The sequence below is a fragment of the Paenibacillus vietnamensis genome (genome assembly GCF_020169515.1).
GTDB lineage: Bacteria > Bacillota > Bacilli > Paenibacillales > Paenibacillaceae > Pristimantibacillus > Pristimantibacillus vietnamensis.
The window spans coordinates 1-115,343 of the sequence record NZ_JAHMHW010000013.1; the positions used below are offsets into that span (position 1 = coordinate 1).

The 115,343-nt window shown below is 55.0% G+C and carries 108 protein-coding genes, 1 pseudogene and 1 other annotated feature (1 of these 110 running past the window's edge); of the genes and pseudogenes, 83 read left to right on the top strand and 26 right to left on the bottom strand.

All coding sequences use genetic code 11. From position 1 onward, the window contains the following. Window positions 1-341 precede the first annotated feature (341 nt). Window positions 342-1,394, bottom strand: a complete 1,053-nt coding sequence (locus tag KP806_RS20225) for a LacI family DNA-binding transcriptional regulator (protein ID WP_224725556.1) — start codon at window positions 1,392-1,394, stop codon at window positions 342-344. Window positions 1,395-1,669: 275 nt separating this feature from the next. On the opposite strand from KP806_RS20225, the gene KP806_RS20230 reads away from it, so the two are divergent. From KP806_RS20230 to KP806_RS20325, 20 genes are all read left to right on the top strand, one after another. Continuing rightward, on the top strand, window positions 1,670-3,103 hold the full coding sequence (locus KP806_RS20230; protein WP_224725557.1) for an L-fucose/L-arabinose isomerase family protein: 1,434 nt from the start codon (window positions 1,670-1,672) through the stop codon (window positions 3,101-3,103). Between the two features lie 16 nt (window positions 3,104-3,119). Continuing rightward, window positions 3,120-3,962 carry a transketolase gene (locus KP806_RS20235; RefSeq protein WP_224725558.1) on the top strand — a complete coding sequence of 281 codons (843 nt, stop codon included), beginning with the start codon at window positions 3,120-3,122 and terminating at the stop codon, window positions 3,960-3,962. Between the two features lie 6 nt (window positions 3,963-3,968). Next, complete coding sequence (locus KP806_RS20240) at window positions 3,969-4,907, top strand: transketolase family protein (protein ID WP_224725559.1); 939 nt, start codon at window positions 3,969-3,971, stop codon at window positions 4,905-4,907. A 1-nt stretch (window position 4,908) separates the two neighbouring features. Next, complete coding sequence (gene glpK / locus KP806_RS20245) at window positions 4,909-6,435, top strand: glycerol kinase GlpK (protein ID WP_397376419.1); 1,527 nt, start codon at window positions 4,909-4,911, stop codon at window positions 6,433-6,435. A 638-nt stretch (window positions 6,436-7,073) separates the two neighbouring features. Then, a complete protein-coding gene (locus KP806_RS20250) occupies window positions 7,074-8,720 on the top strand; it encodes an alginate lyase family protein (RefSeq protein ID WP_224725561.1) in 1,647 nt (548 codons plus the stop codon). Between the two features lie 187 nt (window positions 8,721-8,907). Beyond that, window positions 8,908-10,725 (top strand): cache domain-containing sensor histidine kinase, encoded by a 1,818-nt coding sequence (locus KP806_RS20255; protein WP_224725562.1) that lies wholly within the window; start codon window positions 8,908-8,910, stop codon window positions 10,723-10,725. Next, window positions 10,703-12,244: a response regulator transcription factor gene (locus KP806_RS20260; protein WP_224725563.1), complete on the top strand. Its 1,542-nt coding sequence runs from the start codon at window positions 10,703-10,705 to the stop codon at window positions 12,242-12,244. The genes KP806_RS20255 and KP806_RS20260 overlap by 23 nt, the downstream gene beginning before the upstream one ends. A 143-nt stretch (window positions 12,245-12,387) precedes the next feature. Further along, window positions 12,388-13,347, top strand: a complete 960-nt coding sequence (locus tag KP806_RS20265) for an ABC transporter permease (RefSeq protein WP_224725564.1) — start codon at window positions 12,388-12,390, stop codon at window positions 13,345-13,347. A 12-nt stretch (window positions 13,348-13,359) separates the two neighbouring features. Next, window positions 13,360-14,262 carry a carbohydrate ABC transporter permease gene (locus KP806_RS20270; protein WP_224725565.1) on the top strand — a complete coding sequence of 301 codons (903 nt, stop codon included), beginning with the start codon at window positions 13,360-13,362 and terminating at the stop codon, window positions 14,260-14,262. Between the two features lie 64 nt (window positions 14,263-14,326). Further along, entirely contained in the window at window positions 14,327-16,018 is a 1,692-nt protein-coding gene (locus tag KP806_RS20275; RefSeq protein ID WP_224725566.1) for an ABC transporter substrate-binding protein, read from the top strand. Between the two features lie 246 nt (window positions 16,019-16,264). After that, complete coding sequence (locus tag KP806_RS20280) at window positions 16,265-17,761, top strand: GMC oxidoreductase (protein ID WP_224725567.1); 1,497 nt, start codon at window positions 16,265-16,267, stop codon at window positions 17,759-17,761. Window positions 17,762-17,782: 21 nt separating this feature from the next. After that, entirely contained in the window at window positions 17,783-18,556 is a 774-nt protein-coding gene (locus KP806_RS20285; RefSeq protein WP_224725568.1) for a hydroxypyruvate isomerase family protein, read from the top strand. A 472-nt stretch (window positions 18,557-19,028) separates the two neighbouring features. After that, window positions 19,029-19,919 (top strand): carbohydrate ABC transporter permease, encoded by an 891-nt coding sequence (locus tag KP806_RS20290; RefSeq protein WP_224725569.1) that lies wholly within the window; start codon window positions 19,029-19,031, stop codon window positions 19,917-19,919. 35 nt (window positions 19,920-19,954) lie between these two features. Continuing rightward, a complete protein-coding gene (locus KP806_RS20295; RefSeq protein ID WP_224725570.1) occupies window positions 19,955-20,791 on the top strand; it encodes a carbohydrate ABC transporter permease in 837 nt (278 codons plus the stop codon). Window positions 20,792-20,825: 34 nt separating this feature from the next. After that, complete coding sequence (locus KP806_RS20300) at window positions 20,826-22,592, top strand: cache domain-containing sensor histidine kinase (protein ID WP_224725571.1); 1,767 nt, start codon at window positions 20,826-20,828, stop codon at window positions 22,590-22,592. Further along, window positions 22,589-24,211 carry a helix-turn-helix domain-containing protein gene (locus KP806_RS20305; RefSeq protein WP_224725572.1) on the top strand — a complete coding sequence of 541 codons (1,623 nt, stop codon included), beginning with the start codon at window positions 22,589-22,591 and terminating at the stop codon, window positions 24,209-24,211. Before KP806_RS20300 ends, KP806_RS20305 begins: the two co-directional genes overlap by 4 nt. Before the next feature lie 145 nt (window positions 24,212-24,356). Then, complete coding sequence (locus KP806_RS20310) at window positions 24,357-25,769, top strand: ABC transporter substrate-binding protein (RefSeq protein WP_224725573.1); 1,413 nt, start codon at window positions 24,357-24,359, stop codon at window positions 25,767-25,769. Window positions 25,770-25,862: 93 nt separating this feature from the next. Next, window positions 25,863-27,746 carry a heparinase II/III family protein gene (locus KP806_RS20315; RefSeq protein ID WP_224725574.1) on the top strand — a complete coding sequence of 628 codons (1,884 nt, stop codon included), beginning with the start codon at window positions 25,863-25,865 and terminating at the stop codon, window positions 27,744-27,746. A 20-nt stretch (window positions 27,747-27,766) separates the two neighbouring features. Further along, a complete protein-coding gene (locus KP806_RS20320) occupies window positions 27,767-30,157 on the top strand; it encodes a hypothetical protein (RefSeq protein WP_224725575.1) in 2,391 nt (796 codons plus the stop codon). A gap of 36 nt (window positions 30,158-30,193) precedes the next feature. Then, window positions 30,194-30,511, top strand: coding sequence for a cupin domain-containing protein (locus tag KP806_RS20325; protein ID WP_224725576.1), 318 nt, complete (start codon window positions 30,194-30,196; stop codon window positions 30,509-30,511). Between the two features lie 412 nt (window positions 30,512-30,923). On the opposite strand, the gene KP806_RS20330 is transcribed toward KP806_RS20325, so the two are convergent. The 4 genes and pseudogenes from KP806_RS20330 to KP806_RS20345 all read right to left on the bottom strand — a co-directional run bounded on the left by KP806_RS20330 (window position 30,924) and on the right by KP806_RS20345 (window position 32,227). Then, window positions 30,924-31,310, bottom strand: coding sequence for an SET domain-containing protein (locus KP806_RS20330; protein WP_224725577.1), 387 nt, complete (start codon window positions 31,308-31,310; stop codon window positions 30,924-30,926). Window positions 31,311-31,392: 82 nt separating this feature from the next. Next, a complete protein-coding gene (locus KP806_RS20335; protein ID WP_224725684.1) occupies window positions 31,393-31,647 on the bottom strand; it encodes a YiaA/YiaB family inner membrane protein in 255 nt (84 codons plus the stop codon). A 30-nt stretch (window positions 31,648-31,677) separates the two neighbouring features. Then, window positions 31,678-31,893: pseudogene (locus KP806_RS27855) on the bottom strand (YiaA/YiaB family inner membrane protein); the annotation flags it as partial. Window positions 31,894-32,011: 118 nt separating this feature from the next. After that, entirely contained in the window at window positions 32,012-32,227 is a 216-nt protein-coding gene (locus KP806_RS20345; RefSeq protein ID WP_224725578.1) for a hypothetical protein, read from the bottom strand. Window positions 32,228-32,360: 133 nt separating this feature from the next. On the opposite strand from KP806_RS20345, the gene KP806_RS20350 reads away from it, so the two are divergent. From KP806_RS20350 to yunB, 4 genes are all read left to right on the top strand, one after another. Next, entirely contained in the window at window positions 32,361-33,836 is a 1,476-nt protein-coding gene (locus KP806_RS20350) for a sensor histidine kinase (RefSeq protein ID WP_224725579.1), read from the top strand. Continuing rightward, on the top strand, window positions 33,833-34,528 hold the full coding sequence (locus KP806_RS20355) for a response regulator transcription factor (RefSeq protein ID WP_224725580.1): 696 nt from the start codon (window positions 33,833-33,835) through the stop codon (window positions 34,526-34,528). The genes KP806_RS20350 and KP806_RS20355 overlap by 4 nt, the downstream gene beginning before the upstream one ends. A gap of 154 nt (window positions 34,529-34,682) precedes the next feature. After that, the gene (locus tag KP806_RS20360) at window positions 34,683-36,206 is read left to right on the top strand and encodes an S-layer homology domain-containing protein (RefSeq protein ID WP_224725581.1); all 1,524 of its coding nucleotides are present in this window, start codon (window positions 34,683-34,685) and stop codon (window positions 36,204-36,206) included. A 118-nt stretch (window positions 36,207-36,324) separates the two neighbouring features. Continuing rightward, window positions 36,325-37,491: a sporulation protein YunB gene (yunB, locus tag KP806_RS20365; RefSeq protein ID WP_318153716.1), complete on the top strand. Its 1,167-nt coding sequence runs from the start codon at window positions 36,325-36,327 to the stop codon at window positions 37,489-37,491. Window positions 37,492-37,920: 429 nt separating this feature from the next. Here yunB and KP806_RS20370 read toward each other — a convergent pair whose 3' ends face one another. Continuing rightward, window positions 37,921-38,970: a M23 family metallopeptidase gene (locus KP806_RS20370; RefSeq protein ID WP_263575795.1), complete on the bottom strand. Its 1,050-nt coding sequence runs from the start codon at window positions 38,968-38,970 to the stop codon at window positions 37,921-37,923. 132 nt (window positions 38,971-39,102) lie between these two features. Here KP806_RS20370 and lipA point away from each other — a divergent pair, with 132 nt between their 5' ends. Then, window positions 39,103-40,047: a lipoyl synthase gene (gene lipA, locus KP806_RS20375; protein ID WP_224725583.1), complete on the top strand. Its 945-nt coding sequence runs from the start codon at window positions 39,103-39,105 to the stop codon at window positions 40,045-40,047. Window positions 40,048-40,072: 25 nt separating this feature from the next. After that, window positions 40,073-40,843, top strand: a complete 771-nt coding sequence (locus tag KP806_RS20380) for a YutD family protein (protein WP_224725584.1) — start codon at window positions 40,073-40,075, stop codon at window positions 40,841-40,843. Between the two features lie 34 nt (window positions 40,844-40,877). Here the strand turns inward: KP806_RS20380 and KP806_RS20385 are convergent, their stop codons facing one another. Further along, window positions 40,878-41,675, bottom strand: coding sequence for an NAD kinase (locus KP806_RS20385; protein ID WP_224725585.1), 798 nt, complete (start codon window positions 41,673-41,675; stop codon window positions 40,878-40,880). Window positions 41,676-41,766: 91 nt separating this feature from the next. After that, window positions 41,767-42,849 carry a sporulation integral membrane protein YlbJ gene (ylbJ, locus tag KP806_RS20390; protein ID WP_224725586.1) on the bottom strand — a complete coding sequence of 361 codons (1,083 nt, stop codon included), beginning with the start codon at window positions 42,847-42,849 and terminating at the stop codon, window positions 41,767-41,769. A gap of 400 nt (window positions 42,850-43,249) precedes the next feature. On the opposite strand from ylbJ, the gene KP806_RS20395 reads away from it, so the two are divergent. After that, on the top strand, window positions 43,250-43,639 hold the full coding sequence (locus KP806_RS20395; RefSeq protein ID WP_224725587.1) for a globin domain-containing protein: 390 nt from the start codon (window positions 43,250-43,252) through the stop codon (window positions 43,637-43,639). A 5-nt stretch (window positions 43,640-43,644) separates the two neighbouring features. Continuing rightward, complete coding sequence (locus KP806_RS20400) at window positions 43,645-44,385, top strand: DUF2225 domain-containing protein (RefSeq protein ID WP_224725588.1); 741 nt, start codon at window positions 43,645-43,647, stop codon at window positions 44,383-44,385. Between the two features lie 8 nt (window positions 44,386-44,393). On the opposite strand, the gene KP806_RS20405 is transcribed toward KP806_RS20400, so the two are convergent. Both KP806_RS20405 and KP806_RS20410 read right to left on the bottom strand, forming a co-directional pair. Further along, on the bottom strand, window positions 44,394-44,624 hold the full coding sequence (locus KP806_RS20405) for a hypothetical protein (RefSeq protein WP_224725589.1): 231 nt from the start codon (window positions 44,622-44,624) through the stop codon (window positions 44,394-44,396). After that, window positions 44,621-44,791, bottom strand: coding sequence for a YycC family protein (locus KP806_RS20410; protein WP_224725590.1), 171 nt, complete (start codon window positions 44,789-44,791; stop codon window positions 44,621-44,623). The genes KP806_RS20405 and KP806_RS20410 overlap by 4 nt, the downstream gene beginning before the upstream one ends. 114 nt (window positions 44,792-44,905) lie before the next feature. Here KP806_RS20410 and KP806_RS20415 point away from each other — a divergent pair, with 114 nt between their 5' ends. From KP806_RS20415 to KP806_RS20505, 19 genes are all read left to right on the top strand, one after another. After that, window positions 44,906-46,681, top strand: coding sequence for a M3 family oligoendopeptidase (locus tag KP806_RS20415; RefSeq protein WP_224725591.1), 1,776 nt, complete (start codon window positions 44,906-44,908; stop codon window positions 46,679-46,681). 228 nt (window positions 46,682-46,909) lie between these two features. Beyond that, the gene (locus KP806_RS20420) at window positions 46,910-48,244 is read left to right on the top strand and encodes an LLM class flavin-dependent oxidoreductase (RefSeq protein ID WP_224725592.1); all 1,335 of its coding nucleotides are present in this window, start codon (window positions 46,910-46,912) and stop codon (window positions 48,242-48,244) included. 25 nt (window positions 48,245-48,269) lie between these two features. Further along, window positions 48,270-49,433, top strand: a complete 1,164-nt coding sequence (locus tag KP806_RS20425) for an MFS transporter (protein ID WP_224725593.1) — start codon at window positions 48,270-48,272, stop codon at window positions 49,431-49,433. Between the two features lie 85 nt (window positions 49,434-49,518). Next, the gene (locus tag KP806_RS20430) at window positions 49,519-50,853 is read left to right on the top strand and encodes an LLM class flavin-dependent oxidoreductase (RefSeq protein WP_224725594.1); all 1,335 of its coding nucleotides are present in this window, start codon (window positions 49,519-49,521) and stop codon (window positions 50,851-50,853) included. A 1-nt stretch (window position 50,854) separates the two neighbouring features. Next, window positions 50,855-52,192 (top strand): ABC transporter substrate-binding protein, encoded by a 1,338-nt coding sequence (locus KP806_RS20435; protein WP_224725595.1) that lies wholly within the window; start codon window positions 50,855-50,857, stop codon window positions 52,190-52,192. A gap of 427 nt (window positions 52,193-52,619) precedes the next feature. Continuing rightward, on the top strand, window positions 52,620-53,510 hold the full coding sequence (locus KP806_RS20440; RefSeq protein ID WP_224725596.1) for an NAD(P)-dependent oxidoreductase: 891 nt from the start codon (window positions 52,620-52,622) through the stop codon (window positions 53,508-53,510). 125 nt (window positions 53,511-53,635) lie between these two features. Continuing rightward, window positions 53,636-54,271, top strand: a complete 636-nt coding sequence (locus KP806_RS20445) for a CBS domain-containing protein (protein WP_224725686.1) — start codon at window positions 53,636-53,638, stop codon at window positions 54,269-54,271. Then, window positions 54,268-55,068, top strand: coding sequence for a pyruvate, water dikinase regulatory protein (locus tag KP806_RS20450; RefSeq protein WP_224725597.1), 801 nt, complete (start codon window positions 54,268-54,270; stop codon window positions 55,066-55,068). The genes KP806_RS20445 and KP806_RS20450 overlap by 4 nt, the downstream gene beginning before the upstream one ends. 33 nt (window positions 55,069-55,101) lie before the next feature. Next, a complete protein-coding gene (gene ndk / locus KP806_RS20455) occupies window positions 55,102-55,500 on the top strand; it encodes a nucleoside-diphosphate kinase (protein ID WP_224725598.1) in 399 nt (132 codons plus the stop codon). A gap of 158 nt (window positions 55,501-55,658) precedes the next feature. After that, entirely contained in the window at window positions 55,659-56,825 is a 1,167-nt protein-coding gene (locus KP806_RS20460) for a P-loop NTPase family protein (RefSeq protein ID WP_224725599.1), read from the top strand. After that, window positions 56,815-58,044 carry a CpaF family protein gene (locus KP806_RS20465; RefSeq protein WP_224725687.1) on the top strand — a complete coding sequence of 410 codons (1,230 nt, stop codon included), beginning with the start codon at window positions 56,815-56,817 and terminating at the stop codon, window positions 58,042-58,044. The genes KP806_RS20460 and KP806_RS20465 overlap by 11 nt, the downstream gene beginning before the upstream one ends. Next, window positions 58,041-58,949, top strand: coding sequence for a type II secretion system F family protein (locus tag KP806_RS20470; protein WP_224725600.1), 909 nt, complete (start codon window positions 58,041-58,043; stop codon window positions 58,947-58,949). Before KP806_RS20465 ends, KP806_RS20470 begins: the two co-directional genes overlap by 4 nt. Window positions 58,950-58,964: 15 nt before the next feature. Further along, a complete protein-coding gene (locus tag KP806_RS20475; RefSeq protein WP_224725601.1) occupies window positions 58,965-59,849 on the top strand; it encodes a type II secretion system F family protein in 885 nt (294 codons plus the stop codon). A gap of 27 nt (window positions 59,850-59,876) precedes the next feature. Continuing rightward, entirely contained in the window at window positions 59,877-60,062 is a 186-nt protein-coding gene (locus KP806_RS20480; RefSeq protein WP_224725602.1) for a Flp1 family type IVb pilin, read from the top strand. A gap of 17 nt (window positions 60,063-60,079) precedes the next feature. Then, window positions 60,080-60,778 (top strand): TadE/TadG family type IV pilus assembly protein, encoded by a 699-nt coding sequence (locus KP806_RS20485; protein ID WP_224725603.1) that lies wholly within the window; start codon window positions 60,080-60,082, stop codon window positions 60,776-60,778. 8 nt (window positions 60,779-60,786) lie between these two features. Continuing rightward, window positions 60,787-63,048, top strand: a complete 2,262-nt coding sequence (locus KP806_RS20490; RefSeq protein ID WP_224725604.1) for a hypothetical protein — start codon at window positions 60,787-60,789, stop codon at window positions 63,046-63,048. Between the two features lie 34 nt (window positions 63,049-63,082). After that, a complete protein-coding gene (locus KP806_RS20495) occupies window positions 63,083-63,988 on the top strand; it encodes a hypothetical protein (protein WP_224725605.1) in 906 nt (301 codons plus the stop codon). A gap of 29 nt (window positions 63,989-64,017) precedes the next feature. After that, window positions 64,018-64,530: an A24 family peptidase gene (locus tag KP806_RS20500; protein WP_224725606.1), complete on the top strand. Its 513-nt coding sequence runs from the start codon at window positions 64,018-64,020 to the stop codon at window positions 64,528-64,530. Between the two features lie 25 nt (window positions 64,531-64,555). Continuing rightward, window positions 64,556-66,034 (top strand): DUF6382 domain-containing protein, encoded by a 1,479-nt coding sequence (locus KP806_RS20505; RefSeq protein WP_224725607.1) that lies wholly within the window; start codon window positions 64,556-64,558, stop codon window positions 66,032-66,034. 23 nt (window positions 66,035-66,057) lie between these two features. On the opposite strand, the gene KP806_RS20510 is transcribed toward KP806_RS20505, so the two are convergent. From KP806_RS20510 to KP806_RS20520, 3 genes are all read right to left on the bottom strand, one after another. Continuing rightward, complete coding sequence (locus KP806_RS20510) at window positions 66,058-66,954, bottom strand: TIGR01777 family oxidoreductase (protein WP_224725608.1); 897 nt, start codon at window positions 66,952-66,954, stop codon at window positions 66,058-66,060. A gap of 25 nt (window positions 66,955-66,979) precedes the next feature. Beyond that, the gene (locus KP806_RS20515; RefSeq protein WP_224725609.1) at window positions 66,980-67,480 is read right to left on the bottom strand and encodes a hypothetical protein; all 501 of its coding nucleotides are present in this window, start codon (window positions 67,478-67,480) and stop codon (window positions 66,980-66,982) included. 124 nt (window positions 67,481-67,604) lie between these two features. Then, window positions 67,605-68,042, bottom strand: coding sequence for a DUF2621 domain-containing protein (locus KP806_RS20520; protein ID WP_224725610.1), 438 nt, complete (start codon window positions 68,040-68,042; stop codon window positions 67,605-67,607). A 100-nt stretch (window positions 68,043-68,142) separates the two neighbouring features. Between KP806_RS20520 and KP806_RS20525 the strand changes: the two genes are divergently transcribed. The 5 genes from KP806_RS20525 (at window position 68,143) to KP806_RS20545 (ending at window position 73,519) form a co-directional block, all read left to right on the top strand. Then, window positions 68,143-69,270, top strand: a complete 1,128-nt coding sequence (locus KP806_RS20525) for a deoxyribonuclease IV (protein WP_224725611.1) — start codon at window positions 68,143-68,145, stop codon at window positions 69,268-69,270. Window positions 69,271-69,325: 55 nt separating this feature from the next. Continuing rightward, window positions 69,326-70,228 (top strand): formyltetrahydrofolate deformylase, encoded by a 903-nt coding sequence (gene purU / locus KP806_RS20530; RefSeq protein WP_224725612.1) that lies wholly within the window; start codon window positions 69,326-69,328, stop codon window positions 70,226-70,228. 163 nt (window positions 70,229-70,391) lie between these two features. Next, a complete protein-coding gene (gene tkt, locus KP806_RS20535) occupies window positions 70,392-72,410 on the top strand; it encodes a transketolase (protein ID WP_224725613.1) in 2,019 nt (672 codons plus the stop codon). A gap of 50 nt (window positions 72,411-72,460) precedes the next feature. Continuing rightward, on the top strand, window positions 72,461-72,778 hold the full coding sequence (gene ppnP, locus KP806_RS20540; RefSeq protein ID WP_224725614.1) for a pyrimidine/purine nucleoside phosphorylase: 318 nt from the start codon (window positions 72,461-72,463) through the stop codon (window positions 72,776-72,778). Between the two features lie 219 nt (window positions 72,779-72,997). Next, window positions 72,998-73,519, top strand: a complete 522-nt coding sequence (locus KP806_RS20545) for a DUF420 domain-containing protein (protein WP_224725615.1) — start codon at window positions 72,998-73,000, stop codon at window positions 73,517-73,519. A gap of 67 nt (window positions 73,520-73,586) precedes the next feature. On the opposite strand, the gene tatC is transcribed toward KP806_RS20545, so the two are convergent. Further along, window positions 73,587-74,336: a twin-arginine translocase subunit TatC gene (tatC, locus tag KP806_RS20550; RefSeq protein WP_224725616.1), complete on the bottom strand. Its 750-nt coding sequence runs from the start codon at window positions 74,334-74,336 to the stop codon at window positions 73,587-73,589. Window positions 74,337-74,359: 23 nt separating this feature from the next. Next, window positions 74,360-74,596 carry a MerR family transcriptional regulator gene (locus KP806_RS20555; protein WP_224725617.1) on the bottom strand — a complete coding sequence of 79 codons (237 nt, stop codon included), beginning with the start codon at window positions 74,594-74,596 and terminating at the stop codon, window positions 74,360-74,362. Window positions 74,597-74,989: 393 nt separating this feature from the next. Between KP806_RS20555 and KP806_RS20560 the strand changes: the two genes are divergently transcribed. From KP806_RS20560 to KP806_RS20570, 3 genes are read left to right on the top strand one after another with little or no spacing between them, the layout of a single operon-like run. Next, on the top strand, window positions 74,990-76,540 hold the full coding sequence (locus KP806_RS20560; RefSeq protein WP_318153737.1) for a flavin monoamine oxidase family protein: 1,551 nt from the start codon (window positions 74,990-74,992) through the stop codon (window positions 76,538-76,540). 45 nt (window positions 76,541-76,585) lie between these two features. Beyond that, window positions 76,586-77,143, top strand: a complete 558-nt coding sequence (locus tag KP806_RS20565) for a RidA family protein (protein WP_224725619.1) — start codon at window positions 76,586-76,588, stop codon at window positions 77,141-77,143. A gap of 39 nt (window positions 77,144-77,182) precedes the next feature. Then, window positions 77,183-77,389 (top strand): twin-arginine translocase TatA/TatE family subunit, encoded by a 207-nt coding sequence (locus tag KP806_RS20570; RefSeq protein ID WP_224725620.1) that lies wholly within the window; start codon window positions 77,183-77,185, stop codon window positions 77,387-77,389. A gap of 107 nt (window positions 77,390-77,496) precedes the next feature. Here KP806_RS20570 and KP806_RS20575 read toward each other — a convergent pair whose 3' ends face one another. Beyond that, window positions 77,497-78,399, bottom strand: coding sequence for an NAD(P)-dependent oxidoreductase (locus KP806_RS20575; RefSeq protein ID WP_318153739.1), 903 nt, complete (start codon window positions 78,397-78,399; stop codon window positions 77,497-77,499). Window positions 78,400-78,568: 169 nt separating this feature from the next. Between KP806_RS20575 and KP806_RS20580 the strand changes: the two genes are divergently transcribed. The 6 genes from KP806_RS20580 (at window position 78,569) to KP806_RS20605 (ending at window position 84,613) form a co-directional block, all read left to right on the top strand. Beyond that, window positions 78,569-79,918, top strand: coding sequence for a glucose-6-phosphate isomerase (locus KP806_RS20580; RefSeq protein ID WP_224725623.1), 1,350 nt, complete (start codon window positions 78,569-78,571; stop codon window positions 79,916-79,918). Between the two features lie 39 nt (window positions 79,919-79,957). Continuing rightward, window positions 79,958-80,590 carry a YigZ family protein gene (locus tag KP806_RS20585; protein ID WP_224725688.1) on the top strand — a complete coding sequence of 211 codons (633 nt, stop codon included), beginning with the start codon at window positions 79,958-79,960 and terminating at the stop codon, window positions 80,588-80,590. Window positions 80,591-80,833: 243 nt separating this feature from the next. Next, window positions 80,834-81,649 (top strand): sulfate ABC transporter permease subunit CysT, encoded by an 816-nt coding sequence (gene cysT / locus KP806_RS20590; protein ID WP_224725624.1) that lies wholly within the window; start codon window positions 80,834-80,836, stop codon window positions 81,647-81,649. After that, window positions 81,649-82,446 carry a sulfate ABC transporter permease gene (locus KP806_RS20595; protein WP_224725689.1) on the top strand — a complete coding sequence of 266 codons (798 nt, stop codon included), beginning with the start codon at window positions 81,649-81,651 and terminating at the stop codon, window positions 82,444-82,446. Before cysT ends, KP806_RS20595 begins: the two co-directional genes overlap by 1 nt. Window positions 82,447-82,449: 3 nt before the next feature. After that, window positions 82,450-83,514, top strand: a complete 1,065-nt coding sequence (locus tag KP806_RS20600) for a sulfate/molybdate ABC transporter ATP-binding protein (protein ID WP_224725625.1) — start codon at window positions 82,450-82,452, stop codon at window positions 83,512-83,514. A 31-nt stretch (window positions 83,515-83,545) separates the two neighbouring features. After that, window positions 83,546-84,613 carry a sulfate ABC transporter substrate-binding protein gene (locus KP806_RS20605; protein WP_224725626.1) on the top strand — a complete coding sequence of 356 codons (1,068 nt, stop codon included), beginning with the start codon at window positions 83,546-83,548 and terminating at the stop codon, window positions 84,611-84,613. Window positions 84,614-84,684: 71 nt separating this feature from the next. On the opposite strand, the gene KP806_RS20610 is transcribed toward KP806_RS20605, so the two are convergent. After that, window positions 84,685-84,846: a hypothetical protein gene (locus KP806_RS20610; protein WP_224725627.1), complete on the bottom strand. Its 162-nt coding sequence runs from the start codon at window positions 84,844-84,846 to the stop codon at window positions 84,685-84,687. 216 nt (window positions 84,847-85,062) lie between these two features. Between KP806_RS20610 and wrbA the strand changes: the two genes are divergently transcribed. From wrbA to KP806_RS27860, 8 genes are all read left to right on the top strand, one after another. After that, a complete protein-coding gene (gene wrbA / locus KP806_RS20615) occupies window positions 85,063-85,662 on the top strand; it encodes an NAD(P)H:quinone oxidoreductase (protein ID WP_224725628.1) in 600 nt (199 codons plus the stop codon). A gap of 266 nt (window positions 85,663-85,928) precedes the next feature. Continuing rightward, complete coding sequence (locus tag KP806_RS20620) at window positions 85,929-86,162, top strand: hypothetical protein (protein ID WP_224725629.1); 234 nt, start codon at window positions 85,929-85,931, stop codon at window positions 86,160-86,162. Between the two features lie 186 nt (window positions 86,163-86,348). Beyond that, a complete protein-coding gene (locus KP806_RS20625; protein WP_224725630.1) occupies window positions 86,349-88,436 on the top strand; it encodes a transglycosylase domain-containing protein in 2,088 nt (695 codons plus the stop codon). Window positions 88,437-88,739: 303 nt separating this feature from the next. Further along, on the top strand, window positions 88,740-89,150 hold the full coding sequence (locus KP806_RS20630; RefSeq protein WP_224725631.1) for a DUF4265 domain-containing protein: 411 nt from the start codon (window positions 88,740-88,742) through the stop codon (window positions 89,148-89,150). Window positions 89,151-89,169: 19 nt separating this feature from the next. Continuing rightward, window positions 89,170-89,952, top strand: a complete 783-nt coding sequence (locus KP806_RS20635; RefSeq protein ID WP_224725632.1) for an SDR family NAD(P)-dependent oxidoreductase — start codon at window positions 89,170-89,172, stop codon at window positions 89,950-89,952. A 138-nt stretch (window positions 89,953-90,090) separates the two neighbouring features. After that, on the top strand, window positions 90,091-90,567 hold the full coding sequence (gene fur / locus KP806_RS20640) for a ferric iron uptake transcriptional regulator (RefSeq protein ID WP_224725633.1): 477 nt from the start codon (window positions 90,091-90,093) through the stop codon (window positions 90,565-90,567). A gap of 256 nt (window positions 90,568-90,823) precedes the next feature. Continuing rightward, window positions 90,824-92,473 (top strand): sensor domain-containing diguanylate cyclase, encoded by a 1,650-nt coding sequence (locus KP806_RS20645; RefSeq protein ID WP_318153726.1) that lies wholly within the window; start codon window positions 90,824-90,826, stop codon window positions 92,471-92,473. Window positions 92,474-92,503: 30 nt separating this feature from the next. Next, the gene (locus KP806_RS27860; RefSeq protein WP_318153740.1) at window positions 92,504-93,271 is read left to right on the top strand and encodes a putative bifunctional diguanylate cyclase/phosphodiesterase; all 768 of its coding nucleotides are present in this window, start codon (window positions 92,504-92,506) and stop codon (window positions 93,269-93,271) included. A 22-nt stretch (window positions 93,272-93,293) separates the two neighbouring features. On the opposite strand, the gene KP806_RS20650 is transcribed toward KP806_RS27860, so the two are convergent. Both KP806_RS20650 and KP806_RS20655 read right to left on the bottom strand, forming a co-directional pair. Next, window positions 93,294-93,503 carry a cysteine-rich CWC family protein gene (locus tag KP806_RS20650; protein WP_224725634.1) on the bottom strand — a complete coding sequence of 70 codons (210 nt, stop codon included), beginning with the start codon at window positions 93,501-93,503 and terminating at the stop codon, window positions 93,294-93,296. Window positions 93,504-93,576: 73 nt separating this feature from the next. Then, on the bottom strand, window positions 93,577-94,383 hold the full coding sequence (locus KP806_RS20655; protein ID WP_224725635.1) for a Cof-type HAD-IIB family hydrolase: 807 nt from the start codon (window positions 94,381-94,383) through the stop codon (window positions 93,577-93,579). A gap of 116 nt (window positions 94,384-94,499) precedes the next feature. Here KP806_RS20655 and KP806_RS20660 point away from each other — a divergent pair, with 116 nt between their 5' ends. From KP806_RS20660 to KP806_RS20670, 3 genes are all read left to right on the top strand, one after another. Further along, on the top strand, window positions 94,500-95,924 hold the full coding sequence (locus KP806_RS20660) for a S41 family peptidase (RefSeq protein ID WP_224725636.1): 1,425 nt from the start codon (window positions 94,500-94,502) through the stop codon (window positions 95,922-95,924). Between the two features lie 164 nt (window positions 95,925-96,088). Further along, window positions 96,089-96,310, top strand: a complete 222-nt coding sequence (locus tag KP806_RS20665; RefSeq protein ID WP_224725637.1) for a DUF1450 domain-containing protein — start codon at window positions 96,089-96,091, stop codon at window positions 96,308-96,310. A gap of 98 nt (window positions 96,311-96,408) precedes the next feature. Further along, window positions 96,409-96,912 (top strand): ferritin, encoded by a 504-nt coding sequence (locus KP806_RS20670; RefSeq protein WP_224725638.1) that lies wholly within the window; start codon window positions 96,409-96,411, stop codon window positions 96,910-96,912. 339 nt (window positions 96,913-97,251) lie between these two features. Here KP806_RS20670 and KP806_RS20675 read toward each other — a convergent pair whose 3' ends face one another. Further along, on the bottom strand, window positions 97,252-99,498 hold the full coding sequence (locus tag KP806_RS20675) for a UvrD-helicase domain-containing protein (RefSeq protein WP_449589908.1): 2,247 nt from the start codon (window positions 99,496-99,498) through the stop codon (window positions 97,252-97,254). A gap of 62 nt (window positions 99,499-99,560) precedes the next feature. Between KP806_RS20675 and KP806_RS20680 the strand changes: the two genes are divergently transcribed. The 3 genes from KP806_RS20680 (at window position 99,561) to KP806_RS20690 (ending at window position 102,198) form a co-directional block, all read left to right on the top strand. After that, entirely contained in the window at window positions 99,561-100,130 is a 570-nt protein-coding gene (locus tag KP806_RS20680; protein WP_224725640.1) for a GNAT family N-acetyltransferase, read from the top strand. 88 nt (window positions 100,131-100,218) lie between these two features. Beyond that, window positions 100,219-101,523: an MFS transporter gene (locus tag KP806_RS20685; protein WP_224725641.1), complete on the top strand. Its 1,305-nt coding sequence runs from the start codon at window positions 100,219-100,221 to the stop codon at window positions 101,521-101,523. A 390-nt stretch (window positions 101,524-101,913) separates the two neighbouring features. Beyond that, a complete protein-coding gene (locus KP806_RS20690; protein WP_224725642.1) occupies window positions 101,914-102,198 on the top strand; it encodes a hypothetical protein in 285 nt (94 codons plus the stop codon). A gap of 53 nt (window positions 102,199-102,251) precedes the next feature. On the opposite strand, the gene KP806_RS20695 is transcribed toward KP806_RS20690, so the two are convergent. Together KP806_RS20695 and KP806_RS20700 are read right to left on the bottom strand one after the other, a co-directional pair. Beyond that, window positions 102,252-102,587 (bottom strand): DUF1904 family protein, encoded by a 336-nt coding sequence (locus tag KP806_RS20695; protein WP_224725643.1) that lies wholly within the window; start codon window positions 102,585-102,587, stop codon window positions 102,252-102,254. A gap of 19 nt (window positions 102,588-102,606) precedes the next feature. Further along, complete coding sequence (locus KP806_RS20700) at window positions 102,607-103,545, bottom strand: RluA family pseudouridine synthase (protein ID WP_224725644.1); 939 nt, start codon at window positions 103,543-103,545, stop codon at window positions 102,607-102,609. 191 nt (window positions 103,546-103,736) lie between these two features. On the opposite strand from KP806_RS20700, the gene KP806_RS20705 reads away from it, so the two are divergent. Both KP806_RS20705 and KP806_RS20710 read left to right on the top strand, forming a co-directional pair. Further along, entirely contained in the window at window positions 103,737-105,284 is a 1,548-nt protein-coding gene (locus KP806_RS20705; RefSeq protein WP_224725645.1) for a stalk domain-containing protein, read from the top strand. Window positions 105,285-105,392: 108 nt separating this feature from the next. After that, complete coding sequence (locus tag KP806_RS20710; RefSeq protein WP_224725646.1) at window positions 105,393-107,249, top strand: B12-binding domain-containing radical SAM protein; 1,857 nt, start codon at window positions 105,393-105,395, stop codon at window positions 107,247-107,249. Between the two features lie 108 nt (window positions 107,250-107,357). Here KP806_RS20710 and KP806_RS20715 read toward each other — a convergent pair whose 3' ends face one another. The 3 genes from KP806_RS20715 to KP806_RS20725 form a co-directional block, all read right to left on the bottom strand. Beyond that, window positions 107,358-108,332, bottom strand: a complete 975-nt coding sequence (locus KP806_RS20715; RefSeq protein WP_224725647.1) for a type I phosphomannose isomerase catalytic subunit — start codon at window positions 108,330-108,332, stop codon at window positions 107,358-107,360. A gap of 278 nt (window positions 108,333-108,610) precedes the next feature. Then, window positions 108,611-109,210, bottom strand: a complete 600-nt coding sequence (locus KP806_RS20720) for a class I SAM-dependent methyltransferase (protein WP_224725648.1) — start codon at window positions 109,208-109,210, stop codon at window positions 108,611-108,613. 2 nt (window positions 109,211-109,212) lie between these two features. Continuing rightward, window positions 109,213-110,172 (bottom strand): TIGR01212 family radical SAM protein, encoded by a 960-nt coding sequence (locus tag KP806_RS20725; RefSeq protein ID WP_224725649.1) that lies wholly within the window; start codon window positions 110,170-110,172, stop codon window positions 109,213-109,215. 282 nt (window positions 110,173-110,454) lie between these two features. Between KP806_RS20725 and KP806_RS20730 the strand changes: the two genes are divergently transcribed. Further along, complete coding sequence (locus KP806_RS20730) at window positions 110,455-110,664, top strand: hypothetical protein (protein WP_224725650.1); 210 nt, start codon at window positions 110,455-110,457, stop codon at window positions 110,662-110,664. 169 nt (window positions 110,665-110,833) lie between these two features. Next, the gene (trmB, locus tag KP806_RS20735; protein WP_224725651.1) at window positions 110,834-111,598 is read left to right on the top strand and encodes a tRNA (guanosine(46)-N7)-methyltransferase TrmB; all 765 of its coding nucleotides are present in this window, start codon (window positions 110,834-110,836) and stop codon (window positions 111,596-111,598) included. A 1-nt stretch (window position 111,599) separates the two neighbouring features. On the opposite strand, the gene KP806_RS20740 is transcribed toward trmB, so the two are convergent. Further along, complete coding sequence (locus tag KP806_RS20740) at window positions 111,600-112,172, bottom strand: phosphatase PAP2 family protein (RefSeq protein ID WP_224725652.1); 573 nt, start codon at window positions 112,170-112,172, stop codon at window positions 111,600-111,602. A gap of 631 nt (window positions 112,173-112,803) precedes the next feature. Between KP806_RS20740 and KP806_RS20745 the strand changes: the two genes are divergently transcribed. The 4 genes from KP806_RS20745 to rplT all read left to right on the top strand — a co-directional run. Then, window positions 112,804-114,042 carry a glycosyltransferase family 2 protein gene (locus KP806_RS20745; RefSeq protein WP_224725653.1) on the top strand — a complete coding sequence of 413 codons (1,239 nt, stop codon included), beginning with the start codon at window positions 112,804-112,806 and terminating at the stop codon, window positions 114,040-114,042. A gap of 110 nt (window positions 114,043-114,152) precedes the next feature. After that, window positions 114,153-114,310, top strand: a sequence feature (ribosomal protein L20 leader region). Between the two features lie 56 nt (window positions 114,311-114,366). After that, window positions 114,367-114,864 (top strand): translation initiation factor IF-3, encoded by a 498-nt coding sequence (gene infC / locus KP806_RS20750; protein WP_224725690.1) that lies wholly within the window; start codon window positions 114,367-114,369, stop codon window positions 114,862-114,864. A 35-nt stretch (window positions 114,865-114,899) separates the two neighbouring features. After that, window positions 114,900-115,100, top strand: a complete 201-nt coding sequence (gene rpmI / locus KP806_RS20755; protein WP_224725654.1) for a 50S ribosomal protein L35 — start codon at window positions 114,900-114,902, stop codon at window positions 115,098-115,100. A 47-nt stretch (window positions 115,101-115,147) separates the two neighbouring features. Continuing rightward, window positions 115,148-115,343, top strand: partial view of a 50S ribosomal protein L20 gene (rplT, locus tag KP806_RS20760; RefSeq protein ID WP_224725655.1) — the 5' portion only. 164 nt of this gene lie beyond the right edge of the window; the window shows 196 of its 360 coding nt (coding positions 1-196); it begins with the start codon at window positions 115,148-115,150; its stop codon lies beyond the right edge, outside the window.

Genomic DNA, 115,343 nt, shown 5'->3' on the forward strand with positions numbered 1-115,343 from the left:
AACGCTAGTCAGCCCAGCTTTTGGCTCATTCTGCTGCAGGAAATGCAGCAGAATGTGCCGTGTGCGGCGGAAATCGCCCCAAATGGCACGTATAGGTGTAGATCTGCTGCAAGAAGTGCAGCAGAACGCTAGTCAGCCCAGCTTTTGGCTCATTCTGCTGCAGGAAATGCAGCAGAATGAACCGTGTGCGGCGGAAATACTGCAGCAGAACTGGCCGTACACAGCGGAAATCGCCCAAAATGGCACGTATAGGTGTGGATCTGCTGCAGAAACTGCAGCAGAGCAGCCTGCACGCGGCGAACATCACCCAAAAGGCGCGATTGGCGCGAATCTCCCAGGGCTCAGCTGCCCAGAGCGATCAGCGGGACGCCGGTCGAATGACGCTCTACGAGACGAGTGTCTACGGTAATTTTTGTTTTGGCCGGGTCGTCGGAGGCAATGGCCTCGAGCAGCAAATCGACGGCCAGATGAGCCATTCGCTCCTTCGCGACATGGATGGTGCTCAGCTCCGGCGATACGATTCTCGCTTCCGAGATGTTGTCGAAGCCGATGACCGATACGTCTTCGGGAATCCGGTATCCGAGCTCGGCGAGCGTCTTGATCGCGCTGATCGCGATATAATCGCATTCGCAGAAAAAGGCGGTCGGCAGCGTCCTGCCCGATTCGAGGTAAGCCGTAAGCTGACTTTTCAAAGCCTCTTGCGAGGACAGGATCGTCGGCGCCACGGAGAACACGGCATCGCCGTTCACCTGGAGGCCGTTGTCCCGCAGCGCGGCATCGAAGCCGCGCTTCCGCTCGTCGAAATTGTGAATGCGCACGTTCGATGCGATGTAGCCGATGTTCCGGTGCTGAGCGGCGCACAGATGCGAGCCGGCCTGATAAGCGCCCATCACATTATTGATGGCGACAAAATGGACCGGCAGCGTTTCAAAGCAGTTGTCCAGCACGACCAGCGGCACGGAAATGTTGTCGGCTACGGCCGCAATTTGCGCCTGGTCCAGGTTCGTGCCGAGCAGAATGACGCCGTCGCTGCGCTTCTCTTCGTCCAGCGCCTTGATTTTCTCCTTGAAATGCTCCTGCTCGATCGAGGTATAAATAAGCGAAAATCCGCTCAATCTGCATCTTTCTTCAATATGATGAATCAGCTCCCGGAAAAAAGGCTGCTGATAGTATTGCTCCAGTACGATCCCCGAGTTTGCAAAGGCGAGGAAGGTCAGCGACTTCATCGTCTGCTCCTGAACCGAGGCTCTCGCTTTATGCGTATAGCCGTTCTCCTCCGCGATCTGTAAAATGCGGTCGCGGGTTTCGGCGCCGATGCCCGGTTTGCCATTTAAGGCAAGCGATACGGCCGCTTTCGATACTCCTGCCAGCCTTGCGATATCCTCCATTTTCACTGCTCTGTATCCCCATTCCTGTAGCCCTGTGGTTTAGTAGGTTTAGTTTACACGGATCGTTCCCGAAGTGCAAGGAATTCACTTAACTTCACTTAATAGTTTAGCCTAAAAAACTAAATATTAAACTAAAATTCAAATAAACTCGTTGACCTCGCTCCAAAATGGTGATAAATTAAGTCACAAGCCAATATATTAGCTTAACAGGGATTATGTTTAGTTTACTTCAACAACATTTTAGTTTAGAAAGTTAAGTTGACATTAGGGGAGAGCAAACGATGAAAAAGCTCAAATTGGGATATGCGCCGACGAGACGGTTCGTTTTTAGCGCAGAGGACGCGTTCAAGTACAAGGTGCTCATCAAAGAAAAAATCGAAAGCTTCGGCCTCGGGATCGACATCGTGGATCTGGAGGGAATTAACAGCGAAGGCCTGCTGTACGACGACAACATTAATGCGGATCTGATTATCGAGCGGTTCAAGAAGGAAGACGTGGACGCCGTGTTTTTCCCGCATTGCAACTTCGGCACGGAGGATACGGTCGCAAGAGTCGGCAAGGCGCTCGGCAAGCCGGTATTGCTCTGGGGACCGAGGGACGAGGCGCCGCTTGAGGACGGTATGCGTCTTCGCGATACGCAGTGCGGCTTGTTCGCGACGGGCAAAGTGCTCCGCCGCTTCAACGTTCCGTTCACATATGTGACGAACAGCCGGGTAGACGATCCGGTATTTGAACGCGGATTCACGAATTTTGCGGCGGCGGCGAATGTGGTGAAGCAGTTCCGCAGCCTGCGCATTTTGCAGATCGGGCCGCGCCCCTCGTCGTTCTGGACGATGATGTGCAACGAGGGCGAGCTGCTCGAGCGCTTCGGCATCGAGATTCATCCGATTACACTGGTCGACATTCAAAGGGAAACGAAACGGATCGAGAACGGCAGCAGCTCCGAGCTGGCGGAAGCGATCGATTATATCAAGGAAAAACTGGACTGGTCAGAGGTAACGGAGGAGGACGTGAGACGCATCGCGGCGCTGAAGGTGGCCATGAAGTCTTACGCGCTTCGTACAGGCAGCTCCGCCATTGCCATCCAATGCTGGTCTTCTCTGCAGGATGCAATGGGCATTATGCCTTGTCTTGCGAACGCGATATTGACCGACGAGCAGATCCCGGTTACCTGTGAAACGGATATCCACGGCGCGATTACATCGGTGATGGTGCAGGCGGCGACGATGAACCAGCACCCGACGTTTTTCGCGGATCTGACCGTCCGCCACCCGGAAAATCCGAACGGCGAGCTGCTGTTCCACTGCGGCAACTTCCCGGTGTCGCTGTCGGTAGAGAGCAATCCGAAGCTGCGCAAGCACTTTTTGTTCGACGATCATTCGCCGGGAACGCATGAAGGGGAAATCAAGGGCGGCGACATGACGCTGGCGCGGTTCGACGGAGATCACGGCGAATACCAGCTATTCCTCGGCAAAGCCCGCGGCATTCAAGGGCCTTACACGCGCGGCTCCTATGTTTGGGTAGAGGTGAACGATTGGCCGCTGTGGGAGGAAAAACTCGTTAAAGGGCCTTACGTTCATCATTCGGTCGGCATTCACGCGAACGCTATCCCGGCTTTATATGAGGCCTGCAGCTATATTCCGGGCCTGACTCCGGATCCGGTCGATCCGACGGAGAGAGAAATCCAGGCTTGGCTGCGCGGCGCAGGTTTATAAAGAGGAGGATGGGAGTATGGAGACGACAGCACTGAAAGCGAAGGCGGCGCAAATCCGGATGGATCTGCTGCGGATGATCCATGGCGCAAAAACGGGGCATACCGGAGGTTCGCTCAGCAACACGGATATTTTGACCGCTTTGTATTACCACGTTATGAAGATCGACCCGCAAAATCCGAAATGGGAAAAGCGCGACCGTTTTATCGCCAGCAAGGGGCATTCGGTCGAATCGTTATGGTGCATTCTCGCCGATCTCGGCTTTTTCCCGAAGGAGGAGCTGAAGACGTTCAGCGCGTTCGGCACGCGCCTGATCGGCCATCCGAACAACAAGGTGGCGGGCATCGAGATGAATACGGGGGCGCTCGGCCACGGACTCGCGATTTCCGTAGGCATGGCGCTTGCCGCCAAGCGGGACCACAGCAGCTACCGCGTATTTTGCCTGATGGGCGACGGCGAGCAAGCCGAGGGCTCCGTCTGGGAGGCGGCGATGGCCGGGGCCCATTACAAGCTGGAGAACCTCGTCGGCATCATCGACCGCAACCGGCTGCAAATCAGCGGCTCGACGGAGGAAGTTATGGGGCTCGACCCGCTGGAGGACAAATGGGCGGCATTCGGCTGGCATGTCGTATCCATCGACGGCAACGATATGGATTCGCTCGTGCAGGCGTTCGAGGCCGTACCGGAAGCGCCCGGCAAGCCGACTTTAATTATGGCGAACACCGTCAAGGGCAAGGGCGTATCGTTTGCCGAGAACGTCGCGCATTGGCATCATCACGTGCCGAACGACGAGCAGCTGGAGCTTGCGCTTGCCGAGCTTACGGCGCTTCAGGAATCCTACGGGCAGAAAGGAACGGTGTAAACCGGCATGGCTAACAAAATTCCAAACCGGCAGGTTATTTGCGATACATTATTGAAGCTGGCGGAGGAAGACCGCGACATCATGGTGCTGGCCAGCGACTCCCGCGGCTCGGCGGCTATGGCGCCTTTTGCCAATACGTATCCGGAGCAATTCGTAGAGGTCGGCATCGCGGAGCAAAATATCGTCGGCATCTCGGCAGGGCTTGCGCACAGCGGCAAAAAGCCGTTCGTTACGTCGCCGGCATGCTTCCTGAGCATGCGCAGCATCGAGCAGATCAAGGTCGACGTTGCTTATTCGGGGACGAACGTGAAGCTTGTCGGCATCAGCGGCGGCGTCAGCTACGGGGCGCTCGGCATGTCGCATCATTCCGTGCAGGACCTGGCGGTTATGCGGGCGATTCCGGGGCTTGCCGTTGTGCTGCCTGCAGACCGCCACGAGACGAAAAAAATGACCGAAGCGCTTGTCGATTACGAAGGCGGCGCTTATATTCGGATCGGACGCAACCCGGTTGAAGACGTATACGAATCCGACGAGTATGAGTTCGTGCTTGGCAAAGCGGTGACGATGCGCGAAGGCACGGATGTGACGATCATCGCCGCAGGCGAAACGGTGCGGGTCGCGCTGGATGCGGAGGCGGCTTTGCAGGAAGCGGGCGTGTCCGCACGGGTAATTAACATGCATACGATCAAGCCGCTTGACGAGGAAGCGATCGTAAACGCCGCACGCGAGACCGGGCGGATCATTACGGTCGAGGAGCACAGCGTTCACGGGGGGCTCGGAGCGGCTGTCGCCGAGGTAGTCGTACAGAATCACCCGGTTCCGGTGCGCATTCTGGGCATTCCGGACGAGCCGGCGATCGCGGGCAAAACGTCCGAGGTGTTCGAGCATTACGGAATCAGCGCGGACAATATCAAGAGGATCGCCTTGGAGCTGCTGGGCAGATAGGATGGCTGGCATGAATAAGTATATTTTGGCAATCGACCAGAGCACTTCGGGAACGAAGGCGCTGTTGACGGACCGGAATGGGACGGTGCTGGCCAGATGCTCCGAGGAGCATAAGCAGCATTATCCGAAGCCGGGCTGGGTGGAGCACGATCCGCTGGAAATTTACGAAAATGTGAAAAAGAGCGCGTTAGCGGTCTTGCGGCAGGCGGGCATATCTGCGGCTGAGCTCGCCGTGCTTACGATCACCAACCAGCGCGAAACGGCGGTTCTGTGGGACCGCAACACCGGCGAGCCGGTCTGCAACGCGATCGTATGGCAGTGCCAGCGGACGGCCGACCGCTGCGGGGAATACCGGGCGGCGGGGCATGAGGCGGCCGTCACCGCGAAAACCGGGCTGATGCTGGACCCTTATTTTTCGGCGGCAAAATGGGGCTGGATGCTGGAGCACGCCGCGGGCGCGCAGGAGAAGCTTGCCGATGGCAGGCTGCTTGCGGGCACGATCGACAGCTGGCTGGTCTGGAAGCTGACGGGCGGCAAGGTGCATGCCACCGATTACACGAACGCGAGCAGAACCTCGCTGTTCAATATTCATACGCTGGAGTGGGACGAAGAAATGTGCAGGTTATTCGGCGTACCGTCCTCGCTGCTGCCTGAGGTGAAGTACTCCGACGAGGTATTCGGCTATACGGAGGCCGGAGGCTGGCTCGGGGAGACGGCTGTTCCGATCTCGGGCGTCATCGGCGACTCCCAGGCGGCGTTGTTCGGCAACCTGTGCCTCGAGGAAGGAATGGCGAAGGCGACCTACGGGACGGGTACCTCCGTGCTGATGAACGTCGGCGCCCGGCCCGCGCCCGCGGGCAGCGGACTCGTTCAGACGATTGCCTGGGGCAGGGAAGGCATCGTCACCTATGCTCTCGAAGCGGTAATCCGTACCTCCGGCGACAGTCTGAAGTGGCTCCGCGACAATTTAGGTTTATTTTCCTCGTTCGAGGAGATGGAACGTCTGCTGGAGGATGCACCGGACAATGAGGGGGTATACCTCGTTCCCGCCTTCGTCGGCCTTGGAGCCCCGTATTGGCAGCCGAACGCAAGGGCTTCGATCACCGGGATGAACCGCGGCACAGGCAAGGCGCATTTGATTCGCGCTGCGCTCGAAAGCATTGCTTATCAGGTCTATGATGCGGTCTCGCTGCTTCAGTCCGAGTCGGGCGTCGCCCTCGAAGAGCTGCGCGCGGACGGAGGAGCGGCGGATAACGCATTGCTAATGCAGTTCCAATCGGATATGCTCGGCAAAAAAGTCGTCCGCGCAGGCGTTGCGGAGCTGTCCGCGATGGGCTCGGTCTACCTGGGCGGCATGGCGGCCGGCATCTGGAGCTCGGCGGAAGAGCTGGAAGCGAGCGTCCGAAGCTCCCGCACGTATGAGCCGCAAATGGATCCGTCCGCAAGGGACAAATGCTTGACCGGATGGCAAAAGGCGGTGACCGCCTTGGTTCGCGAGGTCGGCGAAGCGCCTATCCCGATGAAGTAAGGGGTGCGGAGCATCGGGCAGGTCCAGGTGCGAAACTGAATCGGAATCGGAATCGGAATTCATTCCTGTGACGAAAAATCTTTGAAGAAATGGCGGTGCCCAGGGACGATCCCTGCACCGCCATTTGTTGTTTTGCAACGGACATAAACGCCGCTTAGAACGGCTAAACGGCAAGTGTCGGCGGCTATCGGACAGGAGAGTCGTTTAGAACGGATTGGGGGTTTGTTTTCTTGAGTGGCATGTCTTTAAAGCACAGAGATAACCGTTACAATATTGAAATCACACAATTGGCTGCCTAAGTGTCTTTTTTGTCCATGAAAAGACGACCTCCGGTCACCCGAAAGGCGTGCCGGACCGAACGTTTCATCCGGGTGTTTTTCGTCCGTCGTACCAAAGCCTCCCCGTCGCGTCTGCGGCAGGGTTTGTTTTTTGCGGATCATTATATATCGATGCTTCCGTTACATATTGAACTTTCGGAATAGGCAACCGCATTTTATCTTTATGAAGCAGCGACACGGAAGGGGGAGCTTATGATGACCGTTAAACCGTAAGATTGAAAGCGTTATCCTGAAACTGTTATCCGACATGATCGCAAAAAAACATCCAATATTTGTAAATAAGGAGGTTAATCGTAAAAAATGATGTTACCTTGGAGCAAGAAGATCATATGGGCCGCTTGCTGCGCCATGATCCTATCGTTTTTGACATGGCTCGCACCGGCGTCTTCGCCAGCCGTGTCCGCCGAAGCGGGCGAAACCTTCCTTCATCCGGGGATGCTGTATCCGCAGGATGAGCTGGACCGGATGAAGCGAATGGTATCGGAACAAAAGGAGCCGTGGTACAGCTCTTGGAATTTGCTGCAAGCAAACCCGCTGGCCAAGCCCGAATACCGGAATAATTTTCATGAAATTGTGTACCGTAATGATCTTGTGAACGGAAGCAAAGGCAACGGGGACTTGCAAAACAGTGCGTCGGCCGCTCTGCTGCAAGCGGTCGAATGGGCCGTAACGGGCGACCGTGTATATGCCGATAACGCTATTCGGATTTTGAACGGCTGGTCGAACGTTTTGACTTCAATACAAGGACGTGATGCGCAATTAGCTGCCAGCTTGTACGGATACAAGCTGCTCAACGCAGCTGAAATTATCCGGCATACGGATGCCGGGTGGGCGGAGGCGGATATTGTACGTTTTACCGGTATGATGTACGGGATCTTTTATCCGATCGTCAGCACGTACGGGCAAGTGAACGGAGGCTGGGCGAACGGGAACTGGGACGCCGCAGATACGCTGTTCGTTATCTGCCTCGGCGTGTTCGCGGACGATGAATCCTTATACAAGGAAGCTGTAGATTATTTCAAGCACGGTGAAGGCAACGGCTCGCTGCTTCATTATGTTCAAACCGGATACGGCCAGCTCCAGGAGAGCGGCCGCGACCAGGCCCATTCCCAGCTGGGAATCGGACTGCTCTCGATGACGGCCGAGATCGGTTATAACCAGAGGAAGGCGAGCGAGTACGGCGCCGATATGGTATCCTATCCGGACAATTCTTATCTGCTCCTGAAAGGAGCCGAATATGCGGCACAGTACGGACTCGGGTATGACGTTCCGTATACGCCCCTTCCGGGTATCGGATATACAAAGCCATGGTGGCCGAACGAAGTTGTCTCCCCGCTCAATCGGGGGCAGTTCCGACCAATGTACCATCAAATCTGGAGCTTGTATCGGGATAAATTGAAGCTGCCGGTATCCGAATTAAAATACACAAAAGAGGTGCTGGATCGCTACCGGCTGGATGTGTTTTATTTGGACCATCCTTCGTATGGAGGTTTGCTGGATGCGGAACATCCCGCACCGGCCCCTATCAAGATGAATGTCTCGATCCGATCGGAAGGGAAGCTTAGGAAAGACGCGTCCACAGGAACGTTCTTAAGCGCGCCGGAGGCGGATGCTCCGGTAACCGTTTCCTCTCTGGATGAAAATGAGGCCAGCATGTATGAAGCGGTGTATTGGAATGTTGAGAACCGCTTTGCTTTCCGTTCCCGCGCTACGGGGTTATATTTATCCGTACAACCGGATGGAACCGTCCTGGCCAACGCGACGGAAATCGGTGATCGAGAGACGTTCCTTTATGCGGAAACCGGCAACGGAAACGGAACGCTTCGTGCGTTAAGCAACGGGTTGTACATCGCTGTCGATCCGGTTTCGTACGTGGTGCGGGCGGACAAGACCCGGGTGGCGGACGACTACGCAAGGTGGATTCTCCTGTACCCGGAACGAAAATAAAACCATAGGAACCGAATGTCCGGGATTTCCAGTCCCCGGCGTTCGGCTCTTTTTTTTGGGGGGGATAGACCCAGGTGAAATTTTTTATATAATGGATATGACATCTGATGGACGGCCTCTGCTCGACCGCTCCACCCGAGCGTCCGCTTCCTGATTGAATACGCTTACCTCTAAGGGGGTTGACCGAGTGCCCGGAACTTCATACATCACTTCCGTCACGAACAACATTCAAATCCGCAGCAAACTGATCATGACTTATCTGCTTGTCGTTTTTTTGCCCGTCATTACCGTAGGGCTGCTGCTGACGCATTCCTTGCGCGGGCAGTCGGTGGAGCATGCGGTTATGCAGTCCACGAACAACGTGGAAAAAATCCGGAAGCAAATTGAGGAAACGCTGAAAATTCCTTACGATGTGTCCAACACACTTTACTTTGACCAGCAATTGAAGAATATTATCGACCGGCAGTACGAATCGGACCTGGAGGTTTACAACGCCTACGAGGGTTACGACGATTTTACGAATTTTCAGGAGCTGTATAAAGAGATCGCCGGCATCCGGTTATATGCGTTCAATGACACGCTGCTCGAAAACTGGTCGATCTTCAAAATCAGCGAAAAGATCCGGTCCGAAGCCTGGTTTCAGGAGACCCGAACAAACCGCGGGAGAGTCGGCTGGTATTATATGCCGGATCCGACCAGAGGAGATGGCGACTATTTAAGCTTGTCCCGCCAAATTTTTAACAAAAGCATGAAGCCGATCGGCATTCTGGTGATGACGGTTAATCCGGGAAAACTTCAGTCGATCTTGAGCCGGGAGCCTTTCGAGACGATGCTGGTCACGGAGCACAGCGATATTATCGTGTCGACGAACCCGGCCTTGACCGGGCAATCTCTTCAAAGGCTGGGCCTTAGCGATTCGATCGGGCCCGGGATGACCGAACCGGAGACGGCAAGCTATATGGGGGAGAAGGTCAAAATCATTTCCCGCTCCATCCGGCTGGAATACAGCGACGATTCCTTAAGCATCGTAAGCGTCATCCCGCTGGAGTCGATTTTAAAGGAATCAAAAAACATCAGCTACATCGCGTACGCGATCATCGGCAGCAGCCTGATTCTGTCTACCCTGATGATTCTTTATTTTTCCGGCATGCTGAGCAAGCGGATCCATGTGCTCAGCCGCGATTTGAGAAAGGTGGCGATGGGCGATTTGACGCTCCGGTCCGTCGTCCGGGGAGGTGACGAGGTCGGCCAGCTGTCCCGCCATTTCAACTTCATGGTCAGCAGCATCGAGACGCTCGTCCGGCAGCTGGGAGAGGAGCAGAGGCAAAACCACGAGCTGCAGCTGAATCACAACGAGATGAAGTTCCGCATGCTTGTGAGCCAGGTGAATCCCCATTTCTTGTTCAATGTGCTGGAGACCGTCCGTATGAAAGCGCACTGCCAGAACGAGCATGAGATCGCGAATACGTTAATGGCGCTTGGGAACCTGCTGAGGCACAGTCTCGAGATCGGCCGGCAGCCGGTCCCTCTGCAGCGGGAAATGGAGTTCGTCCGCATGTATTTGGACATTCAGCAGTTCCGGTTCGGCGACAGGCTCTCGTATTCGCTTCCGGAAGATGAGGACATGGAAGGGATCGATATTTTGCCGATGCTGCTGCAGCCGGTCGTGGAAAACGCCATCGTGCACGGCATCGAGAGCAAGCTCGGGAAGGGGCAGCTGGACATTAAAATGATCCGCGAATCGACCCACATGACCATCCAGGTGTCCGATAACGGCAGCGGGATCGAGCCGGACCGGCTGGCGGCGGTCGAAGCGTCGTTAAACGAGGCGGATGACCATACCGAGCAGAGGATCGGCCTGCGAAACGTGCATCACCGCATCAAGCTGCATTACGGATCCGAATACGGGATTGAGATAACGAGCAGGGCAGGCCATGGGACGAAGGTCGTCATGAGGCTGCCGATCCGAAAGGGGGACGAGCATGTACAAGCTGTTGATTATTGACGACGAGCCGATCATCCGGCTGGGCCTGCGCACGATCGTCGATTGGAAGGCATTCGGCATCCGGCTCGGCGGAGAGGCGGATAATGGCATTGACGGCCTGCGGTTATGTGAGGAGCTTGAGCCGGATATCGTCATCGTGGACATCAAGATGCCGGGCATGGACGGATTAAAGCTGATCGAGGAAGCGAGAAAGGCCGGCATCACATGCGATTTCCTTGTGCTGAGCGGCTTTTCCGAATTCGCATACGCCCAGAAAGCGATGGAGTTCGGCGTACGCTCCTTTCTGCTTAAGCCGATTAACCCGAAGGAGCTGGAAGCGAAGCTGGGCAGCCTGCGAACGGAGTGGGAGCAGAGGAGCCGCGAGAAGGAGCACCGGCAGCAATTCCGGAGCATCCGGGCGGAGCAGGCCCTTCAGGAGCTGCTGCAAACCGGACGTATGCCTTCGGGCGAGGAGGACGCCGGCATGCTCGCAGCCGGGCTGGCGCTGCCATGGGACGAATACCGGATTGTGCTGATTGGCGGCGAAAGGCATGGAATCGAGCCCGCTGCGGCAGCCGGGCTGAGCTCAAGCCTGAAGGGGCATCTGGCTTCGCTTGGGCTGCGGGGAACGGCGTTCCTTTGCGGGGCATGCTTATGTGTGCTGACGGACAAGCCGGTCCAGGCATCCGAGCTTGAGGAATGCTTTGCCGGCGCGGAAGATACATTCGGGCTGAAGCTTGTACTGTCCGAAGGGGAACCCGTCTCTGATTTCGGCCGGCTGACGGACAGCTATTTGCCCGCGCTGGAGAGAATGAACGAGCGGTTTTTTTATTCCCGGTCAGGCCGCCTTATTGTCGGGGAGAGCCGGGAAGCGGGCGCTGAGCTGCCGCAGCATTTGTTATTCCTGGAGCAGCGCGCGGAAGAGGCGGCGCAGTCGGTTGCATCCGGCAGCCTGGAGGCGATCGCCTGTTTGCTGGATAGTACCGAGCGGCTGCTTCGCAGGTCAGGCTGGGGAGAGCGGCGGGTCAAAGCGGCCGTGATCGCCTTGTATACCGAAATGATGAACCGTCTGACGGCGATCGACGAGCGGATGAAGGGCTTGTACACGCCGGTCGGCGAGGTCGTCCATCAGGCGGAGAGCTTGCCTACGCTGCGGGATGTCCGGCAATACGTAGAAGCGGAGCTGTTAAATTTGGCGGAGGAGTGGAGAAGCAGCCGCAAAAGCGACGGCTTCTCGGCCATATTGGACTATATCGCCGAGCATTGCGGTTCCGATCTGGGGCTGGAAAGCCTGGCGGAACTGTTCCATTACAACAAATCGTATTTGGGCAAAAAGTTCAGGTCGGAGACGGGCGAATCGTTCGGCAGCTATCTCGACCGCGTCCGGATGGACAAAGCCAAGCGCCTGCTCGCGGGCGGAGCCAAAGTATACGAGACGGCCGGCATGGTCGGGTACGCAAGCGTGGACTACTTTCATCTCAAATTCAAAAAGCATGTGGGACAATCCCCGTCTTCCTACCGCGAACAATGGGGCAATTGACCGGCCGACGTCATGCGGGCTGCGCATGATGTCTTTTTTTTGCATGATTCATGTCCTCTGTGTATGGTACTGTATTCGCTTCCGCTCGTTTATAGTTAACCCTGTAAGCGAATACAACGAATGCAAAGGAGAGTTACAAGGGGATGGAAAATTTAAGCCTGTTGCAGCCCGCCACGGCCGTTCCGGCCCGCAAAAGATCAAAGTGGCGGCTCGCATTCGAGCAGCGCTATCTGTTTCTCATGTCGCTGCCGTTCGTCATCTGGTTGTTTGTTTTCAGTTATTTGCCCCTCTGGGGCTGGACGATGGCGTTTCAGAAATTTAAGCCGGGCAGAACGTTCGGCGAGCAGCAGTGGGTGGGGCTGGACAATTTTGTGCAGCTGTTCCGGGAACCTCATTTTTACATGGTGCTGCGCAATACGCTGGCCATGAGCTTTATGGGGCTCGCGGTCGGCTATACGATTCCGGTCGTGTTCGCCATTTTGCTGAACGAGATCAGGTGGTCGCCGTTTAAACGCAGCATTCAAACGATATCCTATCTGCCGCATTTTGTGTCCTGGGTCGTTGTGGCGGGGATTATTACGAAGATGCTTTCCACGGACGGGGGTATCGTGAACGAAATTTTATTGGCTCTGAACCTCATCGATCAGCCGATTCAGTTTATGGCCAAGGGAGAATGGTTCTGGGGCATCGTGACGATGTCCGACCTGTGGAAGGAAATGGGCTGGAATTCGATTATTTTCCTGGCCGCCATTTCCGGCATCGACAACGAGCAGTACGAAGCCGCCAAGGTGGACGGGGCGAGCAGGCTCCGGCGGATGTGGCATATTACGCTTCCGGGAATACGGCCGACGCTGATGGTTATGCTGATTTTATCGATCGGCTGGCTGACGAGCATCGGCTTTGAGAAGCAGTACCTGCTCGGCAACTCGCTGGTGCAGGATTACTCGGAAGTGCTTGATTTGTACGTTCTGAATTACGGCATCAATTTGGGCCGGTATTCGTTCGGAACGGCGATCGGCATCGTCAATTCACTGGTGGCGATCACGCTGCTGCTGCTGTCGAACCGGATATTCAAACGGATCACGAACGAAAGCGTAATATAAGGGGGCGCCATGATGAGAATGCAACGAAAAATAAATCCCGGCGAGCTCGCCTTCGAAACCGCATTATATCTCTTTATGATTGTGGTCGGAATTACGACGCTGTACCCGTTTCTTAATGTGCTGGCGATATCGCTCAACGATTCGACCGATTCGGTGCGGGGCGGCATCTATCTGGTGCCCCGAATCTTCACCTGGGATAATTACGGCCAAATCTTCACCTACAGCAACCTGCTGGTCGCCTTTCAAAATTCGGTGCTCCGGACCGTGATCGGCACGATCGTCGGCGTGTTCAGCTCCGCGATGGTCGCATACGTGCTAAGCCGCAAGGATTTTATCGCCAGAAAGCCGGTTTCCCTGGTTTTTGTGCTGACGCTTTATTTTTCCGGCGGGCTGATTCCGATGTATATGCTGATGCGCGATCTTCATTTGATCAACAGCTTCTGGGTGTACATTCTGCCGGGCATCGTGAACGCGTGGAACATTTTCGTCATCCGCTCCTATATGGACGGTCTTCCGTACAGCCTGCAGGAGTCGGCCAAAATAGACGGGGCATCCGACCTGACGATCTTCTTCCGGATCATCCTGCCGCTGTGCAAGCCGGTGCTTGCGACGATCGCGTTGTTCGTTGCGGTAGGCCAATGGAATTCGTGGTTCGATACGTTCATTTACAACAGCAGCGCCCAGCACTTATCGACGCTGCAGTATGAGCTGATGAAAATATTGGCGAACACGACGGCGGGAGCAAGCAGCGCGGATGCGGCGAGGGCGGGCGATCCGTCCGTAGCGGCCCGCGTGTCGCCGGAGTCGATCCGGGCGGCGATTACGATCGTAGCTACCCTTCCGATATTGACCATATACCCGTTTTTGCAAAAATACTTCGTCAGCGGCTTGACGCTGGGCGCGGTGAAAAGCTAGCCTGTCCCCGGCATGAACAGTTCATCTGTTGCTGCATAGATAAAAAATTTCAGGAGGGTTATGCATGAGAAAAAAAAGCAAGCTTCTTGCACTGTCCATGGCAAGTGTAATGGTCATCCTGTCCGCCTGTACCGGCTCGAATTCGGGCGGAAATGCATCCGAGGGCAATGAGGCGAATGCCGGAGCAAACGGCGGCAGTCCGGAGCCGATTACGCTCACGATGTTTTCGGCCGATATGAACACGAATTACGAGAACATGAAAAGCGACGTAGGCAAAAAAATTACGGAATTGACCGGCGTCAAGCTGGAGATCGATTATCCGGTCGGCGATCCGAAGCAGAAAATTTCCTTAATGGCGGCCAGCAACGAATATCCGGATCTCATCTTTGCCAAAAACGAGGTGAATATGCTCGTCGAAGCGGGCGGCCTCATCGACCTGGCTCCGCTGATCGAGGAGTATGGGCCGAATATCAAGAAGCTTTACGGCGATTATTTGAAGCGGCTGCGCTGGAGCAAGGACGACCCTTCGATCTACTTCCTCGGCGCGTACGGGGTGAACGAGGTGCAGTGGAAGCCGAAGGACGGCTTCATGCTTCAGCATGACGTCGTGAAGGAGCTCGGCTATCCGGAAATAAAAACGGTCAAGGATTTCGAAAACGCCATTCGGGCTTATTTGGAGAAGCACCCGACGATCGACGGGCAGCCGACGATCGGCCTCTCGCTGCTGGCGGATGACTGGCGCATTGCGCAATCCGTGACGAACCCGGCCGTCTTCTCGACGGGCGGCTCCGATGACGGGGAATGGTATATCGACGAAACGACTCAGAAGCCCGTTGTCCATTTTACCCGCCCGGAGGAAAAGGAATATTTTAAATGGCTGAACCATATGTACAATTCCGGCTTGATCGATCCGGAAAGCTTCGTGCAGAAATACGATCAATATAAAGCGAAAATCGCCTCCGGGCGCGTGCTTGGCCTGATCGATTCCGAATGGCAGTTCCGCGAGCCGATGCAGGCGCTCAGACAGGCCGGCAAGGACGAAAGAACGTACGGCATGTATCCGGTCACGCTGAATGAAACCTTCCAGAACAGAAACTTCCAAAGCCCCGGTTATTCCGGCGGCGTAGGCGTCGCGATATCCAAGGACGCGAAGGATCCGGTGCGCGCCATCAAGTTCCTGGACTGGCTGTGCTCCGACGAGGCGCAAATTTTGAACAACTGGGGCGTCGAAGGGATCCACTACACGATCCAGGACGGAAAACGCGTCATCTCCAAGGAAGAGATGGCTAAGCGCACAACGGATCCGGAGTACGGCAAGAAAACGGGCATTGGCGTATATTTGTATCCGTTCCCTGAATACGGAGCGGGCGTAACGGATGCAACCGGTCAAACATACAAAATCGAAAACGAACAGCAAATTATCGATTCTTATTCCGATGTAGAAAAAGAAGTGCTGGCAGGCTACGGCGCCAAAATGTGGAAGGATCTGTATCCGCAGTCATCCGAGTTTCCGGTCAAGCCTTGGGGCTCGGCGTGGCAGATCAACATTCCGCAGGATACGGACGGCGCCATTACGATGCAGAAGTCGCTCGAACTGCTTAGAAAAAGAGTGCCCGAGATGATCATGGCGAAGCCCGAGCAGTTCGACGGACTTTGGGATTCGTTCCAGGCCGAGCTGGACAAGGCCGGCGTGCACGAGCTGGAGAAGCAGTTCGAAGGGCTGCTGAAGGATAAGATCGCTTTGTTTAACGACTAACCGGTGTGACGAAAATCGGAATGGAAGCAAATGGCGGTGCGAAGGGACGATCTGTCCCTGCACCGTCTTTTTTTGCTTTTGATCTATTGCTAATGTAAAAATCGCACAATACAGGGTTTAGGCGTCATTTCTGGCCATTAAAAATGACGGCCGAATTGAAGCAATGGCCATAGCCACGACGAGAATACCGCTTCAACTTCCGCATAAATTTAGGTAGAAGCTTTATGACGAAAGGGAGCGGTACCATTGAATCATTATGGAAGACCGGGCAGCCCGCCCGCGGAATTCGCTTCAGCCTTTCCGGTTAACGCTATTCCCGTTTGCCCGCCTCCTTCCTCAGACATCGTTGATCCGTGGACGCCGCTCGAAACGATGGAAAAAACCGATTACGATGTGCTGATCGTGGGAACGGGCGCGGGCGGAGGCTCGGTGCTGTGGCGGCTCGCCCAGCAGTGGGGAAATAACGGGAAACGAATCGGACTGATCGAAGCCGGCGATTATTTATTGCCCGCCAACAAATTCGATCTGCCGGACTGGCCGCCTCTATCGGCCAATGTTGACCCTCCTAATCCGCTGCATTGGGAGTCGTTTCCGACTTTTCCGTCGGACCGGCCTCACGCACATGATTCCCTCCGATGGCCGTTTGAGCAGCTAATGGCTTTAGGCGGAAGGTCGATCTTGTGGGGGATGGTTACTCCCCGCATGAGTCCGGTCGACCTTGCGGACTGGCCCGTTTCCTTCACGGAAATGAACATGTACTATAACATCGCCGAAGATGTCATGAAGGTCAATCGGACTTACTATAAGGCAGCCGAGTTTCTTCTTGACCGGCTGCGCAGGGACGGGTTTCCCGAAGCGCACACAACGCCGGTAGCGATCAATGTCCAGCCGGCTGCCCCGGGCGAATACTGGTCGGTGCCTCCCCGGTTCAGTACGATGGCGATGCTTGCAGATGCCGCGAAAAGGAGGCCCTATGACACGGCAATTAAAGCAAAGGCCGTACAAGTATACGCAGAAAAGGGAAAAGCGGTCGGTGTCAGGGTGATGGACCGCAGCAGGAAACCCTATTTCCTGCATGCCAAAGCCATTGTACTGGCAGCAAGCACCTTCGAAACGCCGCGAATTTTGCTGAACTCGGGCATTAACGGCGGGGCCGTCGGTCATTACCTGACCAGCCATTCCAGAGTGGATGCGCTGGCAAAGATCGATCCCCGCGACTACCCGAGCATTCCGGGGCTTTTCGCCGTTTATACGCCGCGTACGAACGACCGTCCGTATCAAATGCAAATGCGCGGCTTCCCTCCGTACGGCAGAGAATTCGATATTCTCGGTTCCGGAGTAGTAGAGTCGAGGTATGAGAACCGGGTGGCGTTAACTCCTCTCCATACGGATGAATACGGTATGCCGAAGGCGGTCGCCTGCTTCTCTTACAGCGATGCGGACCTGGAGGTCATTCGCCGAATGGAGCAAGGCATCAGGCAGGCGGCGGAAGCGATGCAGGTGACGCTGGACCGGGTATGCATGCCGCCTCTCGGGCGAATTATGCACGATATGGGCACCTGCCGCATCGGTACACACCCCTCTATCTCGGGAGCGAACCCGTATGGCCAAATTCACGGCGTATCCGGTCTCTACGTCGCCGGCAGCAGTCTGATCCCGACCAGCGGGGCGGTCAATCCGTTCCTTACGATTGCGGCGCTATCCATTCGAACGGCGGATTACATCATCGAGCAATTGAAGTAGTCAATGCGGGGGAGTGGAGCTATGTTTAAAATATCGATCAGCTTGGAAGCGGTATTCACGGGCAGGGATTTTATCAAAAGTATGGAAGCGATCAAGTCGATCGGCATTAACGCCTTCGAATTCTGGTCCTGGTGGGATAAGGATCTGGTTCGCATTCAAGCCGCCAAGGAATCGTTGGGACTTGATCTGGCGGCGTTTGCCACCCGGTTTATCAGCCTTGCCGATCCGGCGCAGCGAAGCGCGTATATCGCAGGATTGCGGGAATCGATTGCCGTGGCGAGAAGAATGAATTGTCCTACTCTGATCAGCCAGGTCGGAAACGAGCTTCCTGGAGTACCTAGAGCGGTTCAGCACCAAAGCATTGTCGAAGGGCTGAAACAGGCGGCTCTTTATTGTGAGGAGGCGGGGATCACGCTTGTGGTCGAGCCCCTTAATACCGTCGTCGACCATCCCGGGTATTATTTGTACAGCTCGGACGAGGCGTTCCGGATCATCGACGAAGTCGGAAGCCCGTACGTCAGAGTGCTGTACGACATCTATCATCAGCAGATTATGGAAGGGAATTTGATCGCGAGAATTCAGAAAAACATCGATAAAATCGGTCATTTCCACGCCGCCGGCAATCCGGGAAGGCATGAGCTTTATATCGGCGAGATTAATTACATCGACGTGTTCAGAGCGATTGCCGAAACGGGCTACAGCAAATATGTCGGCTTCGAATATTTTCCGCTGGGGGACCCTTTGCAGGGGCTTTGGAGAACGGTGCACGGGATACAAGCCGCACTGCAGAGGTGAGGAAGGGGGCGGCATACGAGTCAGATGTATTATATGCATCAGAAACCTGACACAGGATGCCCGCAAATACTTTAAAATGTACTTTTACATCAGATCGCGTACCTTCCCGGCCCAAACTGAGGATTTTCTCAGATTCTAGAGTGAAAAATACAGCAGAATGAGAAGTCGGCTAAACGTCTCCCTGTTCTGATGTACAAAGTGCATGCTGCTGCAATTCTCCCCTTGATCAAAATCAAACGGCAGTCCCAGACGATGCGATGAACTGCACCCCGTCAGGTAGACAGTGCAAATAACAAAAATCAATTAAGCGGCCTTGGTCCTACATTCCATCGGACTGAGGCCGTTTCGTTTTGCTTGTAACCGTTCGTTATTGCAAAAGTGGTTTCGTCCCCCCAGCTTCATCGATTGCTCCATCCCGGCTGTCTGACGGCATCCTTTACAATGAGGCTACAAGACGGGAGGAGAGATAAGCATGCATAAAAATCGAATCGGAGCCTATTTGTTCAGCTTCCCCAGCTTTTTCCTGACCATGGCTCTCGGCATTTATCCGGTATTATGGGCGCTTCGATATATGTTCTACGATTATCAGGGATACGGCACCCCGAAATTTATCGGGCTCGGCAATTTTGCAAGGGTCTTCCGGGATACCGAGTTTTGGCAGTCGGTTGCGAACACGTTTGTGTATGCAGGCGGCAAGCTGATCATTACGCTGCCGTTATCGCTTATATTGGCCGTCATTCTGAACCGCAAGCTGCGCGGGCGGCATGCCTTCAGGGCGATCTTTTTTCTGCCGACGATCTTCAGCGCATCGGTTATGTCCATCGTCTTTTATATCGTATTTAACTCCTACAACGGCATCATCAATCAATACCTGCTCAAGCTGAAATTGGTATCCGGTCCGATCGACTGGCTCGGCGCAGCCTATGCGATGCTGACCATCGTTGTCATCGCCGTCTGGGGCGCCGTCGGCAACTATATGCTGCTTTTTATTGCCGGGCTTCAGAGCATTCCGGAGGATGTCTACGAGGCGGCGTCGCTCGATGGCGTAAATCCTGCCCAGCGGTTGTGGTATATCACGATTCCGATGCTGGGGCCCGTGCTGCAGATGATCATTATGCTGGCCATTACGACCTCGCTTAAGGGCTACGAGAGCATTATGGTATTGACGGAAGGCGGTCCCTTCGGCAAAACGGAGGTCATGTACCTGTACCTGTACAAGCTGTTTTTCCCGCTGACGACGACGGGTACCTCCGTTCAGAACATCGGGTACGGCAGCGCGATCGGCTTTACGACCGCCGTCATCGTTGGCTTGGTTACCTGGCTGTATTTCTGGCTGTCGAAGAAGCTGAACAACGTTTATTAAAAGGATAAGAATTTTACGCTTTGGGGGGATGGAATATGACGATTCGTAAAATGCTGATCAGAACGCCGGTATGGCTGCTGCTGCTGGCAACGGCGGCGTTGATGCTGTTCCCGATTGTCGTTGCGCTGCTCGGCTCCTTCAAGACGAACCTGGAGCTGACGACGGGAGCGACGTTTTTCCCGGAAAAGTGGCAATTCAAAAATTATGTGCAAGCCTGGAATCAGGCGGATTTTTCAAGCTTTACGTTTAACAGCATTTATGTAGCCGTGTTCGCGACGGCAGGCACCTTGCTCATATCCGCAATGGCGGCTTATGCCGTTGACCGCGTCTCTTTTAGAGGAAAGAAGCTGTTCGTTTTTCTTCAATCGTTTACGCTGTTCATTTCCATTGGCGCCGTCGTGCTGCGTCCGCAATTCGATCTGATGGTGTCGATCGGATTGCAGAAATCATTATGGGGTGTCATAATCATTCTAATTAGCGCTCACGCTACCGCATTCTTCATGGTGATCGGCTTTTTCCGCAGCATTCCGAAGGATTTGGACGAAGCGGCGCTCATTGACGGCTGCAATTTCTACTCCACCTTCTGGAGAATCATTTTGCCGCTTCTTCGGCCCGCGCTGGCTGTCGTAGCGCTGTTCACCTTCCGGAACGCATGGAACGAATATATTTTGCCGCTCGTATTCTCGCTGTCGCGGCCCGATTTGCAAACGCTCCCTGTCGGCTTGGCCAACCTGAGGTACGGAGCCGGGGCGGCGATGGAAAATCAGCTGATGCTCGCAGGCGCGTGCATCTCGATATTACCGCTGCTTCTCGTATACCTTTTCGCAAACCGCTCCTTCATGCAGGTAACGGTCGGCTCCGTCAAGGGCTGACCGTCCAATCACATCTATTGAGGCGATGGACAACATGAAACGTTTATTAAGAAAAATGTCGCTAAAAAAACGGCTTTGGGTCTCATTCGTTTTGCTGACCGTCGTTTGCATTTCAGTCACGGGAACTTATGTTTCCGTGTTTTTTTCTCGTGAAATGGAAACGCAGGCGACGATGACAAGCCAGGATACGCTGAACAAAACGGCGCAGGTGTTCGATGAGCGCCTGCGCAATATCGTCGTTTCGGTCTCCACGCTCATGATGGGAGAGCCGTTTCAGAATACGATGCTTGATGTTCAGGCGGGGAACGGCAAGGATTATTATAAACGGTTATCTCAGCTGCAAACGCCCTTCGCCCAAATGATGCTTGCCGAGCAGTCGATTGATTCGGTGCTGGTGCACACGCCGATCGGCGATTTCTATCCGACGGAGAGCTGGCGGAATACGACGGTCGATTTCGCCGACACCACGCTTCATGCCGCGATTCAGGGGACGCAGGAGGGGTGGAGCACGCTTTGGGTGCGGGGGCATGCCGAAGAGTTGTTCAGCAGAGGAAATCCGGTCATTTCTTTAATTATTAAGCCATTGTTCGAGAAGCCGCTGCCGGGCGTCTATGTCGTCGTGAATATCCGGGAAGACCATCTGCAGGAGCTGATCCAGGCCCATTTGCAGGAGGGGAGCCTCCGGCAGCTCGTCGTAGACCGCAGCAGCCGGGCCGTATTTTCCTCCGTGCCCGTCCTGCCGGAGAACGGGCTGCAGCTGGACGAGAGAATCGGCGGCAGCGACAGAGGCAACTTTGAGTATAAACCGGAGAATGGCGGACCTTATCTGGTCAATTATGCGGCTCTGGGCATGAATGCCGATTGGGTGCTTATCGGCTATCAATCCAAGTCCAAGCTGCTCGCTCCCGTCCAGCATATGCGTTGGACGATTCTTTCGATCATGGGCGTCTGCGTCGTGCTGGCCCTCATTATGTCGAGCATGCTTTCGGAGCTGCTGCTTAAGCCGTTGTTCAAGCTGCGCAACCTTATGTTTAAGGTGGAGCAGAATCAGCTTGACGTCCGGTTCGAGAGCGTATTCGAGGATGAGATCAGCCAGGTCGGCCATAAATTTAACCGGATGCTCGAGCAGATCGGCGAGCTGATCGGAGAGGTCAAGGCGTCGGAGCAGGAGAAACGGAAGTCGGAGATCAAAGCGCTGCAGGCGCAGATCGATCCCCATTTTTTGTACAACACGTTAAATACGATTTATTGGAAAAGCGAAATGGAGGAGCATCAGGACGTAAGCGGGATGATTGTTTCGCTTTCGCTGCTGTTCCGGCTTGGGCTTAACAACGGCAGAGAAATTACGACGCTGGGGCAGGAGCTTGAGCATGTGAAGCAATATTTGAGCCTGCAGGCGAAGTGTTATCCCGATTTGTTCGATTATGAAATGCCGGAGGCGGACGAGAAGTTGCTGGGCATTCCCGTTCTTAAAATATTGCTGCAGCCTCTCGCGGAAAATTCGATTTTGCATGGCTTCCAGGAGCTCTCACACCGCGGACGGATCCGGATTGAGGCCGAGGCGGAGGGCGGTTTGCTGACGCTCACCGTCACCGACAACGGCGGCGGGATGGATGCGGACCGTATCGACAGGATGCTGAACGGGCCGGAGGCGGATCGAACCAGCTATGCGCTTGCCAATGTGCGGGCCAGACTATCGCTCTATTACGGATACAAGGCTTCCATGAAGCTTGAAAGCGAGCCGGGCGTGCAAACGGCCGTTAAGCTGATTATTCCCATTCAAGAGGAGGTAAACGGATGAACGGGATTACGATGTGTATTATCGATGATGTGAAAACGGTAATTGACGGCATTATAAAGAAGATTCCGTGGGCCGAGCACGGCATCGAGATCGTTGGCACGGCTTTTAACGGCAAGGACGGCCTGCAATTGATCAGGGACAAGCGCCCCGATATCGTGCTGACCGACATCCGGATGCCGATGCGAAGCGGAATCGATATGGTCCGGGAGCTGAAAGAAGGCGGAGAGCAATGGTCGAAGGTTATTTTTTTCAGCGGCTATTCCGACTTCGCGTATGCCCAGGAATCGGTACGGCTTGGGGCGTTCGATTATTTGGTCAAGCCTTTTACAACACAGCAGATTGTCGATGTGGTACTTCGGGCTAAAGCCAGGATCGAGGCGCAAAGGCTGGAGGAGACGGACCGCATGGCACTGGAACGGAAGGTCAGGGAGAGCCTGCCCTATTTGCGCCAGGAATATTTCCGCCTGCTGATCCGCCATGACGAGCTGCCTGAGCGGGCTTTGGAAAAATGGGAGTTTCTCGGCATCGATATGGGAACCCGAGGATTCGTTTCGATGGCCGTGCAAATCGACGGATTGATGAATGAGCGTTCGCCGCTGCCCGTTCGCGAAGTGGAGCTCATCCGTTTTGCCGTACAGAACATATTGGAGGAAACGATCAAAAAGCAGGCGAAAGGGATCGTGTTCCGCGAGCATTTGGGCTGTTTCGTCATCGTGCTGAATCTGGAGGAGGAGGCCGAAGTGGCCGCGATTGCGGAGGCTTGCATGCAAAATGTCAATCAGTACGCGAAGCGGGATATTTCGATCGGCGTCGGCATGTGGGTGGAAGGGATTGGGAAGATCCCGCTTTCCTACGAGCAAGCCAAGACGGCTCTCAGCTACCAGTTTTATTCCGGCAGCGGCTGTATCATTTCCTATAGCGATATTGAGCGGCAGAGCCATGTGACGCCGCATTACTCCCCGGAAAAGGAGACGGAGCTGCTCTACTGTCTCCGGTCGGGCAACCGGGAGGCGGCGGAGCGGCTGCTGAAGAGCATAGCGGAGGAATGCCTGCGATATCCGGCGCCGCCCGATCCCGCCGTCATGACAAATCTGTTCTATGGGCTGGCATTCTCGATGTACCGCGTCATCGCCGAGAAAGCCGAGCCCGGACAGCGCGCGTGGCTGGACGAGCGCTTGAGCGCCATGAAGAAGGGCAACTATCTCTCAACCTCCGAGCTGATCCGGGATGTGCTGGAGTTTGGGCTGACCGGCTGCGAGTGGCTGCAGAAGCAGCAGAGGAACGATGTCGGCCGGCTGATTCACCAGGCGCTGAATTATGTGAAAGGACGGCTGAGCAGCGATCTCACCGTGCAGGAGTGCGCAGGCTCCGTGCATTTGAGTCCGAGCTATTTTTCCAACCTGTTCAAGAAGGAAACGGGAATGACGTTCATGCAGTATGTCACGTCCGAGCGGATGGAGAAGGCGAAGGAGCTGCTGCTGGAAGGCATGCAGGTGCAGGACATTACCTTTGAGCTCGGATACAAGGACAGGCCGTACTTCAGCGAGCTGTTCAAAAAGCATACGGGGATGACGCCGTCCGAATTTCGGGCCAAGTACGAAAGATCGTCGCCCGAATAAAAATCAGAGTAATTTTACCCTCCCAGGATCGTGTAATTGACCTTCATGGGCGAAGATGGCGGAATGCTACAATGAGGTCAGCAGGGTGAACTGTACGGTACATGCCGTCGGACGCCGGTTGCCAAACAAAGGGGAGGTACAGAAGATGAAGAAATGGTTCCTTACGAAAAGTACGCTTTCAGTCTGTTATTTGCTGGTTGTTGCCATGATGCTGGCGGCATGCTCGGCGGGTACCGGCACGGATAATGCGGCAGCACCCGAAGCGGAAGAAGGCGGAAGCAGCACGGCCAAGACGAAAATTGCCTATTGGACGATGGATCGTCACGATATGGATTATATGCAGCAGCAGGTAGATACCTATAATGCTACCAATACGGATAATATCGAAGTTGAAATGAAAGTGATGGCGGATAATTACAATCAGGCGCTGGAGGTGGCGTTCGCGAGCAACCAGGCCCCCGATATTTTCAAGAGCGGCGATTTCCAGAACTATTTGAGCAAAGGCTACTATGCCCAGCTTGACACGCTGCTAAGCAAAGAGTTCCTGGCGAAGTTTGACGGACTTTTGGTTGAAGATATTTACTCGAAGGACGGCCACGTTTACACGCTTCCGAACACCGGCCAGTTCTGGCGTTTGCTGTACAATGTGGATTTGCTGGAGAAGGCGGGCTACACCGAGCCTCCGCAAACGTTGGACGAGATGGTCGAAATGGCGAAAAAAATAACGGAGCAAGGCAAGGCGGAAGGCGTTTACGGCTTTGCAAGCAATTTTAAGAACGGCTCGGGCTTTACGCGTCCGGCATTTGCATCGGGCTCGCTCGGCTCGGAAACCAGCCATGAGGGCTATAATTTTCAAACGGGAGAATTCGATTTCGGCATGTACCGCGATATCGCAGAGGCGCTTCGCCAGATTAAAGCTGACGGCAGCATGATCCCGGGGGCGGAATCGCTTGACATCGACCCGCTTCGCGCGCAGTTCGCGCAAGGGAAAATCGGCATGTACGTGAACCACTCCAGCGAGCCGGCGGTGTATACCTCGCAGTTCCCGACGGACATTCGCTGGGCTACGGCGCTCGTACCTACGAAGGACGGACAGAAAAACGGCGTGACGTGGGTCAATGCGGGCGGTTATCTCGCAATCAGCGCCAAATCGGACAAGCAGGAGGCGGCCGTGAAATTTTTAGAGTACTTATACGACGTTGAGCTGCGATCCGATTACCAGGAGAAAGGGCTTGGACTTTCCGTTCTGCCTTATGTCAACGAGGCGGCCGGCAAGCCGGAGCTGGCGGGTATCGAAGGATTTCTTCCGACCAAATATGACGGTATCTATCCGGCGACTCCTTTGTCGATCACGGAGACGAAGCTGGAGGGCAAGAAGTTCACCGACGTCTTTATCGAATATATTTTGACGGGCAATCAAGAGCTGGACGCCGCAATCGAGGATTTGAACGCCAGATACGGCAAGGCTCTCGCAGCGGCTCGTACGGAAGGAATGACGAATATTAAGGCCGATCCGTCCTTCAGCGCCAAGAGCCTTCAGGGATCCCTGGGCGAATAGAGATACGGCCGGCGGAGGGGCTGCCCTGCAGGGGCGGTCTCTCTTTTTTTAGAAGCAAATTTGCTAACAGGTGTGCAGGGGAGAGTGAATTCGGTGAATTCGGTTGATCATTTGTTCTTTCATGCAGAGCAAAGAAGCGAATGGGGAAAGAGCTTTAAGCGGCTTTTTCCGGAGAAGGCGGCAGAAGCGATTGCGGAGGCTGACCGCTGGTGTGAACGAAACCACTTTATATGGAAAAAAACGGAGATCGACATGGGGACTCCGATCGATTGGCTTCATAATCCGACGGGAGACAAGGAATTTACATGGGGGATTAACCGGTTTAAGCATCTGCGCTCCTTGGGCACGGCTTACGCCTGTACCGGCGAGGAGAAATATGCGGAAAAAGCTCTTGAGCATATTTTGGGTTGGATAGACTCCCAGCCTTGTCCGAGCGGATTGCCTGCGGAAGAATTGACGTATTTCCAAAGGCCTGGCCCTTGGCGGCTATTGGAGACGGGTCTCAGGCTTCGCCAATGGGTGTACGCTTATCATTTTTTTCACGGGTCGGAAAGCTGGGCCGAAGACTCGGAACGGCGTTTCTTCGAATCCGTTAAGGAGCATGCGCGGTTTCTTTCGGCCTATACCGCAAGCATTGAAATCAACCATTCCATCATGCATATGATCGGCCTGCTTAGCGCAGGGCTTACATTCGCTTCGTGGGAGGAGAGCAAGGAGTGGAGCAGCAAGGCGGCCGGAAGGCTGGAGGAGTGCATTCGCGTGCAGGTTTTGCCGGACGGCGTTCATGCCGAGTTGACCCCTCACTATCATATGGTATCGCTCGAGCTGTTCGTCGACTGCGCGGTTATGCTGAAAAAGCGCGGACTTGCGTTCTCGGAGGAGTACGAGCGGATTTTGCGCGGGATGGCGCGGTTTGCGCGCTGCATGACGAGACAGGACGGCAAAATGGCACCGTTTGCGGATTCCTATGCCAGCCATCCGCCGGATCTTAATGCAGCTGCTCTTTACTATGACCGTCTGGACTGGATGCTTGCCGAGCAGCTGCATGAACAGTTTTGGACGGTCGGCCCCGACCGGATCGGGCAAATGCTTGTCGATCATGACGGCCTGATGCACCAGTCTGCAGCCGGGAATGAAAAGGTGCCCTTCGCCTTTCCGGAGGCGGGCTATTACGGACTGGGCGACAGCCGGCAGCAACTGATTTTTGACGCTGCCGCCTTGGGGGGGCCTCACGGGCATGCGGATGCGCTTTCCTTCGAATTGTGCGCATACGGCGAACCTTTATTTGTGGATCCGGGAACGTACACCTATATGGAGAACCCTTGGCGCCGTTACTTCAAGAGCACTTCTGCGCACAACACGGTACTCGTGGACGGGCAAGATCAAACGCCATATTTGCGCACGCAAAGGTGGGGAGTGCCTGAAGCTCGCGTTGCTTTGAAAACCTGGATTCCGGAAGGACAGATGATTTGTGCGGAGCATGACGGATACGCGGGCCGCGGCATCATGCACAGGCGTGCCGTATGGTTTCTGGACAGCGGAGAATGGGTGATCTATGACCGCCTGACAGGTACGGGAGAGCATACTTACCAGCACCGGCTGCACAGCAGGCTGCCGGACTGGAAGCCGGTGAAGCTGGAGGAGAAGCAGAATGCCAAGTATTTTGTGCAAGGCGGCGGAATGGGAGGAGCTTCGGAGCCGGGATGCGAAATGGTTGTTTTCGGGCCTGCCGCCATGGAGTTTGACGTGGAGGACGGCTGGGAATCGGTTCATCCGATGACGATGCAGCCTCTCAAGGTGCTCCAGGGGCTGTTAACTTCGGAGGACGGCGCTTGGTTCATAACGGTGCTGAGGCCGTTTCTCGGCAGCGGAAGCCTGCGGCCGGAGGAATGGAGCGTCAGAGAGGATGAGCACGGCCGTCCCGCCCTGAGCATGGACCGTTCCGAAGTGATTACCCGGTTTCAGATGCCTGAATGATGAAGACGGAGGTGCAAGACATGGAGGAACGGAGCGGATTCATTACCCGGTATCTGGTATCGGGACCGCTGTTTACCGATTTTATTGCCGACAAAACCGACAAAAATCAGATACGCTATGAGCAGTATTTACGGTCCATCGTAGCGGAGCGGGACAAGCCCGCTCCAACCGATGAGATCAGAATCGGCGGGCTTAGCGAGCTAGGGCTTCCATGGGAGTATAACTATCCGTGCAGCGGATTTGTGAACTTCAGCCAATTTGCGGTAACCCCGAAAAAGGTGGAGCTGCTCGCGGCGGCAGGGCTTATCGCGGAAGAGGAGCTGGAGATCCGCGCCAATCTCTGGACTTATACGGCCGCGGACGTCTGGCTGAACGGGCGGAAAATCTGTTCGGTCCATGAGCCGGTCTACAAGCCGATGAAGAAGCAGGAAATGAAACTCGTCCTCAAAAAAGGCTATAACGCTTTGCTGGTCCGGATGCAAAATTTGGCGGTCCGGGATACCAGGAACATATTCGGCATTCAATTGCTGGAGCATACGGACAAAGTGGAGACGGCACTTCCGGATGCCGGGCACGCAGAGCCGTTCCTTGCTTTGGACCGGTGGCTTTCCGCCATTGAAATGAAGGGGAACCGGATCTGTTTTCCGGGCGATGCACCCTGCAAGGTTTATTTTGCATACGGCGATGACAAGACTGGCGCAGATGTCACCGGCAGGAGCTATGTCGACGTTGATGATGACGCGGCTATGGCTGCCGTATATGGGGAAATCGGGAATAAAAGGCTGGTCCGAAAAATCGAGCTGCTGCAAAATAATAAGCCGGTTTACCGCTCCCGCGTATCGGCGGTCGAGGCCAGACGGGCCATGTATGAAGAGCTGGCCGCCATGGGCTCGAACACAACGTACGAATCGCTGCGCTTCGGCTTGTTCTATGTGCTGGCGCGCTGGCATTTGGGGCAGAAGGCCGTCCACGATGAAGCTCATTTGAAAGAGGCGATGGACCGGATCGAGCGAAGAGAGGATTGCTCGGACTTTTTCCTGGCGGGACTGCTCCGCCTGATGCAATTTTATTCCCTGCCGTCCGATCTGGCCGAAAGGGCGGAGCGGGTTATTCTGAATTACAGGTACTGGATGACGGAGGAAGGCTCGGACGGCATGTGCTTCTGGAGCGAAAATCATGCGCTGATGTTCTATATTTGCGCGTATATGGCGGGCAGCCGTTATCCGGATAAACGATTTCCCCGGTCGGGCCGCACCGGCCTGGAGGTCAGCCAAACGGCCGGGCACCGGATCCGGCAATGGCTGGAGGATGTGGAGGAATACGGCTTCGAGGAGTTTTTAAGCGCCGATTATATGTGCGTTACGCTAGGCGCGTTACTGAATGTCGTCGACTTTATGGAGGATGAAGAATCCGCCAGAGCGGCGAAGCTGGTCGATCTGATGCTGAAGTCGTTTGCCTGCCATACGTTCCGGGGCTCGATTATAGCGCCGCAGGCGAGGATCTACCGGTCCGTCATTCTTCCTTTTACACAGGCCGCCCAGTCTTTGATGCATCTGCTGAACCCGGAAGTGCCGGCCGGCAACAGCGAATGGATCGTCTTCCTGATGGGCAGCAAGTACCGGCTTCCGTACCGCTTCGCAAGCTTGATGGACGAGACGATGGAAATGGAGTACCGGACCGGAAACGCTTATGTTAAGCTTAACAAACAGCCGGACTACATGCTGACCTCGGTCCAGTCTCCGAGGTACGATGAGAAGCCTGTTTTTTGGGACAATATCAGCTTTGACGAATCCGCCGACGTGGAGTCCAATCCTTATATTAAATCTTTTAATGAACGCTTCCACGGCACCTCGCGTTTTGAACCGGGCGTGTTCGGCTATCAGCAGCATATGTGGTATGCAGCGCTTGATAACGATACGGTCGTGTTTGCCAATCATCCGGGGGAGCTTGCGGACGACGGCGGCATGCGGCCCGGCTACTGGTACGGAAACGGCGTCATGCCTGCAATCAAACAAGAGGGCAGCTTGCTGGGATCCGTTTACGACATCGGGGACAATCACCCGGTTTCGTTCACCCATCTGTTTTTTCCCGCCTGCAAGTTTGATTCGGCTGCCTATGAGGGGCCATGGCTGTTCGGGCAAAAGGACGGAGGGTATGCGGCGATTTGGTGCAGCGAAGAGATGGTTCCCCACAACGACCGTTTGTTCAACTGCGAATACCGGGCTTACGGAAGCAGGATGGCGTATTTATGCCTCTGCGGCTCCGCCTCGGAATTCGAAAGCCTGGAGCAGTTTAAAGCGCACTGCCGGCAGCTTGCTCCCGCTTTCGATCCTGCAAGCCTCACGCTGTCGGCGTCTGGCGGATATGCTCTGACAGCCGTCCGAAGCGAAAACAGCACTCAGTACGTATAGGAAATGGGAACAAAAATCGAAAGGGAGGACGCAGCAGTGAGCCGAGAGAACGTATGGGAAAATGCCGAACCGGGCGTCAAGCGGAAAATATTTGCCCCGGGTCAGACGATTATGATGATGGAGGTCCATTTCGAGGAAGGTGCTGAAGGGTATTTGCACAGCCATGTGCATGAGCAGCTTTCTTATTGCCTGGAAGGGCAGCTGGAATTTACGGTAAATGGAGAGAAGATCGTCATCTCGGAGGGAGAGACGATTTTTATTCCAAGCTCCGCCGAGCATGGCTGCCGTGCGCTGCGGAAGAGCAGGCTGCTGGACACGTTCACACCGCTCAGACAGGATTTGCTCGAAATATAAGGCTTTCTAAGTTTGAGCGTATAAATGACTTCTATTTCATCGCGAAACGAGTTTTACCATAAGCAGGCACAGAACCGAGCTGCGCAAAGATGCAGCTAACGGTTCGTGCGTAGCGCCAGCCGTTTACGCTCGGATAGAGGCAGGAAAGGTGAAGACCGCCGAACGGCCCGTAATGGGGAATCGTTCGGCGGTCTTTTTTTGCCGCATAAGCAGAATGGTGATATAAATGGATTCCATGTATCTAATTCCGGCAACGTGCCTCCGATTCGTAAAATAACTGGAAAATGTACATTTAATTCTGGATCAATAGCCGATTTAGGGCAGATTGGTCGATTTAGATGTATCCAATCCCGTTATTTTCGTAAAGGCCGTCATATCTCGAAAATATATTCATCAAATCCAGTTAAGGGAGTTACTCTTTATCCTGCTTATTGAACCATAACGGATCGTCGCAATCGACATCCCCGTTATAGTTGATCAAAATTTCTTCCCCTGCTTTAATTTCCGTAAAAGCGTAAAAGTCGAACGTATGGTTATCGAAATTGATGTCATAGGTCGCGTTCGGACTGTACGAATGATTAAAAAGGCTGCCGTAGCCGAGCAGGATGGCCGTATGGTTGACGCCGTACTCGAAGACATAATCCGAAAGAATCGTTTTCTCGATAAATTCATGCTCCTCGTTCGGGTACGGAATGACGGGAGCTTCATGGATCAGGTCGCCCTTGGCGAAGTCTCTGGTGGCGAATACTCCACGGTTGAACTCCCCGTTGCTTAGTCTGGATATTTTAATCTCTATCATGCCGATCACCTGTGCGCTGCGCGCTCTCTCTCGTTTTAAGCCATTTTAACTTACACCCGGCCAAACGGCAAGCAATCGTCGTCTACCCCTCATACTCCTCCGCCGCATTTCTGTGGGTGCGGTCTTCTTCGTTGTCGCGGATCGTTTTTTGCAGGACAAGGCACGCGACGATCAGGAAGGCGCCGGCGATGGAGTAGTAGCCTTTGACATAAAGAGGCTCCTGCAAATTGTAAATGCCGATATACTGCGCAAGCACGGCAATGATAAAGCCGGCCCAGGCCAAAAACGAGAATGCCGGAGTGTTGCGGTTTCGGTAGCCGGGGTTGGACTCTTTCAGAAATTTATCCTCGTCGTTATCGCGGGCAACCTTCTGAAGCAGGAAGGAAGTGATGATGAGCAGGACGCCGGTGACCGCATAATAGCCCTGCACGGACAACGGCTGTTCAAGCGTATAAATGCCTACAAATTCAAAGCCGCAGGCGATAAGGAATGCGGCCCATGCCATGAAGGAATAGGTAGGGGTATTGCGGCGGCGGTAAAAGCTGACGGGCTTGCGTACGTGTGTCGTTTCCATTTTTTCCATCGGGTTAGCCTCCAGAACCGTATTGTCGTTGATGTCTTTAAGTTTACGGATTTAGAAGTATCCTGAAAGTACCAACTTCTTATAGTACCAGGTACTAGCCGATTGGAACGCCGCTGCCTTATCGCCGCTTGAGCTCGTAAAATTCGCAATCTTGACGGCTGTGATACGAGATGTCGCCGATTCCGGATTGCGTGACAATGACGTTGTCATCGAACCGGACGACGACCGAGCCGGCATCGATGATCTGATTATTTTGAAATACGCGGATGCGCAGCTGCTTCTCGATCATTTCTTCAAAGTCCCGGTCGCTGCCGAGACGGCGGTTAATGGCCATGGCGCAGGCTCCTTCACTTTTTTTATACAGTCTAGCGCATATGCCCGGGCTTGCAAAGTCCGCTTTGTCCGCGGAGGAGCACCTGTGTTACATTGTAGACATCGAACAAGCGTTTTACGAAGGAGACCAAAAGATGTCGATACGGGTTCGCCTGCTGCTGTCCTATACCTGCATTTTACTCGTGACGATCCTGCTGTTTGTGGCCGCCGCCCTGCTGTTCGTGATCGCCCTGACCGGGGACGCGCGGAGCCTGAAGGATTTTTACAGCATTCATTATTCGGTTAATCCGCTGTCCAAGCAAGAGGAATCCATTTTCCTCGATCTCAAATATTTGGCCAAAAACGAACCGGAATCGCTTCTGGATCAACAGCTGCTGGACGAATATAACTTCAAGCTGCGGGCGGTCCAGGCGGAGCTGTTCATCCGGAAGGGAGACGTGCAGATCTACTCCTCCCTGTCGGTGAAGCAGCCTGGGCTGCTTCACCACTTGCCCGATTACGAGATGGCCAACAACGCGATCCGCAATACGCTGCAGGTCGGGGACCATTTTTATTCGTATTCGAAATTCGACTTTTATTTTCCCGACCAAACGAAGGGAAGCGTAATGGTGATCCGGGAGAGGAGCCCGTTCGCCGAAGTCGTGCGCACGCTTCTGCCGATTATTCTCGGCCTGCTGTTTGTTGTGCTGCTGCTTATGAATGCGCTGCTTTATTACTTTCTGACGAGAAGCATCGTGCAGCCGCTCGATCTGCTGAGGCGCTCGGCCGACCGGATCAAGGAAGGCAACCTGGCCTTCGAGCTGAAGGCGGAGGGGCAAGGCGAAATCGCCCGGCTGAGCGAGGCGTTTGAGGATATGCGGGTCAAGCTGAAGCAGTCGGTCGAGAAGCAGCTGCAATACGAGCAAAACCGGAAGGAGCTGCTCGCGAGCATTACGCATGACCTCAAGACGCCGATCACGTCGATTAAAGCGAGCATCGAGGGCATCCGGGACGGCGTGCCGGATACGAAGCAGAAGATGGAGCGGTACGTGAATACGATTTTGACGAAGGCCGACGATATGGACCGGCTGATCGACGAGCTGTTTCTGTACTCCAAGCTGGATTTGAAGCAGCTTCCGTTTACGTTCGAGAAGGTCAGCCTTGCCGGTTACATCCGGGATTACCTGGAAGATCTGCAATTCGATCTGGAGGAACGCGGCTTCGAGCTGGAATGGGAAATGACGCTCGGGGACGAAACGCTCGTGCATGCCGACCGGGACAAGCTGAAGCGCGTGCTGGCCAACATCGTCGATAATAGCGTGAAATACAGAGGCGGCGGGACAGGAAAAATCAGCGTGCTTCTGCAGCGGGAGGACGGGAATGCGCGTTTGACGGTCCGCGATAACGGTCCGGGCATTCCGGGAGAGGCGCTGCCTTTCATTTTCGAACGTTTCTTCCGAGGGGATCCGTCCAGAAGCAGGCAAACCGGGGGAAGCGGGCTCGGCCTTGCAATCGCGAAGCAGATTGTCGAAGGCCACCGCGGGACGATCGATGCCAGAAGCGTTCCGGGAGAAGGGACGGATATCATCATCAGGCTGCCGCTTATCCGGCCTCAGGAGGAGAAACGATGACGACGAAGGTGCTTATTATAGAAGATGAAATTTCGATCGCCGAGGTCGAAAAGGATTATTTTGAGCTGCACGGCTTTACCGCCGATATTTGTGTGACAGGGAATGACGGCCTGCGGGCGGCGAAGGAGGGGGATTACGGCCTGATCGTGCTGGATCTGCAGCTGCCGGGCATGGACGGCTATGAGCTTTGCCGCCGGATCCGCGCGGAGAAGGAGGTCCCGATTCTGATCGTGTCCGCGAAGAAAGAGGAAATCGATAAAATACGCGGCTTAAGCCTCGGGGCCGACGATTATATGACGAAGCCGTTCAGCCCGAGCGAGCTGGTCGCCCGCGCCAAGGCGCATATGCAGCGCTATCAAAGGCTGACGGGCAAGCGGGACAGCAAAACGTCCGGCAAAACCAGAATTCGCGGCCTGCTCATCGATTCCTCCTCGCGCCGGGTTTACGTGAATGAACGGGAGGTGCAGTTTACGGCCAAAGAATTTGATTTGCTCGCCTTTCTGGCGCTGAATCCGAACCATGTGTTCAGCAAGCAGGAGCTGTTCGAGCAGCTGTGGGGCATGGATTCGGTCGGCGATATCGCGACGGTAACCGTTCATATCCGCAGACTGCGCGAGAAGATCGAAGCGGATCCGTCGAATCCGCAGTATATCGAAACCGTCTGGGGAGCGGGCTACCGTTTGAACGTGTAAACCTCTCAAACCTGTGAAACCGTCTGCCGGCAGCTCTTTCGAAAAAGTTTCATCCCTGTTTATCTTTTGTTAAGGTTTTGTTTGTTTGCGGTTTACCATTGTGCTCTATCATGGGTCTATGCCATACAACAGCACCCATGAGGAGGAAATGACGATGAAATATGTATCCAATAAAATGGCGGCGCTTGCGATTGCCGCAGCAATCGGAGCTTCGGCGGTAACGGGGGTGCCGGCGGACGGCTGGGCAAGCGCCGCGGCCCGGACGGCTGCCGCTTCGGCGGGCTTCGCCGATCTGGGAGATGCGGGCAGCCACGCGGCGGCGATCGAAGCGCTTGCGAAGCTGGGCATTATGAACGGTTACGAGAATGGAACGGTGAAGCCGAACGCACCGGTCTCGCGCGCCGAGCTCGCCAAGCTGGTCGTGAAGGCTTTGGGCTTGACGCCTGCCCAGGAAGCGCCGGATGAGATTACGGACCTGGATCCGGATAAATGGTATTTCGGTTATATGGCGGTACTGGCGAATTCGGGCATCATGCTGCCTGAAGACGGAAAGCTGAAGCCGAATGCAAGGGTGACGGCGGACGAGCTGGCGGACGTAATCGCCAAGGCTTTGAAGCGGGACATCGCCTCCGTCAAGTACTGGGTGGACCATGCAGCGGCCAAACCGCAGCACGTGACGCGGGGCGAGCTGGCGGGCTTGATTGTGACGGCCCGTCAGGCTAAACCGTCGGCCGATGCGGTGCCCGTAAAGGTAAAAGCGCTCAATACCATTACGCTGGAAGTGACCTTCTCCGCGCCGCTGACGGCGGAAGATGCGGCCCTTGATCAGGCTCAGAAGCAGTTCGTTTTTGACGGCGGACTTCGGATGCTGAACGTGCCGCAGCTCAAAACAGGCTCGATCGCAACGTACATCGTGCCGACAACGCCGCAAAAGGACGGGAATTTTTACACGTTGACCTACAAAGGCGAAGCGGAGGGCTCGTTTACCGGCAGCGGCGAGAAGCTTGAAATGAGCAGCGCCGGCCAAGTCGCGTACGATACGTTCGAAATCGTATCCGAGCTTAGCAAAGGGGTTACGGATTACGGTAACGTCATTTCCGCCTACTCGGCCGGACGCGCCGGGCTTGCGTTTATTTTGGACGAGAACAACAGCTATAACGGCCAAACCTACGAGATCCTCTCTTCCATGCGCTCGAAGGAGGTTACGATTACGCCGGAGGGCGGCGAGCCGATGACGGCCGCTTACGTCATGTTTACTCAGGCGACGGACGGCCGCCAAGCGCCGAAGTTCCGTCTGCCGGCAGGGAAGACGCTCGAGCCGGGCGTTAAATATACGGTAACGTCGGCGTGGGCGAATGTGGCGGACGCATCGTTCGTCGCCGAAGCGAAGGCTCCTCTTCAAATTGCTTCGGCTAAGGCGCTGAGTGAAGCTTCCATCTCCGTCACGCTGAGCGAGGATCCGAAAGATGAGCTGTTCGCGATGCGCGGCGTCGTGCTTACGGCTCCGGACGGCAGCAAGTTTGAAGCGACGTACAAGCTGACTTCGCGCAAGGGAGCGACTGGGGTATTCGAGCTTGCGAACGGAGCTAAGCTAGTCCCGGGCATCATCTATCAGCTTAGTCCGGCCGGCCTATGGGCTGCCGGCGATACGATCACGGTTGAATGGTCTGCCGAATAACGGCCGGACCGTACAGTAAGCGCGGCAAGCGGCGGCCTCCTGAGGGAGGCCGTCTTCTTTTTTGTCCGGGTTTCGCATAAGAATGGAAAGAGAAGCGGACAGGATGCGGCAGGAGGGGATGGATTTGGCAAAATGGGGCAGGAAGGGCTGGCGCTTTCGGCCGTTTGGCGGCAGCCGGATGCAGTTTTGGTCAGGCCGTCCGTTTTCCAGAGTGAAGTCTGTGCAGTGGGGGAGCCGGGGAAGCTCACAGTCCTCGGGCTCCGCTCCGAAGAAATGGGGAAGCGGCTCCGGGTCTTCCGTCTTTAAGCTTGGGGCACGGCCGGCGTCGGGGAAGGTAAAATGGGGCTCCCGCCGTACGGCGCGGCCGCTGTTCGGCGGAGGCGGGGGCGGAGGAAGCGGAAACGGCTCCGCCTGGGGCGGACGGCCCGCAAGGCCGCGTATCAGGCGCCGTACGTTTGTCATTATCGCGTTAATCGCGTTTATGTTCTTCGGTGTGCAGTCCTTCGTTTACGTGGAGCGGAATTTGCGGCCGCCGCTAATGAATGTCGCCAAAGTCAGGGTGAAGCAGATCGCGACGCAGGCCATTAATAAAGCGATTACCGATCAGGTGGCGAAAAACTCGAATTCCGAGAAGCTTATTGACTGGAAAATGAACGGCGACGGCAAAATTTCCGGCTTCATGCTGAACTACGCCGAGCATATGAACATTACCTCGCAGACGATCGATACGGTGCAGACGACCTTGAGCGAAATGAAGCATATACCGGAATATATTCCGATCGGCCATGCGCTCAACAGCGCGATCATTTCCTCGTTCGGCCCGCGCGTGCCGGTCAAATTCGAGCCGGTCGGCGCGGTGAAGGTCGATTTGAGCACCCGCCAGCGGGATGCCGGCATCAACATGATTTTAGTGGAGGTGTATATCCGCATTATAGCGGAGGTGGCGATCATTATTCCGTTCGATACCGAGCCGGAGCTGGTGGAGACGGATATTCCGATTTCTTATCTTCTCGTCGTCGGCGACGTGCCGATGTATTACTATGACAATACCGGTAAGCCGGTCGGAGAATCCGCGGCGCAGGCGCCTAACATTTCGGTTCCACTCGGCAAGGGGGGAGAAGGGGTGACGTCGAGCCCGGACAGCGGAAGCGATACGGAAGAGGACGGCTCGCCATCCGGCAGCCATGACGCAGGCGGTTCGTCCGAAACGGGCGGCGACGGAGAAGCGGGCGGGCAAGCCGAGCCGGATGCGGCGGGCAACGGCGGAGGCGGATCCGCCGAATAAAACGCGAAAACGACTTTACCGGTTTCCCTTGCAGGGGAAGGATAAAGTCGTTTTTTCCTTAAAATATAAGAAAGTATAAATTTCACTTTATACTTGACTTATATTTTATCGCGAAACGAGCTTTTGCCGCCAAAGGACGGCGTCAGCCGTTTACGCTTGGGCAGCTCGCTTGTTTGAGTAACATCTGACTTTCGAGTAACTGTATTTGATGTCTTTATTTTTTGCGAATCGACCTGTCCAAATCGAATTACGGGATTTACTACAGCTAATTTGGCTATTTCGCTCTCACTCTTACGATCACTGTAATTTACATGTACAAAATCCATCTATATTGTGGTGAAGCGAAATACTGCAGGATTTAGATACATGAAATCCATTTATGCAAAAACGCTTGGCGTGCTTCTTATTGCGATGCTAATGGTTCTTTGATTATTTCTTCGAGCGCTTCTTCGCCCGCTCGGTTTGCTCCCACTTGCGGAGCATCGGATACGGGTCAAAAGCCCATTCGATCATCCCGCGGTCGCTGTAAACCCCGTAATGCAGGTGGGGCGGGAATTTTCCTTGTGTACCCGGCTTCCCGTAGCCTGAGCTGCCGACCCAGCCGACGACTTGCCCCGGCTTGACGACGTCGCCGACGCCGATCGCTTTGTCGAAGCCGGACAGATGTGCGTAATAGTGATAGTGGTTGTTCAAATCGCGAATGCCGATTCTCCAGCCGCCGAACGGGTTCCAGCCTTTGATCTCCACGATCCCGTAGCAGGTGCTTCTAACCGGAACGCCATGCGCCGCGAAAATATCCGTGCCTTCATGGCTGCGCCTGCCGCCCCAGCCGCGTCCGGCCCCCCACGTATCACGGTAGGAGTAGTTGGCGCCAAGCGGCACCGGGAAGGCATGCTCGAACAGGTCAAGCTGCCCGAATGCGGAATAAATCCGCGAAAATTGCTGAATGCGCTGCACGGAGCGGCTGCTTTGGTAATACTCCCATAGGCCGATGGAGAAGTCTTCATCCGTGCTGCCGTAGGAGGAGATCCGGTTCACAAGCGAATAAAGCAGGTCGAAGTCGTTCTTCCGATCCGCTTGTCCGTTGCCGTCGCCGTCCCGTCCCATGCCGTTGAACCATCGGATCGATACAGGGGCGCTGTCCTCGACATCCGGGTTCAGAATGCCGGCCCATTGCTCCTGTTCGATGAATACGCCGACAGTGCTGCCCAGCATCGGCCGCGCTTTCGGCTTGACCTTGGACATCGTGCGCTCGTATTGATCGACGGCGGCGATCCAATGCCACGGAACCTGCGTTACGATGCTCAGCTTGTCGTACAGCTCCCTTCGCTGATCGAACGGATTTGGTGCGGCAGCCTGAGCTTTGACCGCTTCCTTCCGCTGAATCGGGGCAGGGGAGGCGGCCGCAGAGCCGAGCGGCTGGATGAATAGAAGTGAAGCCGCGGTTAATGCAGCGGTTAGCGGAATGGTCAATTTCAATCGTCTCACCCTTTCAAAAGCATGACGGTTATAACGATATGTTTCGCATATCATTGGTTTTTATTCGAAATCTGTTATAATAAACCCATGAGTTTCGGACTTATAAATGACTGTGAAAGCAGGTAATGCCTTGTGAAACAGAAGGAAACGCTGAAAAAGCCGGACTGGCTTCGCATAAGGTTGGCAACAGACGGCAATTATGCCGAAATTAAGGAGATGATGCGCTCCAAAACCTTGCATACGGTATGCGAGGAAGCGCGTTGTCCGAATATTTACGAATGCTGGTCGAACCGTACGGCCACGTTTATGATTTTGGGCGATATTTGCACCCGCGCCTGCCGCTTCTGCGCGGTTAAGACGGGCATGCCGACGGAGCTGGATCTGGGCGAGCCGGAGCGCGTAGCCGAGGCTGCCGAGCAGATGAATTTGCAGCACTGCGTCGTTACGTCGGTTGCCCGCGACGATCTGAAGGACGGAGGAGCCTCCATATTTGCGGCTACGATCAAAGCGATCCGCAAGCGGATGCCGTTTTGCCGCGTAGAGGTGCTGATTCCCGACTTTCTCGGCAACAGAGATTCCTTGCAAATCGTAATGGATGCCAATCCGGATATATTGAACCATAACGTCGAAACGGTGGAGCGCTTATCCGACCGCGTCCGCGCGCGCGCCAAATACCGCCGTACGATAGAGCTGCTCGCCCGGGCAAAAGAGATGAAGCCGAAAATTCCGACGAAGTCGAGCATCATGCTTGGCGTTGGCGAAGAATGGGATGAAATTTTGCAAACGATGGATGATTTGCGTGCCGTTGACGTAAACATATTGACGTTGGGCCAATATTTGCAGCCGACGCCGAAGCATATGCCTATCTCCCGTTATGTGCATCCCGACGAATTCGCCAAGCTGAAGGAAGAAGGCTTGAAGCGCGGCTTCAGACACGTGGAATCCGCGCCGCTGGTCCGCAGCTCTTATCATGCGCACGAACAAACCGACTCCGCGAATGCGGCTATCACAGCTGAACCTGTACCAATGGATTTTGAACGCGGGATGTCCTCCGGAGCTTGCTCGAGCGGCATCTAACCGACGCGTAGATGAGGTGGAGAACATGGCATTGATTCACATCGCCGGCAAATCTTACGAAATTTTGCATGAGAACCGGAACGGCTGGAACGCTGAGGCATTTCGCGACCGATACAGCGAGGTGCTTGAGCGGTACGATTACATTGTCGGCGATTGGGGCTACAATCAGCTGAGACTGAAAGGCTTTTTCCGCGACAATCATCAGAAGGCAACCAAGGACAGCAATTTTTCCGGCATGTCGGACTATATTAACGAATATTGCAATTTCGGCTGCGCTTATTTCATTCTTGAGAAGACGGTCAGCACGAAGAAGGAACCCGAGGACTACGATCTGGACGGCGATGAAGGGCGACCGCGGCTGCAGGCAGCCGATCTTCGCGCGGCGGTAGAGGCTTCGTCGTATACGGAGACAGCCGATGCAGGAGAGACGGCCCGTGAAGAGGTTGCGAGCGCGCGAGAAGGAAGCGCGGCTGCGCATCCGGAGCGAAGTCACCGTACTCACCGCAGCGATCAGCGGCATGGCGGTTCGAACCGCCGCGGCGGAGAGGGCCGCAAGAGCCAGGATTCCGGCAGCGGCGGTGAAGATGCCCGCGGCAGCGAGAAGCATGCCGGCGGAGACCAGCGCAGCGAGCATCGCAGCGGCAAGCGCGAAGGAAGCCAGCAGCACCGCAGCGGCAAAGGCTACCGCGGAGGAGATAACCGGAACAAGAAGCCGTTCCGGCTTGCGTCGAACGAGGCGGCCGCGGCTTCGGCCGTCGCGCAGGCCCCTGCGAAAAGAGACACCGAACGCTCCTGACGGGCGGACGGTGTCTCTTTTTTATAATTATTTTTTACTGGGTCTCGTAGCCAAGGAAGGCTTCCCTCACCCGGTTCCAGAACGTAAACGGCCGGTAGCGTGCAAAACTGACTTTGCGGCTGGATACGCTGCAGCGTATTGAACGGATGTCGGTATGCATCGTGCTGAGGTGGTCGACGGTGAGCTGAATCCGCTGCTGCTTCTTTGAGAGAATGTCGCAGTGATGATGCTGCGGCAGCAGCACCGAGGAGCCGAGCGTCCGGAACACGCGGTTGTTGATCGACGCGATTTCCGCTATTTGAAGCGATTCGATGGACGGATGCACGATGGCCCCTCCTACGCTCTTGTTGTAGGCGGTGCTTCCGGATGGGGTGGAAATGACGATTCCGTCTCCGCGGAACATTTCGAACAGCTCGTCATTCACGTTAATCTGAGCGACGAGCGTCCCGTCTACGCCTTTCAGCGTAAATTCGTTCAATGACAAATAATGGCGGCTTTCCGTCTCGGTTTCAAGCTCGATTTCCGCCAGCGGGTATCTTACGATTCTGGGCGCTTCGGTCCCCATCATGCCGACGAGCTCCTCCAGCTCGTCCGCCTGCCAGTCGGCGTAGAAGCCGAGATGGCCGGTATGGATGCCGATAAACGCAACATTGGTAATTTGGTCCACATACTTATGGAAAGCCTGCAGCAGCGTGCCGTCCCCCCCAATGGAAATGACGAACTCCGGCGTTTCTTCATTCCGGATGAAGCAGCGCTCCGCAGCCAGCTGGTGAAACTTCTCCGCAAGCGATTTGGATAACGAATCGCCGCGGTCGATAACCGCATATTTCAAGGGAAATCTCCTTCCGAACTCTTTGTAGTTAAGATTTTATCGGAAATCCGCCGGGAATTCAATGAGAGGCCGCCGCGGTTTCGGCCCCCGTTCATGCTTCCGGCCCGAGCCAGCCCCACAGCGCATAGACGAGGGCTAAGGCGATAAAGCTGTGCAGCAGTCTTGCGAGAAAAAAAGGCTTGTAGCGCAAATCCGTGCGGCTGAGCAGGCTTGCGACCTGAGCGTGGACGGACAGCCCACCCCAAGACAGCACCCAGGCGGCGATTGCGGCTTGATGCATAAGACCGGTTCCGGCCGTGCCGGCAGCCCGGGAGCCGAGCGTCACCTCGAACAAGCCGAAAATACTCGCATCGGCAAGCGGCTTAGGCATTCCGACCAGGCCGAACAGGTAACGCAGCGCTTCCGAGAGCGCTTCGACGATGCCGGCATGCGTCAGCATTTCCATAACGACGGAGAAAAAGACGACCAGCCCGCCGACGACGATCATGAGCCGGAGCGCCGATTGGACGGAATCCTGAAGCAACCTGCCGAGATCTCTGCCGTCCAGCAGCCGCGCATCGTGCATGGCTTGGATCGCTTCGGCCAGCCGCGAGCGGCGTCTTATTCCGTGAAGCCTGTCTTCGCCGGCATGCTTCCCTTCGTCGGTATGCGGCGCGCGTCGGTCGTGAAAGCGCATGAGAAGGCCGATAAGAAAGCCGCCTCCGTAATGGGCCGCAGCAAGCACGGGCGCGAGCGCCGCGTTTTGGAAAAAACCGACCGACACGGCGCCGATCAGGAAAATCGGATCGGACGTCGTCGTAAAAGCGACCAGCCTCTCCCCCTCGGCCCGGTTCACGAGCCTTTGTTCCCAGAGCTGGGACGTAAGCCTCGCCCCGACCGGGTAACCGGAGATGTAGCCCATCGTAACGACGAAGCCGCCGATGCCGGGGAGACGGAACAGGGGGCGCATAAGCGGGTCCAGCAGCTTGCCGAAAAAATGGACGATGCCGAAGCCGAGCAGCAGTTCGGATATGACGAAGAACGGAAACAGGGCGGGAAACAGCACCTCCCACCAGATTGAAAGCCCCCGCAAAGAGGAATTCAGCGTTTCCGCGGGATAGACAGCCATCAGCAGAACGATGAACACCGCTCCAATGGCGGTGACGCTTAAAGGGTGAATGAATGCGCGAAGCACATAAGCCGCCTCCTTCCGCCTAAGGTACAACTCCTTCTAATCTGTTATATGTACGAACCGGGTCGTCCATCACCGGACGGGCCAAGTAAAGTTGAACAAGCCTAAAAGAAAACGGTTACAAAAATTGCTGAATTCCTGATTTTTTTATGGTACAATGGGATTACCTTTAAACGGTTGGAGTGATGATCATGAGTATAATCGCTGGCATTCTGGTATGCGCCTTTGTCTATGTCATTCGAGAATCTCTTTCGGCACCCGGTGAAGAGGATTATGAAGGATAGCAGGGGTAATAGTACAATATGACGAGGCTCGCATCCATCGCTGCGGGCTTTTTTTTGTCCCTTCATAAAAAAATTGTGATATAATACTAAATACCTACACATTGGAGATGATCCTGACGATGAATAGGAATATTAGCCTTTACGAAGCGATCGGCGGACCTGAGACTTTAAGACTAATTGTTGAAGCTTTTTATCCCAAAGTACAGGCGCATCCGCTGCTCGGCCCTTTATTTCCGCAAGATATCGATCCTGTCAAGGAGAAGCAATATCAATTTTTGACCCAATTTTTCGGAGGCCCGTCTTTGTTTTCCGATCAATACGGACACCCGATGATGCGGGCGAGGCATTTGCCTTTCCCGATTACCCCGGAGCGCGCGGAAGCTTGGCTTGACTGCATGCGCAGGGCGCTGCAGGAGGTCGGTCTCGACGAACAGCTGCAGCGAATCGTGCTGGACAGGCTTTCGGGTCCCGCGCACCATTTCGTGAACACACCGAACGAGGAGACGTGATTTAGATGGAACCGCTCTACCAATCGAAAATCGAATGCATTTGCTGCGAGATGACATTCACGACCTCCCGCGTCAGACCCAGCTTCAAGAAAGCGACGAAATCGGATTCCGATTTTTGCGGCTACTATAAATCGGAGATTAATCCCGATTATTACGTTGTCAGGGTTTGTCCGAGCTGCGGCTATGCTACGACCGAGAACGGTTTAGAGCGGTTAAGCGATTTACAGAAGAAACAGTATCATGAGAGGATCGGCTCGCGCTGGCAGCGACAGGAATACGGCGGCGAACGCAGCGTAACGCAGGCGATGAGATGTTACAAGCTTGCGCTGCTTTCCGCCCAGGCCGTAGGGGAGAAGGATCGCGTTATTGCCGGCCTGCTGCATCATATAGCCTGGCTGTACCGGTATGAAGCGAATCAGCATGAGGAAAAGAGATTTCTCCGTTTCGCCCTGCAGTCCTACATACGTGTCTACGAGACGGAGGGAGTCTCCCTCAACAATGCGAAGCTGATGTATCTGATCGGGGAGCTTTACAGGCGGATCGGCGAGGAGAACGATGCCGTCCGTTGGTTCTCCCGCGTCGTGAACGACAAGAAAATCGTCGACGCGGCGATGATACGCGCAAGCAGGGAGCAATGGCAGCTCATTCGCGAGGAAGCGGAAGCCAGACGGCTGGGCTCGTCCGGCGAATCCGCCCTGCCGGAATCGGACAACGGGGAAGAGAAGTCGATTTCGACATCGGCTTGACGGCCGCTTTAGCGGAGGACGCGGTCCGTCAGAAAGTAATCCCGGTCCGAGTCTAGGATGGTAACCTTGTTGTAGCAGCAGGGGAAGACGAGCAGCCGCTTCATGCCGCCCTTGATCTCCTCCAGCTCGGAAGGACTCAAGGGAAGCAGCACGTTCTCCGTCTTGCAGAACGGGCAGGAAGCGACATACAGGTCGCCCATCACGATGTCATAAGGCCATGCTTTCTCGAAAGGGATCATGGCTTTTTTTCGTCTCCGGACGGGGCCGGGCTTTCGTTTTTGGCCAGCTCCGCCAGCTTCTGCAGCAGGATATGGCGCGGCATATGCATCAGATGCTCGATCGGCACGCCCAGCTGCTCGGAAAGCTTGACGGCCGTTTCAGCCGAGATTTGCAACGGTTTGGACATGGTGTATTTCCTCCAATCTGGATATAATTAAGTTATACACCGCCGGGAAGGTTTGCGCAAATAAAAACGCGGCCCTTGCCCGGCTTTTCCATTGTGAGAGGAGATTGGATGCAGATGGATCAACAATATCCGCAACGCTGGGATTTGGACGTCATTTACGAAGGAGGCTCGGCTTCTCCGGCTTTCGCCGCCGAATTGAAAGGGATCGAGACGGATATATCCGCGCTGTCCGTCGCATTGGACGGCAGCGTCGCCGAAGGGCTCGAGAAAACGGTAGACTTGCTGCAAAGCGTGCTTCTGCGCCTGCGCCAATCGGAATCGTTTGTCTCCTGCTTATGGGCCCAGAACGTGAAGGATGCCGCCGCAGGCTCGCTGAATGACAGAGTGAAGAACATCGGTGCCAGATTTCTGGGGGTGCTGACCCGGTTCGATAACCGGCTGCGGGAGCTGACCGAAGAGGAATGGGCCGGTCTGTTGAAGCGGGAGGGGCTTTCCGAAGTCGCCTTCAACCTGGAGGAGCGCCGGGAGCTGGCCAAGAAGAAGCTTCCGCCCGAGCTGGAGGCGCTTGCCGGAGATTTGGCGGTAGACGGCTATCACGGCTGGGGGGACTTCTACAACGTCATCGTAGCGCGGGCTAAATTTAAAGCGGCCGGGAAGGACGGCGAAGAAACGGCGCTGTCCGCTGGGCAAATGCATAACCGGCTGTCTGACGGCGACCGGGCCGTCCGGCAGGCGGCATTCGCGGAATGGGAAAGAGAATGGGGCGAACAGGCGGAGTTGTGCGCCGAGACGCTGAACCGCATTTCGGGCTTCCGCCTGAAGCTGTATGAGAAACGCGGTTGGCAGTCGGTGCTGCAGGAGCCGCTGCAGATGAACCGGATGAGCGAGGCAACGCTGCAGGCGATGTGGGCGGCCATCGAGGAAAGCAAGCCCGTGCTTGTCCGTTATTTGGAGCGCAAGGCGAAGCTGCTGGGCGTCGGCAAGCTGGACTGGCACGACGTGGAGGCGCCGATCGGCTCCGCGACGCGGACGATTCCGTACGATGACGCGGCCGCCTTTATCGTCGAGCAATTCCGGACGTTCAGCCCGGAGCTGGCGGAGTTTTCCGAAATGGCGTTCCGGGATGCCTGGATCGAAGCGGAGGACCGTGCAGGCAAACGTCCCGGAGGCTTCTGCACCGCCTTTCCGAAGAGCGGGCAAACCCGCATTTTCATGACCTACTCGGGAACGGCCTCGAATGTCTCGACGCTGGCGCATGAGCTCGGCCACGCTTATCATCAGCATGTGATGAACGATCTCCCGGCTTTGTCGCAGGAGTATGCGATGAACGTTGCCGAGACGGCATCCACGTTCGCGGAAATGATCGTGTCCGATTGCGCCCTGAAGGCGGCAGAGGGCGACGAGGAGAAGCTTGGCCTGCTGGAGGATAAAATTCAGCGCTCCGTCGCCTTTTTCATGAACATTCATGCGCGCTTCCTGTTCGAAACCCGGTTTTATGAACGCCGCAAGGAAGGGCTTGTTTCGGTGGAGGAGCTGAACGGTCTGATGGAAGCCGCACAGCGTGAAGCTTACTGCGGAGCGCTCGGGGAAGCTCACCCGCACTTCTGGGCATCGAAGCTTCATTTTTACTTGACCGATGTGCCATTCTACAACTTCCCTTATACGTTTGGCTATTTGTTCAGCGCCGGCCTGTACGCGAGGTCTCTGAAGGAAGGGGCCGGCTTCAAGGACCGTTACGTCGCGCTGCTGCGGGATACGGGCAGGATGAGCGTGGAGCGGCTTGCGCAGGAGCATCTTGGCGTGAACGTGGAGGAAATCGGCTTCTGGCGCGATGCGGTAGCATTGACGGCCGCCGATGTGGAGCAGTTTATTGAGATGACGAACGAATAAACGCACGTGTTTGCAGCCGGCAGCCGGCTCCCGCATGATCGGGAAGCGGCTGCCGGCTAAAAATGGTTTGACAACCGCCAGGAAGGTTGCTATTATACATCCATATAAATCATATTAAACGACTAGGAATAATGAGTTTTTATCGACCGGATAGCCGGAGACAAGAGCAGTTTGGCTCGTCTCCGGCTTTTTTGCGCTTGTTATTCCCAAACGGAAAGAGGCATAACGATGAGCAAGCAGAGGAAGCAAGTGCATTTGAATGTATTTTTGAGAGCGGCGGGGCATCATGCGGCGGCATGGAGGCATCCGAAGACGACACCCGAGCAAAGCTTTGAATTCGAGTACTATAAAAAGCTGGCGCTCACAGCGGAGCGCGGGCTGCTCGATTCCGTATTTATGGCGGACGGCTACGTGGGCACCGGGCGCAGGCTTGAGCCGTTTACGCTGCTGTCGGCCCTGGCTTCGGTCACTTCGAATATCGGATTGATAGGCACGGTCGGAACGACGTATAACGAGCCCTTCCACGTCGCACGCAAGTTCGCATCGCTCGACCGGATCAGCGGAGGGCGCTCCGGCTGGAATATCGTAACGGGCCATACGGACGCAACCGCTTTTAATTTCGGCAAGGAGTCCCATTTGGAGCATTCGGAGCGCTACCGGTGGGCGGAGGAATTTGTCGAGGTGACGAAGCAGCTGTGGGACAGCTGGGAGGAGGAGGCTCTTGTATTCGACAAGCAGTCCGGCGTTCAGTTTGACGAAAGCCGTCTGCATGAAATCAATTACCGCGGCTCGGTGTATGCCGTCAAAGGACCGCTCAACATACCGCGCCCGCCTCAGGGTTATCCGGTGCTCGTCCAGGCCGGCTCCTCCGAAAGCGGCAAGGAGCTTGCCGCACGGACGGCCGAGGTAATATTTACGGCGCAGCCGACGCTTCACGAGGGGCAGGCCTTTTATGCGGATGTGAAAGGCAGGCTGTCCAAATATGGAAGGTCGCACGAACTGCTGCTGATTTTGCCGGGCTTCAGTCCGATCATTGGCGACACGGCAGCGGAGGCGCAGGAGCTGGAGGATGAGCTGAACGCCTTCCATGACGCGAACGATGCGGTCGCCAAGCTGTCGGAGAGGATCGGCATCGACCTGACGGGTTATGCGCTCGACGGACCTATTCCGCCGATCGTCGATCCGAAAGGCATCGATACCGTCAACGGTAGCAAAAGCCGGCATCAGCTTATCATCGACATGCTGCGCAGCGATCCGCAGCTGACGCTGCGCCAGGTCGTTAACCGCTTGGCAGGCGCGCGCGGCCATCTTACGTTCACGGGTACGCCGATCCAGGTGGCCGACGTCATCGAGGAATGGATTCAAACGCATACTGCCGACGGGTTTAATCTGATGCCTCCGATTTATCCCCAGGGGCTCGACGATTTTGTCGATAAAGTCGTTCCGGAGCTGCAAAACCGCGGCCTGTTCCGCACGGCTTACGAAGGCTCCACGCTGAGGGAGAACCTGGGGCTTGCCTATCCGGAAAATTCCTTTGCGGCTAAGCTTGCCTCTTCGGAGTGAGTGGGGCAGGGCAGGTGACAGTCACTTGAGATTAAGCACCGTAATTGCGATTGCCTTCAGCTTTCAATTGATGATGAACATAACGAGGCCGCTCGTCACCCTCTACGCCATCAGCCTCGGAGCCAACGCGGTCGGGATCGGGGCGATCACGGCGGCGTATGCGCTGTTTCCGCTTCTGTTCGCGATTCCGATCGGCAAGGCTGCCGATGCGATTGGCGACCGGGCTCCGGTCCGGATTGGCGTTGCGGGTATGATGGCGGGCACTGCGCTGCCGTTTTTGTTTCCGGAAATATGGTCGTTGTACGCTTCCCAGGCCCTCATCGGCGTTTCGCATATTTTTATAAGCATTTCGCTGCAAAACCTGATCGGAAACATGTCAAACTCCCAAAACCGCGATCACCATTTCGGCTTGTTCAGCATGGCCGTTGCGCTTTCGGGCATTGCCGGCCCCATACTCGGCGGCCTGCTTGCAGATTTCGGCTCGTACGGGTTCGCGTTCGGAATCGCTGCGGTGACCGGCCTTGTACCGATGGCGTTCTCCGTGCTGCTGCCGCATTTGAGGCGGGAGCGCAAGCAGGAGGAGGATGCCGGGACGAAGGGCTCCGCATTGGAGCTGCTCCGGATTCCGCCGCTGCGCAAGGCGCTGGCTTCTAGCGCGCTCGTTTTGTATTCGCGGGATGTGTATGTGGCTTATTTTCCGCTGTTCGCCAGCGAATGGGGGATGTCGGCTTCGACGATCGGCTGGATCATCGGCGTACAGGGATTAACGATGGTATTGGTCAGGCTGTTTTTGGCCCGTCTGACGGAACGCTTCGGCAGAGAGCCTATTCTTTGGGCGTCTATCGTGCTCGCAGGCGTAGCTTTTCTGCTTGTTCCTCTGACGCAGAACACGCTGCTATGCGGATTACTAAGCGCTTTGATGGGAGCGGGCTTAGGCTGCGGCCAGCCGCTGTCCATGACGACCACGTACAATGCTTCCCCGAAGCACAGAACCGGCGAGGTGCTGGGGCTCAGAATGGCTTCGAACCGCCTGTCCCAAATGCTTGCTCCGTTATTTTTCGGTATGGTTGGGGCTTGGTCCGGGATTATTGCGATTTTTTATGTGAGCGGAGCGTTTCTGATCGGGGGCGCCTTTTTGACGACAAGCTCGGCAAGAAAAAGGCAGGCAGCCTCCGTCAACGATACTTAACCGATATCGACCGGTCGACCGGAGACAGGCCATCAGGCTTGTCTCTTTTTTATACCACACTACAAACGCTTGGAGGAAAAAAGAAATGAGCAACCAGCAACGAAAGCTTCACCTTAACGCTTTTATATCGGGAACAGGGCATCATGAGGCAGCCTGGCGCTATCCGGACAGCACGCCGGAGCAGGGGCTGAGCATCCGCCATTATCAGAAAATCGCCCAAACTGCGGAGCGAGGGCTGCTCGACTCGCTGTTCGTAGCCGACGGCTATTCCGGACGTTCGTCCGGCAAGCTGGAGCCGTTCACGCAGCTGGCTGCTTTGGCAGCCGTTACGGAGAGGATCGGCTTGATCGCCACGGTCGGTACGACCTATTACGAGCCCTTCCACGTCGCCCGAAAATTCGCATCCCTCGACCACATCAGCAACGGCCGCGCGGGCTGGAACATCGTCACGACGGGAACCGAATCGACAGCATATAATTTCGGCCTCGACGCCCATCCGGAGCATTCGCTCCGTTACGAATATGCCGAGGAATTCGTTGAGCTGACCAAGCAGCTGTGGGACAGCTGGGAGGACGACGCGGTCAAATACGACAAGGCAAACGGCGTTCAGATCGACGACAGCAAGGTGCATGAAATCAACTTTAAGGGCGAGTACTATTCGGTAAAAGGGCCGCTCAATATTCCGCGCCCGCCTCAGGGTTATCCGGTACTCGTGCAAGCGGGCTCGTCGGAGACGGGCAAGGAGCTGGCGGCCAAGACGGCCGAGGTTGTGTTCACTGCGCAGCAGACGCTGGAAGAGGCGCAGGCGTTTTACTCGGACGTTAAATCGAGGCTGGCCAAATACGGGCGTACACCGGATCAGCTGCATATCCTTCCGGGCTTAAGCCCGATTATTGCGGATACGGAGGCGGAAGCAAGGGATATCGAGGACGAGCTGAACGGCTATGTCAACCTGGATTCGGCGGTCCGGAGGTTATCCGGCCGGGTCGGCATCGATTTGTCGGCTTATCCGCTTGACGGTCCGCTGCCGATCGACGATCTGCCCGGCATCGACGCCATTAACGGGCGCAAGGGACGCTATCAGCTGGTGGTGGATCTGGCAGTGCGCGAAAATCTGACGATCCGCGAGCTTACGCGCAGATTGGCCGGAGCCCGCGGTCACATTACATTCACGGGAACGCCGGTCCAATTGGCGGACGTGATCGAGCGCTGGTTCAAAAACGGCGGCGCGGAAGGCTTCAATATTATGCCGCAGCTGTATCCGAGCGGGCTTGAAGCGTTCGTGGATAAGGTCGTTCCGGAGCTGCAAAACCGCGGCCTGTTCCGTACGGCTTACGAAGGGACGACGCTTCGCGAGAATCTCGGGCTCGTGCGTCCGGCGAACACCCGCCACCAGTCAGGCCTAAAGGCGGGGCTATAAGATGAAAGGCCTGACTCGCAGGAAGGCAGTTAAGCTGTTCGTTCCATTGCTTGTCATCGTGCTGCTGGCGTCCTGCGCGGAGCCCGCCGGCAAGGAAGCGGGCTCCGCGGATGAAACGCCGCCTCCCGAGCCCGTGAAGCTATATTTGTACGTGACCGGTCCTACGCTGACGAATACGGAATTCAAAACTCTGATTGCCGAGCCGGTAAACAAAAAATATCCGCATATTACAATCGAGAGGATCGAAGCGCTGGAAGGCGTGACGGTGCAGGAGGTGTTCACGACGAAGCCGGCTCCGGACTTGACGCTGATCATTAATCCGCAGCCGCTGATCCGATTGAATGTGGTGGAGGATCTCCGTCCCTGGATTGATAAATATCAGTTTGACGAAAGCCGCTTGAAGCCGGTTCTTTACGAGCATATCAAGGAGTTCGGGGAAATCGGAGAAATCGTCTCGCTTCCGTTTAATTCCAATCAGGCCATTCTCTATTACAATAAAGATATTTTCGATAAATTCGGAGTGGAGTACCCTCCTAACGGCAAGCAGCTTACGCTGGAAGAGGTGCTGAAGCTCGGGAAGAAGCTGACGAGAACCGACGACGACGGCGCACGCTATATCGGTTACGATACGGGCGGCCCTACGGCGCTCATGCGGGATTTGGCGCTGCCGGTGCTGGATTCCGAGACGGGAGATCCGCTTCTGACTAAGCTGCCGGAGTGGACGAAAATATTCCAGTTCCTTCAGCAATCGTACGAGGTGCCGGGATACATAGGCCCAAATAACGAGTTCTCGTATGGCCGCGATGCGTTCATCAAGGATAAAAATCTGGCGCTCCGAGTGGCGAATCTGGCCAATATGGTCGGTCCGCTGGAGGAGCTGCGGCAGCAGGGCGAGGAGATGAATTGGGACATCGCGCCTACGCCCAATTTCGAGGACAGGCTGGGCAAAGCACGGGAGGCGCAGGTGCATTCCTTCGTCATATCGAATACGAGCAAGCATAAGGAAGAGGCTTTTTTGGCCATCACGCATATTCTTTCGGATGAGGTGCAGCGCCTTCTTTCGCGCAACGCGCGCGTGCCGGCTATCATCAATCCCGAGCTCGAGAAGGAGTTCGGCGCCGATGTGCCGGTGCTTGAAGGTAAGCATATAGAAAATGTGTTTGTTGGCGAGCAGCAAAAAAATCATAAGATTCACCGATACGAGGACCAGGTGACGAAGTTTGTGACGGAAGCGGCCGAACAGGTCGCCGTAGGCGGCGCTGACGTCAATACGGCGCTCCGAAATGCGGAAGAAGCGATCGGACGTGAAATCGAAACGATCCGGAATACGGAAGAATGAAGTAGCAAAACCCTCAGAGTTGCTGAAAAAAACGGCAGCTTTGGGGGTCGTTGTCTTGTGCGGGAACGGAGGCGGCTCGCCTGCGAGTGATATTCCGTTCCGCTGTACAAAATGCATCAGTAACCTGACATGAAGGAAACTTTTATGCGTGAGCATGCACTTTTGCAGCGGAATTTTCCGAATGCAGGCTCATACAGCCTTTCAGGCAATAATCTGCTGCATAAACTGCAGCAGGGCTGCACGCCGCACCGACACACATCCATTCTGCTGTACATACTGCAGCAGTCATAACTGCCGCTCATGTCATCACAGAGGAGTAAAGTGATGACGTGAACGGCAGGTGTGACAGCAAAAGATTTATCTCTTGATCACATGTTCCAGGATTCATCTATTCTGCTCAAAAACTAATGGAAGGCGGATTTACGGGATGACTGCACAAACAGGCACACAGAACAAGGCAATCGGCTTTATCGGAACGGGAATTATGGGAGCAAGTATGGCGTCTCATCTGCTGAAAGGCGGATACAGGGTGAACGTGTACAACCGGACGAAGGCGAGGGCGCAAGCGCTGCTGGAGCAAGGAGCGTTGTGGTGCGACTCGCCTAAAGAGGCTGCGGAGCAATCTGGCATCATCATCACGATGCTGGGTTATCCTTCCGACGTCGAGCATATTTATTTCGGGGAAAACGGGCTGCTGCAGCAGGCTCTTCCGGGCTCACTGCTTATCGATATGACTACGTCCAGCCCCTCGCTTGCCAAACGGATCGCCAGGGAGGCCGAGGCAAGGGGCCTTTCCGCACTGGATGCTCCCGTATCGGGCGGGGACGTCGGGGCAAGGGAAGCGAGGCTTTCCATTATGGCAGGCGGAGCACCCGAAGCCTTCGATGAGGCTTTGCCGGTATTTCGGCTGATGGGCGTTAACATTGTCCGTCAAGGGGAAGCGGGAGCCGGCCAATTTACGAAAATGTGCAACCAGATCGCGATCGCCTCGAATATGATCGGCGTAAGCGAGGCGCTTGTTTATGCCAAACGGGCGGGGCTCGACCAGCGCCTGGTGTTGAAGAGCATTGAGGCCGGGGCAGCGGGAAGCTGGTCCCTTTCGAATCTCGGACCGCGGATGATTGGCGGCGATTTCGCCCCGGGCTTTTATATTAAACATTTTGTAAAGGACATCGGGATTGCGGTCGAATCCGCAGAAGAGCTGGGACTTTCTTTGCCGGGCCTTGCTTTGGCCCGTTCCCTTTATGAGCGGTTAATCGGGCTTGGCGAAGAAAACAGCGGGACACAGGCGCTCTATAAGATTATTTTGGGAGAATAGAAAGGACTATTATTGTACATGCTTCATTATTGTGATACATTATTGGAAGATTAATTGTGTTATATATGCGATTATGACTCATATAAGGATTGGAGGGGAGTAAGATTCAGCTATCCTCACGGCAATTGGAGCTTCTTGAGCTGGTGAAGAGGCATGCGCCGGTTACCGGTGAACAATTGGCGGAGTATTTGGGAGTCAGCAGGCCGACGCTGCGCTCTGATTTGTCGCTGCTCGTCATGCTTGGTTTACTGGATGCGAAACCTAAGGTCGGTTATTTTTTAGGCAATACATATCGTTCAAACAGCGATCCTATGCAGCAGTTTCATGCTATGAAGGTAAGAGAGGTGCAGGGCGTTCCCGTCAATGTGCCTGATTCTTTGTCCGTGCACGACGCTGTTATCACCTTATTTACGGAAAATGCGGATACGCTCCTCGTTATTGGTGAACAGAAACGTTTTGTGGGCATTGTAACGCCCAAGGATTTGCTCAAAATTACGTTAGGCAATCCCGGATCCGCTTCGATTCCTGTGAGCATGGTGATGACCCGCTACCCGAATATCGTGACGTTAATGCCCGACGACTCCGTGATGGACGCGATCCGTAAAATGTCGCTCCACCAGGTCGATTGCCTCCCAGTCATTGTGCCCCGGGAAGGGCAAGCGGCGGATCCGGAGGTAACCGGATGGGTTTCGAAGTCGAATATTATACGTCTTTTGGCGGAAATTGCAGTGGATAGGGAATTGGGGGAGCCGGATTTATGACAGAGCAAACGATTTACGTATGCTCCGATGCCGTCGGGGAAACGGCGGAAGCGGTAGCAAAGGCAACCTTGCGGCAATTTGCATCCGAGCAAGTAAAGATCAAACGCTATGGACATATAAAGTCCGAGGACGAGATTGTCCGTATTGTTGCCGAAGCGCAGGCGACGGGAGGTTTTATCAGCTATACGCTCGTCCAGCCGGAGCTGCGCGAGCTGATGAAGGAAGAATCGATGAGAGCGGGCGTCCGCGCCGTCGATGTGATGGGGCCGATGATGCAGGCTTATGTCGATACGTTCGGCGACTTTCCGAAGCGGGAGCCGGGCCTGCTTCACTCCATCGATGATGCTTATCACCGCCGGATGGACGCTATCGAGTTCGCGGTCAAATACGACGACGGCAAGGACGCGCGGGGCTTTATGCAGGCGCAGGTCGTGCTGATCGGCGTCAGCCGCACCTCGAAGACGCCTTTGAGCATTTTCTTGTCCCACAAGGGGATAAAGACGGCGAATTTGCCGCTGATGCCCGAGGTGAATCCGCCCGAGGAGCTTAGGCCTTTGCCGGGAAGGCTCGTCATCGGCTTGACGATGCAGCCGGAGCAGCTGCTCGAAATCCGCACCGAGAGGCTGAAGGCGCTCGGCCTTCCCGCATCGGCGCAATATGCTTCGCCGGAGCGGATCCAGGAGGAGCTGGATTACGCGGCAGGCATTATGAAATCGCTGGAATGCCCGGTTATCGATGTGACGAACAGGGCGATCGAGGAAACAGCAGGTATTATAATTGAATGGCTTAGCCAATAAATGACTATACCGTTAGAGACAGGGGGAATCCACATGGATAAAACGTTTGTAATGGTTAAGCCCGACGGTTTCGAAAGAGGACTGGTCGGGCGTATCGTGGCCCGTTTCGAGGAGAAAGGCTTCAAGCTGGCCGATGCGAAGGTGATGCAGCTCACAAGAACGCTCGCCGAACATCATTACGACCATTTGCGGTCGAAGCCGTTTTTTGACGAGCTTGTCGATTTTATTATTTCGGGACCTGTATTCGCAATGATCTGGGAAGGCAAGGATGCGGTCAAAAACGCAAGGGCGCTGATCGGGGCAACGAATCCTTCCGATGCGCTGCCGGGCACGATCCGCGGCGATTTCGCCATCGACGTGGCGAGCAATATTATTCACGGCTCGGATTCCGACGAGAATGCGGAACGGGAAATTAACCTATACTTCAGATAAGCGGGAAGACCGGAAGAAATCCGCTGTTGACGGATTGGACAGGCATATGGTAAATTTTATAAAAATATATCGTTCAAACACGGAAGCACCGTATAAGGACGCAGCTTGCTGCGCCTTATAGGGTGCTTTTTTTGTTTGGACCGCGAAGGGGGCTTGCAATGGGAAAATATCAGCTTGCGGTAGCGGCAGGCGAACGGGAATATGCGAAGCGGCTGGCCGATTATGTGCGCGACAGCCCGTTTTCCGCTTGCTTTCAGGTCATTGCCTTCACCAACTCGGAGGCATGCCTGAAATACTTGAAGCAAGGGTACGCGATTGATTTTTTGGCGGCTGAGCCGGTGCTGATGGAGGAGCTGATGGAGGCGTCGGCGGGCATTCCGAAGGCTGTACTGGTGAAGGAGCTTACCGGACGCGGGGAATTGCCGGAGCTGCTTCAGTTTCAGCCGATTCCCCTGCTACTTCAGAGGTTGTCGGAGCTTCAGACCAGAGGCGGCGTGAAGTCGTCCGGCCCGGCGGCGCCTTCCGTGAGCGGGGGCGGCGGCGGAGCTAAGGCGGCTAAAGTGACAGCGGTGTACTCGGCGTCCGGAGGAACGGGGAAGACCGCAATTGCGCTGCATTTGGCGCATGCCGCAGGCTCCGGCGGCCTCCGCGTTTTTTATCTGAATTTAGAGCTGTGGAATACGTCGGAGAGATGGCTCGGCAAGCCGAAGAGAGAGGCTGGAGGAGGCATGGCCGCAGGACTTTCCGAGCTGCTGTACGAGCTGAAAGCGCAGCCCGAGCAAGCGGCCGAATGGCTGCTGGAGCATCGCATCCGCCATCCGCTGCTGAAAGGCGATTATGTGGCTCCGTGCACGAACATGGAGGACCGGCTCACTTTGAGCCCGGACGATGCCCGGGGGCTGATCGGGGCGATTGCTCGCAGCGGCCAATACGATCTGATTGTCGTCGATCTGGACGACGGGCTTGGCGAGCTTCATGCAGCGGTTTTCGAGCTGTCGCAGCAGGTGCTTTGGGTTTCGGACGGCGAAGCCGCTGAAGCGGAAAAGCGGATGATGAAGCTGCGTTACGGCGAACAAAAATGGGGCGAGCGGTTCCGCTTAATATCCCGGAAATTCCTGATTGTCAGGAACCGTACCGATGCCGCAGCCGAGTCCAGGGTGCGCAGCCGAACAGAACCTAGCGCCGTTCCCGTCCTTTTTCCGGATGCGGAGGAATGGCGGGCAGGAGAAGCCGGTTTGCTGACGTCTCCGCTGTTCCGCGCGTCGGCGGAGAAGCTCGCCAATTATTTATTCCAAGAGGGAGGGGCTAAAGGTGCTGACAGATGAGGTCGTTTTGGAGCTGCGGAACCGGATACGCTCCAAGATTGATTTCAGCGGTGCACTGACCGACGAAAGCTTGATGAAGCTTGCGGAGGAGGTCGTCTTTCAGTGGTGCGAGCGCCATCCGCTTACGGCAACGGAGAAGGTGAGCTTGGTTAAGAGGCTGTTTCATTCTTTTCGGGGCTTGGATATTTTGCAGCCGCTGATGGAGGATCCTTCGGTTACCGAAATTATGATTAACCATCATGCCGAAATTTTTGTCGAGCGCCAGGGGTGCTTGACGCCTCTATCCGTATCCTTCGAGAGCAGGGAGCGGCTGGAAGACCTCATTCAGACCGTCGTGGCAAGCGTGAACCGTGTGGTGAACGAATCGTCCCCCATTGTGGATGCAAGGCTGAAGGACGGCTCAAGGGTGCATGTCGTTCTGCCGCCTATCGCGCTTAAGGGGCCCTGCATGACGATAAGGAAATTTCCCGAGCAGCCGCTGTCGATGGAGCAGTTGGTGTCGCTCGGCTCATTGACGGCGGAAGCCGCCGCGTTTCTGAAGGACCTGATCGGGGCCGGATACAATGTGTTCATCAGCGGCGGCACGGGTACCGGAAAAACGACGTTCATCAACGCGTTAACTCAGTTTGTCCCGGCCGACGAACGGATCGTCACGATCGAAGACTCGGCCGAGCTGCAAATCAGGAGGCTGCCTAATCTGGTTTCCATGGAGACGCGCAATGCCAATACGGAAGGGAAAGGGGAAATTACGATGCGCGATCTTATTCGGGCTTCGCTTCGCATGAGGCCGAACCGGATTATCGTCGGGGAGGTGCGAGGCGGTGAGGCGCTAGACATGCTGCAAGCTCTCAATACCGGGCATTCGGGAATGAGCACTGGCCACAGCAACGGCGCAGGCGACATGATCGCCAGGCTGGAAACGATGGTGCTTAGCGCCGCGGAGCTGCCGGTACAGGTCATCCGGCAGCAGATTGCTTCGGCGATCGATATCGTCATCCACTTGGCCAGATTCCGGGACCGCTCCCGCAGGGTGAAGGAGATTTGCGAGGTGGCCGGCGTAGAGGGCGGGGAAATCCGGCTTAATCCGTTATTCCTGTTCGAGGAAGAAGGCGAGCGGAACGGCAAGGTGCTGGGCGGGCTGAAGCGAACGGCGAACGCTCTGATTCATAGCGGGAAGCTGAGAAGTGCGGGCCGTGGAATAGGAGGGGGGCTTGGGTGAGCGGACAGGTATTGGCGGCTGGCAGGAAGACGTTGGTGGCGAGCGGGGAAGAAGCAGCGGGCAGGCCGGCCGCACGCAGGAAGTTTGGATTAGGGGGCTGGCTGGAATGGTTCGGCTGGGAAACGGCTGCCGCGAACGGTAAAGCTCGGTCCGGCGGGCGAAAGCTCACGGATTACGGGGCGTATGCATTAAGCCGATGGGAGTTTGCCGCCTCCGGAACCTCCGGTGCGCTGTTGTTTTTTGTGTCGGCGTATCTGTTCTATCATTCCGCAGCCGTATCGTGCGCGGCCGCAGCTCTTGGAATCATCGTCCCGCGGTTCCGGAGGAAGCAGCAGATTGAGCGGCGCAGGGAACGGCTGAAGCTGCAATTCAAGGAGGCGCTGTTCTCGTTGACCTCTTCGCTTGCAGCCGGCCGTTCACTTGAAAATGCCTTTTTGGCGGCGATCGACGATTTGCGGCTCTTGTACCCCGATCCGCGCACGGAGCTGCTGCTGGAGCTTCAGATCATCCGCTTCCGGCTGGACAATGCCGAGCCGCTTGAGTCTGCGCTCCGCAGTCTGGCCGATCGTGCGCAAATCGAGGAGATGACTCAATTTACCGATGCGCTCGCCGCATGCAAGCGTTCCGGGGGCGACTTGGTCGAGGTCATGAAACGGACATCGGCCATACTCGGGGAGAAGCTGGATACCGAGCAGGAAATATCGGTCATGATCGCGCAGAAAAAATTCGAGGGACGGATCATGATGGCGGTTCCCTTCGTGTTTCTAGCTTTTCTGGGCTTGGCCGCCCCCGACTATATGGCGCCTCTGTACGGAGGAGCCGGTTATCTGCTGCTTACCGCCGCTCTGATCCTGCTGCTTTTGTGCTTTTGGTTCATGGTGAAGATGATGGGCATCCGTATGTAGCAAGGAGGGAGCCGGATGATTGAAGCGTTAGCCGCGCTGTCGCTGACCGCAGGCTGGCTGTATATGGCCGGGGGCCTCGTTCTGAAACAGCTGAGGCATAAGCATGTAAAAGAGCTGGCGGCTGCCGCGGGCACCGGAGACTGGCTAAAGCGGCTCTTGATAATTGATGCTTTTGCCGGGCAGCTGGAGAGGCTCAAGGCATTCGATACCTTTCAGCTGCCGCTCGGGAGCTATCACATGAAGCTGGTCGTGTTGAACGGAAGCGAATGGACATTGGAGAGGACGAAGGCCGAAGCGGCCGCTTGCACGGGCAAAGGATATGCTGCTTTTACAAGTTGCGCCTGGCTTAGTTTGCCGGTCCAGGAACCGCTGCTGCTGCTCATGGGGGCTGTATTCGCTGTACTGCTCGTCGTACGCCCTTTTATCGAGACGGGGAAAAGAGTCGAGCTGAGAAAGCAGCAGATTATTATGGAGCTGCCGAATATGCTGAGTCAGCTTATGCTGCTGGTGGGTGCCGGTGAGACCGTTCAACAAGCAATAGCTAGATGTCTGAACGGAAAGGACCGGAACGGGCATCCCCTTTACCGGGAGTGGAGGCTTGCTGCGGAGTCGATGCGGAACGGAATGCCGTTCGATATGGCGATCGAGAAATTGAACCGCCGGTGTGCGGTGCAGGAGGTATCGATCTTCACGACGGTGCTGCTTCTTAATTACCGGCGGGGAGGCGAGCATTTTGTGCTGGCGCTTCGGGAGCTGTCCTATACGCTTTGGGAAAAGCGCAAGGCGATTGCGAGGACGCGCGGCGAGCAGGCTTCCTCCAAGCTGGTGTTTCCGATGGTAGGCATTTTGCTTGTGCTGATGGTTCTGGTTGGCGCTCCGGCCTTTTTGCTTATGTCATAAATCAAATTCGGGAAAGGAAGATGAAAAATGGAAAATTTCGTACAAGCCGTTCGTGCGTTTTGGGAAGAGGAGGAAGGTCTCGGGACGCTGGAGATCATTTTGATAATCGCGGTGGTCATTATCATTGCGCTGTTGTTCAAAGATTGGATCGTCGGGTTAATCGAGCGTTTGATGGGCAAAGCGGACGACGAGGCGGACAAAATATTCAGTTAAAGGTCGGTGCGATGAGCTTGCATAGAAGGAAACACAGGCTGCCGCAGTTTCTGAGGCAGGAGCAGGGCAGCTTTACGCTGGAGTCCGCGATTGTTTTTCCCCTTCTGCTCGTTTTCGTATTGATATTTATCGTTTTCGGCATGTACATGTACCAAAAGGTGACGCTCTATTACGTCGCATCCTCGACAGCTGAACGAACCGCATTCAGCTGGGATAACAGCCACCGGGACCCCCGAAGCGGCATGCTGACGGAGCCCCGGTACGACGGCTTATATTGGCGCCTCGGAGAGGACGGCATTGCAAGCGGCTTGTTCGGACTTGGATCAGGAGATAAGGCCCGGTCCTTGACCCTTCCGCAATCGGGCTACAGTAGAGAAGGCGAAGAGGACCTGCCGCTTGGCAAAATGCTTGGGGCCGCAGAGCTGCTGGAGCGAACCGGTCAGTCCTATGAAGGACAGATCCAATATGCTAACAATTTGGTTAAAAGAGCCGTCGAAGTCAAGCTGAAGCAGCCGCTGTCTGCCGGAGCAGGCGGGCAAGGCTATTGGAGCAAGGAGCCGAAGACGGTAACGGCGTCCGGCATTGTCGATCCCGTCGAGTTTATCCGGAGCGTGGATCTTGTCCGCTATTTTTCCAGCCGGTTTGCAGGCAGCGGCGGCGCCGGACAGGCTCAGGCCGGAAAAATTATTTCCCCCTATCAGGGAGCAGGGAGGTGAGCGGAAGCTTGAACAGCGGAAAATGCGGACCGGAGGCTTATCGCTGTAATCGGCTTTTGTTCGCGGCAGACGGGGCCGTGACAACCTTTTCGGTCATCGTATTATCCTCGCTGCTGCTATTTTTTTCGCTGCTGATCGATTATGCCAGAATTGCCGCTTTTCATAAGCTAAGCGAGGATGCGGCCAGAACCGGCGTTCGTTCCGTCTTGTCCGCATACGATTCGTTTTTGTACGAGAGGTACGGGTTGTTCGGGCGGGGAGGAACCGACGGGCAGGAGCTGTTCTCCGGGGTTCTGGAGGAAAACGCGAAAGGAAACGCGGCTTCGGAGGACGGTGCCTTTCAGCTGGTGCGGATGCGGCTTGAAGCTGCCGGCCTGCATGACTCGGAATATTTAGGGAAGCATGAAATTTTCACCAGGCAGGTGCAGGAAGAAATGAAATACAAAGCACCTGTCGGCTTTACACTTGATCTTGCTTCGAAGTTCGCCCCGATCGCAGGCGTAATGAAGGAAGCCGCGGCGTCCGTCGGCTTACTGGAAAGCATGCGGAAGCTTTACGAGCAGCGGGAGGCGCATATTGCCCGGGTGCTGGTGCTGCAGCAGCAGGCAGCGTCGGCTGTAAGCGGCAGCGGCATCGATGCGGTGATTCCCGTCCGCGCGGCCGAGCTTGCCGCAGGCGGCGGGAACAACGCGCTCGCCGTCGCCGCCGAATATGGGCGTTACGCCGCCCAGATGCTGCAGGATCAGTCTGCGGCTGCGGAGGGTGACAAGCTTTATTCGGCAGAAACGCAGGCTTACGAACAGAAAGCTCGGGATGTCGGCATGGAACTGCGCCGGTTGAGCTCGGAGATGCAGCGGCTCCATGACAGGCTGATGCTTGAAGCCGTGAAGGATCTGGAGGCTGCCAGGCTGCTGAACGAGCAGATGCAGGGGCTCGCCCGGCAGGCAGACCATGCGGCTTCGGCCCGCGGATTTGATCGGGTAAAGGAAGGCGGTGCGCAAGGGGCGGCGGGAAGCCGGGTACCGGCGGACGCGGAGAACGAGCTTGCCGAGGTACGGCAGGAGGCAGACAAGCTGCTGCTTCAGGACAGCTGGTTTTCGTCATATAAGCAGGAGCTTGACGAGCAAGGCAAGGCGGCTTCGGCCATCCATATGGAGACCGGCGCCTTTCAATCGAACAGCTTGGCTGCAATAGCAGGCCCTTTCGGCGAAACGGCGAACAACAATTTGGCGGAAGGGGTTTCCAGTCTTCGACTCGCATATGGCGGGTACGAGGAGAAATATATCCGGCCCGCTCTCGTCCTAGCCGCCAGGAGACAGTCGCTGGAATCCGGTAACGTAAAGGCCAAGCTGAAGGAGCAGGAACAGCAGGCGGGAGCCCTGTGGGATCAGGCGCGAAGCTTGCTGCACGGCTTGACTGCTCTGCCCCAGACGGAGGAGCACGATGAGCTGTTCGAGCAAGTTCGGCAGCGCTATGAAGCCAACCTGTTATTTAATCGTCATACGGAGGCAGCTGCGGCATCGGCCGGCTATATGCAGGCCGGTAATGCTTATGCTGCCGCGGACCAGGCCGCCTCGCTGTCCGGAAGCTTGTTCACGGGAATGGCGGGCGTGTTGGAGCGTACGCTCGATTCGCTTTATGAATCCGAATATGCGGCTGGCCGCTTCTCCGCCTTTGCTCCGCAGCATTTGAAAGGCTTGCTGACGGGAGGAGATTTAACGGAGCTGGCGCATGCGGCGGCTTTCAATAATCAGGAAGCCGAATATGTGCTCTATGGCTTTCATAATCCTACAGGCAACCTTGCGGCGGCTTACGGTCAGCTTTTTGCCGCCCGGCTGGCGGTTCGGACGATGGAAGGATTAATCGATAACCGGGCGCTTGGGCATCCCTTGCTTATCTTATCGGCTGCGCTTGTCTACGGCTTGGAGAAAACAATGGAGGATATGCTTGCCTTCAGCGAGCGGGGGACGGCTCCGCTATCCAGATTTCTTGCTACGGAGCTGAGCTACGAAGATTATTTGCGGCTGTTTCTGTTGATCAGCGACGCGAGTTCGGCCGGAAGGACGGCAAGAATGATAGCGGTTATCGAGCAAAACAGCGGTACGGTTCTTTCGGCCGTTCCGACTGGCGTATCCGGAGAAGCTCGCTTGTCGATGGAGCTGTGGTTTATACCGGGACTGATGAGGGTATTGGGCCGCTTTGGATTATTGGACGGAAGGGTTGTCGGCAACCGTTATGAGACGACGCATACGATCGGCTGGTCCTATTAAAGCCTCTAAAAGGAATGATGAACAAGGCTCCATTGTGCTTGAAGCTTCGCTGGCGATGCCGCTCTTGATGCTGGTGCTGCTCGTTTTTGTTGTTCTGGTCCGATTATGCGCCGCCCAAATGGCGCTGCAATCGGCGGTATCCCAGACGGCAAAGCAGCTTGCGGCGCATATTCATCCCGCCGAGCTGGCCCTGCAGCAGGCCGCTGCGGCAAACCCTTTAGCTTCGCTGCCGGGGGCGGCGGGGCTTGCACCCTGGTCGGAGATCGCGGCGGAAGCGGCCGGCTGGCTGCCGAGCCCTGCAGGCGATATCGCATCCTCCGCACTGCGCGGGGATTTCCGGCCGTTTCATAATTTGGCTGCAGCCGAGATGGGCCGCGGCGTTGTCGAGCCGCTCCTGCGGGATTTCGCAGACGAGGCGGTTATTGAGCCGGAAAGGCTGCGCCTGACGGAGCTGATGCTGCCGGATATGGAGCCAGCCGGCAAGCCTTATTTGACCGTGGCCGCCGAATATGAGTTTCCCGTCAAGCTTCCTCTACTCGGAAGACCGATCGTTTTGAAATGGCGGACCTTGGAGCGGGCATGGATCAGCGATGCGGCGCCTGCCAGATACGGGAGCGGCGATGACGCAACGGGGCGGCTTCCGCTGCAGATCGTGGATATAAGGCCGAAGCCGCTTCGGCCCGGCCTTAAAGCAACGGTTCTCGTGAAGACGGCGCCGGGCGCATCGGTATCGATCGATGTCAAGTACAAAAGCGGCTCAAGCAAAGCCAAACATCTCGGCGCAGCCGAAGCGGATGCGGATGGTTATATTTCGTGGACCTGGCACGTATCCGGCAATACGACGCCGGGCCTTTGGGAGCTGACCGTGTCGGAAACCGGCGACGCCAATCATAAGGAATCCATGCATTTTTTGGTGGAGAAACGAGCTTCGGCACATTAACCGTCAAGTCCGGCAGAAAGGAGAAGCCTATGGATCCCTATCAATCGGCAGCTCTTGCTGCGCTGCTTATCATCGCTTTTATAACGGATGTCAAATCGCAGATCATCCCGAACCGGTTAACGGCGGCCTTTTTCCTGTCCGCCTTCTTGTATCAGGCGGCCGTATACGGCCTCAAGGGTCTGGCCGCTGCGGCAGCCGGCGCGGCAGCGGGCTTTATTCCTCTGCTTGTGCTCCATCTCTGCAGGGGGATCGGGGCCGGGGATGTCAAGCTGTTCGCCGCAATCGGAGCGTGGTCGGGCGTTTGGCCGGTGCTGAGCCTTATCTTTTATTCGATCTTATTTGCAGGCGCGATCGGCGTTTGTTTGCTGCTGGCGAACCGTTCGTATGGGAAAAGGGTCGCAGCCGAGGCCGCGGCATTGGTCGTACCTGTAGCAGGCTGGCGCAGAAGGCAATGGCTGCAGTGGGCGAATTCGGGCAAACGGTTTCCGTTTATGCTGGCTGTGGCCCCTGCCGCCGTCGCCGTATGGTCAAGCATGAACTGATGGGGAATTGAAAGGAGATAGCGAAATGTCAGGATATCGCGTAGATTTTGCGATGAATCGCGGTCATGAAATGATAATTGACCGGGAGACGGGGATTGAACGGGACGACTTGGACCAGATCGAGCTTCAGATGCTGAGCAGCCAGCAAGTCCCTTATATGCTGCCGGTCGATTGGTTTGAGCTGGACGGAAAAATAACGTTCCGTTACAAGCTGGACGGCATGAAAATGCTCTCGCACCGGCTTCAGCAGCAGTCGCTTACGATGGCCCAATATTATTCGTTAATCCTTGGAATAACGGACGCTTTGGGCGAATGCAAGCATTACATGCTGCGGTCCGAGGGCTGCGTCCTTCATGAGCAGTTCATATTTGTCGGCGAGCATCTTCATGACGTAAAGCTCGTTTACTTGCCGATAAAAAGCGGAGCCGGTGAGCGGCCGTTCGGAGCCGGCGATCTCATGTCGATCATCGTTCGGTTTACGTCCTATGTGGAACACATCGACGGAAACGGCCTCAAGCTGCTGTTAGGACATTTATCCGGCAGCAAATGGCCGTTGACCGAATTGCGGGCTTCGCTGCTTGAACTGATCGGAGGCGAAGGGAGAATGATGCCGATGGGGCCGTTGCCGGAAGAAGAACGGCCGGCCATTCGGAAATCCAATCGCACTGCTCCGTCCCCATTGCTTTCGCCGGAGTTTGAACCGGAGCCGGACCGCTCCCGTGAGCAAATCGGAATTCAAGCCGGTCTAGCCGATGTTTCAGACGATCATGTTTACATGCCATATATAGGGGAAGAACCGGGAGGTAAACCTTCAATAAGAAAATGGCTGACGACGGCCGTTCTCGCCGTTGCTGCGGCTTGCGGCTGGCGCTTTATTTATTTGGAGGCTTATACGCTCCGGAGCCTGCTGATCAGCACGGGATTAACGCTATTGTCCGCCGCGCTTGTTATTTGGGTCTGGAGGAACGAGGATGCCGAGCGTAATAAATGGGAGACCGAGCAGGAGGATGAGGATGAGGAAGAGGAGGATGGTTTTAGCGGAGACCGAAGGAATCCGTTCGTGCGGGCGTATGACGAACCTGCTGCGCAGCCTTCATACGATCCGCTTTTCGTTGCTTCCCCATCAGAGCCTGTCCCCCCGTCGGACCCTACGGTCATGCTAGGGCATGCCGACCGGCAGCACGTTGAGAACAGGCATGAGGTGTGGCTGCAAAGGAGCTGGGAAGGCCAGCTTTCGAGAATCGATATAGCGGAGGGAAGCCTCAAAATCGGGAGGACGGGCGGGCAAATCAGCTATGCGGATACCGCGAATGGCATTTCGCGCCTTCATTTGGAGATTGAATGTGCGGACGGGGAGCATCTTGCGAAGGATCTTGGCTCCCGGAACGGAAGCCTGTTGAACGGGCAGGCCATGATCGCCTACAAAGCATATAAGCTCGCAATCGGGGACGTCATCCAATTGGCCGGGCTGCACGGCCCTTCATACGAGCTTAAGTCAGGCTAACAAAAGCGCCAAGCAGGTAAAGCTTACCGGCCCGCAAGCTCCTTCATGGCTTCATCTAAGGTAGGATAATGGAAAACAAAGCCGTGCTCAAGCGCTTTGCGTGGAACGGCGCGCTGCCCGTCGAGCAGCAGAGTCGACATTTCGCCGAGCAGTAACCGCATGGCAAAGGCGGGAACCGGAAACCAATGGGGCCTGTACATCGCTTTGCCGATGGCCCGTCCGAACGTATCGTTCGTGGCCGGGTCGGGAGCCGACGCGTTGACCGGCCCCCGAATCTCTCCGTTGTCCAGACAGAATAAGATAAGCCTCACGATATCCTCCAGATGGATCCAAGAGAGCCACTGCTTCCCGCTGCCGATCCGGCCGCCCCCGAACATGCGGTACGGCAAGGCCATAAGCGGAAACGCGCCGCCTTTCTTGTCCAGCACGACGCCGACCCGCAGCTTGACGAGCCGCTCGGCAGGAATGGCATCGGCCGCCTGTTCCCATTTCTGCACCACCTCCGACAAAAAGTCGGTGACGGCCGTCTTGCTGGATTCGTCGAATAACCCGTCTGCGGAAATGCCGTAAGCCGAAATCCCGGAAGCGTTAACGACGACGGAAGGCTTATGCCGGAGCGACTCCACTAGCTTTGCGATGCGTGAGGCAGCAGAAATTCTCGACTCCATTACGCGCCGCTTGGCCGCGGCACTCCATCGCTGATTGATCGTTTCGCCCGCCAGATTGACGATGGCATCCATTCCGTCCAGAAGAACCGGAGTCTTCTCGAGCTCCTCCCAGGTTACGTGGCGCATGCCGGACGGCTGGCGCTCCTTCGGTCCGCTGCGGGAAATAATCCACACCTCGTCCTTTCTGTCAAGCAGCGCCTTCGTCAGCGCGCTTCCGATAAATCCGCTGCCCCCGGCTATTGCAACACGCATTCCGCCATCGCTCCCCGTCGGTCAATTATTTTTCTTCCTCGATTTTGACCAGCCAATTCTGCTTCACGTCGGGTTCGCCCTCGATCGCTTTCTCGGTATAGTTGAATTTTACTTTGGCGTCGGCCGGAATACTGTCGAGCAGAGGAATTTGGTCTTCCGATATTTGAAAGGCCATCGCCCCGTTTGCCGTCACGATTTCAATGGAATGGGCGTCAATCAGCCCTGTATAGGTTCCTTCGCCGGATTTCACTTCTTGTTCATCCGTATTGTCGGTGCTATTGTCGGTACCGCTGTCGTTCGCAGCATCCTCGGTAGGCTCCGGCGACGACACGTCAGGCTCGATCACGCCGCTGCTGTCAGGCAAATCGACTTCCGGACTCGGACTTACCGCTCCTTGCTGCTGACCGTTATTCAAGTTAACGGAACCGTCGTTTCCGCATGCCGATGCGGCGAGCATTACTGCCAGAAGAATTGTGCCTGCCGCTGCTGCCTTCGTGCTTCTTCTTCGCTTCGATGTGTTCATCATGTGAACCACCTCCTGCAATTATTAACGAATCGGACTGGGGGAAGGTTACACTTAATTTTTAAACTCTGCCCAGTCAATTGAAGCATAACACAAATGAGTTTAAGCCGCCTGCAGCGGCCTAAACTCATTTGTTAAGGAGATGCTTATAGGGGCTGTAGTCAATGCCTTGGCGGTCAAGAAAGCTGACCAGGCTGCGGTAATCCCGTTTCGGAGTGGCCCGTATGTAGCCCTCGATGCAGTGCTCGCGCGTGACCTTCGACGCGCCGTGCTCGATCGCGACTTGGCCGATCTTGGCGGCGATGGAATGCTTGGCTATATCGCGAAAAGCGCTTGGCACCGGAGAAACGAGCTCGTCCAGCAGCGCTTTAGACTCCTCGTTCCACATGCTGCGGCTTCGCTCAACCCAATAGTTCTGCCAGTCGAGCTTGGATTTGCCGTCCCGCATCGGAAGCACCTTGAGAAACTTGCGGAACATAAAAAAACCGCCGATCGACATGGCCCCGACCATGACGATAGCCCAGAAAACGATGAAATACATAAACCAATCCGGCGCATTGTTCATTGGCATCATTCACCTCAACTATGAATTATACCGTATTCCTAGATTTATTTCGACATTCCTTGTAAAATAAGGTTTGATCAACCGAAAGGGGCGTAAATTCATGTTAAAAATAGGTTCCCACGTATCATTTTCGGACAAGGGGCTTCAAACGGCTGCCAAGGAAGCGATATCGTACGGCTCCAGCACGTTCATGATTTATACCGGCGCACCTCAGAATACGAGAAGAAAGCCAATTGACTCGTTATATATTGAAGAAGGAAAACAGCTGATGGAGGAGGCGGGCATCGGCGAAATCGTCGTGCACGCGCCATATATTGTCAATTTAGGCTCTTACAAGCCGGATACGTTCGAGCTTGCGGTGGGCTTCCTGCAGGAGGAGATTCGCCGCACCGACTACATCGGCGTACGGAACATCGTTCTGCATCCGGGGGCGTACACCGATAAGGATGCCGAATACGGCATCGCGCGTATCGCGGAGGGCTTGAATGAAGTGCTCGCGGGCACGAAGGAGACGAACGTGAACATCGCGCTCGAGACGATGGCGGGCAAAGGCACGGAAATCGGACGCAGCTTCGAGGAGATTGCGGCCATCATCGATAAAGTTCAGGATAATCACCGACTCACGGTTTGTATGGATACTTGCCACATGCATGACGCCGGCTACGATCTCATCAACGATTTGGACGGGGTGCTTGCGGAGTTCGACCGTATCGTCGGGCTGGACAGAGTGGCGGTCGTCCACGTTAACGACAGCAAAAACCCGCGCGGAGCGGGCAAGGACCGCCATGCTCCGATCGGCTCCGGCTGGCTCGGCCACGAAGCGGTATCGCGAATCGTGAATCACGAGCTGCTGAAGGGAAGGCCGTTCATTCTCGAAACGCCGTGGATCGGCAAGGAAGACAAAACGGAGCGTCCGATGTACGAAGCGGAAATCGCACTGCTCAGCGGCAATACGCTGCAGCGCTTTGGCGAGCCGTTTCTGGAGGACGTGGAGCGGCTGCATCATTTCTTCGGCAAGCAGGAGATCGATCCGGTCATCTTCGTATTAGGTACCTGGGAGCAGCTGAAGGATGCGAAAGCAAAGAAAGCGGATCCGCGGGAGCCGATGGAGCGTTTGTTCGATTTGGTTATGGCGGGCGAGGCGCTGCCTTCCGGACTGACCGAGGAGCAGGTTAACCAGCGGATTACGGCATGGTTTGCCGGCAAACAACTGCTTGCTAATGTATAGGAAAAGGACACGTTCCCAAAAATAAGCACAATGAAGTGAAAGGAAGTTAACGTTCATGTCATCAACAGTCAACCTGCCGGGCCGGATCATCGAAGCCGGAGAAACGAGCGGACGGGCGCGCATGCTCATCGCTTGTCCGGACCGGCCGGGCATCGTGGCGGCCGTGTCGCATTTTTTGTATGAGCACGGAGCCAATATCGTACAGTCGGATCAATACACGATGGATCCGGAGGGCGGCATGTTTTTTATCCGCTTCGAATTCGATTTGAACGATTTGGAGAAGGAGCTGCCGGTTCTCGTGGAGGATTTCGCCAGAGTGGCCGACCGCTTCGACATGAAGTGGCATACGTTCCGCGCCAGCCGCAAGAAGCGCCTTGCCATATTCGTGTCCAAGGAAGACCACTGCTTGCTCGAGCTGCTGTGGCAGTGGAAGGCGGGGGATCTTAACGCCGATATTTCCATGGTCATCAGCAATCACCCGGACATGCGGGAGCTCGTAGAGTCGTTCGGGATTCCTTACCACCACATTCCGGTTACAGCCTCCACGAAGGCGGAAGCGGAGCGAAAGCAGCTGGAGGCGGTCGCCGATAAAGCCGATCTCGTTGTGCTTGCCCGTTACATGCAAATCATTTCTCCAAAATTTATCGAGCAGTTTCCGAACCGCATCATCAATATCCACCACTCGTTCCTTCCGGCGTTTGTCGGCGGCAAGCCTTATGCCCAAGCCTACACGCGCGGCGTGAAAATTATCGGAGCGACGGCTCATTACGTGACCGAGGAGCTTGACGGCGGGCCGATTATCGAGCAGGACGTGCAGAGGGTCAGCCACCGCGACAATGTCGACGACTTGAAGCGGATCGGCCGCACGATCGAGAGGGTCGTGCTTGCGCGGGCGGTAAAATGGCATATTGAGGACCGGGTGCTCGTTCATCAGAACAAGACGGTTGTATTCAACTAGCTGTATTGTTATGCATAATTTCTAGTAAATAAGATGGAAAACATGCATTCACAATGATACAATATTCAAAGTTATCGCGTACTGGCATGACGCTGAATCGTTATCGAGAAACCATATAACGAGACGAAATGTAGACAAGATGAATTAATAGGAGGAAATTGGAATGACGGTTACACAAAAATCGATTGAACAGCTTTCCATCGATACGATCCGCACGCTTGCGATCGATGCGATCGAGAAAGCGAAATCCGGTCACCCTGGCATGCCTATGGGTGCCGCACCGATGGGCTATCAGCTATTCGGCAAAACGATGAAGCACAACCCTTCGAACCCGACTTGGGTTAACCGCGACCGTTTCGTATTGTCCGCGGGTCACGGATCGATGCTTCTTTACAGCCTGCTTCACCTTTCCGGCTACGATTTGCCGCTTGAAGAGCTGCAAAACTTCCGCCAATGGGGCTCGCTGACTCCGGGTCATCCGGAATTCGGCCACACCGCGGGCGTAGACGCGACGACCGGTCCGCTCGGACAAGGTATCGCAATGGCGGTAGGCATGGCGCTTGCGGAAGCGCAGCTCGGCGCTACTTATAACAAAGAAGGCCATGACCTTATCAATCACTTCACATATTCCATTTGCGGCGATGGCGACCTGATGGAAGGCATCTCTCACGAGGCCGCTTCCCTCGCGGGCCACTTGGGCCTGGGCAAGCTGGTTGTCCTTTATGATTCGAACGACATTTCCCTTGACGGCGAGCTGAGCCTTTCGTATTCCGAAACCGTACAAAAGCGCTTCGAAGGCTACGGCTGGCAAGTTCTGCGCGTAGAAGACGGCAACGATCTCGAAGCTTTGTCCAAAGCGATCGCTTCCGCTCAAGCGGAGCTGGCGAAGCCGACATTAATTGAAGTTAAGACGATCATCGGCTACGGCAGCCCGAACAAAGGCGGTAAAGGCGGACATGCAGGCCCTCACGGCTCCCCGCTCGGCGCTGAAGAAACCAAATTGACGAAGCAGGCTTACGGCTGGTCGGAGGAGCATCAGTTCCACGTGCCGGACGAGGTACGTGCGCACTTCGCCGAAGTGAAGCAACAAGGCGAGCAAGCCAATGCGGAGTGGGAAGCGGCGTTCGCGTCCTACAAAGAAGCATACCCTGAGCTGGCTGCCCAGTTCGAGCTCGCAATTTCCGGCGCTTTGCCTGCAGGCTGGGATGCGGATCTTCCCGTCTACACGACAGAAGACAAGCCTCTTTCGACCCGCGTAGCTTCCGGCAACGCGCTAAACGGCCTGGCCAAAAACGTACCTAACCTTGTCGGCGGCTCCGCAGACTTGGAAAGCTCCACTATGACTCACCTGAAAGGCTTGACGCAATTCAAGCCGGGCAGCTACGACGGCCGCAACATCTACTTCGGCGTCCGCGAGTTCGGCATGGCCGCAGCGATGAACGGCATTGCCCTGCACAGCGGCTTGAAAGTATTCGGCGGCACGTTCTTCGTATTCACGGACTACCTGCGTCCGGCTGTTCGCCTTGCCGCTTTGATGAAGCTGCCGGTCGTATACGTACTGACGCATGACAGCATCGCGGTCGGCGAAGACGGTCCTACGCATGAGCCGATCGAGCAGCTGGCTTCGATCCGCATCATTCCTGACCTTACGGTTATCCGTCCTGCCGACGCCAATGAAACGTCCGCTGCATGGGCGTATGCGGTAGAGAACACAGGCAACCCTGTAGCGCTCGTTCTGACGCGCCAAAATCTGCCGATTCTGGAAGGTGCGGTATCCGGCGCAAGAGAAAACGTCAGCAAAGGCGCGTATGTCGTATCCGACGCTGCAAACGGCAAGCCGCAGGCGCAAATTCTGGCGACCGGCTCCGAGGTTCAGCTTGCTGTTGCCGCTCAGAAGGCACTTGCCGAAGAGGGCATCCAGGTTCGCGTTATCAGCATGCCAAGCTGGGATCTGTTCGAGAAGCAATCCAAGGAATACAAAAATTCCGTCATTCTTCCTGACGTTAAAGCGCGCCTTGCAATCGAGATGGCTCATCCGTTCGGCTGGGAGCGTTACACGGGAGACCAAGGCGACATCCTTGCGATCGACCGCTTCGGCGCTTCGGCACCTGGCGACCGCGTCATCAAGGAATACGGCTTTACGGTTGAGAACGTCGTAAGCAAAGTTAAAGCTTTGCTATAATAACGGCGCCACAACTTTGCATTTGATAGAAAAAGGAGATCACGCACAACATGTCTCAATTCGAAAACGTAACGGTCGTCAAAAAGGCTAACGTCTATTTCGACGGCAAAGTAACAAGCCGCGCGGTTCTGTTCGCGGACGGCACGAAAAAAACTCTCGGCATCATGCTGCCGGGCGATTATGAGTTTGGTACGGACTGCCTCGAAATCATGGAGATTTTGGCCGGCGACTTGAAGGTTCTGCTTCCGGGCGAAACGGAATGGATCCATATCCAGGGCGAGGGCGAATTCAAAGTGCCTGCGAACACGAAGTTCAAGCTTCAGGTTGCTGAAGTAACCGATTATTGCTGCTCGTACATTAACGAGTAAGATTTTCCGATATAAAGAGCTTTCCCGAAGTGCGGCGACGATCCGCCGGCGGGAAAGCTCTTTTTTGTATAAGGCGGCCGTTCGGATAGAGTTCGGTTTTTCGCTACAAATCGGCCTTAAAACAAATTGATTTCGGACAGTCATTCGGCTAAGGTTAGGAGAAGGGCGGCGATTCCAATCGCGTCGGCGCCCGGACAGCTTAATCAGGAGGGAAACTGCTTGAAGGAAAAAAATTTTACGCCGTTGATCGCGGTCTTAACGCTGGTCCTGGTTGCGGTTATTACGGTTTTGTTCTTTTTGCCGGCTTATGATGGAGAAATCGGATTTGATGTAAAGATTTTACCGCTTCTCAATGCGATTTTTAATTGTTTTACGTTCATCGCGCTGAGTATAGCTTTGGTTGCGATCTTGAAAAAAAACGTGAAGCTTCACCGCCGTTTTATCGGAGCCGCATTCGCTTCAACGACGCTGTTCCTTGTCTCGTATGTCACGTACCATTACTTGACGGAATCGACGAAATACGGCGGAGAGGGCATTCTTCGGTCGATTTATTTTTTCGTTCTGCTGACGCACATCGTGCTGGCTGCCGCCGTTGTGCCGCTCGCGCTCATCTCCGTCGTCAGAGGCCTGCAAATGAAGGTGGAGAAGCATCGGAAAATCGCCAGATGGACGATGCCGATTTGGCTTTACGTGAGCTTTACCGGGGTCGTTGTGTATTTGATGATCTCGCCATACTACTAGAGGCCGGATACGGCGGAACGCCAAACAAGCCATTCCTTTCCGGAATGGCTTGTTTGCTTGCATGTTGTCAAGCGGCCGCTTCCCGGGCAGCCACGGCTGTAATTCGTTTGCGGTGCACGATACCTGAAAGATAGATGCTGATTTCGAAGAGTGCGACGAGTGGTATTAAAATAATAAAGGCGGAAACAAAGTCCGGCGGCGATAACAGGTTGGCGGCAATGACCAGAATGAGGTAAGCATACCGCCGCGATTTCTGAAGGCGCTTCGGCGTCAGCAATCCGATTCTTGTGAGGAACATGACGACGATCGGCAACTCGAACGCAACTGCGATCGGTAATACGATATTGAACATAAAGCTGAAATATTGCGAAATGCCGTAGGTTTCAACGAGATTCATTTTCTCTGAAATCGACCTGACGAAGGAGAAGCTCATCGGAAGCACGACGTAATATCCGAAGGCGAGCCCGATCAGCAGGCATAAGGCGCTGTAGGGAATATAGCGCAATGCCGCATCTCTTTCATGCTTATGCAGCCCCTGCTTCACAAAGCTCCACAACAAAAACAGCGTCACGGGAAGAGATACGATGAAGGCGAACGCGAGCGCAATGCTCATATACATACGAATGCCGTCAAAGGGGGAGAACACGTTCCATTCCAGGCCGGAAGCCGGCGGCGTGGTTTTCATATAGTCCAAAATATAAGGAGAGGTAATGAGGCCGATCGCCGCGCTTGCCAAAAAGACGACAATGATGGCAATAAGCTGCCTTCGAAGCTCGGCGATATGCTCCAGCAACGTCATGACCGTTTGTTTGCCCATGCTAAAGAGCTCCTTTCGCGTGACTAATGGCGCGTTTGCTGACCCGCGATGGTTTTGCGTAATTCAAACGTATGAAAGCCGTCTTTCATTTTCGAGTGAATCTCCTTCAGCTGCTCGACGTCCTCGAATGAAAACTTTCTCGCTCCGCCCGGTGAACGGCCGGGAAATACCAGCTGTTTGTCCTCGTAATACCGGATCTGGCGTTCCGTCAACCCGGTTAACTCGCGCACGATTCCAATACTCATTACTTTTTGACTCATAGCTCCGCCTCCTGGAACGATAGAATAATAGACGTTAGAAGATGCGTTATGTAATGTATATGTGATATAAATTTACATAAACATCTCTTTGGAAGTGATTTTATCAAGACGTTTATGAAAAAACAATGGTCGGGTCGAACTACAAAACTATAAATATGGAAAAAATATCCTAATATTATAGGTTTTCATGCCCATATTGAGGAAATTTATCGAAAAGAGGTTCTGTTCCAAAAAATATTTATGTTAGGTTTCCTTACAAAATAATAGAATCATTAAATCTTTCCATGATATCTTGTCGGTGGGTTACATAACGAAGCTGACGAATGGGAGTGAGCTGGGATGAATTCTGCGAAATCGCCTTCCGAAATGTCGAGGAGGCAGTTCTTGAGCACGGTGGGGAAGCTTGGCGGAGGAGCAGCGGTATTCAGCGTCATGGGGACTCTTGGTCTCTTGTCGCCGGAAACGTTAAAGGCGGCGGATTATGTTCCGCCGGATAAGAATGAGCTGTCCATGAGTAAGCGTAACGGGAAAAAGGTCGTCATTCTAGGCGCCGGCATTGCAGGCTTAACCTCCGCGTACGAGCTAGGACAAGCCGGCTACGACTGCACCATTCTCGAAGCCCGCGCCCGTTCGGGAGGACGCATCTGGTCGGTCCGCGGCGGGACGACGGTCGCCGAGGTCGGGGCTTCAAAGCAGGTGGCCAGGTTCGCCGACGATTTATATTTAAATGCGGGACCGATGCGGATACCCCAGTTCCACGTAACGATGGAGTATATTCGGAAGTTCGGCATACCGATCGAGCCGTTCAATAATGTGAATGACCATGCTTATTATTATAACGAAAATGTAGGTGAGCTCTCCGGCCGAAAGATCAGGAAACGCGAGGCGAAGGCCGACGTCCGCGGCTACGTCAACGAGCTGATGGCCAAGGCGGTCAGCCAGCAGGCGCTCGATATGCCGCTTACGGCCGAGGAAAAAGAGAAGCTGGTCGCATATCTCCGAACGGAAGGCGGCTTGGATGCGGATTTATTTTACCGCGGCACCTCGCGCGGAGGCTACAAGGATGAGCCCGGGGCCAGGCTCGATGCCGGCGTGATCCGCGATCCGTTCAGCATGAAGGCTATTATCAACTCCGGCTTCGGCAATTATTTAAGCAGCGAATATAGCTACGATCAACAAATGATGATGTTTCATCCGATCGGAGGCATGGATGCGATCCCGAACGCCTTCGAGAAACGGCTCAAAGGCAAAATCCGGTTTCATTCCGAGGTTGTGGAGATCAAGCAAAGCGACAGCGGCGTTGCCGTTTTTTACAAGCATCTGGGAACGGGCGAGATACACAAGGCGGAGGCGGATTACTGCATTTGCACGATTCCGCTATCCGTCCTGAAATCGATCAAAGCCGACTTTTCGCCAGATATGAAAAAAGCGATCGACAGCATCGGCTACGCCTCGGCCGGCAAAATCGGCCTGCAGTTCAAGCGACGCTTCTGGGAAGAGGACGAGCAGATCTACGGAGGCAATACGCTTACCAATATGGATATTTCATCCATTTATTACCCGCCTACCGGTTACATGCAGCAGAAAGGGCTATTGCTGGGCTATTACGCATTCGGAGCGGCGGCGGATAAGCTGGGAGCCATGTCATCCCAGCAGCGCGAGGCGCATGCCCTGAGTCAAGGCGCGAAGATCCATCCCCAATACTATAAGGAATTTGAAACATCGTTTTCGGTAGACTGGAAAAAAATTAAATATAATCTCGGAGGATGGGTGTCCTACAGCGGCGATCAGCGACAGACCGTATATCCGACGTTATGCAAGCCCGACAGGCGGGTCTATCTGGCCGGCGAGCATATGAGCTACATTACGGCATGGATGGCGGGAGGCATCGAGTCGGCCCGGGCCGTCGTCACCGATATCCATCAGCGGGTGATGAAAGAATAGAAGCGCTGTGCGCGCATGAAACGAATAATAGGAGGGTAACCGTACATGAATGTGAGGAACAATATAAAAATCATCGCCGGCACCGCCCTGGTGTCCTGCTTTATCGGCGCTTCCGTCTACGCCGGTGCGCTGACGCCCAATAAACTGCCGTTGACGCCGATCCACGAGCCTGAATTTTACGGCAGCGCGAGCTCGTCCATTTCCAGCAGCGTCGCCATTCCCGAGGGACTCGCGACCTTCTCGACGAGCGGTACGGTTCCGCCGCTTCTGAACAAGGACGGCAAGAACGTATACGAGCGCTACGGCAATACCGAGAAGCAGGGCGAGGGCATACTGCTGAACATTGAGAAGCAGCTGAAGGAGCAGGGGCTGTCGATGAAGGACGTCGTGTATCTCAGAGTATACGTAACGCCGGACGCAGCCCAAAAAGGCGCATTCGACTTCCAGGGCTGGTTCAACGCCTATGCGAAGTTCTTCAACACGAACGACAATCCGGTCAAGCCGGCCCGTTCGACCGTCGGCGTCGCGGGACTGGTCAACCCGGACTGGCTTATTGAAATCGAAGCGGTGGCCGTATATCCGAAAGGACACAAACAAAATTAAAGGTATCCATTCGCAAGCGAAAAAGGAGAAGGTGCATCTATGCTGCAAAATTTGGGATTGCCTGGCATTCTTATGATTCTCGTCGTCGTTCTTATTATATTCGGTCCTTCTAAACTTCCCGAGCTCGGCCGGGCGGTCGGCCGGACGCTTCACGAATTTAAGTCATCGGCGAAGGAGCTCGTTTCCGATACGAAGGACGACGTGATCGAGCCCGAGAAGCAGGAGCTGATGAAATCGAAATCTTAAGCCGACTTAGGCTGGTCGTTAAAAATAGAACCGGCAGGGAAACCCCTGACCGGTTTTGTTTATTGCGGGCAAGGATGCTTGCCGGACGCTCTATCGTCAGTTTCGGCCTACGCCTTCCCGCCTCCGAATCGGCGGCCGATCCACTGCTCATAGGCTTGGCCCACGCTGGACATGTCAAGCTCGGAGTAGCCGAGCGCTTCGCCGATCTGGAACTGGCCCTTAGCCGCCTCCAGCAGCGGCGTCGGCACCTTCAGGCTGTCCGACAATACGGAGCTCAGCTTCAAGTCCTTGAGCATCAGCTCTAGTGAAAATTGCACGTCGTAATTGCTCTCAAGCAGCTTGGGTCCTTTCATTTCGGCTGCCTTGCTTGCCGCGCCGCCGGATTGGACAAGCTCCAGAAACGCGCTGCCGTCGATTCCGCCGCTGGCAGCAATTGCCATCCCCTCCGACAGCGCCACGACGTTAATGCCCACAATCGTGTTATGAGCCAGCTTGGCGACCGCTCCGCTGCCGTTCGGTCCCATCGGAATAACCTTCCGCCCCATGGCCAGAAGCACATCTTTGGCGCCGTCCAGCGCCTCTGCGGGTCCGCCGGCCATAAACACGAGCATGCCGCTTTCGGCTGCGGGCTTGCTGCCCGTTACGGGTGCATCGAGAAAGCTTGCGCCAAGCGCTTCAGCGGCGGCGGCAAGCTCCTTGGCCAGCACAGGCGAGATCGTGCTGCTGTCGATAAGCGTCTGGCCGCTGCGAACGCCTGCGAATATGCCGCTCTCTCCCCAATAAACCTCGCGGATAGCCGCGTCGTTGCTGATCATCGTGATGACGATATCGGAAGCTTCCGCGATGGCTGCAGGCGTCTCCAGCACCACAGCGCCTAGGTCGCGAAGCCCATCTGTTTTGCCGGGCGTCCGGTTATAGACGGTTACCGAAAATCCCTTTTTCAGCAAATTGGAGGCCATCGCATATCCCATGACGCCTAATCCGATAAATCCTACTTTTTTCATGTGAATTCCTCCGCCATAATTTTTTTTTATAAAGATTATACAATTTCTTCATGGATGTTTCATGCCCTCGATGCTTGTTTTTGTCAGATAAATCCGATATTGTAGATTCTAAGTTGAAAAACGTTATCACAGCTGGCATTTAAGCAGCTAATTCATTAGGAGGTTTTATTCTAAAATGAGCAAAACAGTAAAATTCGACTACAGCAAGGCGCTAACCTTCGTCGGCCAGCATGAAATCGACTATTTGACGGATTCCGTACGCCTCGCGCATGAGCAGCTGCACAACGGAACGGGCGCAGGCTCGGACTATCTTGGCTGGATCGACCTGCCAACCAACTATGACAAAGAGGAATTCGCCCGCATCCAGAAAGCCGCGGAAAAAATCAAATCCGACTCCGAAGTATTGATCGTTATCGGCATCGGGGGCTCGTACCTCGGCGCCCGCGCCGCGATCGAAATGCTGTCGAATTCCTTCTACAATATCCAATCCAAAGAACAGCGCAAAACGCCGCAAGTGCTGTTTGCCGGCAACAACATCAGCTCCACCTATGTGACTCACCTTCTTCAGCTGCTTGAAGGCCGCGACTGGTCGATCAACGTCATCTCGAAATCGGGAACGACGACCGAGCCGGCTATCGCATTCCGTATTTTCCGTGCGGCGCTTGAGAAAAAATACGGCAAAGAGGAAGCGCGCCAACGTATCTATGCAACGACGGACCGTGAAAAAGGCGCTCTGAAGAAGCTGTCGAACGAAGAAGGCTACGAATCGTTTGTAATTCCGGACGACGTAGGCGGCCGTTACTCCGTACTTACTGCCGTAGGCCTGCTGCCGATCGCAGCTGCCGGAATCGACATCGAGTCGATGATGCAGGGCGCTGCCGACGCATCCAAGGAGTACAGCAACCCTAACCTGGCGGAAAATGAAGCTTATCAATATGCGGCAGCCCGCAATGCGCTGTACCGCAAAGGCAAAGCGACTGAAATCCTTGTGAACTACGAACCGTCGCTGCACTTCGTGTCCGAATGGTGGAAGCAATTGTTCGGCGAAAGCGAAGGCAAAGACTATAAAGGCATTTACCCTGCATCCGTAGATTTCTCCACGGATTTGCACTCGATGGGTCAATTTATCCAGGAAGGCAACCGGAACATTTTTGAAACGGTCATTCAAGTGAACGAAGTAGCTGAGCAAATTACGATCGAGCACGACGAAGCCGATTTGGACGGACTGAACTTCCTGACAGGCAAAACGATGGACTTTGTAAACAAAAAAGCGTTCGAAGGCACACTGCTTGCACACACGGACGGTCAAGTGCCGAACCTGATCGTGAACGTCGCCGACATGACGCCGTATTCCTTCGGCTACCTTGTGTACTTCTTCGAAAAAGCATGCGGAATCAGCGGCTACCTGCTCGGTGTAAATCCGTTCGACCAGCCGGGCGTAGAAGCTTACAAGAAAAATATGTTCGCACTGCTTGGCAAACCGGGCTTCGAGAAAGAAAAAGCCGAGCTGGAAGCCAGACTGTAATCGGCCGGTCGGGCCGCTTTACGGGAGCTAACAGCTATGATGCTGGACAAGTACAGAACGGTCAGGCGGCAGGCGAACGCGGAGATTGTCATCAAGAAGTCGCGCTTCATCGGCCACGCCAAACCGGTTGAAACCGAGGAGGAAGCGCTCGTCTTCATCCAGGAGATCAAGCAGCTTCATAAGCAGGCTACGCATAATTGCTCGGCTTACATCGTCGGGGAGCGGGACCAGTTCCAGAAAGCGTCCGACGACGGTGAGCCGAGCGGAACGGCGGGCAAGCCGATTCTGGAGGTTATCAAGCATAAGGGACTCAAAAATGTCGCCGTCGTTGTGACGCGGTATTTCGGAGGCATTATGCTGGGGGCGGGCGGACTTGTCCGCGCCTACACCGACGGAGCGGTAGCCGGAATAGAAGCCGCGGATGAAATCGTCAACGTTCTGCATCGCGAGGTCATCGTCGACGTGGATTATACGTGGTACGGCAAGCTGGAGAACGAGCTGCACGGCAAGGGAACGCGCGTCGGCGGCACCGACTTTACGGATCGCGTTACGGTCCGCTGCTTGCCCGAAGTGCATGAGGCCGATGCGTTTATCGCCTGGATCACCGACATGACCGGCGGACAAGCCGTAATTACAGAAGGCGGGAACGTGTATTATATTGAAGGCGAATAAGCGAATATCGCTTAGCGAACAAAGGATGAGGAGCTTCGGCCATGCTGCCGATCTCCTCTCTTTTTGTAATTACACAGGATATAAGAATAGGCTATCGAATCGATCAAAATTTCTAAAATTGCCATTGACTTGATGGCGGTTGGAATGCTACATTATCAATACCTAGTAAATTAATAGGAATTATGATTTTATTCGCAAAGGTACACCTGCGGCACGCGCCGATGGTTTGGAGGTCAAGTCACAGTGAATGCTTTGTTTCGCGGAAAAGGGTGGAGCTTCGGATTCCGGAGCGCCATTATGCTTTATTTCGTCATCCTTATTATTTTACCAATCGCAGGGATTTACACGCAATCGTTCTCGCTCGGATGGAACCCGTTCTGGGAAAGCATCTCCGATCCGCTGGCATGGAAAGCCGTTTTGCTTACGATTAAATTGGCCGTAATTGCAACGCTGATCAACATGTTCCTCGGCACGATGATCGGCTGGGTGCTTATCCGCTACCGGTTTCCCGGACGGCGGCTGCTGAACAGCCTAGTCGACTTGCCATTCGCACTTCCTACCGCGGTTGGCGGACTTATGATTTTGCTGCTGCTTGGTCCCAACAGCTTTGTAGGCGGCCTTGCAGGCGGGATGGGCATCGAGATCGTATTTCATGAACCGGCGATCGTCGTCGCAATGCTGTTCGTAACGTTTCCGTTCGTCATCCGCGCGATTCAGCCTCTGCTCGAGGAAATGGATAAATCGGAGGAAGAAGCAGCTTACACGCTGGGCGCTACACGCGTCAAAACGTTCTTCAGCGTCATTTTCCCGACGATGCTGCCAGGTATTCTGAGCGGCGCCATGCTCGCCTTCTCCCGCGGCCTTGCGGAGTTCGGGGCGGTCGTGCTTGTCGCAGGCAACATTCCCGGCAAAACCCTGATCGCATCCGTTTTTATTTTCGGCGAAATTGAAAGCAATAATCCGCAGGGCGCCGCAGCCGTATCGGTATTGCTGCTGACGCTTTCGTTCCTCATCCTTTGGACCGTGAACCTTATTCAAGCCAGGAGGACGGGACAATGATGAGAAGACTGTGGATTACATTAACTTATATCGTATTTGCTTTGCTGCTGATTGCGCCGCTCGTCAAAATTTTCACCGGTTCGTGGGCGGATGGGCTGAACGGCTTCGTTGAAGCCATCACGCGCCCTCAATCGCTGCACGCGCTCATGATGACAGCTATCATCGTAGTAGTCGTCACCGCGTTAAATACGATTTTCGGGGTGATGCTCGCCCTGTATCTCGTGCGTGCCGAATGGATCAGCCCAAGAATGAAACGGCTGTTAAACAGCCTGGTCGACCTGCCGTTTGCAGTATCGCCGGTCATCGGCGGTCTGATGATCGTGCTTATCCTCGGACCGAATACGGTTATCGGCGCTATGTTCGAGGATGCGGGCTTCAAAATCGTATACGCGCTGCCGGGCATGATCCTTGCCACCTTGTTCGTTACTTTCCCGCTGATGGTGCGCGAGGTAATGCCGGTGCTGCAGGAAATTGGAGCCCAGCAGGAGGAAGCGGCCTCTACGCTTGGAGCTTATTCCTGGTACACCTTCTGGAAGGTGACATGGCCGTCGATCCGCTGGGGCGTCATCTACGGCGTCGTCCTGACGGTAGCCCGGTCGCTTGGTGAGTTTGGAGCCGTGCTCGTCGTTTCCGGCAACATCATGAACAAAACTCAAACGGCAACAACGCTCGTCTATCAGGATGTAGAGAATTTCAACGTGGTAGCCGCCAACGGAATAGCGCTTGTCCTTGCGGCATTTTCCGTGGGGCTGCTGCTGCTCATGGAATGGGCGAAGAAAAGAAAGGAAGTGCATTAAGCCATGCATATTGAAGTACGGAATCTGAACAAAAACTTTGGCGATTTTCATGCAGTAAGGGATGTCAGCTTTGAGATTGAAAAAGGCCATTTGATCGGCTTGCTCGGACCGAGCGGCGGCGGTAAAACGTCCATACTTCGTATGCTTGCAGGGCTTGAGACGCCTTCCTCCGGCGATATCCTTTTTCACGGCAAACGGGTGAACGACCTGCCGCCGCAGGAGCGAGGCATCGGCTTCGTGTTTCAGAACTATGCATTGTTCAAGCATATGACCGTTTACGATAACATTGCTTTTGGTCTAAAGGTTAAGAAACAGTCGAAGGAGCAAATCCGCGAGCGGGTTATGTATCTGGTAGAGCTTACGGGGCTGAAGGGCTTCGAGCACCGTTACGCTCATCAGCTGTCCGGCGGACAGCGCCAGCGCGTTGCATTCGCTAGGGCGCTGGCACCGGAGCCGCAGCTGCTGCTGCTCGACGAGCCGTTCGCAGCGATCGACGCCAAGATTCGGACGGAGCTCCGCACATGGCTGAAGGAAATGATCGAACGCGTCGGCATTACTTCCATCTTCGTCACGCATGACCAGGAGGAAGCGATCGAGGTTGCCGACGAAATTATGATTATCAGCAAAGGCCGGCTCGAGCAGAAGGGCAGCCCTTGGGACATTTATAAAAATCCGCAAACTCCGTTTGTCGCCGGCTTTATCGGGGAATCGACGATCGTGGACAATATCGGCGAGTTCAAAGGCTTTGAGGACGCGGCCAGCAGTCCTGGCACCAAGGCGCTGATTCGTCCGGAATATATCGAGATCGGCAAACCGGGCGAAATCAAGCTTGCATCCGCTACGCTCCCGGGCATCGTGAAGCATTTGCACTTCCGCGGCAGCGAATGGATGGTAGAGCTTCTGGTCGGAGACACGAAGCTGATTACGTACCGCTCGCTCGAGAAGGAAGTGCTCCATCCGGGCGATAAAGTAAGCGTGCTGGTTCACCGGGCGTATCTCTTTAACGACAACGACAGCTGGATTGCCGAAAATACGCTGAAGGTCGATCCGATGCCTATTCATATTTAAGCTATCGAAGCAGAAAGAGTTGTATGCGAACATGTTAAGAAATCGTGCAACAAGCCAGCGCCTGCTCGCGCTGCTTCTTGCCGTTGCCATGCTGCTTGTCGCGGCAGGCTGCGGAAAGGCGGACGAAGGCGGGCAGGGTGCTGAATCTTCCGTACAAGACGGCGATGTTACGCTTGTCATCGGTGCTTACTCGGTTGTGAAGGACGCTTTCGCGGAGCTGCTTCCGGAGTTTCAGGCTTACTGGCTGGAGAAGACGGGCCAGAAGGTCACCTTCCAGGAATCGTATGAAGCTTCCGGCACGCAGGCCCGGGCGATCGCGGGAGGCTTCGAGGCGGATGTGGCGGTTTTGGCCATGGAAGGCGATCTCGACAAAATTGCGGATGCCGGCTTCATCACGCATGACTGGAAGGCTCAATCGAACGGCGGCATCATTACGAATTCGATCGTCGTACTGGGAACTCGCGCCGGGAATCCTCTTGGCATCAAAGATTGGAACGATTTGACGCGCGAAGGCATCAAGGTGCTGTATCCGAATCCGAAAACGTCCGGCGGCGCGCAGTGGGACATCAATGCGATCTATGGCGCCGGTCTGAAGCAGTCCGAGGAAAAGAGCGGAACCAAAGATCGGGCTTATGCCAAAAGCTTTCTAAAGGCGGTGCACGCTAACGTGGAGTCGCTCGACAAGAGCGGCAGAGCGTCGATGGCCGCTTTCGAGTACGGGGTAGGCGACGTGATCGTAACGTACGAGAACGAGCTGCTTGCCCGGGTGAAACAAGGCGTCGAATACGAGATTGTCATTCCGGACAGCACGATTCTGATCGAGAATCCGGCTGCGGTCGTGGACAAAAACGTTGACCGGCACGGCACCCGCAAAGTCGCGGAAGCATTTGTCGATTATCTCCACAGCGAGGCCGCACAGCGTTTGTTCGTGGAGCACGGCTTCCGGTCTATGGACGACAAGGTTGCGGCGGAGACGAGGGATCGTTTTACCGTTCCGGGTAACTTGTTCGACATCTCTTATTTGGGCGGTTGGCCGGCGGTCAGGGAAGAGCTTTATTCGAAAAAAGGCGTCTGGTACCAGGTGCTCGCAGGAATATAATAGACACGCAGAAGGCCCCTTCGGATGATTCCGAAGGGGTTTTTGGTATTCTCTGCACCAAATCCGGTTATTTAAAATATAGGAAACACGTAACGGACAAGGAAGTACAGCGCACCGAAGAAAATAATGAGATACGCAGCATATTTAATGAAGGTGGAAGCGACCATGCTGGAGTCCGATTTTTTCTCTACATGGCGTTCCTCGATTTCCAAATTACGATTATGAGTTGTCATATGACCCACTCCCTTTCGTTTGGTTAACAATGAATACCCTGCCCTGAAAAAAATGAATCAACAGGCAACTTCGGCGCATTCCGCTCATTTCTTGGGAAATAGTTTGTCCGCAGTTCCGAAGAACCGGCCTTCCGCGTCTGCTTGACCCGGCTGATTAAAAGCCGCCAATAACGGGTATTAGTTCGGTGACTATCGATTGAGCGAGGAGGAAGTCATATGACTGTTAAATTAGCGATCATCTATTACAGCCAGACCGGTACCAATTACCGGATGGCGAGAGCGGCAGAGGATGCTGCGATAAAGCACAGGGCGGAGGTGAGGCTGGTGCGGGCGGCCGAGGTGGCGTCCAAGGAGACCGTTGCATCCAATCCTGCTTGGGAGGCGCATGCCAAAGAAACGGAAGACGTGCCGCTCGCGGTTCCGGAAGATCTGGAATGGGCGGATGCCATCCTTTTTGGCACTCCAACCCGGTTCGGCAGCCCGGCCGCGCAGCTTCGGCAGTTTATCGATTCAACCGGCAAGCTGTGGGCTAAAGGCAAGCTTGCCGACAAAGCGGTTTCCGCATTTACATCGGCGCAAAATCCGCATGGAGGCCAGGAAGCGACGCTGCTGAATCTGTATACGACGTTCTATCACTGGGGGGCGGTCGTCGTAACGCCCGGTTATACGGACCCCGTCATTTTCCAGGCAGGCGGAAATCCGTACGGTGCAAGCGCAACGGTTACCGAGGACGGAAAGTTCGACGACCTGGTTCTGGATGCGGTGAAGGTGCAGACAAAACGGCTGCTTGACATAGCGGAGCGGCTCAAAGCTTAACGGCAAGAAAGCAGACGCCCGTTATTTGGCGTGGATTAGCTTCGAAAGACAACGGACCGTCAGAGCTCCTGACGGTTCTTTCGTATGGCCGGAAAGCTCCCGCGGCCGATATGGCAACGGCCTTTTTGACGGCTAAAGCCGTTCTAGTTTGTAGACGGCTGAATATAGTAGTAATGAAGCCCTCATTTTTTGCAGGTCTATCTGATCACAGCGTGAAAGAGTAGAGGTTGCAGGATAACAGTACGGGGCAACAGGAGGAGAGCAGCATGAACGATTCATTAAAGCACTTACGGAAGCTGGCCGATGCCAGGCATGCAGGAAAAGATGCGCTGCGGGAAGTCGAACAGACGCTAGTCGAGCTGGAGCAATATTTGGAGTCGAATCCTGATGATGAAATCGCTTTAATCCAGTATGGCCAATACAGGGCGAAGCGGGCCGGCTTAACGGCGCACCCGGCGGAGCCCCAAGACCAATTGCCGGATTCGGAAATGCAGGCCTGAACCTGTTTCGGCACTCATCATACGGTCTAAAAAAATGCTAGGAAGCGGACGGCTGCTTTCCGGCATTTTTTGTTTTTTAATAAACCGGTTTGAGCCTTACGCACTAAAAAAGCAGACTTGCTGCGAATATTATAAGGACGGAGACGCATGTAACGAACGGCTGCATGCAGGTATGGGGGAAATCAGATGAAACGAAAAAAGAAATCAAAACTGAAAAAAATCAAGTTTAAGCATGTGCTGGCGGCATTTTGTATTTTGGCGGCCGTTGCGCTTCTGGGCGGATGGGGAACCTTCCGGCTGATGGTAAGCGCGCAGGATGTCGCCCTGCTGGATAAGCCGCTGCCCGCGGCTACGGTTCTCTACGACCGTGAAGGCAAGGAGGCGACGCGGATTTCGTTCAACAAGATCGAGGAGATCGGGTACGCCGATATTCCGCTCCATATGGTCAATGCGGTGGTTGCCGTAGAGGACAGACGATTTTTCGAGCATGAAGGCATGGATGTGAAGGCGATCGGAAGAGCGCTGGTTACCAACTTCACGGCAGGAGGAACGGTTCAAGGCGGCAGCACGGTAACGCAGCAGCTGGCGAAAAACGTGTTTTTGTCGCACGAGAGGACCTGGTCCCGGAAATGGGACGAGGTGCTGCTTGCCAAAAAAATCGAAGAAAGCTACAGCAAGCAGGAAATTATGGAAATGTACTTAAACCAAATCTATTTCGGCGAAGGCGCTTGGGGGATCAAACGGGCGGCGTACACCTATTTCGGCAAAGAGGTGAAGGAGCTGACGGTCGCGGAATCCGCCCTGCTGGCGGGCCTTGTTAAGGCCCCTTCGGCGCTTACGCCGTATAAGCATATGGACAAGGCGAAGGCGAGGCGTGATGTCGTGCTGCAGCTGATGAAGGAGCAGGGGCTGATTACCGAAGCGGTATACAGTGAAGCGATCGCGGAGCCGATCAAGCTGCTGAGCTCGAAGCCTAACCGGGTAGATGATATTTTATATCCGTATTACGTGGATGAGATTATCCGTGAAGCGATGGAGAGCTATGGCCTGACGGAAAATGAAGTTCTGCAAGGCGGCCTGCGCATTTATACGGAGCTGGATACGGATATGCAGAAAGCGGCCGAGGCGGTTTATGCGAAGGATGATCTGTTCCCGCAGAGCGCGGCGGATCAGCTGATCCAAAGCGCTGCGGTGCTGGTGGACCCGCGGGACGGCGGGATCCGCGCGCTTGTCGGAGGCCGGGGCAAGCAGCCGTTCAGAGGCTTTAACCGGGCGACGCAGCTGCAGCGCCAGCCCGGCTCTACGATCAAGCCGATCGCCGTCTACACCCCCGCGCTGGAGCTGGGTATGCAGCCTTCGGACAGGCTGGTTGACGAGCCGATCAATATCGGCGGATATGAGCCGAAAAACGCCGACGGCCGTTTTCACGGGGAAGTGACGATGTATGAGGCTCTAATCAATTCTTATAATATTCCTGCTGTCAAAATATTGAACGGAATCGGCATCGACAAAGGGCTCGATGCTGCCGAAAGGTTCGGCATTCCGCTCAGCGACAGCGACCGGACGCTGGGACTCGCGCTTGGAGGCCTGCAGAATGGCGTATCGCCGCTCCATATGGCAGAGGCGTACGGCGTCTTCGCAAATAACGGCGTGCAGATGAAGGGGCATGCGATTACCCGAGTCGAGTCGGCAAACGGGGAATTGCTGGCAGAGTTTAAGGAAGAGACGGGAAAACAAGTGATCGATCCCGCTATCGCCCAGACGATGACTTCCATGCTGCAGGGCGTCATTACGGAGGGGACGGGAACGTCCGCCGCTTTAGCCGGACGGCCTTTTGCCGCCAAATCGGGTACGACTCAAATGCCGGGAACGGCCGGCTACGGCGCCAAGGACAACTGGTTCGTCGGCTATACCCCGCAGCTTACGGGAGCGGTTTGGCTAGGCTATGACAAAAGCGATCAAAACCATTATTTGACGACAAGCTCGAAGGCGGCCGGCATTGTGCTTCAAGCGGTTATGGAAGGGGCATTGAAGGATGAACCCGTCATGCCGTTTCCGGCGGAGCTGAGCTTTTTTTCCAAGGCGAAACTCAATGAAGGCAAAAAAGAGAAAAAAGAAAAAGACGACGATCAGGATAACCGCGAGGAAGAGAAGGAAGATAAGAAGGAACGGAAGGAGCGGCAGAAGGAGGAGAAGAATCAGGAAAAGGAAAGAAAAAAGGAAAGGGAGAAAGATAAGGACCGGGGTAAAGGCCGCGGTAAAGATAATGACTAGTCTCTATTAAAAGGAGCTAGACCGTCCCTGAACAATATAAGCATGGTTTGAAGTTCCTTCTGACACCGGCCCCGCGATTGCAAGCTTATGCGATCGCGGGGTTTTTCGCCTATCCTAATATCGGAAATTAGAGCCTGGAGAAGGTAAAGCGGTTTGGCTGACCGAATATGTTTATAAGTGGTTCCGGAGGCGTTATTAGGTGTCGGTCCAATCCGATAACGGATTGAAGTTGCTTCCCGGGAGGAGGCGGTATTATGATAGGGGAAGCGTCCGTTTCGGATATTTTTAATAGAGGTGAGCAGAATGAAGGACTTGCAGGATTACATACCGTTGCAGCTCAGCTTTGACGGTACGGGCCGCGAAATCGAAATTATCGACGTTTCTCATCTGGGCAAGGACACGTTTCAAATCGAGGAAAATCCTGTGTTCACGGAACAGATCGCATACGGCGACATCATTAGGGTGAGATGGATGGACGATGTTGCTATTTACATAGAGACGGTCAAAAAATCGGAATATACGAGATACAACTGGCTGCTGAGCAAAGAGGTTATTTATTCCATAGAGCTGCGCATGTTAAAAAATAAAATCCTGGAATGGAGCGGAAAATCGGAGCAGGTTTTCGGCGGTATTTTTATTGTTAATATGCCGACTCAATCAACCGTCGATATTCATGAGGAAGTGCAGAAGGTCATCCAAGCGGTGCACAAATAAAAGGCAGGAGGAATAAACAATGGAGCTGGGACTTACAGGTAAAACAGCGATCGTGACGGGAGGAAGCAAGGGGATCGGATTCGCAACGGCGATGCTGCTGGCAGGAGAAGGGGCCGAGGTGACAATTGTAGCCAGGGATCCGGAGTCTCTGGAGGAAGCGGCCGGAAAAATCAGGGAGCAAACGGGCAAAAACGTGCTGGCGGTCAGCGCCGACGTGTCGGTATCCGGCGAAGCTGACCGGGTGGTAGAAGAAACGGTACGGCGCTTCGGGCGGGTAGACATCCTCGTCAATAACGCGGGCACTTCCGCAGCGAAACCGTTTGAGCAGGTAGACACGGATGCCTGGACCGCCGACCTTGACCTTAAGCTGCTCGGAGCGGTGCAATTTTCACGTGCGGTGCTGCCTCATATGCGGAAAGCGGGCGGAGGCGCCATCGTAAATGTGACGGCAATCGGCGGCAAAGCGCCGTCAGCCTCGTCGCTGCCGACGTCGGTGAGCCGTGCTGCCGGTCTCGCGCTTACGAAAGCGATGAGCAAGGATTTGGCGGCCGATCAAATACGCGTGAATGCGGTATGTATCGGGCTCATCAGGAGCGCGCAAATCGAGCGGATGTGGCAGGCGAAGGCGCCTGAGCTGACCTGGGATGAATTCGCGGCGGATCAGAGGCACGGCATCCCGCTCGGCAGAATCGGGAGGGCGCAGGAAGCGGCCAATGTCATCGGGTTTCTCGTATCGGATGCCGCATCCTTTGTGACGGGCACGTCGGTCAATATTGACGGCGGCATTTCAGCCGTTTTGTAGCGGAATGCGGGAGCGATTGATTAATTTTCAAAAATGTAATACCATTAGATTGTAATAATTATAAAAGTAAGCCTTTACATGGTACAACGCATATCCGATTGTATCAGGCTTTCCGATATGAGGGGGTATCCATACACAATGAGCATCACGGCGGAAATGGATCGGATCAACCGGCATCTAATGGCGAACGGATACAAACTAACGACGCAGCGCGAAATTATTTTGCGCGTTCTACTCGAAAACGAAAAGGACCATCTGAGCGCCGAGGGCGTGTTCATGCTGGTCAAGCAAAAGTATTCCGAAATCGGTCTGGCTACCGTCTATCGTACGCTGGAGCTGCTTGCGGATCTGAACATTGTCGAGAAAATGAATTTCGGAGACGGCGTTGCCCGTTACGACCTTCGCGGCGACGAGCAGGAGCATATGCATCATCATTTGATCTGCGAGGAATGCGGCTCGCTTGTGGAGATCAAGGAGGACTGGCTGCTCGAGCTGGAGGAGCGGCTTGAACGCGAATACGGCTTTAAGGTGACGGATCACCGACTTGATTTTATCGGCAGGTACCAGGATTGCAGTAAAGGCGATTGCAAGCGGGAACGCAAGGCCGTGTCCTGAAATTAGCCGCAAAAAAAACCGCAGCTGCGGTCCATATCCGCATGTAAATAATGCCCCCGGCGCAGCGCAGCTGCAGCAGGGGGCATTTTTTATATACGATAAATAGCTTCCATGGTCCTCATCTTAAACCTCGCGATCTATCAATATTTTTCTGTAAATGGATCATCGGCAAAATTTCAGAATTTGTTTATTTCGATATAGTATACTGGAAAAGTGCGGAATGCTCATTTACTTTAAGCGGAAAAGAGGGGCGATAATGGAGCATATCCATGGAACCTACGACAGTTCGTTAGTCGTTTTTTCTTATATTATAGCGTTGGCTGCGTCGTATACGGCTCTCGACCTGGCAGGCAGGGTCACCTCGGCGAAGGGGAGGGCGCGCCGGGGTTGGCTGCTGTTCGGAGCCTGCATTATGGGGATGGGCATTTGGTCGATGCATTTTGTCGGCATGCTTGCCTTCTCGCTTCCGGTTCCGGCGGTATACGATGTGATTCTGGTCATCGTCTCCCTGGTGGCCGCCGTAGGAGCTTCCTATGTTGCCATGTTCGCAGTTGGACGGGACAAGCTGACGGGGCTGCAGCTTCTCGCCGGCGGCGCGCTGCTTGCCGCGGGCGTATCCGTTATGCATTATGTCGGCATGGCTGCGATGCTTATCCATATTACATACGATCCGGTTATCTTTACCCTTTCTATCATTATCGCTTTGGGTGCGTCGATAGCGGCCCTATGGCTGGCCGTCTACTTCCGCAAGGGCGTCAAGCGGGGCGAGCTCTGGCAAAAGCTCGGCAGCGGCGCGATCATGGGAGCTGCAATAGCGGGGATGCATTACACGGGCATGCACGCGGCCAGCTTTCATAATGCCTTTAAGGAAGCGTTGTTCTACGGCATCGTCCTCAATCAGAGCTGGCTCGCATATTTTATTGCCGGAGGCACGCTGTTCACGCTGGTCTTGTCCATCTTCGGCATGTATTTTGCCAAAAGGCTGGCGGGCAAGGATTCGGAGCTGGAGCAGAGCGAGAAATGGTACAAATCGCTGTACGAGAACAATCAGGACGGCATCATATCGGTGGATCTGCAGTGCCGGATCATCAGCTGCAATCCGATTGCGCTGGAGATAACGGGCTGCACGAAGAAGCAGCTTTATATGCAGCCAATCGGGATGCTGAGCGGGCTTCTTGTGCCGGAGGACCGGGAACGGGCCGGCGAAATATTCATTAAGGCGTTTCAAGGCGAGACGCTGAGCCATGAAACGGCTATTGTCCGCCATGACGGGCAGAAGCTTGAGCTCAGCGTCACGAACGTTCCGGTTACAGTGGACGGGCAGGTTGCCGGCAGCTATATTATTTTCAGAAATATTACGGAAGAGAAAAATGCCAAACAAAAAATCAACCACCTGGCATTTCACGATGAGCTGACGGGGCTTCCGAACCGCCGTTTGTTCAATCAGGCGATAGACGTAGCGATCGGGGAAAGCCGGGATACGGGGGAAACGTTTGCGGTACTGGTGCTGGATATCGACCGGTTCAAAGTGATCAACGATTCGCTCGGACATACTTACGGCGATCAGTTTCTGAAGGAGGTCAGTGCCAGGATTCAGGCCTGCACAGCCGGACGCGACGTGATGGTCGCACGGATGGGAGGCGACGAATTCACGCTGCTATGCCGCGGCTGCGGGCGGGAGTCGGACGTAACGGAGCTTGCTGGCCGGATCGTCTCCGCGATTCAGGTGCCGTACCGGCTGATGGAGAACGATTTTTTTGTTTCCGCAAGCATCGGCATCGCGATTTTTCCGGAACACGGCACGGATGCCGTCCAGCTGATGAAAAATGCGGATAGCGCCATGTATGAGGTAAAGAAAAAAGGCAAAAACGGCTTCGAATATTTTTCGAGCAAGCTGGATAAATAGCTGGCGGAAAAAATCGAGCTGGAGGGCGATCTGAGAAAAGCGCTGGAGCGCGGGGAGCTTATTCTCCATTACCAGCCGCAAATCCGGACGTCCGACAATTCGATGGTCGGCGTTGAGGCGCTGGTTCGCTGGGAGCATCCTGAGCGAGGCACGCTGACGCCGGGGCTGTTCATTCCGATTGCGGAGGAGACGGGGCTTATTTACGAGCTCGGCACTTGGGTGCTCAGGGAAGCCTGCAGGCAAATGCGGCAATGGCATAACGAGGGCGGCCCGCTCATTCCCGTATCCGTGAATTTATCCTCGCAGCAGTTCCATCAGCGTCGGCTGGCGGAATACGTGATGGACATTTTGAAGGAGACGGGGCTGCCGCCCGAATATTTGGAGCTGGAGATTACGGAGGGCATGATGATGGATGCGGCCGTATCGACGGAAATATTAAAGGAGCTCAACGAACACGGCATCCGGATCAGTCTGGACGACTTTGGCACCGGCTACAGCTCGTTAAGCTATTTGAAGCTTTTCCCGATCCACAAGCTGAAGATTGACCGTTCTTTCATTCGCGATATTACTGAAAATCAGAACGACAAGGCGATCGTGGCGACGATTATTGCAATGGCGCAGCATTTGAATATGGACGTCATCGCCGAGGGGATTGAAACGAAGGACCAGCTGGACATTTTAACGGATAAGGACTGCGGCAAAATTCAAGGCTATTACTTCAGCAAGCCGCTTTCGGCAGCCGACATGGAGAGAGCGTATTTCGCTCCGACCCGTGCGGGACTCGTTAGAAACGGATAAAAAACAGGTATTATTCGATCCTTTATTTTTTAAGATTTTCGTTTGCTTGCGCTTGAGCTTCGGCGAGGCAGTCCCGGCAAATGCAGGCTTTCCCTCTCCATTCGTCAGGCACCCGGTCCAGCAGGGCATCCGGAAATCGTTCATGAAAGCACCAGCAATCGGCCGGGGCCGTCTTCGTTTCCGCGGCGCAGCCGTTCGGCTTGCCGCAAATCGGACAGTTCATCGGGTTCATCGGTAACCGCTCCTTTATGTCGTCTCAGGGAAAAAGCAGCCCCTCCGCAAATGGCGGAGGGGCTGCCCGGCGTTTATGCCTGGATTGCGTTCAGTACGAACTTTTCGATGACGTGGCGGACGCCTTCCTCGTTATTGGTAAGGGTCACATAATCCGCGATGTCCTTCAGCGATTGAATGGCGTTGCCCATCGCGACGCCGAGGCCGGCCGCCTGAATCATTTCATTGTCGTTCCAGGCGTCGCCGATCGCAATCGTCTGCTCCATCGTGCATCCGATATGCTCGGCCAGGAAACGGAGCGCATGCCCCTTCGTGCCTTCCTTGTGCATGAATTCGAGATAGTGCGGCTTCGATTTCGTAATGTGAACGCGGTCGCCGAGCAAAGGCCGAAGCTGGTCGGCGATCTGATCGAGGCGGGCGGGCTCGTCGATCATCAGCAGCTTGTTCATCGGGAAGTCCAGCAGCTTGCTGAGATCAGGCTCTATTTTGTAAGGAATATTGGAGAGCTTGGAGTAGGCTTTGATTTTGTCATTGTCCTCCATGCCGTAAAGTTCGTCGTTTACATAAAGCTGAAGATGAAGGCCGTTCGCCTCCGAGAAGGCGTGCAGCTCCCGGACCGCGTCCGCCGGCACGTTTCTTTCGTACAGCACCTGACCGTCCAGCAGCGTTTTGACGAGCGCCCCCTGATAGGTAATAATAGGAACATTGAGCTCGATTTGTTTGGCGATCTTTTGGGCGGATGCGAACATGCGGCCTGTCGCAAGCGTCACCAGAACGCCTTTGGCAATGGCAGCCTCCATGGCTTGCTTCGTGCCCTCGGTCACTTTAATTTCGTCGGTAAGCAGCGTATCGTCCACATCGATGGCAATTAATTTGTACATGCTTGAATAAAAAGCTCCTCTCCGTCTCTCTGTAGTGTAAGAATAGGTTGATTGTAGCGAAAAAGCACAGGACATACAAGACTTTGCGAATGCAAATCCGAAGGGGAAATGAACAGATGAAAACTTTTGCGACGGCGGCTGCCAAGCAGCGCTTTCTCACTTTATGCTTTCTGGGTTCGATATTGTTTCTGGCGGCAGGCTTCGCACTCGGGCTGCTGTGGATGGGGTACCGTTATCCGATGCTGGGCGAGCCGGCTTTTCAGCAGTTCACTGTATCCTACAACAAGATTATGAATGACTATTTGGAAGGGGCCGAGCCCAAGCAATTGATCAACGGGGCGGCCGAAGGCATGGTGGCCTCCCTCGACGATCCGTATTCCCGGTACCTTCCCGAGGAGAAGGGCGACGCCTACACCCAATCCTACGAAGGGGAAATTTACGGCATAGGAGCGGAGATCCGGGAGGAGGAAGGCGAATACGTCATCTCCGGGCTGACTAAGGGCGCGCCTGCCGAGCGCGGCGGGCTGCTGCCGGGCGACACGATCATTGCGGTGGACGGTAAGGAAATTGCAGGCAAATCGTTTCAGGAGCTGCTTGGCATTATTAGAGGAGAGGAAGGAACCAGCGTCTCCCTGCAAATCCGGAGGCCGGGCCAGTCGGAGCTCATTGCTTTGACGCTGAAGCGGGAAGCGATTCCGATTCATACGGTTACCGGAGAAATGCTCGAGGACGGCATCGCGCACGTGACGATCAGCCGTTTCGCGGAGAAGACGGCGGAGGAATTCGAAAGCGTGCTGAAGGAGCTGAGGGACAAAGCGGAGATAAAAGGCTTGCTGCTCGATATGCGGTCCAATCCGGGAGGGCTGCTCCAGTCGACCTTGAAAATCGCGAATACGCTTATTCCGAAGGATAAAGTGATTTTGAATGTCGTATACAAAAACGAACGCCAGACGATTACGTATAAATCGCAGCAGGAGAAGGAGTGGAGCGTGCCCGTCGCGGTGCTTGTGAACGGCCAGTCCGCCAGCGCAAGCGAGGTGCTGACCGCAGCTCTGAAGGAATCGGCCGGCGCGTCGGTCATCGGAGAGAAGACGTACGGCAAGGGAGTCGTCCAGGCCTTCAACCAGTTTGACGACGGGTCCGTTCTCAGCCTGACGGAGGCGCAGTGGAAGACGCCGGGCGGAACGTGGATCAACAAAGAAGGCGTCATGCCGGATTATGCAGTCGAGCTTCCCGCTTATACGAACCTGAGGCCGCTGGCGATCGGGACGGATATGGCGGCAGGCAGCTATGGCGAGGATGTGAAGACGCTGCAGCAGATGCTGAAGGAGCTCGGCTACGGTCCGGCCGGGCAGGAGGGCTTGTTCGACGAACGGACGGAAGCGGCCGTGCGGGCTTTCCAGAAGGCGGAGAAGCTGGAGGTCACCGGCGAGTTCAACGACAAAACCGGCTACCGGCTGCTCGAGCTGCTCCGGGAGAAGCTGCACCGCGAGGACAGCCAGCTGCTGAAAGGGCTTGAGGTGCTGAAAGGCAAGGGTTAGCCGGTTAATCGTAAGGACCGGATCGGAAAGGAAAGCTTGGCGCAGGAAGTCCGTCCGTATTCATGTTGGAATGAAATGAATAAAATTCGCTGTTGACAACGAGGTTGATAATCATTATCATCAAGTAGGAAGCAAATACTTCGTTGCGCTGCGGGGTGGACCGGATGAAGAAGATCAAATATTGCAAACGGAATTTAAAGAACGGGGCAAAGCCGATTTATCGGGCGATGAAGGACCGTTATCCTGACATCAAGCAGAAGAAGAGCGATTGCCTTGGGAATTGCAAGACGTGCAAGCTGGAATGCTTTGTCGTCATCAAGTCCAAAACGGTAAGCGCGCCGTCTCCGGACCAGCTGTACAAACGGTTAAAGAAAATGATCGGATAACATCAGCCATTTGGATGATTTTACTAAGGGCGGCATTTGCCGTTCCTTTTTTTTATGTTAGAATAAGTACAAACTAGGAAAGCAGAGGTGCACGAGCGATGAATGACGGGTTGGCGGCAGCATTAAACGAGCAAATGAATTTTGAGTTCTATTCGGCGCATGTGTATCTTGCGATGGCGGCGTATTGCTCCGGAGAGAGCCTCGACGGCTTCGCGAATTTCTTTATCGTACAGGCCGAGGAAGAACGATTTCACGCTATGAAAATATACAAATTTCTGAACGACCGCGGACGCCGCGCGACGCTGTCCGCTCTAGGCGAGCCGAATAACGACTATTCGTCGATCCTCGATGCGTTTGAACATGGCTACAAGCATGAACAGCAAAACACGGAGCGGTTCTACAAATTGTCCGACCTGGCGATTGACGACCGCGAGCACGCAACGATCAACTTTTTGAAGTGGTTCATCGACGAGCAAGTCGAAGAGGAAGCTCTGTTCGACAATATCATTCACAAGCTGAAGCGGATTGACAAGGACAGCAATGCTTTTTACATGCTGGACGCGGAATTCGCGACCCGTTCCTTCACGCCTCCTGCGCTGTAGGACAAGCCTGCCGCATAAAAGCGAAAAAACGGCCCGGAAGCCATCGTTCGATGACTTCCGGGCCGTTTTTTTTATAATCGTGTTAACTTAGCCCCTGCCTTGCTATCACCGATCCGTGCGGTAACTGGATTTCATGTATCTAATATCAGCGGTTTAGCCTTGATAGAGAATTAACTGTGTTTCGTGTATTTAAACCATGGAAAATTGTTGATTTGGAGCATGGCGTTCGAATTAGATACATGAAATCCCGTTATTCATGTGAATATGTCATATCGCCAACAAATAACGACATAAATTCCAGCTATGCCGCTTAGAGAGTTTGGTCGACCGCAGCCGGGCTCAGCTCTTCCTGCCGGGAAGCAGCTTCGAGCCCTGCTCCATCGGCGAGCCGCACAGCGGGCAATCCCGGGACTCGGCCATCGAATCCTCATAGGTGATAATCCGCTGCCACACCTGGCAGGAATCGCTTGTGCAAAGCCAGGCGAGCGCCGTTTCGCCCTCCTGGCTGCCGCCGCTTTCCGGTTCGCTTGCGAAGGCCGACCGGATGAACCTTGACAGCTCCGCAGGTTTGCCGCGATAGGAGGCCGGTGAGCTGATATACAGCTCCTCCTGCGCCCGGGTGACGGCGACGTAAGCGAGCCTGCGTTCCTCCTCCAGCGCTTCCGCAAGCGGATTGTCCCCTGTCTGGAGCGAGGCGCGGTCGCTGTGCTTGTCGGCGGAGAGCGCGGAGCTGTGGGGAAGAATCCCCTCCGAAGCCCCGATCACGAATACGACGGGAAATTCCAGCCCCTTGGATTTGTGGATGGACATGAGCGAAACCGCGCCACGGCTTAGCTCATGCTTTTGCTCCCGCTTACGGGCCGCGTGCTTGTCCGTAATGTCGTCGATATACTGCACAAAAGCCTCGATCGTGTCATACCCGGCCGCTGCGGCGGCGAACTCGTCCAGCGTTTCCCTCAGGCCTTCTTTATGCTCGGTCGCTTCATGGCGCTTGCTTGTCTCCAGGAATTGATCGTAAAAAGCTTGGCGAAGCTGGAGAATAGCCGCCGCAGGCTTACAGCCGGACAAGCCTTTGATGAGGGTGATCCGCTCCTTCAGCTTGTCCTTTTGAAATTCCTTCATCGGCGGATAATCCATCAGGTGAATGAGCGGCCATTTTTTGGCCCTCTGCTTGTCCTGGTTCCAGATGAATGCCATCGCCTGCTCTCTGTTCACATAGAGAGTAGGAAGCATAGCTTCGATTGCGTCAAAATCGCGCCGGTCGCAGACAAGCCGCAAATGGGCGAGCAGCGGCTTCACTGCCCACTGGTCGTAAAACAGTTGACCGTCGCCGAAATCCGTGAAAGGGAGCTGCCTCGTCAGCAGCAGCTCGACCAGCGCCCGGCTGCTGCTCGCCGTACGGAAGAGGACGGCGAAATCGCCGTAGGGGCGCTTGCCTTCGCCGGCCTGCGCTTCGATGGTATCCGCGACGAGCCGGGCTTCCTCCTGCGTCGATTTGAGCCGCGCATAGGAGGGACTGACGCCCTTTCCTTTCGCGGCGAGGAGCGATTTTGACTTGCGCTGCTTATTATATCGGATAATGCTGTTGCCAAGCCCGACGATGGTGCTCGTCGAGCGGTAATTCATATGAAGCACGATCGTCTCCGCTCCCGGGTATTGATGGTCAAAGTTCAAAATATAATCGTTCCTCGCCCCGTTGAACGAATAGATCGTCTGATCGTCGTCGCCGACGACCATCAGGTTGCGGTGCTTGTCGGCCAGCATCTGGACGAGCACATATTGAACCTGGTTCGTATCCTGGAATTCGTCGATCATGATGAATTGGAAGCGGCGCTGCAGAGAAGCGAGCAGCTCCTCGTCGCTGCGAAGCAATCTGTACGCTTCCAGCAGAAGATCATCATAATCCAGCTTGTGCTGCTCCTTCTTCCACTGCTCATACCGGCTGAACAGCAGCTTCTGCTCTCTTTCCTCAGACGTTGTCTCGGGAAGGCTGCCGATATCCGCCATTCTCAGCTTCAGGGCGGACAGCTGGGCGAGCAGCGTCTCCGGCTCATGATCGTGCTGAAGCGCCAGCTCGCGCATCAGCCGCTTCAGGAAGACGTGCTTCTGCCCGGTCTCGCCGAGAATGGACTGGTTATAGCCGCGGCCCCGGAGAAGCTGCAGGCAGAAGGAATGAAAGGTCCGCGCCTCTACCCCGTTTGCGGCTTGCGCATCCAATACCGGCAGCGAGCGGATGCGGCTTCGCATCTCGTCCGCCGCTTTTTTGGAAAAAGTCATTAGCAAAATATGCTGAGGCCGCACGTTCTGCACGGCAAGCAGGTAGGCGGTCCGGCATACCAGCACCGATGTTTTGCCCGAGCCGGCGCCGGCAAGCGTCAGGACGGGGCCCGTAAAATGGCGCACGGCCGCGATCTGCGGCCGGTTTAGCGCAATGCCGTGCCGCTCCAGGGCGCGGAAAAAGCCGGCGTCCGCCGCGTCCTTGCCGACAAGCCGGCGGCTGGTCTCGGCTTCGGCCTTTTCCGCTTCGGGCACCACCACGCCGCGGACGCCGATCGGAAATTTATAATATTGACTGCTCAATTTCATCACCTTCGGAAACATAGATCTATTAAGTATATCAGATGACTAACGGAAAGGGGGATAATGGGATGATAGAACCGGCATCGAAGGAAGACGTCAAGGAGGTATTGCCGCTGCTGCTGAGCGCAATCGGCTACATCGCATTTTCGCTTGCAGGCACGGATAACGAGGAGGAAGCGGCACGGGTGCTGGCCGAGTTTTATGCCCGGGAGGATAACCGGCTAAGCTACCGGCATGTGCTTGTCTATAGAAAGGAAGGCACCGTCGCAGGGATGCTGCTCAGCTATCCGGGAGACGGAGCGGCTGAGCTGGATGCGCCGCTGGCGGCGCGGCCAGGCAGGGAAGGCGACACGTACGCGGGAAGCGGGATTACCGTGGAGGCGGAGGCCGGCGAGTATTATCTAGATGCCATCGCGGTGGAAGAACGATACCGGAAACAAGGGATCGCCAAAGCGCTGATCGCCGCCTTCGAGCGGAGAGGAAGGCTTGAAGGGTACGATACGGTGTCGCTGATCGTCGAGCAGGACAACAAGTCGGCTTATTCGATATACAGCAAGCTCGGTTACGTTGAATACGGTTTCCTCGACATTCGAGGCTGCCGGTATTTGAGGATGAAAAAGCGGGTGGATGAAAGTTAATTATGGAATAAACAGGATGGCTGCGGTAAGATGAAAGAGTTGCCAGATTGAAAAATATGACTTTTTTGTCGCCGGGAGCGTGTTCGTTATGTCCACCGCCAGCTTCAAATCGAAACTCGGATTCAGCTCGGGAAATTTGGCCGTCAATTTGCTGGCCCAGGCTTTTGCGTCCTACATCGTTTTTTATTATGTCGACGTGCTTGGCGTAAGGCCTGCGCTGATCAGCGCCGCCATGGTCGTCCACGGGATCGTAAGCGCGGCTCTTAACCCTCTTTTCGGTCATCTCTCCGACAGGACAAGCACGCGCTGGGGCCGGCGCATTCCGTATATGCTGTTCGGCATGGTGCCGCTTGGGGCCTTGTTCACGGCTGTCTGGTTCCCGGTCGGGACGGGACAGACGTTGTTCTGGTATTTTCTGACGGTCGTGCTGCTGTATGATGTCATGTTCGTTATGGTGGTGCTTAATTATTCGGCTTTGTTTCCCGAGATGTTCACGACGATAAAGGAGCGTGCCGAAGTCTCGTCCTGGCGGCAAATGTTCGGGATTATCGGGATGATTATCGGCGTGGCGCTGCCGCCGCTCGTATACGGCCGTCTGGGCTGGGGGCCGATGGGAGCCGTCTTTGCCGGCATCGCGCTGCTGTTCTTCCTCGTTATGACACTCTCAAGCAGGGAGAACGGGGCAGCCCCGCGCGAAGCGGCAGCGGCAGGTTTTGTGAAGTCGCTGAAGCTTACCTTCTCCAACCGTGCGTTTTTGTTTTACGTTACCGGCAGTTTTTTCGTCCAGTTCACGTTCGCGATGCTGCCGGCGGCGATTCCCTTTTACACCAAATACGTGCTTGGGGCCGCCGAGGAAAAAAATACGTACCTGCTGGGCGCCATCTTCCTGACCGCCATTCCGTGCGTGTACGTTTGGGGCAGGCTGGTGCAGCGCTGGGGGCCGCGCGCAGCCGTCATGGCGTCAGCATCCGTTTATGCGGCTGCCTTGCTGCCTTTTGCGTTTATCGCAAACGCGGCCTCCGCGGTTATCGCAGCCGCAGCAATCGGTATCGGACTGGCCGGCCTGCTCGTGCTGCTGGACGTGCTGCTGTCCGAAATTATCGACGAGGACGAGAATCGGACGGGCGTGCGCCGGGAGGGCATGTATTTCGGCATGAACGGCTTTATCGTCAAATGGGGCGTCTCGCTTCAGGCGGTCGTGCTTGGCGGCATTCTGGAGGCGACCGGCTACGTCAAGGATGCGGTTCAGGCCGAAGCCGCGGTGTGGGGCATCCGATCGATGCTTAGCTTCATTCCGTTTCTTTCATTAGCCGTCGCGCTTGTTTTCTTCTACCTTTATCCTATACGCGGCGGCATTAGCCGGCCGGGCGCAGGAAAGGATCTGGAAGCATGAGCAGGGCCGTCGGTTGGTTAAAGCAAAACGGGCTGCTCGTGCTGCTGTTTGCCGTCGGTGCAGCCGTCTGGCTCATATATGCCGACGGGATTCCGGGCGGAATGAACCAGGACGAAGCTTCGATCGGCTATGAAGCGTATTCTCTGCTGCATTACGGCATCGACCGCAGCGGCCATTCCTATCCGGTTCATCTCGTCGCTTGGGGGAGCGGGCAAAATGCGCTGTACGCCTATCTTTCGATGCCCTTCATTTACCTGTTCGGACTGAATGTCGTGTCGGTACGCGCGGTGAGATCGAATCGAACATTTTTGGCAGATCGGCCCGCTCTTTTACGAGTCTTTCGGAGAGGCGGCCCGATATGCATCGGACGGAACGGATGGCCGCGTGTATGTGACCGATCAAGTGAATATGCCGTATATTTATGTGTTGTTCTACGAGAGGACCGATCCCCGGCAATTTCTGTCCACCGTGCAATACGCCAATCCGGGAGCCGAATTCCAGCAGGTCCGGTCGTTCGGCCGCTACGTGTTCGAGGAGCCGCGCATCCGGGAAGGGGAGGAGGCGGCTTACATTTTCCCGAACGGCGCGCCGCTTCCGGCAGCCGGTCCCGGCTTCGAGATAAAAAGCTTCAAGCATTGCACGGTTGTAATAGCAGACGGAGACGCCTCCAAATGAAGCGTCTCCGTCTTTTTTGCATATTTAATTATTATGCGCTTTCAGTATTATACTTAAGCTTGAACGGGCTCCCCGTCGATGTAGTAGCTGTCCTCGCGGTAAGCATGAAAGACGATTTCGATTTCGGCGTCTCCCAGCTTGCCGACGTATTCCGTCACCAGTCTGGCGAAGGAATCGCGGGTATCACGGCCGCGCTCGAACCAGCCTACCTCAATAAAGATAAAGGCCGGACCGTTCCCGGCAGCGCCGAATACGGTCTCGGACGCCAGGATGTTCATCGTGAAATTGTCGGTACCGCAGCCGCACAGCGCAGCCAGCTCGCGGGCGAGCGGCTCGGCTATGGAGCGCAGCGGTTCGGCGCCGAGGCCCCGGAATACTAAATGCGGCATAATAATAGCCCCTTTTCTTTTAGTTCTGCAGCTGCCCTTGAAACGGCTTCAAGAACAGCTTCGGTATTTCCGTTTCGAACCGGACGAGCTTTCCCGTCACCGGATGGATGAAGGCAAGCACGCGGGCGTGCAGGCCGAGGCGCCCGATCGGACGCGTTCTCGCGCCGTATTTTTTGTCGCCGGCGATCGGGTGCCCGATGTCCTCCATATGAACCCGGATTTGATTTTTCCGTCCTGTCTCGAGGTGCAACTCAAGCAGGGAAAAGTCCTTGCCGGCGCGGAGCACCTTGTAATGGGTGACCGCAAGAAGGCCGTCCTCCGGGCGGGAGCTGGAGTACATTTTGAGCGTTTTGCTTTCTTTGAGCCAGGACTTGACCGAACCCTGCTCCTTTTTGACCATGCCCTCTACAAGTGCGACGTAGCTTCTCTCCCGGACCGCATCCTGCCAGTTGTTCTGCAGCTGCTGCTGAACGGCTTCGCTCTTGGCGAAAAGCATGACGCCGGACGTATCGCGGTCGAGCCGGTGTACGATGAAGATCCGGTTTCCCGGGTCATCGAGGCGCACATGCGCCATTAGCTGCCGATAGGCCGTGACCTCATTGTCCTTACCTGTATCCGATGCGACCGATAATAGTCCCGAATCCTTCCGGATTACGATCAGATGCTCGTCCTCGAACAGAATGGAAAGCCCCTCGAAGGGGAGCTTCTCCTTCGGGCGCTCCTTGCTGACGGTGACGGTCTGACCCGGCTGCAGCTGATAATTGTAAGCGGTCGTGGATTTGCCGTTAACGGCAACCTGTCCGTGCGCCAAAATATTTTTAATGACGTTGCGGCCGGCGCCCGTAACGTGCTTCAGGAGGAATGGCAGCAGCTCGGCCGGCTCTGTAACCGTATAGGCTTTGTTTCTGTCCGTCTGTGCCTGCCCCTTCGGCAGCGGGCGTTTTCTCCCTTTTTGCATGCTGATAACCCCCTAGCTTCAATGCACCTACTATACCATGAGCGAGGCCGGATGTTCTAATCTTCCTTTTGCTGCGCAGTCTACCGGCTCTATGAAACCCGTTTTCATAGACAAAGCGTCCGCCGGAATGGTAGGATGAAGGGTATACATACCTTATGGTGATTATGGAAATGGTTGGGGGAAACTACGTCGTGAAAACAAAACTTATTCAGTCGCTTCTATGTCCTTTGCTGGCTGCGGGATTATTGCTCGCTCCGCTTCCGGTCCCGAGCGAAAGCGTATCGGCGGCATCCGGCACGGCCGCGGTATCCGTCGCGGCGGCCGCAAAGTATCAAGTGTTCGTGGACGGCAAGAAGCTGGCTTTATCCGCTCCCGCCTTTGTCGAGAAGGGCGTTACGTTCGTGCCCATGCGGGAAATTTTCAAGGCGCTCGGGGCAAGCGTAACCTGGGAGAGCAAAACGCAAACGGTGATCGGGCGCAAAGGCCATATTACGATTTCTCTTAAAGCAGGCAAGAAGGAAGCGGTCATCAACAACAAGTCGGTTAAGCTCGACGCGGCACCCGTATTGCGCGGAGGGGTAACCTACGTGCCCGTACGGTTTGTTTCCGAATCGCTTGGCGCGAAGGTGGCATGGGATGCCAAGGCGAAGGCGGTCCGCATTACGTCGGCGGAGGCTGCCGAGCTTGAGGAATATGAGAAGTGGCTGGAGGAGCAGGAAAACCTGCCGAAATTCACGACAACCGAAATTGTCGAGAAGTATGACGAAAGCATCGTGATGATTATGACGAACCGCGCCCAAGGGAGCGGCGTCGTTGTCGGCGAGCAGCTTATTTTGACGAACTACCATGTAATCGAAGATGCGGCATCCGCAACGGCTTTGACGCTTTACGGGGACGAGCTTGAGGTCGAAGGGGTCGTTGCCTACGATGAAACGGTCGATCTGGCCGTTATTAAGACGAAGGACCCGCTCCAGCTTGCCGAGGTTGCAGTCGATTACGACCTTAGCTCAAGAAAGGGCGACAAGGTTGTAGCGATCGGAAGCCCGCTTGGACTGCAAAACACCGTTTCGGACGGATTGATCAGCAACATCTTCTCCGAAGGCGGCGTCCGCTACGTGCAGACGAGCGCGCCGATCGATCATGGAAGCTCCGGCGGAGCCTTGTTCAACGAACACGGCAAGCTGATCGGCATTACGACGCTGGGCTACGCCGATACGAATGCGGATCTTAATTTCGCGGTTTCGGTATTGCATGCCTACTCGCTGCTCGACGGCATCGAGGAAAAAGCGGCGAAGAAAGCGGAGTTTCTGCCGTCAACGCTTCCGGATACTCTCGTTGGTGCGTCTTTGAGCGATGTAGAGAAGGTGATGGAGGAGCATTTTTCAACGCTGGCAACGAATGACGGCGAAGCCTCGTTCACCGGCTGGAAGGCGGAACGCGATGCCGGAGGCTGGCTTGTGCTGACGGCCGACATCGATCCGCTGTTCTATATGTATTACGGCCCGTCTGCGGCCGAGGAGCTTCGGATGTGGGCGATCAATATGGGCTACGAGCTTCATGACCTGCTGCCGGACGATAAAATTCAAGTGCTGATCTCCTTCGAGCGCGACTACGGCTTCGAGCCGAGAGGCCTCGAGCCGGGTGAGGTAACGGCGCTTGACGGCGGCAAATGGCGCGTACGCTATCCGGTCATCGACATGCAGCTCAAGGATCAGCTTCATATTAAAGTAAGGGATTAAGCAGAAGAGGGATACGCGGCGCTGATGGCGCCATGCGGGTCCCTCTTCTTTTTTGCCTTTTTTTTCGGTACAATAGATGGCATCCGTTAAAGTTAGAGAGGTTATCGTATGAAAGTGGTTCTGTCCACGTTAAATGCCAAGTTTATCCACACCTCGCTCGCACTGCGCTGCTTGAAGGCCTACAGCGGCGAGCGCTTCGATATCGATATTGCAGAATACACAATCAAGGATCCGGCGATGAATATCGTATCGGATATTTTTTCGCGCAAGCCCGACGTGGTCGGCTTCTCCTGCTACATCTGGAACATCGAGGAGACGATTACGGTCATTAATATGCTCCGCAAAATCATGCCCGACATCAAAATCGTGCTGGGCGGACCGGAAGTCAGCTACGATGTGGATGACTGGATGGACCGGGTGCAGGAGGTTGATTTTATCGTCGTCGGGGAGGGCGAGGAAACGTTCCATCACCTGCTGACCGAGATCGAGGGAGCCGGAAAATTCCATATGGTGTTCGGTATCGCCTACCGCAAGCGCAGGGAGGAGAATACTGAGGTGCTGATCAATCCTCCGCGCCCCAAGCTGAATCTGAACGATCTGCCTTCTCCGCACCGCTTTAAAGAGGACATTCCGAACCTCGGGAGCCGGGTCGTTTACTTCGAGACAAGCCGCGGCTGCCCGTTCAGCTGCCAATTCTGCTTGTCCAGCATCGAGGTGGGCGTCCGGTATTTCGATATGGAGCGTACGAAATCCGACATTTTGTACCTGATCGATGCGGGGGCGAAGCTGATCAAATTCGTCGACCGGACCTTTAACATCAAACGAGACTATGCGCTTGAAATTTTTCAGTTTTTGATCGAGAACCACCGCGGCTGCGTCTTTCAATTCGAAATAACGGCTGATATTATGCGGCCGGAAGTTCTTGATTATTTGGCGGAGCATGCGCCTCCCGGCATCTTCCGGTTCGAAATCGGCGTGCAGTCGACGAACGATCCGACCAACGAAGCGGTTCAGCGCAGGCAAAATTGGATGAAGCTGGTCCGCACGGTCATGAAGGTCAAGCATTCTCACAAAATCGACCAGCATCTCGACCTCATCGCGGGTTTGCCGCTTGAAAATTACGACACGTTCCGCGGAACGTTCAACGATGTGTTCGAGCTTCGCCCCGAGGAGCTGCAGCTGGGCTTTCTGAAAATGCTGAGAGGCACCGGGCTGCGCCGCGATGCGGACAAATGGGGTTATATTTATATGGATAGGGCGCCGTACGAAATGCTGGGCAACGATCTGATGCCGTTTGGCGATATCGTCCGCATCAAACGAGTGGAGGATGTGCTCGAGAAGTACTGGAATGCTCACCGGATGGACCATACCCTTAATTTTTTGGCGGACCGCGTATTTCCTTCGCCCTTCGATTTCTTCCAGTCGTTCGGCGATTTCTGGGAAGCCAGCGGCTGGCAGAAGATCGGCCATCAGCTGGAGGACCTGTTCTCCCGGTTGTGGGCTTTTCTCGGGACGCTGCCGCGGGAAGGCGGAGAGCATGCGGAGCGTCACTCTTACGAGGCGATTACCGCCTCGGCGGGGGAACGGCTGGACGCAGACGTTGTGCTTGGGCTCATGAAATACGATTATTTCTTGAACCACAACTACAAGCCGCGCAAAACCTGGTGGAATTTCGAGATGGACAAAGCGGAGTGGGCCGGCTGCATGCGCCGGCTGGCCGAACGGCCGGATGACGTATCCGGGGAATTCGCCGCGCTTGGCTTAAGCGAGAAGGAGCTTCAGAAGCATTCGGTCATCGAGAAGCTGCCGTTTGATTTGCAGGCTTTCCTTGAAGCAGGGGAAATCCGCAAGGACAAGCATACGCTGCTTGCGGTGCTGTATGCGCCGGAGGCCGGAGGAGGCAAGCCGAAGGCACGCCCGTACATGCTGAAGCTGGAGGCGGGAAGCGAAGCCGTCAGCCTGTAAAATAAATAAAACACCCCTTAAACATGCTCCGGGCAATTTTGCAATTGCAACCGGGCCGGTTAAGGGGTGTTTCGATTTACAGGTCCTGTAAGACGGGCTTGCTTCGCCTTAAGCAGGCACGACGCTGCGAAGCACGGTCATGCTGCCGGACAGCTCGTAGCCGCCCAGTGTAGCCGGAAGCAGGAAGCATTCGCCGGCTTTTACGGACTGCTCGCCGTCCGCCCATTTCAAGCGTCCTTCGCCGTCCGCGACGACGAGGATCACAAAGCTCTCCGGCGTCGTTGCCAGCTGCCAAGGCGCGGCGACGATGCCTTTTTCAACGATAAAGTAAGGGGAGGAAGCAATGGTGAGCCATTCGCCGGCTGCCGCTCCATCGGTTTTCATGCGCTGGGCGCCCGCACCCTCATATGCGATAACGTTCAGCGAATCCTCGATATGGAGCTCGCGCAGCTTGCCGTCCAGACCCGGACGGTCATAGTCATACAAACGGTAGGTCGTATCGGAGTTTTGCTGTATTTCCGCCACAACGACGCCCGAGCACAGAGCATGCACGGTACCTGCCGGAATGTAGAATGCGTCGCCGGCTTCGACGGAAACCTCCTGAAGCGTGTCCATAATGCGGCCTTCCGCGATCGCGCTTTCCATAGCTGCACGGTCGACGCCGTCTTTGAGGCCGTAGATGATTTTTGCGCCCGGCTTGGCGTCGAGGATATACCACATTTCCGTTTTGCCTAGCTCTCCTTCAGGCAGCCCTTCGTAAACGTCGGTCGGATGCACTTGTACGGACAAATCGTCGTTGCAGTCCAGCAGCTTGATCAGAAGCGGAAAACGGCCGTTTTTCTCGGAAAAGCCTTTCGAGCCAAACCATTCGCGCCCGTATGCTTCGCGGATTTGGTCGAGTCCTTGACCGGCAAGCGCTCCGTTAACGACTTTAGTCGTCCCGTTCGGATGGTCGCCGATCATCCAGCCTTCGCCGATCGAGCCTTCGGGCAGCTCCAGGCCAAAACGCTCAAGCGCGCGTCCTCCCCAGATTCTCTCTTTCATTTCCGCTTTGAATTGTAATGGATAAGGTTTAACAGTCATGGTCATCTCTCCTATGTATATATATTTATAATTCGGCGCGACCGCCCGGACAGCAAGGTACTTGATCATTCGACTCGTATCCGGACCGTCGTTCCGTTAAAACTAGAGGCGGATTTCCTACTAATAAAATATCTGTTGTCCGTAAAATCTGGAAATAGGCAAATGGATCGAAATAATGTACCTGATGTCTGTGCCGGCTGCCGAAAAAGATCGAAGTTTAGCGGATGGAACCTCTATTCGAACTTCGACGCCAGGCGACTGGTTATATCATTACGGCATCAAACGCCGGCATCGCGTTTCTCGATCGCGATCAGATACGGCGCCGTGTCCCGCTGCAGCTGGCGGTAAATAACCGCTTGCGCCTGCTTTTGCGGCAGCGCCGCTGCAAAAGCTTCGACGGCCGCAGCCTCCTCGGCACCGCCCGGATGGCCGGGATACAGCACGCAGGTGATGATACCGCCGGGGCGAAGCAGCGTCAGGGAAGCCTGCAAGGCAGCCAGCGTAGAAGAAGGCTCGGTAATGACCGACTGGTCTCCGCCGCCAGGCAGGTAGCCGAGATTGAACATGACCGCCGAGATGCGCCCGGCTGCATCTGCATCAACCGCTTCTGCCATGTGGGCATGATTCCGAAGCACCAGCTTAACCCCGGCCAGCCCGCTTTTTCCCTCGCGCGCTGCGGCGTCAAGCCTTGCCCGGGTCCTATCCAGCGCCTCCTGCTGGATATCGAAGGCATAGACCGTTCCATTTGCACCGGCAATGCCTGCCAGGGCGAGAGTATCTACGCCGCCTCCGGCCGTGGCGTCAATGACGGTGTCACCCGGAGCGGTGCGCTCGGCAATCCATTTGTGAGCCATGCTGAGCACGGATAAAAAGCCCATCTTTACCCCTCCGCCCGCCAAAGCTTGCCCTGCCATGTATCGCGGCGCCGAAGCTCGTTATCGAAGGCGTTGAGCACTTCCCACTTCCTCATGCTCCACATCGGGCCGATGAGCAGCTCGCGGGGAGCATCCCCCGTCAGCCGGTGCACGACCATCTCCGGCGGCAAAAGCTCCAGCGTGTCAACGACCAGCTTTACGTATTCGTCCTGCTCCAGGAACCGGAGCAAGCCGGCTTCGTATTGCTTGACCATCGGCGTTTTTCGCATGAGATGCAGCAGGTGGATCTTAATGCCCTGAACGTCCATCCTCGATACTGCTCGTCCGGTAGCCAGCATCATTTCATGCGTTTCCTGCGGCAGACCGTAAATGATATGAGCGCATACCCGGATGCCGCGCTCCCGGAGCCTGCGTACCGCATCGAGGTAACAATCGGTATCGTGGGCCCGGTTGATGAGCTCCGACGTGGACTCGTGAATCGTCTGCAGCCCCATTTCAACCCACAGATAGGTCCGCTCGTTCAGCTCCGCCAAATAGTCGACGACGTCGTCCGGCAAGCAGTCCGGGCGCGTGGCGACCGACAGGCCGACGACTCCCGGCTGCTGAAGGATAACCTCGTAATATTCGCGCAGCTCCTCTACGGGCGCGTACGTATTCGTATAGGCCTGAAAATAGCCGATATAACCGGCTTCCGGCCATTTCCGGTGCTGGCGGTCGCGGATCGTATTAAACTGGGTGACGAGATCGTCGCGCCTGCTTCCGGCAAAGTCACCCGATCCGCGCGCGCTGCAAAATGTACAGCCGCCCTTGGCGATGGTGCCGTCGCGGTTCGGACAGGTGAAGCCGGCATCGAGCATGACCTTGAATATTTTTCCGCCGAATTGCTTTCGCATTTCGTAATTCCATGTATGAAATCTTTTGTCGCTCCACAGCAGCGGCTTGGACGATGCTTTAAGATCGATCATCGTTTTCCCCTTCTTTTAAGACTTGCCACCTATATTTTAACGAAAAACAAGCCGAAAAGCCATGATTGTCGCAGTCTTACCTCAGGAATGTTCGGAAATCGCTTACATCTGGAAATTATTTTTGTTTTTTATCTTTTTGGGCTTGCGTAACCTGACATGAGGTGTTATATTAAAAGTGCGACAAGACAACAAATAAACCTGACATAGCCCATTTGAACCTGAAGTCATGAAACGTCGATTAAATGGAAATACTGTTAAAATAAATCGATGAGGTGATGTGAGATGAATACGAGTGCAAAAATCCCGCATGGCGATGAAAGAATTACAGTTGAGCTGACTGTTAAGGAATTAATGGCGCTGACAGGTGTGCGTTTTCATAATAACCACAGTGTGGAAGTGTCCGCACGCAAGAAGATCAACGAGGTGCTGTTCGAAGCGTATGAGCGCGATCAGCGCGATAACGGCCCGATCCCATATCAGCTGCTTTCTTAGTTTCACGCTAAGCGGCACTGCCATCCATAAGAAGAAAGCCGCAGCCGGACATGGCCGCGGCTTTTTTCTCTTTACTTTGAAGGCATTCTTGGGCACAATAAGGACTAGTTTGGTTCATGCAAAGGAAGAGATACGTTCTCTTGTATACGAATTGGAGGAAATACAGCTTATGCGTTTAAGAGGCAGAAAAGGAATCCGTGAAAGCTTGGAGGCCCAGAAGGAGCTTGTCGTACTCGACGCCGAGCCCCATAAAGGGAAATGGCGCGAGTTTTTCGGCAACGATAACCCGATCTACGTGGAGCTAGGCATGGGGAAGGGACGTTTCATCAGCCAAATGAGCGCCCGCTACCCGAACGTCAATTTCATTGGCGTCGACATGTATGACGAGCTGATTCGCCGCGCAAGCGAAAAGGCACGCCTGGTATGGGAACAGAAGGGCGAGTCAAGCCCTCCGAATCTGGCGCTGCTGCGCGCCAATATTGAAGGCATCGAGACAATGTTCGCCCCTGGCGAGCTCGAGCGCATCCATTTGAACTTTAGCGACCCGTGGCCGAAGGCAAAGCATGCCCGCCGCAGGCTGACGCATCCGCGTTTTGTCGCCAAATACATCGAGCTGCTGAATGAGCGCGGAGAGATTCATTTTAAGACGGACTCTCAGTCGTTGTTCGAATTTTCGCTTAACAGCTTTGCTGAGATGGAACTCGTTATGCGCAACATTTCGCTTCATCTGCATAAAGAAGGGCCGCGGGAGGACCTTGTGTTTACGGAATACGAGATGAAGTTCATGGAGAAAGGTCAAAATATTTACCGTGTCGAAGCCGTCATCGGCTCCGAGGCGCTCCGGCAGCACCGCCAGGCGAAGCAGGAAAAATCGCTGAGGGAAGAAGCCGCGGCAGGCTCCGAGACTTTCGGCAGCGAGGACACGGAAGACTAGACTAATTAACGCCCGCCGCTGAGCCGATCCAGAAATAATGGACCGCAAGCGCGGTTGCCGTCCCGATCACGGCGCCTGCAACCACGTCGGATGGATAATGCAGGCCCAAATACATGCGCGACCAGCCGACCGAGACGCCTATTACAAGCCCAAGCGGGAGTAAAAACATAAACAAGGCGCCGCTTGTCAGCAGGATCGGCATCAGCCAGGCGAAAATCGCGGTCGTATGTCCGGAAGGAAAGGACGAGTCCACAAGAGGCTTAGGACATGTATGGACGTGAGTCATGGCCTGATACGGCCGCAATCTTTTGAACTTTCTCTTTACGATGGCCACAGGCAGGTGACTTATAATGACCGCGGTCAGGCACTGCCAGCCGGTCATGCTCCAGGGAGCCGGCGCCAAAAGCGCATACAGCAGAGCGGTTGCCAGCGTAAAAGTTGCGCCTCCCATATGTGTGACCGTACTGAACCACCGGCCCAGCAGCCGGTGACCCTTTCCCCCCACAGGCCTCCGATTCGCCCATATGAGCACCCTCTGCTCATTCGTTTTTAGCCAGCCTATCATTCTCTCCATAGCTGTCATCCTCCTCGGGGTGGCTGCTTTTTTTATTTTCTTTTAAACATCATAGCACCTTATTGTAAGGGGGACGTAAACTCGCAAAAATCCCGATATAAAATTTCGGTTATTAAAATCTTCTCATTAGAGGGGTCCATTAAATTCTTCTCATTATAAGAAGTGAAACACCGCCCCGAAAATTTTTGTTTAATAACTGGCCTATGATGGTAAAACTGTAATGGACAACATTTGCGGCGGTTAGAAGGCGGCGCAGCCCGCGTCAGAACTGTCAAAAATACGAATAATGTCGGACAAGCCGGCATATTTCTGAAGAGTCACATATATGCTCGTTGTTTGTAGAAACATATTCGAACCTTTTATCGTAAATAAGGACGTAAGTTCTAAATTTTCAGTAAACGGTTGAAAATAAGGCTGAACAGCCGTAAAAGGAGGTAAGGTGACCATTCCTGTGACATGCAAGCGTTTTTCTGCCAAGATTAAGCGTAATCGAGTCATATTGGGCTTTTGACAAAGCGGTACTTTCCGTGGAGAATCAGTTATGTTCGCAAGGCGTTTCCAGAAAAGCGCTTATACAAAGAGAGAATATACAAGAAAGCAAAAAAATGGGGTCTTAAGGGGGCAGTACCGCATGTTCAATACGATCATGTTCGTGGTTCAGATTTTGTTCGCCATACTAGGCGTGTACCAGTTGTTCTTGACGTTTTTCGGATGGCACCGCAAAAAAGAGGATCTTTCCCACAAGCCAAAAAAATCATTCGCCTTGCTGATCGCGGCCCATAACGAAGAACAGGTCGTCGGCGCTTTGATCGAAAACTTGCTGAAAATGAAATACCCGCGGGAGCTGTATGACATATTTGTAATTTGCGATAACTGTACGGACGGTACGGTTAACGTTGTAAAAAGCTATGAGGGCGTCTACGCCTGCGTCCGTGAAAATCCGGCGCAGCGCGGCAAGGGCTATGCCGTCGAGTGGATGCTGAAAGAGCTTTGGAAAATGCCGAAAAGCTACGACGGCGTTGCGATTTTTGATGCCGATAACCTCGTAGCCACCGATTTCCTGCAGTACATGAACAATGATTTGATTAACGGGCATCAGGTGATTCAAGGTTACCTGGATACAAAAAACCCGAACGACTCCTGGGTCAGCTCGGCCAATGCGATCAACTACTGGTTCTGCAACCGGCTATGGCAGCTGCCGCGCACGAATCTGGGGCTGGCCAACTTCCTCGGCGGAACCGGCATGTGCTTCGACGCAAAGCTGCTGAAGGAAATGGGATGGGGCGCGACGAGCCTCGTAGAGGACCTGGAGTTTACGATTCGCTGCATTCAGAGAGGCATCTATCCGAAATTCAACTTTGAAGCGAAGGTGTTCGACGAGAAGCCGATCACGTTCCAGGCTTCCGCCCGCCAGCGTCTGCGCTGGATGCAGGGGCATTTCGACGTCACCCGCAAGTACATGCTGCCGGTGCTGTGGCAGGGCATCAAGGAACGCAGCTGGACGAAGATCGATGCGGCTTTGTACGTATTCAACGCCTATAATTATTTGGCCGGCTTTTTTATCGCGGCGATTATTTGGGGAGACATCGCCTTGTCGGGCGGAGACAACGTAACGTCCGTATACAATCTGCTGCCGGTATGGCTGAGCGTACCTTACATGGCATACATTCTGGTGCAGATTCCGCTTTCGATGTATTTGGCGAAGGTGTCCTGGAAGCTGTATCTGCGGATCCCGACGTTCCTGCTGTTCACTTTGTCCTGGTGGCCGATCACGGTGCATGCTTTCTTCACGCAAAACAACAAGAAGTGGAGCCATACGCAGCATACCCGCGTAATCCGCCTGGAAGAAGTTCAAAGCAAGCAGCTTTAAGACGCAGCCTTCAGCGCCGGCAGGCGCCGAATAAAATTGCGAGTGGGCGGTTGACACTGCTTTGGCGGCTATGGTATAGTAGCACGGTAACATTTCACTGAAAATTCATGACGCACAAGCAGAAGCACCCGCTTCTCACCTCCCGGCGCAGGCTGGTTGGTTCGCGATAATCGATTGGTCATTCCATTGTTTCAAACGAAATAATGATTTGGCATAAATGTACGGTTATGAGATGCGGGTTCTTGCGAACCCGCATTTTTTTATTGTGTGAGTACATGAAACAGACCATTTTGGAGGTGGCACGTTATTAGCAGAGAACATCAAATCAATGATGAAATCCGGGCCAGAGAAGTACGTTTAGTCGGAGCTGAAGGGGAGCAAATCGGCATCAAGCCGATTCGCGAAGCGCTGCAGCTTGCAATCGATCTTAATCTGGATCTGGTGAACGTTGCTCCGACGGCCAAGCCGCCGGTATGCCGCATCATGGACTATGGCAAATTCCGCTACGAGCAGCAGAAGAAAGAGAAGGAAGCCCGCAAAAACCAGAAAATTGTCGACGTGAAGGAAGTATGGTTCCGCGCCAACATCGACGAGAACGACTACCAGACGAAATTCCGGAATGTCGTTAAGTTTCTGAATGAAGGCGACAAGGTTAAAGCTTCCGTCCGCTTCCGCGGCCGTGAAATTGCCCACGCATCGCTGGGACAGAAGATTTTGGACCGTCTCCAGCAAGAGGTTGCCGAATTATGCAGCGTTGAGCGCGCTCCGAAGCTGGAAGGCCGGAGCATGATTATGATTTTGGCACCGAAAACAAACAGCTAACAACTGGATTACGACTATTAAGGAGGATAACTGTTATGCCTAAGATGAAAACTCACAGCAGTCTGAAAGACCGCTTCAAAATTACCGGTACTGGTAAAGTAAAACGTTACAAAGCTTACCGTAACCACTTGCTTTCGCACAAATCCGGCCGTCAAAAACGCGTACTTGCTGGCCAACCGCTTATGGCTGCCGGCGACGTTCGCCGTCTGCAGCAAGGCCTTGCTAACTTGAAATAGTAGTTCGTTATTTATAAACAAAATCAAACCACAGGAGGTTTCCACACATGGCAAGAGTGAAAGGCGGCTTTGTCCGCACTCGTCGTCGTAAAAGAATTCTAAAGCTGGCTAAAGGTTATTTCGGTTCGAAGCATCGCCTGTTTAAAACCGCGAAGGAGCAAGTAGGCAAGTCCCTTATGTACGCTTACCGCGACCGTCGCAACAAAAAACGCGACATCCGCAGACTGTGGATCGTTCGTATCA

What these genes read in the sequence shown, in the direction of transcription:
- KP806_RS20410 (WP_224725590.1), bottom strand. Translation starts at nt 44,791, where the DNA reads ATGTCCAAACCGTTGCAAATCTCGGCTGAAACGGCCGTCAAGCTTTCC.
- KP806_RS20605 (WP_224725626.1), top strand. Translation starts at nt 83,546, where the DNA reads ATGTTAAGAAATCGTGCAACAAGCCAGCGCCTGCTCGCGCTGCTTCTT.
- KP806_RS20380 (WP_224725584.1), top strand. Translation starts at nt 40,073, where the DNA reads ATGGCATTGATTCACATCGCCGGCAAATCTTACGAAATTTTGCATGAG.
- KP806_RS20510 (WP_224725608.1), bottom strand. Translation starts at nt 66,954, where the DNA reads ATGCGTGTTGCAATAGCCGGGGGCAGCGGATTTATCGGAAGCGCGCTG.
- KP806_RS20635 (WP_224725632.1), top strand. Translation starts at nt 89,170, where the DNA reads ATGGAGCTGGGACTTACAGGTAAAACAGCGATCGTGACGGGAGGAAGC.
- KP806_RS20320 (WP_224725575.1), top strand. Translation starts at nt 27,767, where the DNA reads ATGGAGGAACGGAGCGGATTCATTACCCGGTATCTGGTATCGGGACCG.
- KP806_RS20460 (WP_224725599.1), top strand. Translation starts at nt 55,659, where the DNA reads ATGGGAAAATATCAGCTTGCGGTAGCGGCAGGCGAACGGGAATATGCG.
- KP806_RS20675 (WP_449589908.1), bottom strand. Translation starts at nt 99,498, where the DNA reads ATGAAATTGAGCAGTCAATATTATAAATTTCCGATCGGCGTCCGCGGC.
- KP806_RS20360 (WP_224725581.1), top strand. Translation starts at nt 34,683, where the DNA reads ATGAAATATGTATCCAATAAAATGGCGGCGCTTGCGATTGCCGCAGCA.
- KP806_RS20420 (WP_224725592.1), top strand. Translation starts at nt 46,910, where the DNA reads ATGAGCAAGCAGAGGAAGCAAGTGCATTTGAATGTATTTTTGAGAGCG.
- KP806_RS20440 (WP_224725596.1), top strand. Translation starts at nt 52,620, where the DNA reads ATGACTGCACAAACAGGCACACAGAACAAGGCAATCGGCTTTATCGGA.
- yunB (WP_318153716.1), top strand. Translation starts at nt 36,325, where the DNA reads ATGGATTTGGCAAAATGGGGCAGGAAGGGCTGGCGCTTTCGGCCGTTT.
- KP806_RS20725 (WP_224725649.1), bottom strand. Translation starts at nt 110,172, where the DNA reads ATGATCGATCTTAAAGCATCGTCCAAGCCGCTGCTGTGGAGCGACAAA.
- KP806_RS20710 (WP_224725646.1), top strand. Translation starts at nt 105,393, where the DNA reads ATGAAAGTGGTTCTGTCCACGTTAAATGCCAAGTTTATCCACACCTCG.
- KP806_RS20680 (WP_224725640.1), top strand. Translation starts at nt 99,561, where the DNA reads ATGATAGAACCGGCATCGAAGGAAGACGTCAAGGAGGTATTGCCGCTG.
- KP806_RS20695 (WP_224725643.1), bottom strand. Translation starts at nt 102,587, where the DNA reads ATGCCGCATTTAGTATTCCGGGGCCTCGGCGCCGAACCGCTGCGCTCC.
- ndk (WP_224725598.1), top strand. Translation starts at nt 55,102, where the DNA reads ATGGATAAAACGTTTGTAATGGTTAAGCCCGACGGTTTCGAAAGAGGA.
- KP806_RS20260 (WP_224725563.1), top strand. Translation starts at nt 10,703, where the DNA reads ATGTACAAGCTGTTGATTATTGACGACGAGCCGATCATCCGGCTGGGC.
- wrbA (WP_224725628.1), top strand. Translation starts at nt 85,063, where the DNA reads ATGACTGTTAAATTAGCGATCATCTATTACAGCCAGACCGGTACCAAT.
- KP806_RS20270 (WP_224725565.1), top strand. Translation starts at nt 13,360, where the DNA reads ATGAGAATGCAACGAAAAATAAATCCCGGCGAGCTCGCCTTCGAAACC.
- KP806_RS20310 (WP_224725573.1), top strand. Translation starts at nt 24,357, where the DNA reads ATGAAGAAATGGTTCCTTACGAAAAGTACGCTTTCAGTCTGTTATTTG.
- KP806_RS20480 (WP_224725602.1), top strand. Translation starts at nt 59,877, where the DNA reads ATGGAAAATTTCGTACAAGCCGTTCGTGCGTTTTGGGAAGAGGAGGAA.
- KP806_RS20625 (WP_224725630.1), top strand. Translation starts at nt 86,349, where the DNA reads ATGAAACGAAAAAAGAAATCAAAACTGAAAAAAATCAAGTTTAAGCAT.
- KP806_RS20525 (WP_224725611.1), top strand. Translation starts at nt 68,143, where the DNA reads ATGTTAAAAATAGGTTCCCACGTATCATTTTCGGACAAGGGGCTTCAA.
- KP806_RS20730 (WP_224725650.1), top strand. Translation starts at nt 110,455, where the DNA reads ATGAATACGAGTGCAAAAATCCCGCATGGCGATGAAAGAATTACAGTT.
- KP806_RS20595 (WP_224725689.1), top strand. Translation starts at nt 81,649, where the DNA reads ATGAGAAGACTGTGGATTACATTAACTTATATCGTATTTGCTTTGCTG.
- KP806_RS20285 (WP_224725568.1), top strand. Translation starts at nt 17,783, where the DNA reads ATGTTTAAAATATCGATCAGCTTGGAAGCGGTATTCACGGGCAGGGAT.
- KP806_RS20275 (WP_224725566.1), top strand. Translation starts at nt 14,327, where the DNA reads ATGAGAAAAAAAAGCAAGCTTCTTGCACTGTCCATGGCAAGTGTAATG.
- KP806_RS20670 (WP_224725638.1), top strand. Translation starts at nt 96,409, where the DNA reads ATGAATGACGGGTTGGCGGCAGCATTAAACGAGCAAATGAATTTTGAG.
- KP806_RS20645 (WP_318153726.1), top strand. Translation starts at nt 90,824, where the DNA reads ATGGAGCATATCCATGGAACCTACGACAGTTCGTTAGTCGTTTTTTCT.
- KP806_RS20415 (WP_224725591.1), top strand. Translation starts at nt 44,906, where the DNA reads ATGGATCAACAATATCCGCAACGCTGGGATTTGGACGTCATTTACGAA.
- KP806_RS20435 (WP_224725595.1), top strand. Translation starts at nt 50,855, where the DNA reads ATGAAAGGCCTGACTCGCAGGAAGGCAGTTAAGCTGTTCGTTCCATTG.
- KP806_RS20580 (WP_224725623.1), top strand. Translation starts at nt 78,569, where the DNA reads ATGAGCAAAACAGTAAAATTCGACTACAGCAAGGCGCTAACCTTCGTC.
- KP806_RS20555 (WP_224725617.1), bottom strand. Translation starts at nt 74,596, where the DNA reads ATGAGTCAAAAAGTAATGAGTATTGGAATCGTGCGCGAGTTAACCGGG.
- KP806_RS20290 (WP_224725569.1), top strand. Translation starts at nt 19,029, where the DNA reads ATGCATAAAAATCGAATCGGAGCCTATTTGTTCAGCTTCCCCAGCTTT.
- KP806_RS20520 (WP_224725610.1), bottom strand. Translation starts at nt 68,042, where the DNA reads ATGAACAATGCGCCGGATTGGTTTATGTATTTCATCGTTTTCTGGGCT.
- KP806_RS20620 (WP_224725629.1), top strand. Translation starts at nt 85,929, where the DNA reads ATGAACGATTCATTAAAGCACTTACGGAAGCTGGCCGATGCCAGGCAT.
- KP806_RS20300 (WP_224725571.1), top strand. Translation starts at nt 20,826, where the DNA reads ATGAAACGTTTATTAAGAAAAATGTCGCTAAAAAAACGGCTTTGGGTC.
- KP806_RS20685 (WP_224725641.1), top strand. Translation starts at nt 100,219, where the DNA reads ATGTCCACCGCCAGCTTCAAATCGAAACTCGGATTCAGCTCGGGAAAT.
- KP806_RS20655 (WP_224725635.1), bottom strand. Translation starts at nt 94,383, where the DNA reads ATGTACAAATTAATTGCCATCGATGTGGACGATACGCTGCTTACCGAC.
- glpK (WP_397376419.1), top strand. Translation starts at nt 4,909, where the DNA reads ATGGCTGGCATGAATAAGTATATTTTGGCAATCGACCAGAGCACTTCG.
- KP806_RS20610 (WP_224725627.1), bottom strand. Translation starts at nt 84,846, where the DNA reads ATGACAACTCATAATCGTAATTTGGAAATCGAGGAACGCCATGTAGAG.
- KP806_RS20650 (WP_224725634.1), bottom strand. Translation starts at nt 93,503, where the DNA reads ATGAACCCGATGAACTGTCCGATTTGCGGCAAGCCGAACGGCTGCGCC.
- KP806_RS20475 (WP_224725601.1), top strand. Translation starts at nt 58,965, where the DNA reads ATGATTGAAGCGTTAGCCGCGCTGTCGCTGACCGCAGGCTGGCTGTAT.
- KP806_RS20740 (WP_224725652.1), bottom strand. Translation starts at nt 112,172, where the DNA reads ATGGAGAGAATGATAGGCTGGCTAAAAACGAATGAGCAGAGGGTGCTC.
- KP806_RS20305 (WP_224725572.1), top strand. Translation starts at nt 22,589, where the DNA reads ATGAACGGGATTACGATGTGTATTATCGATGATGTGAAAACGGTAATT.
- KP806_RS20395 (WP_224725587.1), top strand. Translation starts at nt 43,250, where the DNA reads ATGAATAGGAATATTAGCCTTTACGAAGCGATCGGCGGACCTGAGACT.
- KP806_RS20715 (WP_224725647.1), bottom strand. Translation starts at nt 108,332, where the DNA reads ATGACTGTTAAACCTTATCCATTACAATTCAAAGCGGAAATGAAAGAG.
- KP806_RS20700 (WP_224725644.1), bottom strand. Translation starts at nt 103,545, where the DNA reads ATGCAAAAAGGGAGAAAACGCCCGCTGCCGAAGGGGCAGGCACAGACG.
- KP806_RS20500 (WP_224725606.1), top strand. Translation starts at nt 64,018, where the DNA reads ATGGATCCCTATCAATCGGCAGCTCTTGCTGCGCTGCTTATCATCGCT.
- KP806_RS20505 (WP_224725607.1), top strand. Translation starts at nt 64,556, where the DNA reads ATGTCAGGATATCGCGTAGATTTTGCGATGAATCGCGGTCATGAAATG.
- KP806_RS20720 (WP_224725648.1), bottom strand. Translation starts at nt 109,210, where the DNA reads ATGGGCTTTTTATCCGTGCTCAGCATGGCTCACAAATGGATTGCCGAG.
- KP806_RS20665 (WP_224725637.1), top strand. Translation starts at nt 96,089, where the DNA reads ATGAAGAAGATCAAATATTGCAAACGGAATTTAAAGAACGGGGCAAAG.
- ppnP (WP_224725614.1), top strand. Translation starts at nt 72,461, where the DNA reads ATGTCTCAATTCGAAAACGTAACGGTCGTCAAAAAGGCTAACGTCTAT.
- KP806_RS20515 (WP_224725609.1), bottom strand. Translation starts at nt 67,480, where the DNA reads ATGATGAACACATCGAAGCGAAGAAGAAGCACGAAGGCAGCAGCGGCA.
- trmB (WP_224725651.1), top strand. Translation starts at nt 110,834, where the DNA reads ATGCGTTTAAGAGGCAGAAAAGGAATCCGTGAAAGCTTGGAGGCCCAG.
- KP806_RS20585 (WP_224725688.1), top strand. Translation starts at nt 79,958, where the DNA reads ATGCTGGACAAGTACAGAACGGTCAGGCGGCAGGCGAACGCGGAGATT.
- KP806_RS20345 (WP_224725578.1), bottom strand. Translation starts at nt 32,227, where the DNA reads ATGGCCATTAACCGCCGTCTCGGCAGCGACCGGGACTTTGAAGAAATG.
- tkt (WP_224725613.1), top strand. Translation starts at nt 70,392, where the DNA reads ATGACGGTTACACAAAAATCGATTGAACAGCTTTCCATCGATACGATC.
- KP806_RS20265 (WP_224725564.1), top strand. Translation starts at nt 12,388, where the DNA reads ATGGAAAATTTAAGCCTGTTGCAGCCCGCCACGGCCGTTCCGGCCCGC.
- KP806_RS20745 (WP_224725653.1), top strand. Translation starts at nt 112,804, where the DNA reads ATGTTCAATACGATCATGTTCGTGGTTCAGATTTTGTTCGCCATACTA.
- KP806_RS20430 (WP_224725594.1), top strand. Translation starts at nt 49,519, where the DNA reads ATGAGCAACCAGCAACGAAAGCTTCACCTTAACGCTTTTATATCGGGA.
- KP806_RS20600 (WP_224725625.1), top strand. Translation starts at nt 82,450, where the DNA reads ATGCATATTGAAGTACGGAATCTGAACAAAAACTTTGGCGATTTTCAT.
- fur (WP_224725633.1), top strand. Translation starts at nt 90,091, where the DNA reads ATGAGCATCACGGCGGAAATGGATCGGATCAACCGGCATCTAATGGCG.
- rpmI (WP_224725654.1), top strand. Translation starts at nt 114,900, where the DNA reads ATGCCTAAGATGAAAACTCACAGCAGTCTGAAAGACCGCTTCAAAATT.
- KP806_RS20240 (WP_224725559.1), top strand. Translation starts at nt 3,969, where the DNA reads ATGGCTAACAAAATTCCAAACCGGCAGGTTATTTGCGATACATTATTG.
- KP806_RS20250 (WP_224725561.1), top strand. Translation starts at nt 7,074, where the DNA reads ATGATGTTACCTTGGAGCAAGAAGATCATATGGGCCGCTTGCTGCGCC.
- tatC (WP_224725616.1), bottom strand. Translation starts at nt 74,336, where the DNA reads ATGGGCAAACAAACGGTCATGACGTTGCTGGAGCATATCGCCGAGCTT.
- purU (WP_224725612.1), top strand. Translation starts at nt 69,326, where the DNA reads ATGTCATCAACAGTCAACCTGCCGGGCCGGATCATCGAAGCCGGAGAA.
- KP806_RS20405 (WP_224725589.1), bottom strand. Translation starts at nt 44,624, where the DNA reads ATGATCCCTTTCGAGAAAGCATGGCCTTATGACATCGTGATGGGCGAC.
- KP806_RS20355 (WP_224725580.1), top strand. Translation starts at nt 33,833, where the DNA reads ATGACGACGAAGGTGCTTATTATAGAAGATGAAATTTCGATCGCCGAG.
- KP806_RS20400 (WP_224725588.1), top strand. Translation starts at nt 43,645, where the DNA reads ATGGAACCGCTCTACCAATCGAAAATCGAATGCATTTGCTGCGAGATG.
- KP806_RS20235 (WP_224725558.1), top strand. Translation starts at nt 3,120, where the DNA reads ATGGAGACGACAGCACTGAAAGCGAAGGCGGCGCAAATCCGGATGGAT.
- KP806_RS20295 (WP_224725570.1), top strand. Translation starts at nt 19,955, where the DNA reads ATGACGATTCGTAAAATGCTGATCAGAACGCCGGTATGGCTGCTGCTG.
- KP806_RS20230 (WP_224725557.1), top strand. Translation starts at nt 1,670, where the DNA reads ATGAAAAAGCTCAAATTGGGATATGCGCCGACGAGACGGTTCGTTTTT.
- KP806_RS20565 (WP_224725619.1), top strand. Translation starts at nt 76,586, where the DNA reads ATGAATGTGAGGAACAATATAAAAATCATCGCCGGCACCGCCCTGGTG.
- KP806_RS20660 (WP_224725636.1), top strand. Translation starts at nt 94,500, where the DNA reads ATGAAAACTTTTGCGACGGCGGCTGCCAAGCAGCGCTTTCTCACTTTA.
- KP806_RS20570 (WP_224725620.1), top strand. Translation starts at nt 77,183, where the DNA reads ATGCTGCAAAATTTGGGATTGCCTGGCATTCTTATGATTCTCGTCGTC.
- KP806_RS20330 (WP_224725577.1), bottom strand. Translation starts at nt 31,310, where the DNA reads ATGATAGAGATTAAAATATCCAGACTAAGCAACGGGGAGTTCAACCGT.
- KP806_RS20630 (WP_224725631.1), top strand. Translation starts at nt 88,740, where the DNA reads ATGAAGGACTTGCAGGATTACATACCGTTGCAGCTCAGCTTTGACGGT.
- KP806_RS20350 (WP_224725579.1), top strand. Translation starts at nt 32,361, where the DNA reads ATGTCGATACGGGTTCGCCTGCTGCTGTCCTATACCTGCATTTTACTC.
- KP806_RS20450 (WP_224725597.1), top strand. Translation starts at nt 54,268, where the DNA reads ATGACAGAGCAAACGATTTACGTATGCTCCGATGCCGTCGGGGAAACG.